The organism is Bacillus mycoides, from assembly GCF_018742245.1.
GTDB classification, from domain to species: domain Bacteria; phylum Bacillota; class Bacilli; order Bacillales; family Bacillaceae_G; genus Bacillus_A; species Bacillus_A cereus_U.
On record NZ_CP036132.1, the window covers coordinates 4,801,099 to 4,916,441 of the forward strand.

Below are 115,343 nucleotides of genomic sequence, written 5' to 3' on the forward strand. Positions count from 1 at the left end.
ACGAGTGTTGATTATTACTGCAACAACCGAAGAACCAAATTCATTTTTATTAAAAACATTTACAAGACGTATTCCGATGACCGTTACGCTTCCACCACTTCGTGAGCGAACACATAAAGAACGGTTTGCCTTACTACAGCTATTTTTCACAAATGAAGCAATTCGTCTAAGGAAAGAGATTCATGTTAGTCCAAATACAATGCGCGCTTTCGTCTTTTACAATTGTCCAAATAACATCGGCCAATTGAAAACGGACGTACAAATCGCCTGTGCGAAAGCTTATTCTGATTTCGTAACAAAAAAACGTGATTCTGTCTGTGTTTCAAGTACAGATTTACCTTGGTATATGAAAGAAGGATTATTTATTGAAAGAAAGAGCCGTCATCTATATCAAATACCAAATGAAACATTTGTATTTACAGGTGATGAAGGTTGGAGTAAACATACAATAAAACCCGAAGGAAGTCGCTCTTCTATTTACGATTATATTGATTATAAATATGAAGAACTTCAAGCACGCGGCATTGAAGAGGAAGAATTAGAATTATTAATAGAAAATGATATTCAAAGCTTTTTCGTCCAATACTTTAACCAAATATCTAAAAAAACAAGTCATGAAAATGTTTTTAAAATTGTGGATCGTAATATCGTTTCCGTATGTGAAAAAATTGCGGAACTAGCTGAAAAATATTTATCTAAAACTTTCGATGAAAAAGTGTTTCTCGCTTTAAGTTTACATGTACAGACAACTCTACAACGTTTGCACGGCGGGAAGCAAATTCACCACCCACAATTAAATCAAATTCGTACGAAATATAAAGAAGCTTTTTCCGTAGCTATGCAATGTATTCAGCTATTAGAAGAAGAATTACAAATAACAATGCCTATTGATGAAGCTGGCTTTTTAACAATGTTCTTCGTTGTTGATCCAATTCCTGCCTCACAAACAGAAGTAAAAGTATTAATATTAGCACACGGTAATGGCATCGCAACAGAAATGGCAAACGTGGCAAACGAACTTCTCGGTATCGATGAAGTAACTGGTATCGATATGCCCTTGCATGAATCACCAAAAGACTTCTTAGAGCGTGTTAAAGTGTATATGAAAACACTTCAAAATGTAAACGGGCTTCTCTTACTTGTTGATATGGGATCTCTCGCTTATATTGGTGATATATTAGAAACTGAATTCAAAATCCCTGTCCGTGTTCTTTCAATGACGAGTACACCACACGCACTAGAAGCAGCTCGAAAAGCTCAGCTTGGCTATTCACTAGATGCACTATACGAAACAGTGAAGAACTTAACGCCGTTCTATTTAAACGTACAGGAAGAAAAGAAAAAGCCACTATCGCCAATGAAATCCGTGATTTTAACAGCTTGTTTAACTGGCGAAGGAAGTGCTTTAGCAATTCAAAAAATGTTAGAGAACTATTTACGCTTTGATAAAGACTTAATTGAAATTATTCCGATTAGCATCGTTCATGAAAAAGATTTAACGAAAATGATCGAGAACATAAAAAAAGAGCGTAATATCATTTGTATCGTCACGAATTTCGATGTGCAAGTACCTTGCTTAACATATCATTTCCAAGACATTGTGAACTACACAGCTATTCAACCAATTCAAGAATTGATTACGTATGAAGAAACATATGCGAAAATGGCTGATATTCTTGAACAACAAATGCAGCGTAACGATGGGGCATTACTTATTAAAACAATTCGTTATGCATTAAATACAATTCAGGAATTGATTTCTTTACAGCTAACTCCCGACAGTTTAATGGGTGTGATTTTGCATATGAGCTGCATGGTTGACCGTCTTCAAAAAGGCGAAAGTCTCCTCCCTCATCCTGATAAAGAGAAACGAAGACAAGATGAGTACTGGATGTATATGAAAGTGAAAAAAGCACTGCAACCTATCGAAAATACATTTGAAATACAAATACCAGATGACGAAGTATTTTATGTAATGGACTTCTTCATCAAAAATCAACCTGTAAAAAGTTAAACTAGGCAATAGTGTAGCTTCTCTTTTCAAGTAGTATCCTAGTACGTAGTAAGTGAAATTATATTAGCGATTTTTAAAATATATCGACTTACCGATAATAATTTACAAAAACGGCAACCAGTATAATTAGAAAAGGCTGTTCCAAAATGTTTTTTGGACAGCCTTTTCGCTTACTTCTTTACTTCCCTTATTCTCCCCCTTATTTCTCCCTTTTTATTAGATTTCGTATAAACATTTACATATACATTTGCTTGCATTATCTCTTGAAACAAGCTGTCAAATGCTCTCCCCTGTAAAGGCCCTTCAAAATCTTCCACTTTAGCTACACCAGTAACGACTCCTTCATTCACACTAATTCCTTGCTCTAATGGACCAAACAAACTTAAAACAACTGGACCAATTTGATTCGCTTTCCCTAAATGAATTTGGCATGACGTGATTTTTTTTATGTTTTTTAATATGACCCGATATTGCAACTTCTTTAAATCTTCACTAAAAATGAGCTCTGTTACACCGTAAGCTTCTGTATTTACAGGAGGTACTTCCCTCTTTCCTGTTAACCTAGCAAAGAAATGTGTTGTCATACGGGCATTCTCCTCATATAAATTTCCCAGCACTACTTCTACTACTTTATGGTTTAGACATAATCATTTATGACTTTTTCAAATTTTAATTACAACTAAAAGATTCACAAAATCTTTACATAGAAATCATTTCATTCACTTTATTGCCCCTTGTATAATGCACTTAGAAAAACATTCTGGGAGGGTATCTTGAAAAATAAAAACTATTCTATTCAATTATTAATGGAGATTTTTCTCGTATCATTTAAATTAGGGCTTACTTCGTTTGGAGGCCCTGTCGCCCATCTTGGTTATTTTCACCATGAATACGTGCAAAAAAGAAAATGGATGGATGAACGAAGTTACGGAGACTTAGTAGCACTATGTCAATTCCTTCCTGGACCAGCCAGCAGCCAAGTCGGGATGGGAGTTGGATTATTACGAGGTGGACTATTAGGAGCCATTATTTCATGGATCGGATTCACTCTACCATCTGTGCTCGTTTTAGTTTTCTTCGCTTCCTTCCTTAACCAATTCGAACTTGGAAGTACAGGCTGGATTCATGGACTGAAGCTTGTAGCGGTCGCAATTGTTGCTCATGCAATATGGGGAATGGCTCAAAAGTTAACACCGGACCGAAATCGTGCGACGATTGCTATTGCAACTGCCGCAATCGCCCTATTATGGCCAAGTAGCTGGACACAAGTAATTCTCATTATAGTATCTGGCTTTATCGGCTGGTTTTTATATCGCGACCAACCCGTTAGCCAAGCAAATAAAATAAACGTACCTATTTCAAAAATGGTAGCCATGTCTTGTCTCATCTTATTCTTCGGACTATTAATACTGTTACCGATGTTACGACCATACTCTTATTTCATCTCTTTATTTGACAGCTTCTATCGCTCTGGTGCACTTGTATTCGGAGGAGGGCACGTCGTACTTCCTCTTCTTGAAAGTGAGTTTGTACAAAACGGGATGATGACAAAAGAACAATTTCTAGCTGGATACGGATTAACACAAGCAGTGCCAGGGCCACTATTTACATTCGCTTCTTATATAGGAGCAGTGCTAAATGGAACCGCCGGAGCAGTTATTGCAACGATCGCTATCTTTCTTCCTGCCTTCCTGCTCGTTGTTGGCGTTTTACCGTTTTGGGACAGTGTAAGGAGAGTATCTTACATACAAGGTGCACTACTTGGAGTAAACGCAGCCGTTGTCGGCATTTTACTTGCAGCTTTTTATGATCCAATTTGGACGAGTACAATTATGAATTCTGTAGATTTCGTTTTTGCTTCTCTTCTATTTTGCTTACTCGCTTTTTGGAAAACACCACCTTGGGTTATCGTTATACTCGGAGCCTTCGGTGGATATGTTCTATCCATTTTGTAAGCACAAAAAACGACGGCCCCATTTAGCCGTCGTTTTCCTATTAAAACTTCACAAGCTCTATTCCCTCAGGCAATTCGCTCTCCGTTAAAATACGCAACTCTTTCACGCGATCCATTACGTAAGAAGAACGTTTCACAAGCTCTGGGTCAATATAAGCTGGATGCACCATAATTTCTACCGTTTGCTCGTCCTGCACTCTTTCCTTTAACTTCACAAAATAATCTTCCGTCACACCGTCAGCGTAAAAATCACTGTAAAACACATCTGAAAATGGGTGCACCGCTCGCTCTTCTTCACAACGACGAATTGGAACATTATATTTACTTGCTAAACTCTCAAGAACGTCGTGTAAAAGCGGTAATCCATGCACATGATGATGACTATCTAAATGAGTTGGTGTTAAACCGTAAGACAAAAATTTCTCAATTTGAGCCGTCCACTCTCTTTCAACCTCTTCTGGATTTATATTGCCTTCCCATACAACACCTTGTTTATGAAACAATCCATCGCTACTCACAAGTGATGGAACGTCTTTAAGAAGCGGTTCTCCTGCCGTTAATACGAGATGCACTCCTACTCCTAACGTTTTATACTCTTTCGCTAAACGTACGGCATGCTCTGTCCCTGGCATATTCATCATCATCGTCGTTGAATTTACAAGCCCGTTTTTATGTCCATCAATAATTCCGTAATTCGTACCTTCTGTAAGACCGAAATCATCTGCATTTACAATTAGCTTAATCATCGCAATACCTCCTACTAGAATTAAAAAAAGCGGGCTAAATAGCGCCGCTTTATTTCTCTATCTTCTTAAAGAATTGTGGAAGATGTTCTTTATGAGCTTCTAACATTTCATCTAAAATTTGTTTTGCAACTTTATCTGATGGTACAAGTGGATTAATTGTCATAGCAAGCAGCGCCTTATGATAATCCCCTGTAATAGCAGCTTCAATTGTTGTGCGCTCAAATGATTTAATTTGCTGTACTAAACCGCGAACTGGTACCGGTAAGTCTCCTACCGCAATTGGTTTTGGACCTTCTTTCGTAATAATACAGTTCACTTCAACAGCCGAATCATGTGGCAAGCTTGCAATTGTTCCGTTGTTTCGTGTATTAACAGGCTGGATATCACCTTTATTATTGTAAATAGACGTAATTAAGCTACATGCTGCGTCACTATAATAAGCTCCGCCACGTTTTTCTAATTGTGGTGGTTTAATATCTAAATTCGGGTCTTTATATAACTCGAATAAATCATTTTCTAATTGTTTTACTACTTCTGCACGTGTACCTTTTTCAATCGAAGCTTCTTTCTCTTCTTCTAACATTTCACGTGTTTTATAGTAGTAACGATGGTATGGACATGGAATAGCGCGAAGACCACGAATGAAATCTGGCTCCCAGTTAAGCGCAGCGATGTTTTCCATCGTAATTTGCTTTTCTGGATCTGTTACAAGCTCTAACACACGATCCATTACACTTACTCCATCTAAGTATACATCTAATCCGTATACCATGTGATTTAAACCAGCGAAATCAACATGTACCCGGCTTGCATCTACTTCAAGTAATCTCGCAAGACCCATACGAATTCCGATTGGAACGTTACACAGACCAACTACTCTTTGAATGCTTGTATAACGAAGGACAGCTTCTGTTACCATACCAGCCGGATTTGCGAAGTTAATAAGCCATGCGTTTGGACAAAGTTCCTCCATGTCCTTACAAATATCTAAAATAACAGGAATCGTTCTCAGCGCTTTAAATAAACCACCAGGACCATTCGTTTCCTGACCAATTACATCATATTTTAATGGAATTGCTTCATCTTTTGCACGAGCTTCTAATAAACCAACGCGAAGCTGTGTTGTTACGAAGTCAGCATCTTTTAATGCCTCACGGCGATCCAGTGTTAAATGAATATCAATTGGTAATCCTGATTTTTTCACCATACGTTTCGCTAAGTTACCAACAATTTCTAACTTTTCTTTTCCTGCCTCAATATCTACTAACCAAATTTCACGAACAGGAAGCTCGTCATAACGTTTAATAAATCCTTCAATTAACTCTGGTGTATAACTAGATCCACCGCCGATTGTAGCAATTTTAATTCCAGTCATGCTTTATTCCCCTTTCGCTTCTAGCTTTTTATAAAGGTCAATAAATTCTGCTGCTAATTCTTTTACTGTAATAGAATTCATTAAATGATCTTGTGCATGAATTAAAAGAACACTAATCTCTGTTTTTTCTCCTCTTGCTTCTGATTGTATGAGCTCTGTTTGGAAATGATGCGCTTCATTAATCGCTTCTTTCGCCTTTACCATCGCTTCGTCTGCTTCTGCCATTTTCCCCTGTTTGGCAAATTGAAGTGCCTCCATTGCAAAGCTTCGTGCATTACCACTATTTAAAATCAATTGGAATGGAATTTGTTCTGCTGTAGTCATCATAATTACCGCCCTCTCTATTATGGTTCAACCGATTTAAATACCCCTTCAGTTTGAACATTTCTATTAAAGTATTAATTTATTAATGATAGTTTGGTGTTCTTATAGATGGGTCTCATCTTTTTGAACATGATATAAAGGTAATTGTTCTCACAGATAATGTTGTCTGTGAGAACAATTATTATGTTACATAGGTAAAGAGTTGTTATTTCCTTGTGCTGCTGCTTTTTCAGTACGAACAACTGAACGGTCAGATAACACAACGAATGGATAATAGATTACCATTGCAATTACAAAGTTAAATAACTGTAGAATCGCACCAGAAATATGTCCACCTGTTACAAGATAACCACTAATAATTGGTGGTGTTGCCCATGGAATCATCACAACTGTTTTTGGTACCCAACCAATAGATATAGCTGTATAAGAAGTAATTACTAATACAATTGGTGTTAGGATAAACGGTAAGAATAAAATTGGATTTAAAATAATTGGTGTACCAAAGATTACTGGTTCGTTAATGTTGAATGCACCTGGACCAATTGATAGACGCGATACACCACGTAGTTGTGCACTTTTTGCTACAAGTAATACCACTACTAAGAATGCTAATGTTGCACCAGAACCACCAAGATATACGAAAGTATCAAAGAATGGTTTTGTAATAATGTTTGGAACATCAAATGCAGATGTACCACCTTGGAATAACTTCATGTTTTTCTCTAATGCCGGTAAGTATAATGGCTCAATAATACCACCAACGATATTTGGACCATGTAAACCGAAGAACCAAAGAAGATGAACAAGGAGTACAATGACAATTGCACTTGGTAATGTCCCTGCTAAACTTTGCAGTGGTGATTGAATCGTATTAAAGATAAATTCATGAACACTTGTACCAGCTAATTTCACTGCTAATTGAATACCTGCAACTACTGTTAAAATAACAAATGCTGGAACTATAGCTGCGAAAGATCTTAAAACTGCTGGTGGTACTCCATCAGGCATTTTAAAAGTAATGTTTCTTTGTACAAAGAAACGGAATACTTCAGTAACAAGAAGTGCTACGATAATTGCTACGAATAACCCTTGTGCACCTGTCCAAGCTAAGTTCAATCCGCCTTCTTTCGGTGTTGTTGGCGTAAGAATAATTAACGCACCAAATGAAATAATACCTGCTGACAAACCATCAACGCCGTAAGATTTTGCTAAGTTATAACTTGTTGTAAATGCTATGATTAGTGCTAGAATTGCGAAAGAACCGGTCCACATTCCACCGCCAACTTGTTTCCACGTTTCACCAAACAAACCTTTCATGAAATCTTGGAAAGCCTCAGATGGAAAACCATTAATTAGTGATGCAAGTGCACCAACTAAAATAAGTGGCATAACTGCAATAAATCCATCACGGATCGCAGCTAAGTGACGTTGCGATCCGATTTTACCAGCGACAGGAACAATATATTTCTCCATAAATGCAATAAACTTTTGCATTTCGCTTCCCCCCTAATTATTTTTTAAGTGTTAATGCGTGATCTAAAACTGCTTCTCCATTCATCATGCCGTAGTGCATTGGGTTAATAACATCGATTCCAACGCTTTTTTCATCAGCAAGCGTTTTCATTGAAGAAAGCATGTAACGAACTTGCGGTCCTAATAATAGTACATCTGCTTGATCGATATTGTTTTTTACTGCATCCCCAGATACAGCCCAAATCTTACCTTCTAGACCGCGAGCCTTTGCAGCCGCTTCCATTTTTGTAACTAGTAAACTTGTAGACATCCCTGCTGAACAACATAATAAAATATTCATTTATAAATCCCCCTTGTGTGGTATAAAAAATTTATGTTTTTTATTTTTCTTTACGCTATTTATTAATGCAATTAGCGTGCCAACTTTTTAAAATGCCTAAAATCAGCGTTTTTTCGAGCAATTTATTTGTGTGTTACCGCTTTCAATCAGTGTGTCACCAAAGAAACACACAGTGTGTTATAAAACAACACGCTTTTAACACATAACTGTATGAAAATAGATTAGTGTTTAGTTGTCTAGTTATGTTTAAAATAAAAAAACACTAAATTTTTTTAAAGCGTGAAAATATAATAACGAAAAATATAATATTTCGACTCAAATCAAAAACAAATACCTATTCAAGATACTCGTCTAACTATTGTCCAGTCACACTCTATTAAATTACATAGAATAGAATAAAATAAAGTATTTTGAAAGGGGATTCCAATGCCAAAGCATAGAAAAAAGAATAGAATGAAAATTTATAGAATACAGTTTCAAAATAAATGGTATAAACATGAGGAGGGTTCTGAACTAGATTCAAACACGTATAAACTAGACAAACAGGACACTGAAGATACGCAAGACAAACAAGATAAACAGGACAAACCAGGTAAACAAGACAAACAAGATAAACAGGACAAACAAGATAAGCAAGACAAACAAGATAAACAGGACAAACAGGACAAACCAGGTAAACAAGACAAACAAGATAAGCAAGATAAACAAGACAAACCAGGTAAACCAGGTAAACAAGACAAACAAGATAAACAAGATAAACAGGACAAACAGGACAAACCAGGTAAACAAGACAAACAAGACAAGCAAGATAAACAGGACAAACAAGATAAGCAAGACAAACAAGATAAACAGGACAAACCAGGTAAACAAGACAAGCAGGACAAACCAGATAAACAAGACAAGCAGGACAAACCAGATAAACAAGACAAGCAGGACAAACCAGATAAACAAGACAAGCAGGACAAACCAGATAAACACGATAAGCAAGATAAACAGGACGAAGACCAGGATGAAGACGAGGACGAAGACGATAAGCAAGTACAATCGGAAGATGTAATAATAGTACCAACAGATTCGCACAGCTTAGATATATGGGATGAAATTTCACTAAAAGAAATACAAGCTGGCGAACATACAAGTTTATTTGAAGAAAAAAGCAATTATCAAAATATTAACTTACTCCAAGTAAGCGATATTCGTCTATATTTGGATAAACAGCTACAATTTAGTTCCGTCGATGAGCAAATCTATCATGAGGCACTAGTTCATCCGATTATGTCAAAGGTAATAGATCCAAAGCGTGTTCTCATACTAGGCGGTGGCGATGGCCTTGCTTTAAGAGAGGTTTTAAAATATGAAACGGTTATCCATGTAGACCTCGTCGACTTAGACGAAGAAATGATTAAGATGGCTCGCAATGTTCCAGAATTAGTCGCTTTAAACCAACGCGCATTTTTTGACGATCGCGCAAATGTACATGTATGTGACGCAAAAGAATTTCTGAAATCTCCTTCCTCTTTATATGATGTAATTATTATTGATTTTCCGGATCCAGCGACAGAAGTATTAAGCACTTTATATACGAGTGAACTCTTTGCCCTTATAGCTACGTTCCTAACAGAGGATGGCGCATTTGTTTGCCAATCTAATTCACCTGCTGATGCACCTCTTGTATATTGGAGTATTGGTAACACAATTGAACATGCCGGATTAACTGTAAAAAGCTATCATACAATTGTTCCTTCTTTCGGAACTGACTGGGGATTTCATATTGCTGCTAACTCCTCGTTTGCACTCGATCAAATTGAACAATTATACGTAGTACCAGTTCCTCGAACATTACCTTCTCTTCTTGCTCCTTTATTTCAATTTAAAGAAGAATATTTAGAGCACCGTAACAATGCCGTTTTAAATTCAGAATCTGATCTTATCCTACATCATTACTATCAAAAAGAAATGGAGTTTTGACAAGGAAGGTGCAAATATATGGAATATTCTACGTTTGGGCGTCATATAATAGTAGATTTATGGGGCGTAGATTTTTCTCTATTAAATGATATTCATTTTTTAGAGCATCATTTAGTTGCCGCTGCGAATCGCTCTGGTGCCCACGTTTTAAATGTAAGTAGCAAGGAATTCCACCCATATGGAGTTACGGTATTAATTTTATTATCAGAAAGCCATCTCTCTATTCACACTTATCCCGAAAAGAAATTTGCAGCAATTGATTGTTATACTTGTGGCACATCTGTTGATCCTCAAAAAGCTATTAATTCTATAATAAGCGTGTTAAAACCAGAACGTATGCATATAAAAAAATTAATTCGTGGTGTAGGAGAATTTGTTACTATCGATTAATTATCATCCCCATTTACTCATGAAGAAGGAGGCTTGTTAATATAAAAATACCATCAGTGGAACTTATAACACTCCACTGATGGTAAGCACACATACATATTCTATTCATCCCGCGTTAACGGGCAGTAAAATTCCCACCTCAAAATTCGGCTGGAGCAAAGAAGTTAGGTGGGAGATCCACTGCCCGTAGACGCCCGATTGGTGAAGGCTACTAATCAGTGGGGGATGAACAAAACCCCCACTGATTAAAGTTTCACTTTATCTTAATTGATGATTTAATTTTGCTAGTTTTCGTTTCCAATATAAAGTCAGCATAAACCTGGAAATAATAAATACAATCATCCATAAGTAGCCCTCTTTTCGTCATAACTGTCTCTTTTAAAAACATAAAAAAACCTTGCATACGCAAGGTTCATTCAGCTACTCACATCTTCCTATATAATTCTACAAATTCACTCGCCAATTCCTTCACTGTAATTGCGTTCATTAAATGATCTTGCGCATGTACCATCAGCAGGGTAACTTCTGTCTTTTCCCCGCCAGCTTCTTTCTGTATGAGCTCTGTTTGTAAGCGGTGCGCCTCTTGCAATTCATTTAACGCTTCTTGTAGTTTAGCTTCTGCTTCCTTAAATTCACCGCGCTTAGCAAAATCAATTGCTTCCATTGCACAACTTCTCGCATTTCCCCCGTGCAAGATTAAATGAAAAACTTTCGTCTCTATCGTATCCATTTTATTTCTTTACTCCCCCTTTTCTTCCGCTACTTTTTGTTTATCCCATATTTTTAAGAATGGCAAGTAAATAAAGAATGCAAGCGCAAAGTTAACGAGTTGCAAAACAACCCCTGAAATTTTCCCGCCTGACCCTAAATATCCACTAAACAGAATAGGTGTAGTCCAAGGTACAGCAGCTCCGCTCGGACGTGCAACCCATCCCCATTCCATTGCAAAATAAGAAACAACCGTTAACACGACTGGAACCAGTATAAATGGAATAAGTAAAAGTGGGTTCATTACAATCGGCATTCCAAAAGTCACCATTTCATTAATGTTAAAAATACCAGGTGCAATCGACAATCGTCCTAAACTTTTCAATTGCTGACTTCGCGCAAATAATAACATTCCTACAACTAAAGCAAGTGTTGCGCCAGAACCGCCCATATAAATCCATAAGTCAAAGAACTGCGCAGTAATCGTATTCGGTACGTCTTGACCAGCCTGAAAAGCAATTCGGTTTTGGTCCATTAACGACAACCAAATCGGGCTCATTACACCGCCAACAATTGCAGCGCCATGAATTCCACACGCCCAAAGTACATGGACAATAATAACGGCTATTACTGCGCCCCAAAGACTGGCACCAAGTGCACTAAGTGGTTCTTGTAAAATTTTCCCCACAATATTATGGATGCTGCCGAAAGAAGTATTTTCTATCATTAAGCGCAAGATCCAAATAACAGTTACAACAATAAATCCTGGAACGAGTGCTGCAAATGAACGTGTCACAGCTGGCGGTACCGTTTCTGGCATTTTTATAATCAGCTTTTTTTGTACAATAAATCTATAAAGTTCAGTAGATATAAGTGCTATAATCATCGCAACGAATAACCCTTGGCTTCCCATTAAAACAGCTGGTATAGCCCCTTCTACAAGTACACTTTCTTTCGTACTTGGTATTATATATGCAACTTGAAATGGAGTTGCAAGTAAGAATGTCACAAGTGATAACGCCCCTGCCGCTAATGCATCGACCTTATAGTATCCTCCAAGTCTGTAAGCGATTCCAAAAGTGGCTATTAAAGACATTATATTAAATGTTGCGCTAACTGGATACCCCAAAGCCTTTTGCCAACTCTCCCCAAACAATCCTGCCATAAAATCATTATATCCTGGTATGGGTAAAGCACTAATAATTAGAAAAAAAGATCCGATAATCAAGAAAGGCATCGTCAAAATAATCCCATCACGAATCGCTTGCAAATGTCTCTGCTCTGCAACCTTTCCTGCTACTGGCATCACATATTTCTCTAAAAATCCAATCATCTATCCCACTCTCCTCATGGTTTCATTGACAAAGCTGCTTGCAAGATAGCTTCTCCATTACAAAGCCCATAATGGACAGATTGAATGACATCAACAGGTATTCCTTTCTCCTTACATAATTCTTTCATTTTCGGTAATAAATAACGTACTTGTGGTCCAAGTAAAAGTACATCCGCATCATCGATATGATTTCGCACTTCTGAACCTGATACAGCCCAAATCTTTACCTCTATCCCCCTTGCCTGTGCCGCTTTCTCCATTTTTGTAACTATCAAACTGGAAGACATTCCCGCTGCACAGCAAAGCAAAATATTCATCCTGTTTCCCTCCCTCTTTTTCTAAACCTAAGTTATGGTGCAGCCCTTGCCACCACTAGGTTACAAATATATATGTCTAGATTTCTAACTGTATGCCGAGCTTAAAAACAAAAATTTCTCGGTTTTCACGCTATTCCATCTATCCGTATTTTCCTAGTAAAGAAGTCTCTAACTCGCTATAATGATTCAGTATGATTTTTTATAATCGATAGGAGGGTATATTTATGAAGGCATATCGCTTTCCGCTTATTTTATTATCTTCTATCCTAATTGGTGGTTTCATTGGTTATTTCATGGGTGCCGATGCAGTTGCTTTAAAGCCGCTTGGTGACATTTTCTTAAACTTAATGTTTACGATTGTTGTACCGTTAGTGTTCTTTAGCATCGCGTCATCTATTGCTAATATGGATGGATTAAAACGTTTCGGTAAAATTATGTCTAGTATGGCTGGAACTTTCTTATTTACAAGTATTTTAGCTGCTATTTTTATGATTATTATTGTGAAAGTATTCCCGCCAGCACAAGGTGTTGTATTAGAACTAACACAGCCTGATAAAGCTGAAAAAGCAGTTAGTGTTGCTGATCAAATTGTTGGTATCCTAACAGTATCAGACTTTTCAAAGTTACTATCTCGTGAGAACATGCTAGCTCTTATTTTCTTCTCTATCTTAATGGGGGTTGCAACTTCAGCAGTTGGTGAAAAAGGGAAACCATTCGCTACATTCTTACAAGCTGGTGCAGAAATTTCAATGAAAGTTGTATCTTTCATTATGTACTACGCTCCAATCGGACTAGCTGCCTACTTCGCAGCATTAGTTGGTGAATTCGGACCACAACTTCTTGGAACTTACTTCCGAGCAGCAATGGTATACTATCCGGCTTCTCTTATTTACTTCTTTGTATTCTTTACATTCTATGCATACCTTGCAGGTCGCAAACAAGGTGTACAAGTATTTTGGAAGAACATGGTCTCTCCTACAGTTACATCACTTGCAACTTGTAGTAGTGCCGCAAGTATTCCAGCGAACTTAGAAGCAACGAAGAAAATGGGTATTTCTTCTGACGTTCGTGAAACAGTTGTCCTTCTTGGATCTACACTTCATAAAGACGGATCTGTTTTAGGCGGGGTATTAAAAATTTCTTTCTTATTCGGTATTTTCAACATGGAATTCGAAGGACCGAAAACATTAGCAATTGCACTTGTTGTTTCTCTATTAGTAGGAACAGTAATGGGTGCTATTCCGGGCGGAGGTATGATTGGTGAAATGTTAATCGTTTCTCTATACGGATTCCCACCAGAAGCATTGCCAATTATCGCCGCAATTAGTACAATCATCGATCCTCCTGCAACAGTGTTAAACGTAACAGGAGATAACGCTTGTGCCGTAATGACAGCTCGTCTTGTAGAAGGTAAAAACTGGATCAAAAATAAATTTGCTTAATATATAGAAAGAGGATGCCCGCTTTGAGCATCCTTTTTTTGTTGTTATTTGTCAGTGAATCGATATATCGGAAAAATCGTTGATATATTGGAAATTACGATAGATATATTAGCAAAACCGTTAATATAATCCCATCCCGCCACAAATTTGTTATAATCTTCACAAATATTCCACACCTTTCATCCTTTCTCCGTACTATAATCATGTATGGAAAAGGAGATGAACACGATGACACAAAGCGCACCAGAATTTAAAGTTTTGCAAAGCATTGCATTTCTTGCTGTCGTTTTGCAAAGTTCCTTATTATATACAATGAATCAAGGAAATGTCTTACTCGAGCAATCCCTCATTATGGGTATGCTATTTAATCTTGCAAAATTTTCAGCACCTGCATTCATATTTATCGTCGGCTTCCATTTAATTCGGCAATATACGAAGCAACTCGTTTACAAAGAATATATTTATGAAAAAGCCACACATTTACTCATCCCTTATTTCTTCTGGTCTATTCTTTATCTAGTAACAACAAACGATGTCATTACACTACAAGGCGGAATAAAAAGTTTATTACTCGGAACGGCTGCACCTCATCTTTGGTACGTGATTATGATGTTCCAAATTCACTTATTGTTCCCGTTACTATGCACACTATTTTATTGGTTTCAAAAACGAATAGAAAATAAAAAAGACATATATAAATATATGACCATTTTCGCTTGTCTATATTTCTTCTTAATGTGGTACTCTTCTCACTACATTTTTAATGGAGAGAAACTGACTAGTTCAACCATTTTACATTATACAGATCGTTCCTTCTTCTTCTACTCATTCTATTTCGTCATGGGAGGAGTAGCTGCTGTAGCATTACAAACTTGGCGTATATTTGTCATGAAACATATTCCGCTTATAACAATCTTATTTTTCATCTTATTTTTATTCATCAATTATGAGTTATTTAGTTTTTACGGCGCCAATTCTATTCATTTAACCGTTTCTACCTATTTAAAACCATCTATGTTTCTATATATCGTATGCGAAATTATGATACTGTACGTGTTATCTATTATGATTGTAAAACGAAGAGGCTTATTATATAAAACGTTAAAATTTATCGGAAACTATACGTACGGCGCCTATTTAGCCCACTTTTTCTTTTTACATATAGGCACAAAGTTTCTTTCTCTATTTGCACTACAAGAAAACACAATATTATATAGTCTATTACTATTTTCAGTAACAGCCGTACTTTCTATATTCACAATGGTCATTTGCAGTACACTACCATTTCATATATGGGTTACAGGGCCTTCCCCTATGACAAATATGAAATGGGCGAAGATTGCCATTCGGAAAAATCATGAAAAAGTATTTAAACCATATATTTGATATACTAGTATTTCATATAAGAAAAGAAAGCAGGAGACACCTATGATTAATCAAATTGGACAAATTATGTTATATGTAAATAACCAAGATGAATCAGTACAATTTTGGACAGAAACAGTAGGATTCCAAATCGTTGCGGAAGAAAATAACGGACAAGGATTTCGCTGGATTGAAATTGCGCTGGCAAAAGAAGCTGGAACAAGCATTGTCCTTCACGATAAGGCGTTAATTGCGAAGATGCAACCTGAATTAAACTTAAATACACCTTCACTTATGTTCTTCTCTAATAACTTAGATCAACTGTATAAAGATCTTTCTGAGAAAAACGTTACGGTTGGACAAGTTGTAGATTTACCTACTGGTAGAGCATTCAATTTTGCTGATAATGAAAACAATTACTTTGCGGTAATGGAAAAGAAATAAGAAAAAAGTGCCACCCCTAGGGTGGCGCTCTATTTTTTACTCTTCTCCAATTCCATTTCAGCTAGAAGTGGTAGTACGTTATCGAAAATATGTGTATTATTATTCTCACCTGTTACATATCCACCATAATATCTACTAAATACATTATCATTTCGGAATGTAGTCATCCGCTCATACAATTCCTTCGCAAACTTTGCATCACCTGTTTGTAGTACGTACAAAATTGTTAATCCGTAAGATGCTGGTGATTCATAGTTCACAGCTTGTTTTCCCGTTTCTAAGTTATAACGTCCGTATAACTTTCCGTCTTCACGAAATTTCTTCTTTATAAATTCCAAATAAGCATCTGATGAAAGACCGCCTAAACTGCGATGATAAGCAACGTATGATTGATCAATAAGATTCACTTCTTTATCGTACGTAAATGTACCATCTTCTTTATACTCTTTCGGAAATGCCCAACCCTCTCTCGGATAATCAGCTAAAAACTGAACAACTTCCTGATACTGCTGTGCAGAAATTTTTCCGTACTTTTTCATATAAGAGAATGCATGAGGATTTATGTAAGATGTTGTTGTAAACTTATTTTGTTTACCTGCATCTGCATCATAATAATCCACGTAATAATTATCTTTTTTATTATAACGAAGTACAGCATTGCTCAATTGATCAGCAAGGTTTTTATAGCGCTCTTCCTTATACATTTCATAAGCACGATATAATTGTTCAATAATACGAAGATCATCTATAAGTGCATTTGTGGCTGACTGCATTTCTCCCTTTTCAGAGATTTTCCATAAAACGATGTGTTCCTTATGTACAAAATTATTTTGAATGACCTTTACTTGCTCATCAAATAGTGACTGATCATCTTTATCAAGCGTATATTGTAACCATAGTCCTGCTGATTCTGATAAAGCTTCACGGCCCTTCGCTTCACCCATTCCTGCCTTTGTATCCTCTAAACGGTACGTTGCAAGTGTCCCATTTTCATTTACCATATGCCTTAAAATAAAATGCTCCGTACGGTTTCCTTGTAAAGCCGACCAAAATACAATTCCGACTAATACGATTAAGAAAACAACTCCAAACCCTATATATAAACGTTTTCGCAAGCTTTTCACCTCCTTTTAAGGCTAACCTTAATTTTACCAGAACATACGCAAATATAAAAAAGACAATCCTTTAGATTGTCTCTCCCACCTTATCCTTCGCAAGCCTCTTTAGAAGGTCTATATAGCGATTCCACAAGTCGATCATATTCACGACGCGTAATTTCTTTATTATACAACTTTAATAATAAATCTCTATGCTCTCTTGAAAATGCCATCTTTTTAATGACTTCAGGATACATAAAACACCCTCTCCATTTCACATAAACTTCTTCATCCCGGAAATAGAACTTACGTTCGCATAAAAGATTATAAAAGATTCAGACCTAAAAAACAAATAAAATATTATCAAATTTTAATTTCTTTCTTTTCGGAACATTCCAGCATTATATTACCATACTCATTTTTTAAATACATATATATTTTTGGCAGTTTTTTGAATAAATCTTCCAATTCAATCAGAAAATAATGGCAAAAAAGAAGAGGAGTATACATATGGATACCGTAACATTAGCAAGGGCATTTTTTGGTTCTTCATTAGCATTCCACATTATCTTTGCAACGCTTGGAGTCGGGCTTTCTTTAATGATTTTTATAAGTGAAATACTCTATCACTGGAAGAAAGATTCCGATTATGCCATTATGGCAAAAAGATGGACAAAGGCTTTTGCTATCCTTCTCGGTGTAGCAATTCCAACTGGAACAATTGTTGGTGTACAAATTTCGCTTCTTTGGCCTGGTTTCGCCAAAATTGTTGGTCAAGTTATTTCCGTTCCGTTTCAAATTGAGATTTTCGCCTTCTTTTTAGAGGCTTTATTCATGTCTATTTATGTATATGCAGCTGATAAACTACCTCCAGTTATGAGATTAATCTCGCTATTTTTCGTTATGATTGGTGCCACTGCATCCGCCGTGCTTATTACATCAGCAAATACATGGATGAACACACCTGCGGGCTTTTCAATGGGACCAGATGGCTCAGTTTTTAACGTCGATCCGTGGAAAGCTTTCTTTAATCCAAGCTTTGGCACAAGTGCATTCCATGTCGTTATTACAGCCTATACAACTGGAGCAGCTGTTATCGCTTCTATCGCTGGATTTAAATTATTAAAGAAAAATTTAAGTGCGCGTGAAATTGCTTACCATAAAAAAGGATTACTGTTAGGGCTTGTCGTTACATTTATCACTGGTGCTACGATGTGGCTTTCAGGACACGAATCTGCTATTGCCTTACATAAACATTCACCTGAAAAACTAGCATCTGCTGAAGCTTTGTTTGAAACGACATCCCACGCTCCGTTATCGCTTGGCGGGGTTGTGGATCCTAACACACTTGAACTAAACTATGCCCTTGAAATTCCGAACATGCTTAGCTTATTAGTGGGACTAGACCCTAGCACCGTTGTAAAAGGTCTAAAGGAATTCCCGCAAGAAACGTGGCCACCATTTTACACACATACACTGTTCAACTTAATGGTCGGCACTGCTGCCTTTACCTTTGCAGTTGCAGCTATTGCCCTCTTATATTGGCACTTTGTTTACCGAAAAAAAGGAGTAGAGTTACCGAAGTGGCTTCTTTTGGGAGCTGCCGCATGTGGACCCGTTATGTTGCTCGGTATTGAATTCGGATGGATTTTTAGTTGTAGTGGTCGTCAGCCATGGACAATTTATGGCATGCAACGCACGGTCGATGCTTCTACACGCGCTGATTTCGTCGGTCCTTTATTTGTTTTATTCATCATTTTATATATTGGACTCGGTATTTTAACAGTCTTTGTACTACGGACATTCTTTAAGAAACATCCGTTAAAGAATGATTTACATCACGAAGGAGGCGATTCTCGTGCATGAGGAAAGCATTGCAATCATCATCTTATGGGCTCTTATTTTCGTATATAGCATACTAGGGTCTATTGATTTTGGGGCTGGTTTTTGGGGTATGGTATACGCTAAACACCCGACGCTTGCTGCCAAGCTTGCTAATCGGTACTTATCACCAACTTGGGAAGTAACAAATACGTTTCTTGTCTTTGTTGTTGTCGCTTTTCTCGGTTTCTTTCCAAAAGCAGCCTTTACCCTGGCAACGGTTATGTTTGTACCAGTTATGTTAATTTTAGTACTCGTTGCGATTCGCAGTACATTTATGGTATTCGCTTACTCCCTGCCAAAGTACCAACACCTTCTTCGTATTATTTCAGGTATTACAGGGCTCTTAATCCCAGCTCTATTAATTACCGTGCTGCCCGTTACAGAGGGTGCCTATATTACGATGTCTGAAGGAAAAGAAGTGCTCCTTTACGGAAAACTTCTTTCTAGTCCCGTTATTTATTGTTATATGCTCTTTGGACTAACTTCGGAACTATTTCTATCCTCTCTCTTTCTTGCTGATTTTGCTAGGGAACAAGGTTCTGAAGATACGTACCGAATTTATAGGAGAAATGCCATCATACTTGGTCCTGCAACGCTCGTGACTGCTATTATCGCTCTCGTTGTAATGGACCCTGAAACACACTGGCTTATGCAAGGACTAATAAAGCAATTCCCATGGTTTACAGTCTCTATCATTTTATTTGTTATCGGATATTCCTCCCTTTGGTGGACAAATAAGAAGTATGGCACACTAGGCTTTCCTCGCATTGCAGTTTTAGCTGTCGTCGCTCAATATGCATTTGCAAGCTACGCTTACGGCGTCGCCCATTTACCGTATATCATTTACCCGGACGTAACTGTATTTACAAGCTTTACGACGGTCGAAACATTCTATGCACTTCTTATTCTTTACGCAATCGGGATTGCAATTTTACTACCAGGATTCATTTTCTTCTGGAATTTATTCTTGAAGGATCGAACTTTTTTGAAGGAAAAATAATAAATGAGGGGCATTCACACATAGAATGCCCCTCATTTATTAGACTCCTCTCCTAATAGTTATTACACTACTACTTATACTTGCCTTATTGCTCAAAATACACATATTCACTAGATTCAGGTAGATGCCTAGTCCTTCTTATTTTCTTTTGAATATAATGCTATATAAACTTGAGACAAGCTACATTTGTTCAAGGGAAAATAGAAAGGTAGGTTAAATATGAGCATTGAAATATGGATTACTATTATTGTTTTCTTCTTAACGATGATTGTTATCTTTTGGCGACCTCGTGGTTTAAATGAGGCTTGGCCGGCAGCAATTGGTGCTGGCATTATCCTCATTACTGGACTTGTATCAAAACCAGATGTCATGGACATTATAAGTAAAATTGGAGGCGCCTCCATAACGATATTAGCGACCATCGTTATGGCAGTTATATTAGAAAGCTTCGGCTTCTTCCATTGGGCTGCAGCAAAACTCGCAAATTTAGCGAAAGGTTCCGGACGCCGCCTATACTGGTACATTCAATTACTATGTTTTCTTATGACTCTTTTATTTAATAATGACGGTAGTATTTTAATTACAACTCCAATTTTAATCCTTCTTCTGAAAAATCTTCAATTAAAACCTCATCAACAAATCCCTTATTTATTAAGTGGCGCTCTAATTGCCACTGCATCTAGTGCACCCATCGGTGTAAGTAATATCGTAAACTTAATCGCATTAAACATTGTTCATATGACTCTTTACATGCATACAGCTATGATGTTTGTACCTGCAACATTAGGATTATTGTTTATGTCATGGCTCATGTATACAGTTTTAAAGAAAAAACTCCCGAAAAAATTACCTGTTTCTTCATATGATATTGAAGAAATTTTCTTCACGAAAAACTTCCATCCGTTAAAAGGAAAAAATTCTGTTGATACAAAACAAAAACGTACAAAATTCATGTTAAAAGTATTAGGCTTCGTCTTCCTTATGCGCTGTCTTCTATTCGTTGCATCCTTCTTATCGATTCCAATCGAAATTGTTGCTGTACTCGGTTCACTCGTTCTTCTCATCTGGAGATGGTACTACTTACGAACAAACCCAGTCGATATTTTGAAAAAGACACCGTGGCACATTTTAATTTTCGCTTTCTCTATGTATGTAATTATTTACGGGCTTCATAACGCAGGATTAACAGCGGCACTTGTAAGTTGGCTCGAACCAGTTGTAAGTCAGCATCTACTCTATGCCAGCTTTGCAATGGGCGGACTCGTTTCCCTCCTCTCTAACGTCTTCAATAATCACCCTGCACTTATGATCGGTACCATTACGTTAACAGAAATGGGCCTAGATCCAGTCACATTAAAAACTATCTATCTCGCAAATATCATTGGTAGTGACATCGGTTCACTATTATTACCAATCGGTACGCTAGCTTCCCTCATTTGGATGTATATACTGAGACAAAACAAAATTAAAGTGAAATGGAAAGATTATTTAAGCGTATCTCTCATCGTAATCCCACTCACAACAGTCGTCACATTATTCCTCTTATACTACTGGGTACAATTATTCTTCGCCTTATAAAGTGAAACTTTAATCAGTGGGGGGGTTGTTCATCCCCCACTGATTATTAGCCCGTACCAATCGGGCGTTTACGGGCAGTTGATCTCCCACCTAACTTCTTTGCTCCAGCCGAATTTTGAGGTGGGAGTTTTACTGCCCACAAATAGCGGGATAGACAACAGAAGCCCCCTTTGCTACCGTCTTAGCAAAGGGGGCTTCTTCTATATTTAAGTTAGGTACAGTGTGATCAATCAAGTAAAGAGGTGTAACGTATTATTGATATAAGTGACTACCAGTTTCTTTAAATTCTACCGCTTTCTCTTTCATTCCTTTTTCAATTGCTTCTGTCGTTTCTAAATCATTTTCTTTCGCATATTCACGAATATCATGTGAAATTCTCATACTACAAAATTTCGGTCCACACATCGAACAGAAATGAGCTGTTTTCGCTCCTTCTGCTGGCAATGTTTCATCATGATACTCCATCGCGCGCTCAGGATCTAAAGATAAATTAAATTGATCGCGCCAACGGAATTCAAATCGTGCTTTCGAAAGTGCATCATCACGCTGATGAGCCGTTTTATGCCCTTTCGCAAGATCGGCTGCATGCGCAGCGATTTTGTACGTAATAACCCCTTCGCGAACATCATCTTTGTTCGGTAAGCCTAAATGTTCTTTCGGAGTTACATAACAAAGCATCGCCGTTCCAAACCAACCGATCATTGCAGCTCCAATTGCTGATGTTATATGGTCATAACCTGGCGCAATATCTGTCGTTAACGGTCCAAGTGTATAGAACGGCGCACCCTGACAAATATCAAGTTCTTTCTCCATATTCTCTTTAATTAAGTGCATTGGTACATGCCCAGGTCCTTCAATCATAACTTGCACATCATGTTTCCAAGCAATTTCCGTTAATTCACCAAGTGTTTCAAGTTCTGAAAACTGTGCTTCGTCATTTGCATCTGCAATAGAACCTGGACGTAATCCATCTCCAAGAGAGAACGAAACATCGTACTGCTTCATAATTTCACAAATCTCTTCAAAATGAGTATATAGGAAATTTTCTTTATGATGGAATAAACACCACTGCGCCATAATCGAACCACCGCGCGAAACAATACCTGTCATACGCTTTGCAGTAATTGGAATGTAACGAAGTAATACACCAGCGTGAATCGTAAAGTAATCCACGCCTTGCTCCGCCTGCTCAATTAACGTATCACGGTATACTTCCCACGTTAAATCCTCTGCAATTCCGTTTACTTTTTCAAGCGCTTGATAAATTGGCACAGTTCCAACTGGTACCGGAGCATTACGAATAATCCATTCACGCGTTGTATGAATGTTTTTACCTGTAGATAAATCCATAATCGTATCTGCACCCCAGCGAGTCGCCCACGTCATCTTCTCTACTTCTTCTGCAATAGAAGACGATACAGCAGAGTTTCCGATATTTGCATTTACCTTTACGTGAAAATTACGTCCAATTATCATCGGTTCCGCTTCAGGATGATTAATGTTCGCCGGCAAAATCGCACGACCTTCTGCAATCTCCTTACGAACAAATTCAGGCTCTACCCCTTCACGAATCGCAACATATTCCATCTCAGACGTAATAATGCCATTACGCGCATAATGCATTTGCGAAACATTTGCACCTTGCTTCGCTCTAAGCGGCTTACGGTCCATTTGCGGGAAAACAGGTGTATGTTTTGAAGCAACTTTCACACCGTCATCCTCTGGTTTTACTTCGCGCCCTTCGTATTCTTCTACATCACCACGCCCCAGGGTCCAAGAGTGGCGCGGCGCCTGCAACCCTTTTTCCAGCTCCACTTTATACTCTGGATCTGTATAAGGTCCACTCGTATCATACACACGGAGTGGCGGATTTTGAACACCGTTCGTATCGCTTTGTTCAATCTCGCGCATCGGCACTTTCATACCCGCGCGTGGCCCATCCACATACACTTTCTTACTTCCTGGTAAACTCGATTTCAATTCAATTTGCTCAGCAGAAACAGACTGTTTCATAACCTTTATTGCCCCCTGTTCGTGACAAGGACGAGATATGGCCAGCGTATGCCAAAATAAAAAGAGCCAGGTCCATAAAAAAATAAGGACCTGGCTCATAAAGACATAATTATGTAAAGCCATTAACTTCCCTACGCTGGTACGAGCCAGATCAGGTCCAAAGGGTTAAGAAGTTCACACGCTTCTCTCTCAGCCTACGCATACGTTAGGCACCCCTAGTTTATCACTGATTTAATTTTCAATACTTTCCCATCATAACCTATAATCTGAAAAATGCAAAGGTTATTTCTTTTTTGTTTACGGAATCATCCACGTTAAATAATAAGCCTGCACATACGTCATAATCCCAATAATAGTAACGAAGAATAAACTATGCTTCAATGTAAAGCGGAACAAATCTGACTCTTTCCCAGCAAGTCCAACTGCCGCACAAGCAATCGCAATCGATTGCGGAGAAATCATTTTACCTGTTACACCGCCCGTTGTATTTGCTGCAACGAGAAGCACTTCAGATACACCGACTTGCTGCGCTGTAATTGCTTGTAAATTCGAGAACAGTGCGTTCGCTGACGTATCTGATCCTGTTAAGAATACCCCAATCCAGCCTAAGAATGGTGAGAAGAACGGGAATAGTCCGCCAGTTCCTGCAAGTGCTAACGCTAATGTAGAAGATAAACCAGAATAGTTTGCGATAAATGCGAATCCTAATACGAATCCAATAGATAGAATTGGCATTTTTAGTTCGTTTAACGTTTCTTTAAATGTTGCTACTGCATCTTTTGCACTCATTTTCAAAATAAAGATAGAAATGATACAAGCAATTAAAATTGCTGTTCCAGTCGCTGATAAAACATCTAATTTCAAGATTGCTTCATAAGGTGTTGGTTTATTTACAATTGGCTCTGCTTTCATTACTAAATTGTGCAAGCCTGGAACTTCAAATTTAAATACGAGACTTTCTAAAGCACCGCCCGGAGCGAATAATGCTTTAAAGAAACTTTGGCTCCAAATGACTACCATCACAGTTAAAATAATGAACGGAGACCATGCTTTTACTACTTTTCCTACTGTTAGTTTCGGCATAGATGTCGCCGTCGTTGCTGCTACTTCACTATTCGCTTCTTTAGACTGATAAATTTCTTTCGGCTGCCAAACTTTTAAGAATAGCGATAAACTTACTAAACTTACAAGCGCTGACGTAATATCAGGAAGTTCTGGCCCTAAAAACGTTGCTGTAATAAACTGTGTAATTGCAAATGAACTACCCGCTACAAATAAAGCAGGCCACGTTTGTCTTACTCCTTTAAAGCCATCCATTAAAAATACGATAAAGAACGGAACAAATAAAGATAAGAACGGTAATTGATGCCCAGCCATTTGTCCAATTTTATGCGGATCAATGCCTGTTACTTGTCCAGCAACTGTAATCGGAATCCCCATCGCTCCGAATGCTACTGGTGCAGTATTTGCGATTAAACAAAGACCTGCTGCATATAAAGGGTTTAGCCCAAGACCTGCAAGAAGTGCTGCCGTAATCGCTACTGGTGCACCAAATCCTGCTGCCCCTTCCAAAAATGCTCCAAATGAAAATCCGATTAAAATAACGAGTAAACGATGGTCATTCGTAATGGATAATACAGATGCACGAATGACATCAAATTGACCTGTTTTCACAGAAATTTTATATAAAAATACTGACATAATGATAATCCACGCAATTGGCCATAATCCGTATAAGAAACCGTATCCGGTCGCTGCCATCGCCATTGTGAATGGCATTTTATACGCAAATAACGCCACCAAAATCGTTAATACAACTGTAATAAATCCTGCCACATACCCCTTCATGCGGAAAACTGCTAAAGCTAAGAAAAAAAAGATGATTGGAATAAGTGCGACTGCTGCCGAAATCCAAATGTTACCGAACGGATCGTAAACTTGTGTCCATGTGTTCATTGTTCTCTCCCCCTAAAGAATCCCCTTTTAAATAGATATAACCTTATCAATAGACTATCAGGTCATCATACCTTTAAGTCTAAAAAATATAGAACGTTTAAGAAAACGTTTTCATTAATTTTATCACAACAATTTTCATTTAAAAAGATTTTTTTGAAAATTTTATCATTTAAACAGAAAATCTTACAAAAACGTCACGTTCTTGTAATGTTAATCGATAGGAAGCTTACCAAATTTACTGCATACTAAAGGTATAACAACGGAAATTACTTATGAGGTGATATATATGAACGGAAACAAAATATTAGCAGCTTTATCATACTTTAGTGTATTATTTGCGCCTATCTTATTCCCTATTATCGTGTGGATTGTGGGCGATTCTGAAACGAAACCACATGCAAAACGTGCTCTATGGACACATATCATTCCAAGCATCGCTTCATTTATTGGGTTAGTTATTTTAGGAATTATGGGCATCGGATCTGATCAACCTGACGTAACACTTGGAATTGGAGCAATCATCGTCTTATGCATTTGCGGAATCATTAGCTTATACTACTTCGTTTGGAATATCGTAAAAGGGATTAAGGTACTGAAAGCTTAGTTTTAAACAAACGTTTGATTAAAACTAAACTGTCGCATAATCATAAATGAAATTTTATCGGCGATTCGACAAGAGTAACCTACCTATTAATAAGAAAAAAACCGTCCCAAAATACCTTTTGGGACGGTTTTTTTTATCTTCTGCGTTTCTTCTTTTTTCTCATCATTTTCTTTCGGCGCGTATTCGCCTTATCCGCTATAATGTGGAGCGTACTCGCCACAACAATCCCCATTACAAACGTTACAATTTCAACCTCGTGTTCCTTCGCAATTTCTATTAAATTTCCGTCGAACGCTATTATATTTAATAGGAATAAAAACGGAGAAAACACGATTAACATGTATGCAATACGAATAATATCACCAATTATAATCGTATGTGTGAAGAAGGAACGATGGGGCATTACGCTCCGATATGGATACCAAAAAATGCGCAGGAATCCCCATTTATTATACGCATTACTGTACGTATCTAAATCCGGTGTTAAAAATGCAGTACCTACTAAAAAGCCAATTGCAAAAGTTAATAAAAAATCAAAATTTGTTAATCCATACGAAAAGAGCATAAACAAAACAACCGGAAGGGATATTAAGTTTATTTTCGTATGCGTTCTTCCTGATGGCATAATGCACTTCCTCGCTTACGTTCGCCCTGTCATCCGACAGGTCTCACCTATTGATCTAATTTTTGATCGATAAATGATGTGTCTATATCCGAACCAAACCATTCTGCCAACTTCACTCGTGCCTTATCTTTCACTTCTTCATTTACGTATATCGATGCTTGTAATAGTGCAGCCATTAACGCACCTAAATCATCCGTATAACCAATTCCAGCAACCAAATCTGGGATTGCATCAATCGGTGCAATGAAATAAGCAAGTGCTCCGATTACAATAATTTTCACTCGTTTTGGAACATCCGGTCTTTGCAAAACGTAAAACAACAATAAACTCGCATAGATTACCGACTGCCCTGCCTGCTTCGCAACATGTTTTATTTTCTTCCAAAACGCTTCAACTGAAAATTTTTGTTTCATTCAAAAGCCTCCCTATTTTTCAAAAGAAATAAGCTACAATATGTTATGTTATCAGTAAAAGTTCATCAAAATTACACATAATCTATCAATGAAATTTCATTGTAACAAACAAAACCAAAAAGAACAAGTGTTCGTTAATTTTTTCGTATTTTCCTTCATATAATAGTTTTCTAGACAACCACTTAAAGATTTCTATTCCATATTTCTCAACCAAAAAACTTTCAATTTCGCTTAACATTCTTTTCTATTTTTGTTATATTTTCTAGTTGACGAGCCTATAAACGAATGTTAAAGTTTTCTCTGGTGGTGACAAACCACATACAAAAAATGTAAAATGTTATAGTGTTTCTCAGAAATGAATTTTGTTGTATAATACAGAAATGACGTTATGCTTATGAGCAGCACAAGAAACCAAAAAGGGTATGCATAGTTAAAGTCGTATATGGGTGAATATAGAAACTCTAATTATGACCAAGAAAACTATGTATTTTTTATTTTAACATTTTTCGCTCCAAAATCGACCAAGCCTGATAGAGAAAGGGTGGAAATGAATGAAAGAAACCATGAAATCACAATTTCAAAATGTGCGTTTCACTTTATTCGTAGCTTTGGCCGTATGGCTAAAAACCTACATCATTACACGCACTAGCTTCGATTTAAAACTTGAATCTTTCATGCAAGAATTCATTTTATTCATTAGTCCATTAGCAGCATCATTACTGTTTGTGGGTCTTGCATTATTTGCAAAAGGGAAAAAACGTAACTATATAGCACTAGGAATTAACTTTATCTTAACGTTCATCCTTGTTGGTAACGTAATGTTCTACGGATTCTACAATGACTTCGTTACTTTACCAGTACTAGGACAAACATCTAATTTCGGAAGTTTAGGTTCTAGTGTGAAAGAATTATTTAACTTCAAAATCATCCTTGCATTTGCGGATATTATCGTATTCTTCGTTCTATTGAAGAAGAAAAAGAAAGATTTTGCACCGACAGAACGTGTAGCACGTCCGATGCGTTCCCTATACTTCGTGTCAACAGTTGCTATTTTCTGCGTAAACCTAGGACTTGCAGAAGCTGAGCGTCCAGAACTATTAACACGTTCATTCGACCGCGTTATGCTTGTTAAAAACTTAGGATTATATGTACACCAAGCATACGATCTTGGCTTACAAGCAAAATCAAGTTCACAAAAAGCGTTTGCTGATAGTAGTAAATTACAAGAAGCAGAAAACTACGTGAAAACAACACAAAGTAAACCAGATCCAAATATGTATGGTACTGCAAAAGGGAAAAACGTAATTGTTGTCTCTCTTGAATCATTACAAACATTCTTAATTGGTGCGCAAGTTAACGGACAAGAAGTTACACCATTCCTAAACCAATTTGCGAAAGAAAGTTATTACTTCGATAACTTCTTCCATCAAACTGGGCAAGGAAAAACATCTGATGCTGAATTCTTAGTAGATACTTCAATGTATCCACTAGACCGTGGTGCTGTATTCTTCACACACGGTAATAACGAATATACAGCAACTCCAGAAATTTTACGTCAGCAAGGATATCACACATCAGTATTCCACGCGAACAACGCAACGTTCTGGAACCGTAACATTATGTATCCGGCACTTGGTTATGATCGTTACTACAACGAGCTTGACTACAAGATTACGCCAGAAACAAAATTAAATTGGGGATTAAAAGATATCGAATACTTCGATCAGTCTATCGATATGTTAAAACAAGTGAAGCAACCGTTCTATACTCGCTTCCTTACTTTAACAAACCATTACCCATTCACTTATGATGACAGTACGAAATTAATCGACGAGTACAACTCTGGTGATGGAGTATTTGACCGCTATATGGTAACAGCTCGTTATTTAGACGAAGCAATGAAACACTTTATTGAGCGTCTAAAAGCAGAAGGTATTTACGACAACTCTGTTATCGTATTCTACGGTGACCATTATGGTATTTCTGAAAACCATAACCGTGCAATGGCACAGTTCTTAGGAAAAGAAGAAATTACTACATTTGACCATATGAACTTACAAAAAACACCGATGTTTATTCACGTTCCAGGTCAAAAAGAAGGTAAAACAATTTCAAAACCAACTGGTGAAATTGACATTAAACCAACAATTCTAAACTTACTTGGTGTAGATTCTACGAATCAAATTCAATTCGGTCATGACGTATTCTCACCAGACAATAAAGGATTCGTTGTTCTTCGTGATGGTAGCTTCATTACAGATAAGTACATGTACACAAACAGTACATTCTACGACCGTAACACAGGTGAAGTTCTGCAATTACCGAAAGAAGAGGCTCAACCACTTATTGACCGTGCACAAAATGAGCTAAATATGTCAGACAAAATCATTGAAGGCGACTTACTTCGCTTCTCTGAGAGCAATAAGATCAAAACTGGCGAAGTAAAAACGGCTATTAAAGAAGAAAAGAAGAGCGCTGAGTAATCTCAGCCTCTTTTTTATTTTCCTCTCTACAAATTCTTCTATACATTAACTTTAAAATTACATAACCTTCACCTAATATTTACACCAGATTAACGAAACATCTTTATAATAAAATATGCAAACAAGGTTCCACATATTTCTTATCTCTCATCTTCAATAAGATCCCTTAGAGAAATATGCGCATCATTTGTTTTCAACTTTCTTATAATTGTCTTTCCAAGTGTTTTGTTTGCATAAATGAAACCTTTAAAGACGATGTCCCTATGAAAGATAGCTACCCTCCTTGTGCAACATTCCATACGAATGTTGCTTTTTTTTTTCAAAAAGCAGGATTCTTATTTCTCATTTTCGAATTTGTATATACAAAATGCTATAAGTCACCACTACTTCTCTATGATTTGCAAATAAATACATATACGTCGTATGAAGAGAATTGCTTACATAAAAATAACTAGAGTGCTTTTTATTCATGTACTAACGAAAGGATGGGACGAAAATTGGCATACGAAAGATTTGTACTATGGAATGATGCAGTTATTGATACAACGAAACATCGCGCGTACATAGAACTTGAAGAAAGAGGTTTACAATTTGGCGATGGCGTTTATGAAGTTATTCGCCTCTATAACGGAAACTTTCACTTATTAGACCCACATTTAACAAGATTATATCGATCCATGGAAGAAATAGAGTTATCACTCCCTTTCTCAAAAGCCGAACTCATCACCTTGCTCTACAAATTAATTGAAAACAATAATTTCCACGAAGACGGAACCATTTACTTACAAGTATCTCGTGGTGTACAAGCTCGAGCACATGCATTCTCATATGACACAACTCCGACAATCTATGCTTATATTTCAAAAAAGGAAAGACCAGCTTTATGGATTGAATACGGTGTACGTGCTATATCAGAACCTGATACGCGCTGGCTCCGCTGTGATATTAAATCGCTAAATTTATTACCAAATGTATTAGCTTATACGAAAGCTGAGCGCAAAGGTTGTAAAGAAGCACTTCTCGTACGAAATGGTATTGTAACTGAAGGTAGCCACTCTAACTTTTTTCTCATAAAAAACGGAACACTGTATACTCATCCAGCCAATCACCTTATTTTAAACGGCATTATTCGTCAGTACGTCCTTTCTTTAGCTAACACTCTTCAACTTCCTGTACAAGAAGAGCTTTTCAGCGTTCGCGATGTTTATCAAGCAGATGAGTGCTTCTTTACGGGAACGACTATTGAAATTTTGCCGATGACCCATCTCGATGGAACTGCGATTCAAGATGGTCAAGTTGGCCCTATCACCAAATTACTACAAAGGTCATTTTCTCAAAGCCTTTTAAAATCCAACAGCACATCTTCCTAAATACGAATAATCTTCTCATTTCTCGCATCAAATATATGTATTTAAATGGAAATCAAGGTGTGGATTTATGCCTTGATTTTTTCTTGTAATCTTTTTGTCATATTCAGATTCCCACATAAGTCTTGACAGTAATCGACATGCTCTTTAGAATTTTTAACAGTTGGTAAATATTTCTTAACTACATTACAGACAGAAAGGAATCGAAAAATCATGAAAAAATACCTTGCCGGTCTTGCGGCAGTGTCTGTAGCAGGAGGAGCAGCCCCTACACTTGATAGCGTTCAAGCTGCCCCTGAACAAAACACACAAAAAGCTGCTACACAAACTGTCCAAGCTTCCGCATCAAACAGTTCATCATATACGGTGAATGCTAGCGTGCTACATGTTCGCGCAGGATCAAGTACTTCTCACGACGTCATCTCTCGCGTTTATAATGGTCAATCATTAAACGTAATTGGAGAAGAAAATGGTTGGTTCAAAATTAACCATAATGGACAAACAGGCTATGTTAGTGGCGAATTTGTATCAAAAAATGGTGCAAAAACAAATAACAATGTAAGTACAGGTGGCAACAATAAAGTTACTGCTGATGTATTACGTGTACGTACAGCTCCTAACACTTCTAGTTCTGTTGCAGGACGTGTATATGAAGGACAAACTTTAAACGTAATTGGAGAAGAAAATGGTTGGGTGAAAATCAACCATAACGGACAAACTGGTTATGTTAGTAGCCAATTTGTATCAGGCGCTTCTTCAAATACTGGCTCTACAAGCAATAACAACAATAGTAACAATGAAGCAACTGTTCAACCAGCAAGCGGAAACTATACAGTAAATGTATCTTCCCTTCGCGTTCGTACAGGTCCTAGCACTTCTCATCCAACTGTAGGTTCTGTTAAACAAGGACAAGTAGTACAAGTTGTAGGCGAAGTTCAAGATTGGTTCAAAATCAATTACGCAGGACAAACAGCTTACTTAAGCAAAGACTACGTAACAAAAGGCGGCTCTAACGAAAACGTTACTCAAGGTAACAACCAAGAGCAAAATAATAATGGAACTGTTCAAACTGGTGGTACTTACGTCGTTAACGCAACATCTCTACGTGTTCGTACAGGCCCTGCTGCTTACCATAGTGTAATTGGCGGCGTGTTAAATGGTACAACATTAAACGTAGTTGGATCTGAAAACGGCTGGTTTAAAGTAAACTACCAAGGAAAAACAGGCTATGTTAGTAGCGAATTTGTAAAATTCGTTAAAGGTGGCACTGCTACTCCTGAACAACCGAAACAACCTGATCAAGGTGCAATTGGCGACTACTACATTAATGCTTCTGCACTAAATGTACGTAGCGGCGAAGGTACAAATTATAGAATCATAGGCGCACTTCCACAAGGACAGAAGGTTCAAGTAATCTCTGAAAACTCTGGATGGAGTAAAATTAACTACAACGGTCAAACTGGTTACATCGGAACACGTTTCCTATCTAAAACACCAGTTGGTGGCGCAGTAGATAATAAGCCTAACGACAACCAAAATAACAATCAAAATAATAACAACAATAACAATAACACTAATAATAGCGGTGACAGTTCTTCTCTACTTGCATACGCGAAATCTATGCAAGGCGTACCATACGTTTGGGGCGGTACTTCTGCTAATGGTGTTGACTGCAGTGGTTATATCTACCACGTATTTAAGAAATTTGGTCATAACATTAGCCGCCAAAGTGTTGCTGGATATTGGAGCAGCTTATCACAAACTTCAAATCCACAACCAGGTGACTTAATTTATTTCAAAGACACTTATAAAAAAGGCCCTTCTCACATGGGTATCTACCTTGGCGGGGGATCATTTATCCAATCTGGAGATAAAGGTGTAGCAATCGCTTCATTAAACAATTCTTATTGGAAAAGCCATTTCTTAGGGTATACGAAAGCACCTTAAGTTATAGTTTCAGAGCCTTCTAGTTTACTAGAAGGCTCTTTTTATTATGCGTTCCCTATATCCCCCTCCTGTTACTCTCTATCCACGAAAAAATAATGTATCCATTTTCCTATTTCGTACACTATATTCCATAAAAATTGTCCAAAACGTTATCATAATGAATATATTTCCACAAAAAACATAACCTATTTCATGTCAATTCATTTCATATGTGTTTTTTCAAAGAATTTTCTTTTTATTTAAACTTTTCGTTAGACGTTTGACCTCCGATGTCCATTATGATAAGTTACTTAAGATGTTATATTCGCAAAAGTATAGACAACTGGTTTATACACTTTTTTACTATGAGAAAGGAGCATACACTGCATGAATATTTTATGGGGAATTGGCGGCGTGATTGGAGTATTAGCAATCGCTTTCTTATTATCTTCCAACCGCAAAGCTATTAATTGGCGCACAATTTTAATCGCGCTAGCATTACAAATGACATTTTCATTTATTGTATTACGATGGGATGCTGGAAAAGCAGGCTTAAAAATTGCTGCTGACGGTGTTCAAGGATTAATCAATTTTTCTTACGAGGGAATTAAGTTCGTTGCTGGGGATTTAGTCAACGCAAAAGGACCTTGGGGATTTATCTTCGTTATTCAAGCACTACTTCCAATTGTATTTATTAGTTCATTAGTTGCAATCTTATATTACTTAGGTATTATGCAGAAATTAGTTAGTTTCATTGGTGGTGCATTAAGTAAACTTCTTGGAACTTCTAAGGCAGAAAGCTTAAATGCAGTAACGACTGTATTTTTAGGACAAACAGAAGCACCAATTTTAATTAAACCTTACTTAGCACGTTTAACTAACAGTGAGTTCTTCACTATTATGGTAAGTGGTATGACAGCTGTTGCCGGATCGGTTCTTGTCGGCTATGCAGCGATGGGCATTCCGTTAGAGCATTTATTAGCAGCAGCAATTATGGCAGCTCCATCAAGTTTATTAATTGCAAAACTAATTATGCCAGAAACAGAAAAAGTAGATAATAACGTTGAACTTTCTACAGAACGTGAAGATGCGAACGTTATTGACGCAGCTGCACGCGGTGCATCTGAAGGTATGCAACTTGTTATTAACGTAGCCGCAATGTTAATGGCTTTCATCGCATTAATCGCTTTATTAAATGGTCTATTAGGATGGGTTGGTTCTTGGTTCGATATTAAACTTAGCCTTGATTTAATCTTCGGTTACTTACTATCACCATTTGCAATCTTAATCGGTGTTTCACCAGGCGAAGCCGTGCAAGCAGCAAGTTTCATCGGTCAAAAACTTGCAATCAACGAATTCGTTGCATATGCAAACTTAGGACCACACATGGCAGAGTTATCTGCAAAAACAAATATGATTTTAACATTCGCAATCTGTGGTTTTGCAAACTTCTCTTCTATCGCAATTCAATTAGGTGTAACAGGAACGTTAGCTCCTACTCGCCGTAAACAAATTGCACAATTAGGGATTAAAGCAGTTATCGCTGGTACACTAGCGAACTTCTTAAACGCAGCAGTTGCAGGTATGATGTTCCTATAAATTCATGAAAGCCTCCTTTTTAAAAAGGAGGCTTTTTTATATAGTATAAACATAATTTTTATATATATTAAACCCTTTATGTCTAGATGTATAGACAATATGTTACAATAATTAGTATGTCTGTTTATTTTTTCTTGTACAAGAGGGATACTACTTGATGTCGCTCGCTAAAAAAGGACTTCCAGCTACATGGTCCATTTCTTAATAATTGTGCATACTACAAATATCCAGCACGAATTATCTTTAAGGAGGAACGTTTCGTGAAAGATAAGTCCTATAAAGTCCTCTCTATGTGGATTTTACAAATTTTATTTTATTTTACTACTGTACATGTGACGAAATATGAGCACGCGCTCATTTTTACAATTATATATGTCATCATAAATGTACTATTCCTATTTTTAGCTGATAAAACAGCATTTATTTTCTTCATACTGGGAACCATTATTTCAGTATTCTATTTATTTTATGAAGCATGGCTTCACTTATGGAGTACATCAGATCAATGGGAATATATTATTACCCACTTCCTGATGGCAGCTAACTTCTTCATTGTTTATATTTCAACCCATCTATTAAAAAAGGTTATCCTTAAAAATAAAGAGTTAACTGAACGAGTGAGAGTGCTTGAGCAATACATTGGAGAATCAAAATTATTAACAAGACAAGAATTCGAAAGACGACAAGCATTATTAACAACTGCGATGAATCGTCGTAATGAAACAGGAATTATCATTTTCTTCGATTTCACTTCCTTTAGTAAATATACAAAGGAAAGCGTCATGGATCGTGTAGCTTCATTATTAGTTGATACAGTCAGAACTGACTTTGACCTTGCTGCTGAATATGACAGCAACACATTAGTCATTTTATTACAAAACACAAATAAAGCCGGTGCTGACATTGTAATGAACCGTCTACATCCAAAAATGAAGCAATGGCTTGCTACTGAAGCAATTCAAGATATTAAAATAAAACGAGAACAAATCAATACCAAAGGACATACCCCACTATGATGACACTCGTTATGCTTCTTTTATTTATTTTGTTTTGTGTACTTGTTTTCTGGATCAGCATCACATTTTCAATTAAATATGTATTGATTTTTACGGCCTTTCTATTCTCTGCTTTACTCGTTTATTACTCTTTCTTAACAATTGCGGGCTTAATTCATCGAAATAGTAAACGAAAAGATCGTACGCTAGAACATTATCCAAGTGTAGATATTTTAATACCCGCTCATAATGAAGGGGTTGTTATTAAAGATACATTGGAAGCGATGGCAAAGATTGAATACCCAGGCAAACTAAACGTTTATTTATTAAACGATAACTCTCAAGATGAAACACCTGAAATTGGCGATGATTTCGACAGAGCTTATGCTCATATTCATCACATTCGTGTACCACCTGGCGAACCGAAAGGAAAATCGCGTGTATTAAACTACGGCCTTAGCATTTCGGATGGTGAATATTTCTGTGTTTACGATGCAGATAATCAACCTGAACCACATGCACTGCGAATGCTCGTAGAACATGCTGAAACAACAAAGGATGCCGTTGGAGCAGTTGGACACGTTCGTACAGTAAATGAAAAAAGAAATTGGCTTACACGAATGATTTCATTAGAATTTCAGATTTTCCAGCTCCTTATGCAATCTGGACGCTGGCTATTATTCCAAACAGGTTCACTAACCGGAACAAATATGCTTCTTCGTCGTTCCGCATTAGAAGAACTTGGCGGCTATGACCCTTATGCAATCGCAGAGGATGCCGAATTAACATTAAGAATTACCCAAAAGGGCTATCTCTTACCAATCGTCCCGGAATCGATTACATGGGAACAAGAACCTGAGCATTTAAACATTCTTATTAAACAGCGTACACGTTGGCTTCAAGGAAACTTATACATTTTAGAAAAAATGTTTTCTTCGTTAAGCTTCTTTAAAGGAAAACTTCTCGTCCATTCCTTACAACAAGTTTTAGTGTATGTCGTATTTTGGCTATTCCTGATCATTTCAAACGTTTGGTTTGTAATTGGACTGCTCGGCATATTCCAAATTCAATATAGCATTCCATTACTATTTATGTGGTATGTCGCATATATTACATATGTTTCTCAATTATTTAGTGCCCAGAGCGTCGAACGAACCTTTACACCGACCAACATTTTCATAAGCGTCATTATGTACTTTACGTACGCACAGCTCTTTACGTATTTGTTTATTCGCAGTCTCATTCTTTACTTACGCGCAAAGAGCAAGAAACAAGTAATTGGTTGGGATAAAACAGTACGATTTAAAAAAGAAAAATAGATTTCATTAAAAAATAAGCACAGAGCGCCGTATGCTCTGTGCTTATTTTTTACCGTAATACTATATATCAGACAATACCCCTTAGCAGAAAGTTATTTCACGTCCATCCCCCAACGAACGATCGACCTTCATTTATATACGAAAAAGTGATTGCTATTTTTGTAGAACCAATTGCTTCTCTTGATGCTCTTTACGAGTTTCAGTCTTCGGTTCCGTGCTTTCTTGGGCATTTCGATGTGCCACACGTTTCAAGCAAATATGCTTCCACTTTCTTTCGTAACGTTTCATTATTCTAGTTGTCCCCCTTGAATGCGATTTAAAACTATTTGAAATCGCTTACAGGAAATAATATAGCACATATACATAAAAGTGACAACACATTTCCGACATATTTTTGTCACAAATATGAATATAATGTGTAAAATATCGGATATTGTCGAACTATATCGATTTTTCTTTTTAAATTACCGATATCTATAGTATTCCGCAACAAAGTAATGCTTTTCCTACAATAGTATAGAACAGTGAAAAAGGACTGCCGACATTCGACAGTCCTAATACTATTTATATATGCAGGATTTTTTTCTTCTATTATTAATGTTGTTTCATACGCCCTTCTTTTTGCAACTCTTTAAATAGTGCTGCAATCATAAAGAAAATAACAAATACAAATGGGAATGCCGCAATAATCGACGCAGTTTGCAGCGCCTCTAATCCACCGACATACAATAAGGTTGAAGCTATCGCCGCTAGAACAATACCCCAAACCATTTTGATGCGATTTGGTGGGTTTAAGCTACCATGTGTCGTTAACATCGCTAGAACAAACGTAGCAGAGTCTGCCGATGTAATAAAGAATGTTGAAATAAGTAAAATAGCTAACACACATAAAGCCGGGCCCATACTACCCATCTGGTCTAACATAGCAAACAATCCTACTTCTGTGCCCATTTCTTTAATTTGACCATATATATTCGCCCCGTCGAACAATTCCATATGAATACCTGTTCCTCCGAAAACAGAGAACCAAAGCGCACCAATTACTGTTGGTACGAGTAACACACCAATAACAAATTCACGAATTGTACGCCCGCGTGACACACGAGCAATAAACGTACCTACGAATGGTGACCATGCAATCCACCATGCCCAGTAGAAAATTGTCCATGACTGAATCCATTGATTTCCGCCTTCATTTAATGGACTTAAACGGAAACTCATACTTGGTAATTCTTGAATGTATGATCCGATTGTTGAAGTGAAATAATTCATAATAAAGTTTGTTGGACCTGCAAATAATACAATTATCATAAGTGCAAACGCTAAAATAATATTCGCATTACTTAAATATTTAATTCCTTTATCGAGTCCCGTTTGTGCAGATAGCATATAAAGAACAGTTACAATTCCGATGATTACTAGCTGCGTTGGTAATGAGTTTGGAATGGATGTTAAATAACTAACACCACCCGCAATTTGCTTTGCTCCAAGTCCTAATGATGTTGCCACACCAAATACTGTCGCAAATACAGCTAGAACATCAAACATATGGGCAATACGGCCATGTTCACCGCCTTTAAATAGTGGACCCACTGTCGCACTAATTGTACTTGCTCTTCCTTTTCTAAATGTAAAATACGCAATACATAATGCTACAAGTGCATATAATCCCCACGGATGTAATCCCCAGTGGAAAAACGAGAAACGAAGTGCAAGACGTGCACTCTCTTCAGTCGCACCCTCTCCAAACGGAGGTGTGTATAAATGATTCAACGGTTCTGCAACGCCCCAGAAAACCAAACCGATTCCCATACCGGCACTAAATAACATAGCAAACCATGTCATATAACTATAATCAGGTTCATCATCATCTTTACCTAAACGAATCGAACCGTACTTAGAAACAATTAAGAAAATAGCAATTCCTAAGAAAATAGAAACGGAAATAATATAGAACCATCCAAACTTACTAACTAGCGCAGCTTGAATTACAGTCGTTACATTTCCTAAGCTACCTTTTCCAATAATAGATTCGGGAATAATCCCCCAAAGTGTAAATGCAATGCATAATGTTAATGAGACAATAAATGTTTTCGTCAGTTTCCTCATCAAATCCCCCTTCGTATGTTTCATTTCTTGTGAATATCATAAATTCCGATGTGTTAAATCGGATAGAAAACCATAGTTTTTTGCGGTGATTTTCTTTCGGCTCTCTCAAGTTTGCCTTCACCAATTAGAGTTCTTATGGACAGCCTTACCTTCCGTACAACCTTTTCACTCTGCAAGAGCTACAAGATTGGAATACTACTGTCAAATTGTGTGAGAAAAATGCGGATGGGAAGAGATTTTCCCAAAAAAGGATGTGTTACAGTTTTAAAAAAGGCAGATTTATTCTTTATAACCCTTTCTTCTTGTAACAATTATGCGGTTTTTTTGCTAGTATATAGCGCGTGTTTATAACTTCACAAACGAGATGTTTATGTTTATATAACTATATTACCCATAAAACGGTAAAATACTCAAGGATTGTAACTGTATAGTAATCATTACGTAATACTATTGTAACATTCTTATTTGCACCGAAAAATTATGTTGTATTAAATATTTTGAATATAACTAGAAACCTACTAATTATATGGAATGAAAAACGCTTTCCTCTAATTCTAGCTATATTACAAATTGTTAACGACTTATTACGAATGGTTTGTAATTGTGTGTTTTCCCAAAATCCGAAAAAATCTGTTGCTATAATGAGGACACGAAAACAAACGCAATGGAGGCTATCATGAAAAAATTAATTGGAATAGCAACAGCAGCAGTTTTTGGTCTTGGGATTTTCACCGCATCTGCTAACGCAGAAACTGTTGTAAAAACAGACGTACTAAATGTACGAGAAAACCCTACTACTGAATCAAAAGTTGTCGGTAAATTACAGAATGGTCATAAATTAGATGTTCTAAATACAGAAAACGGATGGTCACAAATCAAATTAGATGGTAAAGACGCATTCGTAAGTACAGAGTTTACAAAGAACTCTTACTATGTAACAGCTAACGTATTAAATGTACGTGCTGAAGCGAACACAAACTCAGAAATTCTTGGAACGCTTAAGAAAGACGATATGATCGAAACAACGAACCAAGTACAAAATGAGTGGTTACAATTTGAATATAACGGGAAAACGGCTTATGTTCATGTTCCTTTCTTAACAGGTACAGCACCTGTTATTGAGAAACAAGAAACGCCTGCTCCTGCTAAAGCTGCAGCACCAGCTAAGGCTCAAGCACCTGCACCAGTAAAAACAGCTGCTAAGCCTGCTGTGAAAGCTGCTGAAACTAGCGAACCTTCTAATGGTCGTGAGTTAACTGTTGTAGCTACAGCATATACAGCTCATCCGAGCGAAAACGGTGGCACATACGGCGGCCGTGTATTAACTGCAATGGGTCATGACCTAACAGCGAACCCAAACATGAAAATGATCGCTGTTGACCCGAAAGTAATCCCGTTAGGATCTAAAGTATGGGTAGAAGGTTATGGAGAAGCAATCGCTGGTGATACTGGCGGTGCAATTAAAGGTAACCGTATCGACATTCTACTTGGATCAGATAGCGCTGCTAACAAATGGGGACGCAAAACTGTTAAAGTGAAAATTTTAAAATAACCAATGACTGCTAAATTACAGCCGGTTCTCTTTATTGAGAGCTGGCTTTTATTTTTTTATAATAGCTATAAGGAGGTTATGTCCATGAATGTACAAGCAAAAGTAGACTGGGTCGGTACACCAAAACCGTACATATATAAAGATGATGTAACATATGATGCAATCGCAATTGACTTCTCACTAACAAACGATGACAATCGCTATAAATTAATTGTGCTCAAGTCTGAAGAACATACACATTACAAACTCGTACAATACGGAATAAAACCAGGCTCTCAAAAGCCATTCCCTATTGATATTCCATTCGAGCAAGAAATGCTACCGCTCATAGAACAAATATTAAATGATCCATATGTACAAGCGATATTAAAGGAAGCGCGCTTCTAATTACAAAAAAAGAGGCTGTTCAAAGTTGAACAGCCTCTTTCTTATATCAACGAGTCGGACCAGATATTTCCTCTGATTTCAGCGTATTATTGGCTCCAAGAGAATAGTACAATATCTTGCCATTCCCATTAACCGTAACGATATGTTCATTATTAAAACTTTTGAACTTAACAGATCCATCACCGTAACGAATATGATACTCTTCATATGTCGTTACTTTATATTTCGTTTCACTTTGACGTTCTACATTACGAATATCCATCGTTAATAGATCTTCTGTAATTCCTTTTTTGTGTAGATATTGTAAGTATTCACGGTCTTCCTTATACGATGGCCCGCTTTTATCATAATTACTTTCAATTATGCTAAAATCATTTAATGAAATCGCGCGCACATTATCATAAATATGTGTTCGCACAAATTCACCAGCTGCTGAGCTTGACGTTTCTTTCGGGAACTTTAAATAATATGTGCTTTGTTCCCCAATTTTGATGCTTTCAGATTTAATGACACCAAGGTCGCTGTTTTTCTCTAAATGTACTTCAATCGTTTCATCTGTCGCTACAGGACCAAGTTTATAGCTTCCGTTACTTAATTTCCCACGCTTTTGACCGTTCACAAAAACAGCCGCTTCTTTTTCATCAGAAGAAATGGTTACATAATTTCCTTCAAGTGATAAATTCACTTCTACTGTCCCATTCTTTTCGTTTGCTAAATCCACTTCTTTTTCTGTCTCTAATTCAGTAAGCTCTGACTTCGCCTTTGCCTTTACAACATAAGCACCTGGGAAGTATGGTCCTAATTCTTTCGAAGTTTTACCACTAGAAAGCTCTGTTTCTTTTTTATCATTTACATATATTTCAGCATTCTTTGCAGTTGTGCTAACATTCATGTAATAAGATTTCATACTGAACTTATACTTTGGATATAAGAACCACTCTTTCCCGTCTTCTATAATTGTCCCATCTTGAAAAGATGCTGTATCACTTGCTGAATTTTCATCTACTGCCTCTTTTTGTAAATAGGACAATAATGTCTTATTGTACGAAGGATTATCTTTTAAATAACGTATGTATGCTTTAATATCTTCTGGCTTAACCTTTAGGCCTGGATCATCTACTTTCACAAACTCATCGATTGCACTAACATCTTTATTTTGGAATGCCTCGATCATTACATTTACTTGCTTTTCTTTTGAAAACTTATTTGCCCCAAATTGATATGCCCCAAATAATAAAGCAACAATTACGATGAAACCAATGATCAAAAATACATTTTTATTAATTTGCACTGGTCTTGTCTCTAATTGTATCTCCTCACTAGAAGCAGCCGTATCGCCCGATATTTCTTCTAATTTACTGCGGCACTTAGGACAAAAGTTCAAATGGCCTGCAACCTGCTTCTTACAAGTTCCACAAAACTTCAATATGCTCTCCCCCAATTTCCCACTAATTTCATTCCGGCATACGCTACAATAAAACCTATGCTTTTTCTACATTACACTTGCAGTCCTTTTTGCAACTGCGCAATATGTAACTTCAGCTTTCCTTATTCATTTCACTACCTAATTCCGACTATTTCTCTCCCTATAAACATTTTATATATTACCATGATTTCCGATTATTGTAATCCAAATTTCATTTTTTCTGTTTTGAGCATTTTTTGTTTATAATGGTAAAGGAAAGAAATCTGTGTACGGAGGAATATTATGCTGCAAGACTCAATTACGAAAGATGAAATTATGATGATTGCGAATGAGTTCGTTCAAGGGCTTGATCCACAGCAAGTTGCTGATCAGGAGCATGTCGCTACAGCTCGGCACCTATATCGTAGTGGTGTTGTCTATAACGTTGACTTTGATGGCTATACGCTATCCGGAACTGTAAATGCTGAAGGCAGTGTATATAGCGTTCACATCCCGATTCGTAATGTCACTGAAAGCTATTGCGATTGCTTCGCGCCAACGCAATGTCAGCATATGCTTGCTGTGTTACTATCTGCAGCTTCTAGTTTTGGGCAGGTAGGAGATGTATTAACTTTATTCAAAAATAATACAAAACCTTCTCTTCCTCCTATTCGAACTGCACGACAAGTATTGCAATCATCAGCTTTTGAAGAACTGGATTATAAAAGTTGGCAAACATACTTTGAAAATGAATATGAATCATTTAAAAAAGAACAAGCGCGGCTCACTTATAAACAAATGTATTTTCTTATGAGTCTTTTTACAGACTTCTATACAAAATTAGAACGGAAAGCTCCGCGCATCGTTGCTATTCATGAATTATTTAAGTTGCACGCGGCACTTTATTGCTTTCAAAAATTATTAGAAGAAATTCAGGAATTTGAAGCAAACAAACTATATTCTTATCACCAACCAGTTAACGTCGTTCGCCTATTCGTTGATAAAGTTGAATCTACCGTTAGGGACCTAAAAACAGAGGAGATTCCAGAAGAATCCAAACCGATTTTACAAGAAACAGCGCGGCTCATACATGAAGCATTCTTCTCTACCGATGCCTATACACAAGAGCGATTCTTCATTTATCGTCACGTATGGGGTGAACTGTTAAGAACAGAAGAGCAGCTACAAGAAGAAGAAAAACGAATCGATACTAAAATCAATCCACTTTCCAAAGCATTAGCATCTTCTCATCTGCTCTTTTTAAATAATGAAGACTTATCGGCAATGGAATTACTCAAAAAACAGCCTGCTTCTGTTGTGAGCCTTTACTTCTATTGGTTAGAAGAGTTATTAAGTGCGATGCAGTGGGACCGTGCTAAAAGCTGGCTTTCCTTTACTTATAAACAAGTAAAAGAAACGATAACGGAACAAGAGAATACCGTCTTCATACAAGATATCGTTCGATTATTTGTGATGATGTATGAGACATATGCAACGCATACGAATGAACAAGCGGGATTAGAAATGATTTTACAAGAACTATTACCGTATAGTTTCACAAATTATGAACAATATGTACTTGCGAAGAAACAATACCATGCATGGACGGAACTTCAGCTCTTATATGGATTCGAAGTAATCGAACTTTTGAAAGAACCATTGAAAGATATTGAAAAAGAAGCGCCCGAAGCAGCACTTCCTCTTTATCACCATGCCGCAATGGAAGCAATTGAAGAGCGAAATCGCAAATCATATAAACGTGCCGTTCGTTACTTAAAGAAATTACGTATGCTTTATAAACGACTGAAGCGAACTGATGAATGGGATGCTTTCATTATTCATATCGCTAACTTACATTCACGTCTGCGTGCACTACAAGAGGAATTACGGAGAGGAAAATTAATCGATGATCATACAAACTGAAGTAACAATTAGGCTCCAGCACGTTAGTCAAGGTTGGTTCCTTTGGGGAGAAGATGATAGCGGTACGCTCTTATCCGTAGCAACTTGGAAAAAAAATGCATTCGCATGGCACTCTACTTCCTTCTACGGAACGTTTTTAAAAGAAGCAACGTATGAGGGAAAACAAGGCGTTCTGTTAACGAATGCCCAGGCATTTGAATACATCGCAAATAAACCGATGAATTCATTTGCAAATATGCAAATGAACGGTCCTATTACGGCACTTACAAAGGACGCAAGTGAATTATGGGACGCTTTCGTCAGCGGCAGCTTCGCACCTGACATGAAGCATTGGTCTCAGCAGCCATCTTGGAAAGTTCAGAATACCTCAATTGAAGATGACGTGTTAGCATCTCTTTTCTCTGCCGCTGTGAACGAAAGTATTTTGCAAGATGCTCGCTCAAATGACGGATGGGAAGATGCAAAGAGACTATATGAACATTACGACTTTACGAAAAGGCAATTGGAAGCAGCACTACATGAAGAAGATTGGCTTCGAAAAATTGGTTACATTGAAGATGATCTTCCATTTACAGTCGGCTTAAGACTACAAGAACCGCAAGAAGAACTTGAAATGTGGAAGCTTGAAACAATCGTTACACCAAAACGTGGTGCGCATCGCATATATGTATATGAAAGTATCGATTCCTTGCCAAAACGATGGCACGATTACGAAGAACGGATTCTTGAAACACAAGAAGGATTCAGTAAGCTCGTACCGTGGCTAAAAGAGGACGACAAGTTCCGAGAAGAACTCTTTGAAACGGAAGCTTGGAACTTCTTAACCGAAGCAAGTAATGAATTACTCGCAGCAGGCATTACAATTCTACTACCATCATGGTGGCAAAATTTAAAAGCAACAAAACCGAGGTTACGCGTTCAACTGAAGCAAAGTACAGCACAAACACAGTCTTTCTTCGGCATGAATACGCTCGTTAATTTCGACTGGCGCATTTCAACGGACGGAATTGATTTATCAGAAAGCGAGTTTTTCGAACTCGTTGAGCAGAACAAACGTCTTTTCAATTTAAATGGTCAATGGATGAGACTTGATCCTGCCTTTATTGAAGAAGTAAGAAAACTAATGCACCGTGCTGATAAATATGGCCTAGAAATGAAAGACGTGTTGCAGCAACATTTATCGAGCACGGCGGAAACAGAAATTGTAGAAGACGATAGTCCGTTTAGCGATATTGAAATCGAACTAGACGGATATTATGAAGAACTTTTCCAAAAGCTTCTGCACATTGGAGATATTCCGAAAGTAGATACACCATCTTCGCTACAAGCAACACTCCGCCCGTATCAACAACACGGGATTGAATGGTTGCTATACTTACGAAAGCTTGGATTTGGGGCATTATTAGCCGATGATATGGGACTTGGAAAAAGTATTCAAACGATAACTTACTTACTATACGCTAAAGAAAACAATCTCCAAACAGGTCCTGCATTAATTGTGGCACCAACATCAGTCCTTGGAAATTGGCAAAAAGAATTTGAGCGTTTCGCACCAAGTTTACGTGTTCAGTTACACTATGGTAGTAACCGAGCTAAGGATGAGTCATTTAAAGATTTTCTTCAATCAGCAGATGTTATATTAACTTCTTATGCATTAGCTCAGCTTGATGAAGAAGAACTTAGTACGTTATGCTGGGACGCTGTTATTTTAGACGAAGCACAAAATATAAAAAACCCACATACGAAACAGTCGAAAGCAGTAAGAAACTTACAAGCAAATCATAAAATTGCTTTGACCGGTACACCGATGGAAAACCGACTTGCTGAGCTTTGGTCTATTTTCGACTTTATCAATCATGGGTATCTCGGAAGCTTAGGACAATTCCAGCGCCGCTTCGTCACACCGATTGAAAAGGACCGCGATGAAGGGAAAATCCAGCAAGTTCAGCGGTTTATCTCGCCGTTTTTACTGCGTCGTACGAAGAAAGATCAAACAGTCGCATTAAACTTACCAGATAAACAAGAACAGAAAGCTTATTGTTCACTAACTGGTGAACAGGCTTCCTTATACGAACAACTTGTTCAAGATACATTGCAAAATGTAGAAGGATTAAGCGGAATTGAAAGACGCGGATTTATATTACTTATGCTGAACAAGCTAAAACAAATTTGTAACCATCCAGCACTTTATTTGAAAGAAGAAGAACCACAAAATATCGTCGAGCGCTCTATGAAAACAAAAACGGTAATGGAGCTCATCGAAAATATAAAGGACCAAAATGAAAGTTGCTTAATCTTCACTCAGTACATTGGCATGGGGAACATGCTAAAAAGTATGTTAGAAGAAACATTCGGTCAGCGCGTCCTCTTCTTAAACGGGAGCGTACCGAAGAAAGAGCGTGACAAGATGATTGAGCAGTTCCAAAACGGAACGTATGACATCTTCATCTTATCGTTAAAGGCTGGTGGAACAGGATTAAACTTAACTGCTGCCAACCATGTCATTCACTATGACCGTTGGTGGAATCCAGCTGTAGAAAACCAAGCAACAGACCGTGCTTATCGCATCGGTCAAAAACGCTTCGTTCACGTTCATAAACTTATTACAACAGGAACACTTGAAGAGAAAATTGATGAAATGTTAGAACGAAAACAATCATTAAACAACGCCGTCATTACAAGCGATAGTTGGATGACCGAACTATCAACAGACGAACTAAAAGAATTACTTGGCGTATAAGGTGGATAAATGAAAAAGGAGCAAATCTCTAAATGAGATTAGCTCCTTTTTCTATGCCAAAACCAATTGCTTATTATAATTCCTGTTAACCCACCGCACGTATCAAGCAATGAATCTTGCCACATCGGTGTACGGTCTCCCGTAAACCATTGATGAATTTCATCAAATGTTGCATACCCCGCAACGAAAAGGAGGGCGTATGCAAAACACCTTTTTCTCGAATAACCCGATCGATGAAAAGCATAATACGTCAATGAACCGAGCATAAAGAACACCATAAAATGAGCACCTTTACGAAGGAAAAACTCAACAAATCCACCTACACCTTTATTTGCGATACTAACAGGTGTACCTCCGCCATAATCGATAGATACCCATGAAAAATGCTCTTTCACAAACTCAACATTTATATATTGCTCAATATCCGAGCGCATATCCTGTTTTTTATATGGCTGTGCTGAAGAATAGAAAATAATCCCCATCCATAGTAATACAGGAATCCAAAATAACCATTTACGATTCATTCTCCCGAAACTCCTCTCTTAGTCTTTTAAGAGTAACAAAAAAAAGAAAAAATTTCACGCCAAAACATGACATTTACCACCTATTTATAAAGTGAAAGGGGGTGATAAACATGGCAGTTGAAACAATCGTAATGGATTTAACTTTACGTCTCGTATTAAACGGAGGATTAGACAAAAACGGTAAAACAGTTTTTAAGAACAAGCAATTCAAACGTGTGAAAACAAATGCAGATTTAGGAAAAGTGCATGAAGTAGCACGCGCTCTTGCTTCACTACAACAATCATCACTTCACGCTGTACAACTTGTAAGCACGTCAGATCTTTCTAACCTGTAATTAAAAAGGAGGGAATAAAGCATGCAAGTACTAGAGTTAATTTTCGTGAAAGAAGATGGAAAAACAGTTGCCTTTTCTATCGATAATCCCATTACACCAGTAAATGAACAAGTCGTAAATCAAGTAATGGATACCATTCTTTCTTCATCTGTATTTTCATCAATTGGTGAAAATACTCGTAAAAAAGGAGCTCGCCTCGTAGAAAAAACTGTATCTGAAGTTCAGATCACTCCGTAAATCAAAAAGGCGAATCTGCATCATTTTGCAGATTCGTCTTTTTTCTTCGGCATTTCAATTGGAATAAAGATGTTTGAAAAACCAACACAAACATACTTATAATTCTCTCCGCCTAAATCAAACTCTGTCGTATATGTTGAGAAGAAAATATAATCATTTCGTTTTGTATAATGTTCGATTAATAATCCAACTTGTGGTTCAACATACTTATTTGCCAATTTCTTTCCCGCCGATGCTAAATCGCCAAGTATACCCTCTTTATTTTCTTTCTCAACCTCTTCTAGCTTCTTACTCACATCATTACGCTTCATAAATTGTTTTGCTGCCCAATCCGTATATTCTCCCTTACCCGGATTACTGTTTGCTAAATAAACTAAGAGAACAACAGCTAGAGCCATAATAATATACTTTTTCTTCATGCTATATCACCGCCTACTCTTTTCTATTTTCATATATATGTACAAGCGATGCAAATTAGAAAGACTATCATCTATTGATTGTAAACGAACAGTAAAAATTTACAATACGCAATAGAAGATTAATAATACTTTTACATAATTCGTATATAATTATATTCGAAATAACAAATTTTTATAAGGGAGGATTTAGAATCATGGATAATGAAAATGATATTTTTATTTCTAGCTCTACAATGATGCTCGAACCTTGTAAACACCCTTATTACCGGACAAAAATTATCGACAGTAGCGGAAACCACTTGCACTCTTGCCACACAAGTCTACAACTCATCAAGAAATATTGTCTAACACATATTCATTCTACTTACCAAGGTAGACGTCATGCAGTCCAAGTAAACTTTAAGCTCAAACAAAATGTTCCGATTCCGATTAATCACAAAGAATACATTTGCGTTTTCCCAACAGAATCTCCTTCTTCTCCAAACTGCATTTGGTTGTTCTATAACCATATAGAGGAGATAGGGTTTTCCAAAAAAACTAACAAAGCTAACATTCATTTTTTTAACGGAACTACCATAACAATACAAATAGGTTCTCATAAGTTACAGCAACAATTTTTGAAAGCTGGACATATATTATCCCGAATGAACATAAAAGATTCACTACACTTAAAAAACCCCTTGCCACATTTACTGCCTTAATGTAAATAGAATGGAACGCAATATTTCCTTTGCCTTCCATTCTACTTATTATTCTTATCCCCTTACACTATCTCTCATTTTCTCAAGCGCTTGTCGATATACCCATCTCGTTTGATAGTACGTCATCCCCATTTCAGCAGCTATCTCTCCCATCGTTTTCCCTGTAAAGAATCGCTCTGAAATGATGTGCCTCTCCCTCTCATCTAACACGCTCATAAAGTCCTTCGCCCTCGTTCCCACATCTTCATACCCAAATCGTTCACCATACTCTCCGGTACACACATACCTCTCTTGCACTACACATTCTTTCTTCAGCCTCTCCAATATATAACCACGTACTGTTACGACAGCATAAGCAGGAAAACTTCCTTTCTCCTCCTCATACCTTTCATACGCATGCCAAAGACCAATTAAACCACATTGATAATACTCTTCATAATCTTGGTAAATATGTAACCTCTTTATTTGATTTACAATCATACCTTCATACAAAACAACCGTATCTGTAAAAGTCGCTGGCTTCACACAGTGCCCGTTTCTAAAAGGTATACCTCTTTAGTATTCCGCGGTACCTCTACAATATAAAATGAGAAAGGAAATTTCATTGTGGGTAATTTCAAATAATACTGCCGGAATTTGAAATTACACTAGGCAGTATTCGAAATTCTGCTTGGGGTATTTGAAATAGGGGTAAAAATAAAAAAGGTGACTCTCGGAAGAGTCACCTTTTTTATTTTATTATTGGAACATACCTTGTAACGCACCCAGTCCAAGAGTTAAGACAAAGAAGACAATAGTAATAGTTGTTGCCTGCTTTTTACTTAAACTTGCCGTAATTTGAAGACCTAACCACGTTATAACAAATCCCCAAATTGTAAATACTTCAAATTTACTTGCAATACCTTTTACAACCCCGCTACTTGAAGCAAAGATAGGACCTAATCCAGTATACATTTCTTGTCCTGATCCACCTAAAACAAACGCTAAAACCGTATTCAATAATACGCCAAGTAATGAAATAATGCTTGAATATACGCTAATTGTTAATAATTTCTTATAAGAAGTATCATTGCTCATAAACATCATTAATACTTTATACACCGCTGCACTAATGAAGAAACTTATCCCCATACCTAAAGCACCAATTCCGAATCCCATACCAAACGTCACTGCAGGTGGAACGTCAAAACCTAACTCCTTATTAAGCTTAATGGCTTCTGGGGTTAAAGAGCCTACATAAGCAGCAAGTCCACCAATAACTGCTCCTAATAAAACAAGTATCCAAAACGCACCCCAAACCGCATTACTAGTCTTCATTCTCTCAAACTGCAAACCTGGAGATGTAATCATTCCTAATAATGATGGCTTCTTCGCACCTACATCTTGCGTATTAATATTCGCTTCCATTATAACGCCTCCTTATTATATTGGCATATTAGGTAAAAATGCCGCAATTAACATAACAATTGCCGCTAAGAATACTGCCTTAATAATGAATAAAATGATAATCGGAACAGCTGCTTTCACTTTACTTAATCCAGCTGTAACTTGTAATCCCAACCAAATTAATACTAAATTCCATAAATAGAACAATTCAATCGTATTACCGATTCCATATGCCATTGAACCTTGTTCAAATAATGGCCCCAAGCTTGTATATTGCGTTGCTCCACCATCTAAAATTAAAGCTATAACGCCATTAATAAGTCCACCAAGAATAAGAACAATATTCGTATATATAACAATCGTTAATATTTTTTTATAAGACGTATCATTTCCAAAGAACATCATAAATATTTTATAAATAGCTGCGACAAATAATGCACCAATCATTGTTCCTACAAAGCTTGATACACCACCATAAATAACTTCTGACGTAAGAGAACTCTTTCCAGAAAATTCACCTAATTCTTTCTGCAGCTTAATCATTTCAGGTGATGTGTTCACGACATAAGTCGTCAAACTGCCTACAAGTCCTTGTAACAATGCAACTAAGAAAAACATACCCCAAACTTTTTCGCTCGTCTTCATTCGCTCAAACTGTAAGCCTGGAGATGTAATCATTCCAAATAATGACGGCTTCTCTCCACCAACTTTTTGCGTATTCAAATTCGCTTCCATCATAACGCCTCCTTCTATTTATATAACCCGTTCTAACGGGCGGTTCACATCCTCATGCAAGAGGCTACGAACCGCCCACTAGAACGGTAATATGTAGTAGAGAGTTTTCCTCTCTACTACACTAGTAATTTACTCATAACGAAGTGCTTCAATTGGATCTAATTTCGCAGCTTTGTTCGCTGGAATTAATCCAAAAATAATACCAAGTGTCATAGAGAACAATACGCCCCCAACGACAACTTCCCATGAAACGAGCGGTGGCCACTTCGCAAATGTGGAAACGATATATGCCCCGCCATACCCAAGACCAATTCCGATTAAACCACCTAGAAGCGTTAACATAACGGCTTCAATTAAAAACTGTAATAAAATTTTACTACGTGTTGCACCAAGCGCTTTACGCACCCCAATTTCACGTGTACGCTCTGTTACAGATACAAGCATGATATTCATAACGCCGATACCACCAACGACTAATGAAATACCAGCGATACCGCCGATGATCATCGTCATAATACCAGTTACTTTAGAAACATTTTCTTGGAATTCTTTTAAATTCACCAGTTCATATTTACCTGGAATTTCACTTGGCTTACGACTATTTAATACATCGATAGCTTTTTTCCCAGCTACTTCTAAATTGTCTACATTTTTAGCTTGAATTGCGATATTTTGAATATTATCTGTTCCGTATAAAACAGGCCATAACGTAAGGGGGATTAACGCCTCTTCCATTTCAAATCCCATAAACTCATTATCAGATCTATACACACCAATAATTTGCATTGGCTGACCCTTCATCTCAATAATTTGTCCAACTGGGTTTACGTCCTTAAATAACGTCTCTTCTGTTTTTGTACTAATCATCACAACGTTATTTGCATGAGAAATATCTGATTCATTTAAAGTACGTCCCTTTACGACCTTTACTTTATTAACTGCAAAATATTCATTATCAAGACCAATAACATTCAGATTTGCTTTTTTATCATTTACATCAAGTACCTCTGAATTCTGGTTTGTCGTAATAACGTGTGAAACATCTTTCACTTGTCTTACTTCTAGAATATCTTCTTCCGTTAACTTCGGTATTTCAAATCCACCCATACTAAACTCATCATTAATATCCGGTTTAAACTGAATTGGCATAAGGTTATTACCGCCAGAACCTGCGAATTTCGACTTCAACATCGCTTCCCCGCCTTGCCCAATGGCAACGACAGTAATAATAGAACCTACACCAATGATAATACCGAGCATCGTAAGAGCAGATCGCAATTTATGAGCTAAAATAGAAGATAAGGCAATTTTTATACTATCTAGTAAACTCATACTGCACACCTTCTATCTTCTGTAACTTTCCCGTCTCGCAGTACAATGCGGCGAGACGAATAAGCCGCCACTTCCTCTTCATGCGTAACCATAACAATCGTCGTACCTTCTGCATTGAGTTTCGTGAAAATATCCATAACTTGTGCACCAGACTTCGTATCAAGTGCACCTGTCGGCTCATCGGCCATAATGAACGTCGGATTATTTGCAATCGATCTCGCAATCGCTACACGTTGCTTCTGTCCACCTGATAACTCACTAGGTAAATGGTGTACTCTATCTGATAATCCAACTTTTCCAAGCGCTTCAAGAGCTCTCTGACGACGCTCTGCTTTCTTCACCCCACCGTAGATGAGCGGAAGTTCAACGTTTTCCACTGCGGAAAGACGCGGAAGTAAATTAAAATGCTGGAACACAAAGCCGATATATTCATTACGAATTAAAGCAAGCTTTGACTCGTCTGCTGTTAAGATATTCACATCATTCAGCATATATTCGCCTTCTGTTGGACGATCTAAACAACCGATAATATTCATAAGCGTTGATTTACCTGAACCAGACGGTCCCATAATCGAAATGAACTCGCCGCTCTGAATCGTTAAACTAATACCATGCAAGATTGGCACTGCCAACTTCCCTTGATAATACGTTTTAGAAATATTATTTAACGTAATCATTTCTCTTTCACTTCCATTCCGTCATACACGTTGTCGGAAGGATTTTTAGCCACCTTTTGCCCCACTGTTGCGCCTTCAACAATCTCCGTCCAATCTCCATCAGTAGCACCTTTTTTCACATTTTGTTTACGAAGCTTTCCTTTTTCTTCGATATAAACAAATGCATCTTCGCCTTTTTCTACAATGCTCTTACTTGGAACAGCGATCATCGTCTTATTCTCTAAATTTACTTGCAGAGAAACGTGATAACCTGGAGATAAACCATCTTGGCTATCAAGACTTGCCTTATATGTATATTGAGACATATTTTGAGTTCCTTCACCAGCAGCTTGAGCCATCTCTGCACTCGTTGGGAATTCACTTACTTCCGTAATCTTACCTGTCCACTTCTTCTTATTATTTGCTTTCGCAGTTACAGTGAACGTTTGATCTTTTTGAATTTGTGATTTTTGAAGCTCTGTTAAAGTCCCTTGAACTTGGAACGGATCTTTAGAAGCAACTTGCAAGAATGCTTTCCCTTGACCACCTAACGCTTGAGATGAACTTTGTGCCGCATCTTTGTCTAACTTTTGTACAACACCAGTGAAATTACTATAAATCGTAAGTTCTTTCTGTTTTTTACTTAACTCTTCTTTTTGCAACTTCCCTTTTTCTTTCTCCAGGTCAGTTGTCTTTTGTGCCATTTCTAACTCACTTACTTGCTCTTCCATTGGGTCTGTTACTTCTTTCCCAGCCCCACTATCTTTTACCTTCTTAATTTCTTTCTTCAACGAATCAATCTTCTTTTTCCCTTGATCGTAACGCATATCAGCCATCTTCTGATCAAGATCAGCTTGCTTCATTTGAAGATTAATTTCTTCATTATCATAAGAGAATAATTTCGTTCCTTTTTCTACCTCTTGTCCTTCTTTCACCGCAATATCTTTCACTTTTCCTTTAGTCGGATCCGCATAGAAACTTTCAATATTTCCTGGCTTCACCTGACCAGAAATTAACTTCGTATTATTAAGCTTACGCTCTGTCACTTTCTCAAAACTTACAGCATCTGTCTTCGCCGTACCTTTCTTCTTACCTTGCATTACAAAAATATTAACTGCTGCTACAATAACAATTAGTGCAATAACTCCGATGATAATCCATTTCTTCTTCTTGTTTGGAGTACGAACCGTATTTGGTAACATAGTCTCTCTCCCTTTATAACTTAATAGTTTAATAAACAATCGAATTGTACAAAACTTTCTGAAAACAAATTACATATTATTACATTCTTTTTACAAAGTTTTACACATTCATTTATATTGTAACAAAAATACCAATGATTAGAAATATGACATCTTATCTTTTAAGATAGTTTTAAGGAAAGATTATTGTATATAGAAAAAGCCATCCAAAAAAATAATTGGATAGCTGTTTCAAATACAATATTACGCCGCTTTAGGATCTTTTCTCTCATGCCCACGTTGAACGATGAACAAGAAGACTGTTGATAAAATTGCACCTGTTAATAGTAAGATAAAGCAACCATCCCAGCCAGAACGATCAACAATAACACCAATTGCTGCGTTTGCTACAAGACTCCCGCCTACATAACCGAACAGACCACACATACCAACTGTCGTACCTACTGCAAATTTCGGTACTAATTCCATCGCACTTAAACCGATTAAGAACTGTGGTACGTAAATTAAACATCCGATAATAGAAACGGCAATACTTACAACAAGTACGCTAGTTGCTTGCCAATATACAACCGTACCAACAACAACTCCAACCATACTAATAATACACAATGGCATACGTTTCCCTTTAAATAATTTATCACTTAAAAGACCAACAATTAATGAACTTGGAATTGCCATACCTTCAAAGATTGCGTATGCTGCATGTGCTTCATTTTTTGAAAAACCTTTAACTGTCGTTAAATAAAGTGGAACCCAGTTAATAACACCGAAACGAATTAAATAAACAAATGCATTCGCAATACATAAGAACCATACAAATTTATTTTTCACTACGTATTTCATTAAAATTTCTTTTGGCGACATCTTGCTAGCATTATCTGCTTTTTCAAGATTTTCATAGTCATTACGATACTCATCAATTGGAGGAAGACCTTCAGACTCTGGTGTATCCTTCGCATTAATCCAAACAAGAACTGAAATTACCATTGCGATAATCGCTGGGAAAATAAATACGCCGCCTTGCCAATGATTTTCACCGAAAATACCTACACCAATTCCGACAAGGGGCGGCACTAGCATTCCGCCAACGTTATGTGAAATATTCCAAATACCTGTTTTCGTACCACGTTCTTTCTTTGAGAACCATTTCGTCATAACGATACTACAAGGTGGTGCTCCCATACCTTGTACAATACCATTTAGGACAAGTAATGTAACAATCATCCCAAATGAAGATGCAAAACCGAAACAAATATTCACAAGCCCTGATAAGAATAATCCAACTGCGATAAAGCGCTGGGCGAAAGCTTTATCTGATAAATTCCCCATAAAGAACTTACTAAATCCATAAACAATTGCCATTACTGAACCTAGTAATCCAATTTCAGCTGTACTAAAACCATATTCTTGTACTAAATACGTACTTGATAACGTAAAGTTACTGCGCACTAAATAATAAGCAGCATACCCAACTGAAATTCCCATTAGCACACGAATACGTAATAATTTGTATACCCTGTCAATCATATCCGCCGGCAATCTCTCAATTGCAGGTGCTGGCTTAAGCCATTTAAACATATTCTTTCGTCTCCTTTTCTCACTGCTGAGAGAGACGTTGTCTATTCCATATCTCGATTATCCCACTATTTGATATATTTTTGTTCGTCCTTCTAACCGGCTGACCTTCTATCTCTTTCTGATTCTTCGCAAACATCGTTGGTACGCCAAACGAAACTTTTTCTAAAATGTGCCCCGCTTCTTCTGATAAACAATAATCAATAAATAAATCCGCAATAAGACCACTCGGTGCACGTTTTAGTTTTGAAATCGCATTGACAGACAAACCTGTTTGCTCAGGCTCATTACTTACAATAGGAAAGCCTTGTTTCTGAAGCATTCTCTGATCTCCCGCAAAATTGATGCCTATCATATATTCACCGCTCGCAACCAGTTCTGCGGGCATATAACCATTCACCGTTACTTCACCAACTTGCCTTGCAAGATTCTTAACATACTCTTTCGCTTCTTCTTCACCTAAAGTATCAATAAGTGATTGAAACAAAGTATATGCTGTGCCGGAAACATTTGGATCAGGCATTGCAATCTTACCCGTATATACCGGATCTAATAAATCTTGCCATCTTGATGGATATGGAAGACCGAGCGGTGCTATTTCTTCATTCCACCGCTCTTTATTAATCGCAATTGCCAGTTTCTCCACTTCATAACCGTACCAATAACCATCTTTATCTTTAACAGACTTTGAAATACGGTTCGCATGCTGGCTCATAACTGGAATAGAAAGGTTCTTTTGCTTCATCATTTGATGCGCATCCACTGTGCCGCCAATAATAATATCCGCCTTCGGATTTCCAGCTTCCTCTTCTACTCTCCGAAGAAGTTCTTCTGTCGATAAGCGAATAAATTCATACGTACACCCTCGTGTTTTACAAAATGACGAAAGCAAAGCCTCACCAACTTCCTCGCGGGCCGCTACATACGCAACGAGATGACGATCATCCAAAATAGGGAGACCACTTTTATTATATTTAATAGAGGTTGTATCTCGAGAGCAACTAGACATCGCTCCTCCGATTATTAGCAAAAAGAAGAAAAAGGCTATCTTTCTCATAACACACTCTCCTTTACAAATAACTCTGCTAGGGAGCCCTTCATATACATGACATTCCCGTTATTATCACCGAGATATTGCACAACAAAGTAAGATGGATACACAGAAATAGTTAGAATATCTTCACGCTCATTCTTTATACGCTTACCTGTTTTATAAGCGGTAATATAAGCAATCGGCTCATTCTGTGATTGTAATAATTTCTGAATTTCTCCGTAATCTGTAATTTGCTTTGCGTATCGAATAGAATCAAGTATGTGCGTAAGATCTATAGTACGTATTACATCCCCTTGCCTCACTACAACTTCCTTTGCCTCCGCAAAGAAATTACTAATGCGCTCTGGTGTATAATACAGACTTAACAAATACGTTTGAAATGCTGAGATCATCGGATCCGTACCATTCTTTCCGTATACATTAGCCTCATACTGGAACAAGTCACCTACTGCAAAAGTACGCTTATGTCCATTCAAGTACGTTACTTCTCCAGTAAATACTTGTTCTTGATTCTTAGCTTCTCTCGGCTCTATTCGAATTCGGTCAAAGAATGAAACAATCGTATGCAAACGAACTTCATCCGTTACAACAATTTCTCTCCACTTCTCATGCCTTACTTTCACTTCAGTAGGAAGGGATTCATTCACTCTTTGTAAAACGGCTTGTTTGTCATCCACAATTGTGATTCGATTATATATTTGCTTCTCAATAACATAAAACAAAATAAGAGAAACGATCATACAAAAGACAAACATAAGAATTTGAAATGATAGCCTTTTCATTTCTGCCTACCTCCAAGATAAAAAAACGTTGTTTCGAAAATACCGCATAATTGTTTCATAAATGTATCATTTAACCGCTTTCAAGTTTTTTATGTCTTCCATCCGTCTTGGAAGTAAAAATGTCATACATATTGTAGTTCCCATTTCTTCACTACTCTCAATTCGCATACTTCCGCCTTGCTTCTTCATAATCTCCTGACAAATGTATAAGCCATATCCATTCCCGTAACTAGAAGGAAGCACCTTACCTTCCGGAGACTCATGCCATTCTGCAAGCACACCTTCATCCATACCAATACCATCATCATGAACAAAAACTTTCGCTTCCTGCTCATTTATAATTACATTCATACGAACTCGCGTAGCATCACTATATTTAATCGCATTATCAAGCACATTCAAGAAAATTTGCTTCGTCTTATCAAAATCCGCAACGACGTGTACTTCCGTTAACTCATTCATAACTTCAATTTCAAACTGCTGCAGGCGCGGTTTCACAATTGAAACTGCTTCTTCTGCTAACTCTTTAATATTCACGACTGTAGGTGACACTTCAAACGTACTCGTCCCGTACTTTGAAGACTTAAGTAATTCCTCTACAAGTGATAATAGACGCTCACTTTCTACAGACACATAACGGAGACTCTCCTGCACATCTTCCTTCGACTGTAACTTCGGAATTAAATCTACATAACCGATAATCGCTGTTAGCGGTGTTTTCAGCTCATGCGTAATGCGGTCCAAGAAATCTTTCTGTTTCTCTTTCTCTTCCTTCAGCTGCTTAATATGCAGCTCAATCCCATCAGCCATCGCATTAAAGGATGCTGAAAGCTGCGCAATTTCCACATACTCATTCAGCTCAATCTTACTTTCATAATCTCCATTCGCAAGCCGATATGCCATTTGCCTTAACTGATCAATTGGTTTATGAAGAGACTTCGCCAAACGAATCGCAAAGAAAATACCAGCAGCTACTAAACAAAGAGACGTCATTAAAAACGTCCAACTCACATTTGTTAAAACTTCCTTCTCATCCGTTAACTCATTTATAAAACGAATACTCCCAATGACATCGTTTCCATAATAAACCGGACTTGAAAACAAAAGAATTGGAGCTGGGTCTCCCTCCTCGAAAACATAAGATTTCTTTCCCTTCAAAGAACTCCCAATGTCAATATTCCGATGAAGTAACGCTCCCTTTTGTGTATCTGCAACAACATCTCCATTCTTCCCAATCATCTGCACCCGGACATCCATTCGCTTCGCTAAATACGAAGCAATTAAAAGCGAATTAGGACCTAGCGTCTCCACTTCTGCTTCCTTCTCTAAATAATTCATCGTATAAATTTGTGCTTCCACACTTAACTTTTCTAAGGAATCCGCCGCATTATGATACACATTCTTCTCCAGTGCAATATAAACAACCGCATACAAAAGAACAAGAATTGGAATCAACAACCCAACTATTCCAAACACCATATTTCGTTTTAAAGACATATCATCACCACTTAACAATCTATCTTATAGCCAACGCCATAAATTGTCTTAATATACTCCCCGTTCGAACCAAGTTTCTTTCGAAGCCTCTGCACCATAATATCAACCGCTCTCGTATTCCCTATATACTCAAAACCCCACACTTTCTCGAGTAACTCATCCCTCATGAATACACGCTGCGGATTTGAAACAAACAACTGACATAAATTAAACTCTCGGTACGTTAACTGAATCTCCTGTCCACTCACATGAACCTTTCTTTCCTTAGGACAAATCACTAACTCACCTGCGCGAATTACTTCATGACTTACAGTTGCCTCCTCCTTCTTCACACGCCGGCTCATATTCTTCACCCGAAGAATAAGCTCCGCATAATTAAAAGGCTTCGTCACATAATCATCAGCTCCAAGCTGAAGACCAAGCAACTTATCATTCATCTGACTCTTCGCTGTCAACATAAGCACCGGAATATCACGATCCTTCTCCCGGAATAAACGTAATAACTCATACCCATCCGTATCCGGAAGCATCACATCTAAAATAAGTACATCCGGCTGCTCATTCCATCTCTCTAAAGCTTCTCTCCCATCAGCCGCCGTCAATACTTCATACCCTTCCATCTCTAACTGCATCCGAATCAAATTACGAATACTCGATTCATCATCTACTACAAGTATTTTCATCATTCTCCTCCTTCCATCCTGTATTATAGTACAGTTTAGTATAGCAAAAATAAGACAAAAAAAGAGAGGGTATTGTCGAACATATTTTGTCGACGATACCCTCTCCTGTTATATATTCTCTTATACGCTCGCAATAATAAATTCAGCACGTCCTACAATCCTATATTCCCCAAAGTCACTTGGTAATATGAGATGATCTCCTTGCTCAAATGAATATTTCTCAGTTCCATGTACCAACTCTCCTTCTCCATCTATTACACTTACGAGAAGAAATGGACTTTTTTGCGTCAAGTTAACCACTCCGTCTAACTCCCATTTTCTCACTGAAAAATAAGAGCACTCCATAAACGTTGTTACATGTAAATCCTCTATTTTTTCATATTGAACAGTTCGTTGGTCTGAAACAAATGGTGTTTCTATCACTTCAATACTTTTCTCAAGATGCAGTTCACGTAATTCTCCCTCTGAATCTCTCCTATTATAATCGTATAATCGATAAGTAGTATCAGAGTTTTGTTGCGTTTCTAATATTAAAATGCCTTCACCAATTGCATGAACAGTTCCACTCGGAACAAAGAAAAAATCACCTGGCTTCACTTTTACACGTTGTAATAGCTTGTCCCACTCCCCTTGTTCAACCATATCTACTAGTTCATCCTTTGTCTTTGCATGATGCCCATAAATAATCTCAGCATCCTCTTTGCAATCAATAACATACCAACATTCAGTTTTTCCTAGCTCACCATTTTCATTTATACGTGCATACTCATCATCTGGATGTACTTGGACAGATAAATCTCGATTTGCATCTAAAATTTTTGTAAGAAGAGGGAATCGATCCCCCTCCATATTTCCAAATAACTCTCGATGTTCATTCCATAATTGTCCTAAAGATAAACCTTTATATTCTCCCTTCTTCACTACACTTTGTCCGTTCTGATGTGCGGAAAATGCCCAACATTCACCCGTTTGTTCTGATGGTATTTCATATCCGAAAGAAGTTAATTTCGTACCACCCCAAATTCTTTCTTTAAAAACGGGTGCAAAAAATAACGGTTCTGTCATGATTAAAATCCTCCATTTTATACGATGTCATCTAATAATTTATGTGCTTCCTCTTTCGTTTGGACGGATATTAATCTCTCTCTATAACTATCATCCATAAGTTTTCGTGAAAGCATTTGAAGAATCTTCAAATGTTCATTTCCTTCACTCTCTTTCGGAACTGCAATCATAAATATTAATTTTGCATCCGTTCCGTCTAAACTTTTCCAATCTACTCCCGATTGTTTAATTCCAAATACAACACTCGGTTTTTTTACTGCATCTGACTTCCCATGAGGAATCGCAATATTCATTCCAATTCCCGTAGTGCTCTCTTCTTCACGATTCATAATAGCTTTCTTAAATTCCGAGTCAGAATGTAAAGCACCTATAGTATTTAATTTCCCAATCATTTCATCAATAATATCGTCACGTGTCTCTCCCGCTAGGTTAATATCAATAAGCTCTAAACTCGTTATATCTGTTAACTTCTGAATTTCTACCTTTTCGGCTTTCTTTTCTATTACTTGCTCTTGAACTTCTGCTACTTCCTTTGTTGCTGAAACTTCTTTCATTTCTTTTGATTCTTGTATTTCTTCAACTTTTGAAATATCTTTCTTTAATACGTTCACAACGACTGCTGTTACAGTAGAACCTACAATAATAGCAACAAAGAACATAAATACATTATCCACTGCTCCCAGTACAGCGACAATTGGACCACCATGTGCTACTCTATCACCCACATTACCAATCATTGCAATAACAGCACCAGTCATTGAGCCAGCCATAATACTTGGAATCACACGTAATGGATCCTGCGCTGCAAACGGAATAGCGCCTTCTGTAATACCGAATAAGCCCATCGTAAATGAGGCTTTCCCCATTTCTCTTTCTGACTCTTGAAATTTGTTCTTTCCTATAAATGTAGCAAGTCCCATCCCGATTGGTGGAATACAAATTGCCGCTGCAATCGGCCCCATAATTTCATAATTCCCTTCTCCAATCATTGCAGAACCAAATAAGAATGCTACTTTATTTACCGGACCACCCATATCAAATGAAATCATTGCCCCTAAGATTAATGCTAAAAGAATTGAACTTGAACCTTGCATACCCGCTAACCAAGCCGTTAATGATTCAAATACTTGTGCTACAGGAGCACCTATAATAAATACAAAGGCTAAACCAACAATAAGCGATGTAAATACCGGAATGATAATAATTGGCATAATTGGTTGTAGCGCTTTTGGTACTTTTAACTTTTTAATTCCTAAAGCTACATAACCGGCTAAGAAACCTGCGATAATTCCTCCTAAGAAGCCAGCTCCACTCTCGCTACCATAAAAACTTCCCGTTGCCGCGATATATCCGCCGATCATACCAGGAACAAGTCCAGGTTTATCAGCTATACTATAAGCAATATATCCAGCTAGAATTGGAACCATAAATGCAAACGAAGCTCCACCTATTTGCTCAATTGTTTTCCAAAAAGACCCTTCTGGTATTACTAAACCACCAGGCGTTTTCTCACCACCAAGTGTTAATGCAATTGCAATTAATAATCCCCCTACCACAATGAAAGGAACCATGAACGATACACCATTCATTAAATGACGGTATATTGGATTTTGTTTTCTTCCTTGTGAATCATTTCCTGTTTTTTTCACATCCGAATGATAAACAGGAACATTACCATCTACTATGTTTTGAATTAGCTCCTCCGGTTTACGAATACCGTCTTTAACTCCTACAACTAGTAGCTTTTTACCTACGAATCTATCTTTATTTACTACTCGATCTGCAGCTATAATGATGCCATCTGCTTCACGAATTTCTTGCTCAGTAAGTTCATTTTCAACACCTATACCACCTTGTGTTTCAACTTTCATTTGAATTCCTAATTTATCTGCTGCTTTTTGTAAGTTTTCTGCAGCCATATAAGTATGGGCAATCCCATTTGGACACGATGTAATCGCTAGTACTTTCATTTTAATCCTCCTCAACCTTATGTAAGCGCCTACAAGTAATATATATCAATATTTGATTCATAAAAGTTTTCTTTTTTACCGTAACCTCCGGAAAAAACACTTTTTTACCGAAGCAAACAAAATAGGCAAGGCTTCTCGCCTTACCTATTCATATCTCAAATGAGATAAAAATTTCATTATATTCGTTTCCTTTATAAGCTTCTGAACAAAAATAGGTTGCTCACTTATAAAAGATAGCTCATGAAATAGTTGTTTCGTAACTTCCTTTCCATCACTCTTAACCGCCAGCATAAATACAAGCGATACCTTCTCTACTCCCCAATCCAATGGTTCCTTAAGCGTAGCGACTGCAATTACGGATTGTTTAATTAGCTTAGGACTTCCATGTGGGATGGCGACTCCTGCTCCAATTGTCGTTGCTGACATTCTATCTCTAGCAATTGCATTTTCAATATACTCTCTCTCTACATATCCCTTTTCATAAAGAGATTTCGCTAATCTTTCAATTAATTCATAACGATGTTCTACTTCTTGTTGTAGGAAGACCAGAAAAGGAGTCGTGTAATTCAATAACACAAAGTCCTTATTTTCATTAGAAAGTGGTTCATCTAACTTCTTCATAAAATCCTCTAATTTATTTTCTTCACTCTGCTCTAATAAAGGAGATACGACATAATGAGGAATCTTTAACTGTGGAAGATCAATCGTAGAAATTATAAGCTCTACCTTCTGATTTTTCATCAAATACTCTTCTAAATCGGACTTTGCTATACAATCCATCACATGAACATACCGAAACTTTCTTTCAATTTTTGTCCGTAATAATTGCGACATTCCTATTCCCATATGACAAACAATAATTACATTTTTCGATACCTTTTTATCACTTAAACGCTCCATCGCTGCCTGAAAATGTAAAGTAATATACGCCGCTTCTTCCTCAGGAATTTGTAAATTTAATATTTTATTTATATCATCCAACTCATGGATTAACATATCAAACATATACGGATACATTCGCTTAATTTCATGAAGCATTGGATTAGAAACAGAAAGATTATATTGCAAACGATTTAATGCCGTATACAGGTGCATCTGCAATCCTTCTAATAAAAATTTATCCTTCCCGAAATCGATTTCATTCAAACTAGACATACGCTCTATTAAATGCGATACAACTTGCGAAAGCACAGGACTACTCACATTGAGCTTATTTCTTTCCCATTCATCTTGATAGCGAAATTTCCCTCCTAAAATATGAATGGCTAAATAAGCCACCTCTTCTTCAGTAAAATGGACTGTAAATACAAACTCTAACCTTGTTAAAAAGTCTAAAGTCCATCCGTATTCTTTCGTCTCTCGTACAATTTTCAAATCCTCTTTAGGCATTGAAATTGGTTGTTTTAACTTCATTCTTCGAACCATAATCAATGTATGTAATAAAAGATTTTCTAACGTATCATCTGTAAAAAATGTAGAATATCTTTTTTGTAACGCTTTCAATTCAGTTATTACAAATTCAATTTCATGATACAAAAATTGCTTTTTAATAAATTGATTCATTAATTCCTGACTATGAATTAAATCGGACAGTTTAGCTAACGCTTTCCTCTTACTTCTCTCTTCTCCTTCTACTGTTAATCCTACCCTTTGCTTTGAAATTAACTCTAATTCCAGTTCCTCAAACCACTTTTCAATTTTATCTAAATCCTTCTTAATCGTAGCTCGATTGACAAAATATCGCATGGCAAGCTCCTGTACCGTAACCGTTTTGACACTCATCAACAAGCTGTACGCAATTTGCAATAATCTCTCTTCATCTGATTCATAACTTATATCCTGTCTTACAGCATACAGTCTATTGAACAAATTCGACTTATCATAATCCTTAATCTCTAAATACACACCTAAACCCGGTTTCCGAATAAGAATTGCATCTGAATACCTTTCTAAATACTCCTCAATCACTTTAAAGTCATTGCGAATCGTCTTCTCAGAACAGCCTACCCTATCAGCAAGCTCCTGCACTAACAAATACTCATTCGGCTCAGATAATAAAACATGTAAAATTTCCTGTTGCCTTTTATTCATCTGCTTCACCTGTCTCTTCTATCCTTTACAAACAGTACGTTACTAACTTAGTGTATTTATCATAACATATTGGTAGATTAGTGAATCGATGGATTTTATTGTTTGGAATTTGTTCATTTTTATATACACAAAAAAACCTCAAAAGTAGTCAAAAAACTACTTTTGAGGTTTTAAAAATTATTATTTCTCATAACCATTAGGTTTCTTCTGATGCCGATTCCACGCATGCTCGATAATCGTCTTTACATTTACATACTCAGGATTCCATCCTAACTTCTCTTTCGCCTTTTGAGAAGAAGCTACTAAGCGCGCTGGATCTCCTGCACGACGTGGCGCTACCTCAGCTGGAATCTCATGATCCGTAACTTCACGAACTGCATCAACAATTTCTTTCACACTGAAGCCATTACCATTTCCTAAATTGTAGAAATCACTTTCTCCACCATTTTGCAGGTCCTTAAGCCCTAAGAAATGAGCTGCCACTAAATCTTCAACATGAATATAATCACGGATACAAGTACCATCTGGTGTATTATAATCATCACCAAACATCATAATCTTCTCACGTTGACCTAACGCCACTTGTAAAACAAGAGGAATTAAATGTGTCTCTGGGCGATGATCTTCCCCAATAATACCACTTGGATTTGCACCAGCCACATTAAAGTATCTGAAAATCTTATAACGTAAATTTGAAGCTTGGCTATACCAATGAAGCATCTTCTCAATCGCTAACTTCGTCTCTCCGTACGTATTCGTCGGATTTGTCATCGTTTCCTCAGTAATAAGGTCTACATCTACCTCACCATAAGTCGCCGCAGTAGAAGAGAAAATAAACTTATCTACTTTAAACTCGTCCATTACTTCTAGCAAGCAAAGTGCACCGAACACATTGTTATTATAATATTGAAGAGGCTTCTCCATACTAACTCCAACTAAAGAATCAGCCGCAAAATGCATAACCGCCTCGATATTTTCTTGTTTAAAAACATCTCTTAAAAATGCTTTATCACGAAGGTCACCCTTATAAAACTTCGCACCTTCCGTAATCGCATCTTCATGACCAGTTTGTAAGTTATCTACTACTACTACAGATAAACCTTCGTCTACTAATTTTTTCACAGCGTGAGAACCGATATAGCCCGCTCCGCCGCAGATTAAGATTGAATTCATTGTTTTCTTCCTACATATATACTAGGATTTCTTAATTACTTTCTTATTATAAAATGTATACGATTTCTCGTATACATTTTATATATCATTCATTACTTAGCTACAAAATAATCCGTTACATATTGTGCCCAAACTTCATGCCCTTTAGCACTTGGGAAACCGAACTCCTCTTGTAAGTACGGTAAAATTGCTTTCGTTGTTGCATCAGGCCATGCTCCCCAATGATCAACATATGTATAACCATTTTGCGTCGCAAATTGTTTTAACGCTTCAATCGATTTCGGATAATTCTTCGCACCATACACTGGGTTTGGTGGTTGAATCATAATTGTAGCGCCCTTTGCACTAGTAGACAGTGCCTGTACAAACTTCTGTGTATTCACAACAGAATTTCCATTACCAGTTTTACTATTATCAGTAATAAATGGTGGCTCAAATAAAATTACATCTGGATTGTCCTTCGCAATCTCTTTATCACGTTTATTCGCGATTAATTCTTCTGTACTTTCACCCTTATATTCCTTTACCGTCACATTCCATATACCTTTACCATAAGAAGCCTCTAAATTAGCAGTTAACTTAGCTGCCCAAGCATCTTTTTCAGATGAAGAAGCTTGATCACCAACAATAACAAAATTTACTGCCTTTTTATCCTCAGCAGCCTTCTTTAACTTCTCTTTCACTGCATCTGGCAAGTTCTTTGCGTATGCTTCATTAAAAGATGCCTTTGCATCTTCTTTTTTCTCTTCTTTCTTCGCTCCGCTATCTTTCACTTCAGCCTTTGTCTTCGTTACTTCGCTCGTTTGCCCTGTTGCATTCGCAACTTTCTTATTCCAATACAATTTACCGCTCACAACCGAAGCAACAAACAGTACAAAAATGAAAAGGACAAGAACTGATTTCTTATTCATCGATTCACCTCATCTATTAATCTCACAACATATAATACTAATATAAATTCATGCAAAAATAAACCCAACTCCTTCCAAAGGAGTTGGGTTCAATACATATTACTTAGTCAATTCAAGATGCGCTTTTAACTTGTTTGTTAAATCTTGTTTTGCTGCATCTGGAACATAGTAGTACCAAATACCGTCAGCGGCTTTGTGACCGTCACCTGGGATTTGGATTTCTTCACTGTTCTGTATACAATCTTTATAGTTCTTTTGAATATCAAACATTTGATCTTGAGTTAGACTTGTTTTTACGTTTTTCTCGATTGCTTTTAATACGTCACCATAGTTTGCCAAAGAAGATACACTTGCACCCTTTTTAATTACTGCTTGGATTACTTGACGTTGGCGCATTTGACGACCAAAGTCACCGCGAGCATCTTGATATCTCATTCTAGAATATAGCAATGCTTTTTCTCCATTTAAATGCAACTCACCTTTTGCATAATGAACGCCATCAATTGTAAAGTCCATATCATTATTAATATCTACTCCACCAACAGCATCTACAATATCTTTAAATCCTTCCATATTCACTTCAATATAGTGATCAACAGGAATATTCAAGAAATTTTCTACTGTTTTTACCGTCATATTAATCCCACCAAAAGCATAAGCATGATTAATCTTATCTTTCTTTCCTTTTCCTATAATCTCTGTATAAGAATCGCGTGGAATACTTGTAATCTTCATCGATTTTTTAGCGGGATTTAGCGTAAATAACATTAAAGAATCCGAACGCCCCTGATCTTCACCACGTTGATCTACACCCATCATTAAAATGGAAATAGGCTTTTTATCAGCTACATCAACTTTTTCTGAACGTTTATCAGATTTATCACGATCTAATGGCTTATGAACTGCATCCAATGTATTAGTTACGTTAGAGTAAACATGATAAGCATATGCTCCTCCTCCAATAATGAGCACACCTATTATACCGAGAATCCAAAATAAAATTTTCTTTTTCATTCTTATACCCTCTTTGCTTATAATTACAAATAAAATACTAAGACCTCTTCATTATATTATAGCAATAACAATAAATGATAAAGCTAAATCATAAAATTAATGTGACCTATTCTATGGATGAGAAACAATCAAAGTCACATTTCCTTTTATAACAAAACTTTCAATTCCGGCTGGAAGAATAAAATGATCTCCTTTTTTTATACTAAATTCCCCACTTACGGTTCTTAACGTCGCTTCACCTTCAATTACACTGGCTAATTGAAATGGTTGATTCTGTTGAAAAGATGCTTCCATTCGAATCTCCCATTTATAAACCGAAAAATACTTTTCTTGTACATATTTAGTGATGATGGCGCCATTCTCTTTTTTAATTTCAGGATAAACCTTATAATCCTCATGAGGAATCATCGATACAGCAATTGATTTTTCAACATGTAGTTCTCGCTTATTTCCATCAACACCAACACGATCATAATCATAAACACGGTATGTAGTATCTGAACTTTGCTGCGTTTCCAACACTAATGTTCCTTCACATAAAGCATGGATAGTTCCACTTGGTACATAGAAAAAATCACCAGGCTTAATTGGTATTCGACGTAGCAATCGATTCCACTCATTATTCTCAATCATACCCTTAAATTCTTCTTTAGTTTGAGCAGTATGCCCGTACACCATTTCAGCATTTTTTTTACAATCAATAATATACCAGCACTCTGTTTTCCCTAACTCACCGTTTTCATGAATATTTGCAAAATCATCATTTGGATGTACTTGTACAGATAAATCCTTTTTTGCATCCAAAATTTTAGTTAATAACGGAAACTGATCAGCTTGATAGTTACCGAATAATGCTCTATGTTCATCCCATAGTTGCTTTAACGTTAAACCTTTATATTTACCGCTCTTTACAATACTTGGTCCATTTAAATGAGCAGAAATTCCCCAGCACTCACCGGTAGTTTGTGAAGGTAACTCATAGTTAAATCCTTTTAAAGATTCCCCCCCCCAAATCCGCTCCTGTAACACTGGTTGAAAAAATAATGGTTCTTTATACAAAATAACTCCACCTCTAGTTGCACTTACTACTAATTTTTACTTCTTTAAATAACAAACTTCCTCTATTTCATTCCATTGCATATAAATCCGAACAATATCTTCCTCAACTAATTCGCTACCTGATTGCACTTCAATAAATTCTAAATCTGTAACAGCCTTAATCGCATGTTTTTGCCTCGGCTGAATTTCTAATACATCCCCAGGACGAACAACTCGTATTTCATCATCTAATACAAAAATCCCTTCACCTTTTACTATTGTCCAAACTTCACTTCTATTATTATGGTATTGGTAGCTTAGATTTTTACTAGCTGTAATACCTATACGCTTTGTTAACACTTCATTCCCATCATCATATTTAGTATGATCTAGCACACGATACCATCCCCAGCGACGCTCTTCATACATTGGTCTTTGATCCCAATCTCCCACTAATTCTTTCACTCGAGGGCTTGCGTCCTTTTCTGAAACTAAAATACCATCTGGGCTAGCAGCTACAATTATGTTAGAAAGGCCTAATACAGAAACTGGGATATCTAACTCATTAATAATATGATTTTGCTCACATTCAATTCCCATATTTCCCTTACCAAGGACGTTCGTTCCCATTTCTTCCGTAAGGGTATTCCAAGTTCCAAGATCTTTCCATGAACCATTATAAGGTAATGCAATAATATTCTCTGTTTTTTCTACCACTTCATAGTCAAAACTTATCTTTGGTAAACTTGCATATTGTTGGACTAATACATCATATTGAACAGGAAGCCCTTTTTGATCTAATAAGGAGATAATTTTATCTAATTTAAATGCAAATACACCACAATTCCAAAGTGCATTTTGTTTTAGCAATCCTTCAGCTTCTGCAGTTACTGGCTTTTCTTTAAAATGACTTACTTGAATAATTTCCTGTGTACTTGCCTCTACATTGGGAACAATATAACCATATTTCTCGGATGGATATGTAGGTGTAACCCCCATTAAACCTAAATCTGCATTTGAAGAGTTTAGTGCTTTCTCTAAATCTAGTAACCTTTCAAAGAAACTATTTTCTACGTATGGATCTACAGGTAATACACCTACAACCTCATTCAAATCAACGTGCTCTTTAGAGTATAAATATGAAGCTGCAAGAGCAATTGCCGGAAATGTATCACGACGCTCTGGTTCAATGATAATAGGTACATCATTTCCTAACTGACTATTAATCATATCTACTTGAGATTTACTTGTAGCAATAACTGCATCATTTTCAATCCCTAAGCTTTTTAATTGTCCCCATACCCTTTGAACCATAGATTGCATTTCATCATTCTCATTTTTAAGTACTTTTAAAAATTGCTTAGAACGCGAATCATTTGATAATGGCCATAAACGTTTTCCTGAACCACCAGATAATAATATTAATTTCATATTTCCACTCCCTTACAAAAAATAAAAAAAGGTGAAGATATTATCTCCTCACCCTAGAAATTTTTCTTTATATTTTTCCTCTACAATACTTCTAATCTCTTCTCTAAATCTTTCTGGCGAAAATCTTATAGCATTCTCTCTACAATTAGATGGAGTAAACTTATCATAGCTTTGTTCAAATTCTTTAACCTTCTCAACAATACTTTCAATAGTCTGCTCTTTAAAGAATAGACCAGTTGGTTTCTCATGATTTAAATCTAAAACAGTTTCTGTAGCTCCACCCTTACCATATGTAATAACAGGTGTACCACAAGCCTGTGCCTCCACTGGTGTAATACCAAAATCCTCTTCTGCAGCAAAGACGAATGCTTTTGCACGCTGCATGTGTTCTTTCAACACCTCAAATGATTGATACCCTAAAATCTGGACATTCGCTTTAGCCTTTGCCTTCACCTTCTCAAAATCCGGTCCATCACCAATTACAATCAATTTTTTATCTGGCATATGGGCAAATGCTTCAACAATTAAATCAATTTTCTTATATGGCACCATACGTGATGCAGTCACATAAAAATCTTCTTTTTGTTCATGCAGTGTAAATGCAGAGATATCAACAGGTGGATAAATAACATCCGATTCTCTTCTATACACTTTCCATATTCTACGTCCGATAAACTTCGAATTACCTACAAAGTAGTCTACGCCATTTGCAGTACGGTAATCCCAATTTCTTATTTTATGTAAAATAGATTTTGTTAACAGTCCCTTAAGACCTTTTTCTAATTTTGCTTCTTTTAAATATTGGTGCTGTAAATCCCATGCGTAACGAATAGGTGAATGTACATAAGATATGTGCAACTGATCTGGTCCTGTTAAAACCCCTTTTGCTACAGCATGAGAACTAGAAAGGATAACATCATACTTTGATAAATCTAACTGTTCAATAGCCAAAGGCATTAAAGGAAGATAATTTCTGTATTTTTTCTTCGCGAAAGGTAACTTCTGAACAAATGTTGTACTAACCTCTTTGTTCTTAATAAATCCTCGCTCTTTTTCATCTAAAAAATCTACTAAACTAAACAAATCTGCTTCTGGAAATACTTCAAGCATCTGCTCTAATACTTTTTCTGCACCAGCGTATGTTACAAGCCAGTCATGAACTATTGCTATTTTCATTTTAAAATTCTCCTATAACATCTTTATATGCTCTAATAGCTTCATAGCTGCATCATTCCAATTATATTTCTCCACAAATTGCTGCGCCTCTTTTTTCGAATTCGAACTTTTCGATTGATCAACTAATTGGATTTTTTCTGCAAGGTCATTCGCATTGGTTGGATCAAAATATGTGGCATGCTCACCACATATTTCAGGGATGCAAGCAGCGTTAGAAGCGATAACCGGACACCCCATCGCCATTGCTTCTAATGGAGGTAATCCAAATCCCTCATATATTGAAGGGAATAAAAATACTTTTGCATTTTTATATAATGTGACCAACTCCTCGTCACTAACATATCCCGTCCATATAATATCCTGGTCGGATTCCATATTTTCATTTGCAAAAACTTTTGATTGTTTTCCTCCAACAATAACAACTTGTGCCTTAAGACTTGTCATACTAGTCATTGCTTCTGCAATGACTTTAAAGTTTTTATTAGGGTTCATACTACTTACAGCTAAAATATATTCCCCTGATGTCAACTGGTGTTTTTCTAGAATACTTTCCTCGGGTTTTCTTTCCCAAATATGATCTATTCCATTGTAAATAACATCTATTTTAGATTTCATACTAGGAAAATAACTAACTAGTTCTCTTTTCGAAAAATTTGAAACTGTAATAATTTTTTTAGCTGATTTCGACAATTTGCTATATAAAAAACGGTACCATAATAAAAATGCTTTTGAAAAGCCTTCTGGATAAGTACATACTGCGGCATCATGAATCATTACAATTTGATTTTTTTTATATATTGGTCCTGTATTGCAAAAGTTTATAAGTATATTATTTTGAGTATAAATAGGTAGAATTAATTGTTCCCACAAATGCCCTTTTAAAATACCTATTTTTTTTATTTTTATATTTTCTAACTTCAATGTCTTAATTGTATCTTTTGGTACTAAAATAATAACCTCTAATTCATTTTCACATTTAAGTGTATTTAATAATACATCTATTTCCTTTACAAGTTCTTCCGCTACCCTTTGAACCCCCGTAGTTTTTTGTGTTAAAAATCTACCATTTATATAAATTCTCATTTGACATTACCTCTTAACTAAAATTACCTACTTTTAAAACTTAACATTTTCTTGCTTCTTTTTTAAATAAATTAAATAGAAACAAAATATAAGTAAATTCACATTTAAATTTATTAAAAATAAACCCTTCATTTCAATTATTAAAAGATAAATACTTATGGTAGTAGCAATACTCATAGAAAATAAATTATATTTAAAAGCTCTTTGTATTAAAAAGATATAAAACCCATAAAACCCTATAGTCATAACTATCCCAAAATAAAACATTAATCTTAGATATCCAACATCTATATTTTTATAATAGGAAAATGATTCAAACCAATAATTATAAGTATCTCCTATTAACCGACCATCTCCAAAAATAAATGTTTTAGCATTATCGGGCAACGTTTTATACATCTCTAGAAGCTCATTGGTACTACTCGTACTTACTTTTCCAGTGCCCCCAAAGCTATACAATATCTCAAAGGCCCATTGAAACCATAGGAAATACGGACTATTTTGATCTACTAAGATAGATACTGCAAGAACTATCCCTACCATTATTATTATTAAAGAACCTAAAAATAACCTGTAATTTTCTTTTTTTTCACCTATTATAGTTTTTATAAAAACTATAATTAATGAAAGTGCTATACCTATACTACCAGTCCTACCTGCTAGCATTACACTAATAGCTATAAGCACATAAGCTATTAAATAAATCATTACATACTTTAATTGAATTTGTTTTAACATATAGACAATAAAGAATAATATAATAGATTGTACTATGGTTAACGAGAATGTAGTAGCTAACGCTAATCCATACCCTCTCATTTCATTGTTTTGCATAAACACTATCGCATCACTAAGAAAATTATTAGCAATTAAATTTCTAATATTTTCATTAAAAAACATTGCTAAAGAAATTAAGGACTGTATAAACCCAGTGAAAATAATGATGTTTAAAAAGGTATATTTATTCCTCAATTTCACATAATAACTATCAATAACACCAGCCATACCTATAAATAATATACTTATTTCAACAAAATAATAAGTCAGCCCTCGATCACCATGAGGAGGTGCTTGAAATAATATTTGTAAAATAGCAACCAAAATAAATAATCCTAGACAAATTATAATTTTGATATGCTCAATATTATATCCTTTACAATTATCAATTATATACTTCAAGAAAAAAAATCCTAATATTACCAATGGAATGTTGATTACCTTTCCAAAAACTATAGGACGTATATCATATAAAAATACAAAAACTAATAAAAAAGGTATTACATATTTATTAAAAAACATGCTATATCTCCTTGTTAAATATACTTTCTATTTGCTCAAAAGAATTTTTACTATCAAACTTCCATAAATCATTTGTGCAGTTATATAAAAATTTCTCTTTATTTTTAAAATCCCTAAAAATATAATCCATAGCATTTACTAGTTCTTCTTTGTTTTGTTTTTCAAATAGAATTCCATTTTCCATATGGTTTACTATTTCATTTACTCCCCCAACATTACTAGCTATTACAGGTACATTTAATGATAATGCCTCAATTAAAACGCCTGGTAACGCCTCGGTATTTGATGGTAGTACAAAAACATCACTTTGTTTTATATATGGATATGGATTTTTTTGATACCCTAAAAAAGCGACTCTATCCTCTATCCCTAAGGATTTAGATAATTCTACTAAGTTCCCTTTTTCATCACCTTCACCAATAATTAATAACTTAACATCATAATTTTTCTGGGTACTACTTACAGCCTCTAACAGTAATCCTATATTTTTTTCTGAAGATAACCTTCCTACAAAAACTATCTTATATTTATTTTTCATTTTCAACTCAATGTCCATCATCGCTTTTAGGGCTATGTCATTATAATTATTGGGATTGTATATCACCTCGAGCTTATCCCCTTTAAAAGGAAGTGGATAAATCTCTTTGACTTTTTCGCTAATATTTTTAGATACACATATTACTTTATCTATATATAGGTATAACTTATTCCCTATTTTTTTATGAATTATTCTTTTTAAAAAATTGGTTGGATTTTTACTCAAATCTGTATGTATCCATGAAATGGATCTGATTCCTAAATATTTATTAATTTTGGCAACTATATACGTCGGATAATACTCAGTATAACCAACAACTAAATCATACCCCTGAAATGTCTGTTTTATCTGCTTCTTACTAAAAAATAGCCTTAGTTTTTTATACGCTCTCAATATGTTGCCATTTCCATTCGAAATACATGATTCAACTCTAATCTCGTTAGGAATCTCATTAAGTAATTCACCATCATTTACAATTAAATATAAAGTAATATCATATTTTTGTTTATCTAATCCTTTTAAATAATCTATTAATGTCTTAGGTCCACCACCTATAGACATATCAGTCATAATAAATAAAATCTTTTTCTTTTTCATAAGTATTCCCTCTAATAAAATCTAGAAAATTCTATACCCTTATTTTTTTATAAAACCCTTTAAGCTTATCATAGCTCCAATATATAAGAGGTATAGATATAATTAAATTCTTAATTTTATATTTTAAAGATTTTTTTTCAAACTTATTATAATAATAACGAAAATCTTCTACTAAATTATAATTAAAACTCCCCTTAATCCCATCACTATATACTGAGTGTAATCCTCTAGAAATATCAATATTGTTAAATTTCGATTCTAAATTTAACAATAACTTCTCTTGATCTCTTATCATTCGTATAAACTTTTGAGGTTCTCTACTTAGCGATCCACTACATAGTCTATAATAAATTAAAGGTTGTTCTATCAAAGCTATCTTATATTTAAAGGCAATTTTCAACCACATTTGATAGTCTTCAAATACATAATCCGAACTATATCCACCTAATTCTTCCAATATAGATTTCCTTAAAAGAACAGAAGGTGCGGGAATAAATGAACCAAAATCAATTAGTTCCTGAAATACATTGCCTTTATATAAATTTTGCTCCTCGCTAAATCTACTAATAATATTATTATTCACGTCAAAAATTGAAGCCTTTTCTTTTATAATAAAACCATCACTATATACTAAGCCAATCTCTGAATCTCTTTCCAGTTCACTAACCTTAAATTCTATATTTGTCTCATGCATCATATCATCTGAAGCAAATATATATATATATTCCCCCATAGATAGTTCAATAGCTTGATTACAATTATAAATAAGGCCCTTATTCACAGTTCTATTAATATAGGTAACTCTAGAAAACCTATTCTCAAGTTCATTCATCCACTCCAAAATAACTCTATGCGAATTATCAGTAGAATTATCATTAATTAAAATTAATTCTATATTTTTGTAAGTTTGCTTAGTTATAGATTTAAAGTAATCCTCTAAGTACAATTCATGATTATAGACAGGTGTACAAATTGAAACAAGTGCACTCAATTATTAATTCCTACTTTCAAAAAATTTTTTAGTATAATTTTTTTATAAATTATCACCATCAAAAAGAAATACACTACATATGTTGTTGTATATGCAATAGTAGCCCCAATTTCAGGAAAATAATATATATATATGTGTGATGATGATATATATATCACGGAGGAGATAATTTCTGTGATAATAAATGTTTTTGTCATAGCTTTTGCGATCATTAAAAAGCCTAAAATCCAACTAGCCATTTTAAAGAAATCTCCTATTAATTGATATAGAAATAAATCTCTCATCTCATAAAATTCTTTTGTAAAGAGAATCGATATTATAATATCTTTCATGTAGTATATTAAAACACAACTAATGAACACAAATGGCAACACTAAGCGATAACTTTTTCTGATTTCTTCTTTTAATTCTTTAACTTTTTTTATCTCCGATAACCTTGGTAAATAATACGTTGTTAGGGCTGTTGTAACTACTAATAAATACATGCTTGATATCCGATTCATCGCTTCCCAATATCCAGCATACTGTAAAGAAACTTTTTCAATAATCATATTACGAATAACTAATTGTGTAATAGGAACACATAACATTGTAGTTAAAGACATTAATGAATACTGAAAAAACTTCTTATAAATTACCTTTGAATAAGCAAATTCCCAATTAAAATCCCCAATAACCTTTTTCTTATAAAAATAAAACCCTGTTACAATAACCACTATTGATTGGACTAATATAAGTGCAATTAATGCACCATATAAACCATAAAATATTGTTAAAAACGTACTTAATACTAACGAAATTATACTACCTAAAATATTTGCTCCGATATATATCTTTATTTCTTTTAATCCATTTAAAAGAGCTAGTAAATACGTATTCAAACTTATAAATAACAAATTAACACTTAAAACAACAAAAATACCCTTATAATTCACATTAGATAAAGAATATACAGCTAACCATTCTTGAAAAATAAAAATAAGTACTCCAATCAAAAGTGAGCAACAAATAGTTATCACCAAACTAGATTGAATAAACTGATTCCTTTTTTTTATATCACCATTATATTCTGAAATATATTTTGTAATTCCGGAAGAAATCCCACCTGATCCCAGTGTTACTAGTGAATTTAATATATTCTGGAATTGCCCAATCAGGGCAATTCCAGATGGTCCAATATATATAGCTATTATTTTATTTATTATTAAATTTGAAGCCATTTTAATCAAAGTTGCAATTCCAGATAAGAAGCTCGTCTTCAATAAATTCATAATATTCTACTCTCTACGAAATTAATATTGATTAATTTTCTCAATAATTTTTTCTACTTCTTCCATACTTATAACTGGAGAGATTGGTAAGCTTAAAACTTGTTCATGCATATTTTCAGTAATTGGATAACTTAAATTGCTCCACTCTTGATATGCTTCTTGTTTATGTGGTGGAATAGGATAATGAATCATAGTTTGAATCCCATTTTCTTGTAAAAACTGCTGTAGACTCGCTCTATTTTCAGTTTTAATAATAAATAAATGCCAAACATGAGATTTTCTATCACCGTTTTCTACTACAGGCAGTTCAACCTTAGGGTTTTTAATATTATTAAGATAGTATTCGGCAACTTTTCTTCTATGTTCATTTTGTTGATCCAAATGGCCTAATTTTATATTCAAAATGGCAGCCTGTAATTCGTCTAAACGACTATTCATGCCCTTAAATAAATTTTCATATTTAACATGCGAACCATAATTTCGTAAAGCTCTAATTTTTTCTACTAATACACTATCATTAGTTGTAATAGCTCCACCGTCTCCAAGAGCCCCTAAATTTTTGCCTGGATAAAAACTAAATCCAGCGGCATCTCCTAGGTTACCTGTCCGCTTCTCATTGTAAATAGCTCCATGTGCTTGAGCTGCATCTTCAATTACTTTTAAATTATATTTTTCCGCAATTTTATTAATTGCATCCATATTTGCGGCTTGTCCACATAAATGAACTGCCATAATAGCTTTTGTTTTTGAAGATACTTTTTCTTCAATTTGTTGAGGATTAATATTGAACGTCTCTACTTGAGGTTCAACTAAAATAGGAGTTGCTCCATTTGCGGAAATGGCCAAAATACTCGCTATATATGTATTAGCGGGTACAATTACCTCATCACCCTTACCTATTCCATATGCTCTTAAAATTAAAATTAAAGCATCCAAGCCATTTGCCACACCAACAGCATATTTTGTACCGCAATATGCTGCAAATTTTTCTTCGAATTCAGTTACTTCTTTCCCTAGAACATACCATCCACTTTCTAATACACGCTTCATCGCTTCTTCAATTTCATTTTTATGCTGCAAATTTATTTGTTTTAAATCTAAAAATGGTATCACCTTTTACGCTCCACTCTTAATTATTTTTGACAAATCTTTTTTACAAACTGAACAAGTATAATTACAATCTAATTTTTCACCACATTCACATACGTGACCTTTAAATACAGCCGGATTTCCATACCATAATGTATAAGGTGGAATATCCTTTGTTACTACAGAACCCGCTCCAACCATTGCATACTTTCCTATTTTATTTCCAGCAATAATAGTCGAATTTGCACCGATAGATGCATACTCCTCTACAATCGTTGCTTCGAAACTATCAGGATATCTCTTAGAGCGTGGTGTCAAATCGTTTGTAAAAGTAACATTAGGACCTATAAATACACTATTTCCCAACCTCACACCATCCCAAATATATACTCCAGATTTAATTGTTACATTATCTCCAAGTACAACATCATTTTCAATAAATGTATGATCATTAATGTTGCAGTTTCGTCCAATTTTTGCTCCTGCTAAAATATGTGTGAAAGCCCAAATCCTTGTATCATCTCCAATTTCAACAGATTCTACAAGTGCCTGTTCATGCTTAAAATATTTATTATTACACATAACTTTTACTCCCTGTGTATGATAAAAACTCTTCATAGTTCCTTAAATAATCTTCCTCATCATACAGTTCACTAGCTAGAACCATCAGCACACAGTCATTTGAAAAATCATACATTTCTCGCCAAATCAATTTATCAACATATAGTCCCTGAGCAGGAGAATCTAATTCAAAAACTTTTTTCTGATCGCCATCGTCTAACAATATTTTACAAGATCCATGTAAAACTATCAGAACCTGCTTCAAATCTTTATGCGCATGATATCCTCTTCTAAGTTCATTCTTCACATCATAAATATAGTAAACTCGTTTAATATTAAAAGGAATAGTATCATTTTCCTCTAAAGCTATTAATGCGCCTCGTTCATCTTTCATGATTGGAAAATCAAATAATTTTGCCTCCATTCAAACGCACCTCAATTCTTCAAGTATTTTTCTATATACCAATTAACCGTTTTTTCAATTCCAGTTTCAAAAGTTTCTTCAGGTTTCCACCCGAGTTCTGTCATTAGTTTAGCAGCATCAATTGCATAACGGAAATCGTGCCCTGGGCGATCTGTAACAAATTCTACTTGATTAAAATAACTCTTCTCTTTAGGGTACTTTTTATCTAAAATCCGACAAATTGTTTCCGCAACTTCCATATTTGTTTTTTCATTGTTTCCACCGACTACATATGTTTCACCAGTTACTCCTTCATGAAATACCAAATCAATTGCCTGACAATGATCTAATACATATAACCAATCTCTTACGTTTGTACCCTTACCATAAATAGGTAATTTCTCACCATTAAGAGCCTTACGAATCAGAGTTGGGATAAGTTTTTCATCATGCTGTTTTGGCCCATAATTATTTGAGCAATTTGTAGTAACTACATTCATCCCATATGTATGGAAATAACTTCTTACAAATAAATCTGATCCAGCTTTACTTGCACTATACGGACTATTCGGGGCATAAGGTGTTTCTTCAGAAAAGTACCCTTCCTCGTTTAAAGTACCATATACTTCATCCGTTGAGATGTGATGGAAACGTGAGTTTATATATTCTTCTTTATATTTAAACGGTTTATCCATCCACTGTTGTCTCGCACTTTCTAATAAATTTAAAGTTCCTAGCACATTTGTTTCTGCAAAGACTAAAGGATTTTTAATTGAGTTATCTACATGTGATTCTGCTGCAAAATGAATTACATGTCGAATATCATAAGTTTTAAATAATGATTTAACAAAATCTTTATCTCTTAAATCACCTTTAATAAAAATACTATTCTTATGCCCTTCAACTTCCTTTAAATTGCTTATATCCCCTGCATATGTTAGTAGATCAATGTTAACAATTCTATATTTTGAATACTTTTCTAAAAAATAAGGAATAAAGTTTGAGCCAATAAATCCAGCGCCGCCGGTAACTAAAATTGTTTCCATCTTCACACTACACCTTCCATGTTCCAATAAACTGTATTTTGTCTCTCTGAAGCAATATCTAATAAATAACGTCCGTAATCATTTTTTATTAAAGGTTGTGCTAATTCCATCAATTGATATTTTGAAATATATCCCATTCTATATGCAATTTCTTCTAAACAAGCCACTTTAAATCCTTGTCTTTTTTCAACTGTTTCGATAAAAGTAGATGCCTCAATTAAAGAATCATGTGTCCCTGTATCTAACCATGCAAATCCTCTTCCAAGTAATTCTACCTTTAATGTATTACTCTTTAAATACGATTTATTAATATCAGTGATCTCTAATTCGCCTCTTAAAGACGGTTCAATACCCTTAGCAATTTCTACAACCTTATTGTCATAAAAATAAAGGCCAGTAACTGCAAACTCTGATTTAGGAATATTAGGTTTCTCTTCTATTGAGATTGCATTTTGATTTTCATCAAATTCAACTACCCCAAATCGTTCTGGATCTTTAACTCTATATCCAAAGACTGTAGCTCCTGTCTCTCTTTTCGCAGCTTTTTGTAAAACCGTTGTAAAACCTGGCCCAAAGAATATGTTGTCTCCAAGTATTAATGCCACCGAATCATTTCCAATAAACTCTTCACCTATAATAAATGCTTCTGCTAGACCATTAGGTTCTTCTTGAACTGCATATTGCAAGGAAATCCCTAAATTTTGTCCGCTCCCTAACAATTGTTCAAATCTCGGAAGATCTTCAGGAGTTGAAATAATTAATATTTCTTTAATACCAGCTAACATTAATACAGATAATGGATAATATATCATCGGTTTATCATAAACCGGTAATAGTTGCTTAGATACTGCTTTTGTAATAGGGTACAATCTCGTTCCACTTCCACCAGCTAAAATAATTCCTTTCATAGCTTTACCTCCATTTTTCTATAAAATATCTCGATTCATATGTCATTCTTTAATATGCATCTTGTGAACCTAATAACAAGAATACTGTTTTACATATGATTTTCATATCAAACAAAATACTTCTTTTTTTTATATAGATTAAATCCAACTCAACCATTCCATCAAAATTTATACTACTTCTGCCACTAACTTGCCATAATCCTGTACAGCCTGGGGTCACAAGTAGCCTTTGTTTATCGTAAGCAGTATATTCTTTCACTTCTCGCAAAAGTGGTGGTCGTGGACCTACTAGACTCATTTCACCCTTTAATACATTTAATAACTGCGGTAATTCGTCTATACTTGTTTTACGAATAAATTTCCCTATCTTCGTTATACGAGGATCATCTTTCATTTTAAACATGGCCCCTGATACTTCATTATGTTGTAACAAATCTTTTAACCTTTCTTCGGCATCTGTTACCATTGAACGAAATTTATACATTCCGAATTCTTTTCCATCTTTTCCAACACGAATTTGTTTAAAAAAGACAGGGCCTTTCTTGTCTTCTAATTTAATTATTATAGCAACAATAATAAAAATCGGTGAAAGAAAAATAAGTCCACATATCGCACCAAATATATCCATCAAACGCTTCATAAACAAATACAATCTATCTTTGTTTATCTCTTTAGTAACCAGTAATTCCTGCTCCTTAGCAGTTCCATTTGATAATTTAGTTAAGGCCAAAGCCCTCCCACCTCACTTTATACATGTATATTTTCTTTTCTTACAATTTCATTCATATACCGCATTAATTCATTTTTCAACTCTTCATGTTGTAATGCCATTTCAATTGTAGTCTTAATAAATCCAAACTTCTCCCCAACGTCATAACGAATCCCTGTAAAATTATATGCAAATACACGTTGAATTTCATTTAATCTTTGAATCGCATCTGTCAACTGAATTTCTCCACCCGCACCCGTTTGCTGATCCTCAAGAAACATAAAAATTTCTGGTGTTAATACATAGCGACCCATAATCGCTAAATTTGATGGAGCTGCTCCTTGAGCTGGCTTTTCAACGAATTGACGTACTTGATAACGACGATCGTTTTGTTCAACTGGATCGATAATGCCGTAACGATGCGTTTCATTTTCAGGTACGGTTTGTACACCAATAACTGACGACTGTGTACCTTCATATTGATCCATCAATTGACGTAAGCACGGTGTTTCTGCTTGTACAATATCATCACCAAGTAATACCGCAAATGGTTCATTTCCAATAAATTTACGTGCGCACCATACTGCATGCCCTAAACCCTTCGGCTCTTTTTGTCTTATGTAATGAATATTAATTTTTGATGAAGCTTGTACTTTTTCAAGCATTTCATGTTTTCCTTTTTCTAAAAGGTTTTGTTCTAATTCAAAGGAATGATCAAAATGATCTTCAATCGCACGTTTTCCTTTTCCAGTAACAATAATAATATCTTCAATTCCTGATTCTATCGCTTCTTCTACTATGTATTGAATTGTCGGTTTATCGACGATTGGTAACATTTCTTTCGGCATCGCTTTCGTTGCTGGTAAAAATCTTGTCCCAAGACCAGCTGCCGGAATAATCGCTTTTCTTACTTTTTTCAATTGTGGTCCTCCTTATATTTTCTATTTATATGTAGCAATAATAAAAACCCTACCTACAGAGTCATAGTTATAACTCCATAGGTAGAGTTTCTATCATAAATAAATTGTGGGCATCTAACCCATCCTCACGTCATACTCCCGACGACAAGCGTCTAAGGTAGGTTCGAAATAAAAATTTCTACCCACAGCACGACCGAGTGCCTCCATTGATAACGGTCAGGAGGCATCACCTGTTCTTTATTAAAAAATACCGAATAATTTTTTACGACGAATTAGTTCTGGGTCTTCTTTATAAATTGCTTTTCCGCTAATTAATAAGTATGGATTTTCTTTTAAGTCACTCATAACGTTCATTCCGAATTCCTTTTCAATTAATTCGTAGCTTTCTGCTAGATGAAATCCTCTTGAAGTTGTGTTATGCGCATCTGATGCGACCATATGCGTTAAATTATGTTCAACAAGTTGTAGTGAAAATTTTTTAATCTTGTTACCGAACTTTCCAAGTAAACTCCCTGCCGTTACCTGTGTTAATGCACCTTTATTTACAAGGTTATATAATTTATCTGGCTGCTCGATTAACTCGGCATTACGTTCTGGGTGAACGATAATTGGAATCATTCCTTTTACACGTAATTCATATAATAGTTGTTCGGCATAACGGGGTACATGATTAGATGGAAACTCAATTAATATATATTTATTTGTTTCATTTAAAGTAACAATTTTACCAGCTTCATAGTCTTCTAATAAATCACCATATAACCTGACCTCTTGTCCCGGTAAAATTTTCAGTGGAATTTCATTTTGTTGTAGTTCATCATTTAGTTGTTTTACTTGATGAATAATTGGAGTACGTTCATTTATATATTTTCCATTTTGATGGTGTGGTGTTGCGACGATTGTATGTATTCCTTCTTGAACAGCCCTTTGTGCCATCGCTAAACTATCTGTTACTGTTTGTGCACCATCATCGATGCCATGTAAAATGTGACAATGTAAATCAATCATTTGTTTCATCCTCCCTCTCTCTTAGTAATCTTTTTTCCCTTGAATAGGAAATTCATTTCCTATTCAAGGGAAAAAAGGAGATATGTCCTTGCCATATCTCACTCTTTTAGTTAGTTTGCACCGTAGTAATAATATAAGCTTTGTTCGCTTTCACGGTCGTTCAGAACAACTCCTAATAGTTTACCTTTTGCAGACTCTAATAATCCTTTTGCTTTTACTGCTGATTCTTTCTCTGTCACTTCACTGCGAACGACAAGAATAGAAGCATCACATTGATTTGCCATAATTTGCGCATCTGTTACAGCTAAAATAGGTGGCATATCAAAAATAACTAAATCATACATACTATATGCTTGCGCAAGAAGTTCTTGCATTGATTTTGAACCTAATAATTCCGCGGGATTGGGCGGAATTGGGCCACAAGCTAGAAAGCTCAAATTCTCAACTGCTGTCGTTTGTACACATTTCTCTAAACGTTCACTATGCGTTAATACGTTCGTTAATCCGAAAATATTATCTACTTGGAACATTTGATGCATCGCTGGTTTACGCATATCTGCATCAATTAATAATACTTTTTTCCCTTGTTGAGCAAAAACAACTGCCATATTCGCTGTCGTTGTTGTTTTTCCTTCACTTGGGTTCGCAGACGTTACCATTAATGAATGTAAATTCGTATCTACAGCTGCAAATTCGATGTTCGTTCGAATATTACGATATTGTTCTGAAATGGGTGATTTCGGTTGTTGATGAGCAATTAATTGACGACGTTGACGGTGATTTTTTTTCTTTTTAAATAAATTAAGAGCCAATTGTTTGTCCCCTCACTTTTCTTGATGATGGAGCGTGTGATTTCACGTTTGTTGTTTCTTCATCCATACGAGCAACGATACCTAACACTGGTAAGCCAAGTAAGTTTTCTACATCTTCTTCTTTTTTCACTGTGTTATCTAAGTATTCTAGTAAGAATGCAAGACCAACTGAAGCCATTAAACCAACAACGAAAGCAATTACTACATTTAACATCGGACGTGGTTTAATCGGCGATTGATTTTCTGCAACTTCTGCTTTAGATAGTACTGTTACGTTATCAACATTCATAATTTTTGCAACTTCACCTTTAAATACATCTGCGGTTGCATTTGCAATATCACGAGCTAGTTTCGGATTTTTGTCCTCAGCCGTAACAGAAATAACCTGTGATTCTTTCTCATTTGTAACATCAATTTTTTCTGTTAACTCTTGTACCGTTGAGCTTAATTTCAAATTTTCCTTTACTTGATCTAAAATCACTGGACTCTTAATAATGACTTTATATGTATTCGTTAATTGAATATTCGTTTGAACTTCACCAGCTTGGATCATTGTTCCATCTTGTTTCTTCTGGTTAACAAGAATTTGCGTCGAAGATTGATAGATTGGTGTCATAAAGAAGAAGCTAATGATAGCACTTACTATAGCTGCACCAAAGGCGATTACGAGGATCATTGCTAAACGTTTTTTTAAGATATGAAATAACTCTTTTAAACTGATTGTTTCTTCCATAAGTTCCTCCAACTTTCTAAAATTTGCACATAAGAAAAATTATAACATATAATATTACATTTTTTTATTTTAGTAATATCTACGTACGATTGCTATTTAAAAACATATATAATCTTACAAAATAATCTTAAAAATGACAACACATTCCATCAAATTTCCATTACATCTTTTTTTATATAAAGCAATAAAAAGATATAAAGCTATGAAACAATGCAAAAAAGCCAATAAAAATACTTACTGGCTTTAAAAATTATTATATCATACATTAGTTTCTAATAATATCCATATTGTTCCTTTTCTTCTCGCTTGTCATTTAGTACGACACCAAGTAGTTTACCAGATGCCTTGTCTAATATTTGTTTTGCTTTCAATATTTTATCTTTTTCTGTTTTTTCACTACGCACGACAAGTATGATTCCATCACATTTGTTCGCAAGTATTTGTGCATCGGTAACAGCAAGGACTGGCGGTGTGTCGATTAAAACAATATCAAACATGTTATATGCCTCTAGTAATACCTCGTCCATTACCCGATTTCCTAACAGTTCTGCTGGGTTTGGTGGTATTGGACCTGACCCCATTAAGTATACATTCTCTATATCTGTTTTTTGAATACATTGCATTAATTTTGCTTGTCCTAATAATACGTTCGTTAATCCATTTGAATGATGAATTGCAAATAAGTTTTGTATCGCCGGCTTACGTAAGTCAGCTCCGATTACTAAAACTTTCTTTCCTTGTTGACCGAAAACAACTGCTAAGTTTGCAATTGTCGTCGTCTTTCCGTCACCTGGATCTGCTGAAGTGACAATAAGAGAACGAATATGATTATCTACAGATGTAAATTCAATATTCGTACGAATGTTGCGGTATTGCTCTGCAATACGCGATTTAGGCTCTTTATGTGTAATTAATTGTTTTAATGGCTTTCTTTTCTTTCTCCCGAACATGTCCTAGTCTCCTTTTTTAAACGCGACCCCTTCTCCCTATTTCTATACGCTCGATATACACGCCTATTTCATTCATGATCGATATATTACACTTATTCCCCACTTATTTACACTGTTAAATCCATCCATTCTCTCCCATATCTAACCATAATCCATGCCATTCTATTTTGTCCTATATAAAGGCCTTAACAATATGACAATAGCCTCATTTCTTTTATACCTTTATCATTTATCTCAAAAGCGAGATAAATGATAAAGTAATTATATGGTAATCCAAATTAGTTTGCATATTTCTTTTTATATCGATATATATAGTAAACAAAAAAATCTTCCTGTATTTTTACAAGAAGATTTTTTTATTCTATCTATTCTTTTTTATCACCAATTGCAAATGTAATTTCAGCTTCACACGCAACTTCACCATCCACTGTTGCGATTGCTTTTCCTTTTCCAATCGGACCACGCACGCGTGTCATTTCTACTTCTAGGCGAAGTTGATCACCTGGGCGTACTTGCTTTTTGAAACGGCAATTGTCGATACCTGCGAAGAAAGCAAGTCTTCCGCGGTTTTCTTCTTTCTTTAATACAGCAACTGCCCCAACTTGCGCTAATGCTTCTACAATAAGTACACCAGGCATAACTGCATAGTCTGGGAAGTGCCCATTAAAGAACTCCTCGTTTGCAGATACATTTTTAATTCCAACCGCTCTTTTCCCCTCATCCACTTCTAATATTTTATCAACAAGTAAAAACGGATAGCGGTGAGGAATGATTTCTTTAATTTGTTCTATATTTAGCATGTAACAATCGCCCCTTTTACAATATTGGTCTTACCACTTGGACATATTGTTATTATCCCATTTTGTTTATTATTTGTCATTATAAAGTGAAACTTTACTTCCTATTTATAAAAAAATGCACACACTCTATTCCATTAAAATAGTTGCACTTCTCAGCAACTGACACGGAGGTAGAAAAGAGTGTATGCCCAAATTAGGGAAAGGCAATATGTATTCGAACATTTTTTGCCTTAATGTCGTATTCGACTCATTATATTATATACGTTTTCAAATAAGGAAATATTAAATTCAACCATATATATGAATATTTTACCTGTTTTCTCTATTTTTCTTTATTTTTCTTCTATTTTCTCAATAAATTAAAAAAATATAAAGATATAAAAAAATAAAAAAGGACTAAGATTTGATACCTTAGTCCTTCTCACTTTATTTCAAAGCACGACGTGGTAATTTATCGATATTCTCTAACATAATACCTGTACCAACAGCAACACATTGCATTGGGTTTTCAGCGATTAATACTGGTACCTTTAATTCTTCTGCTAGAAGCATGTCGATACCGTGTAATAAAGCTCCACCGCCTGTTAGAATAACACCGCGATCGATAATGTCCGCAGATAGTTCTGGTGGTGTACGCTCTAGTACGCCTTTTGCAGCTTGTACAATAATAGCTGCGTCTTCTTTTAGTGCTTCTGTAATTTCTTCAGAGCATACTGTAATTGTACGTGGTAAACCTGTTACCATGTCACGTCCGCGAATTTCAAGCTCTTCACTGCGTGCACCTGGGAATACTGTACCAATTTTAATTTTAATATTTTCTGAAGTACGTTCTCCAATTAATAGCTTATACTTACGTTTAACGTAGTTTAAGATTTCCATATCAAACTTATCGCCAGCCATTTTGATAGAGGAAGAGGTAACAATATCACCCATAGAAAGTACGGCAATATCTGTTGTACCTCCACCAATATCAACAACCATGTTTCCGCTTGGCTGGAAAATTTCCATACCAGCACCAACTGCGGCTACTTTTGGTTCTTCTTCTAAAAATACTGTTTTACCACCTGAACGTTCAGCAGCCTCACGAATTGCTTTTTGCTCTACAGATGTGATATTTGTTGGACAGCAAATTAAAATGCGAGGTTTTGAAAAGAAGCTCTTCACGTCCAATTTGTTAATGAAATACTTTAACATTGCTTCTGTAATTTCGAAATCTGCTATTACACCATCTTTAAGTGGGCGAATTGCCACAATATTACCAGGTGTACGTCCCACCATACTTCTTGCTTCTTCACCTACTGCTAATACTTTTCCACTATTACGATCAATTGCCACAACAGATGGCTCATTTAACACAATACCCTTACCTTTAACATGAATTAATACGTTAGCCGTACCTAGGTCAATTCCGATATCTCGCGCAAACATTCCCGTCATTTCCTCCTCGATATTCAAAATCAGGTTATACCCGAATTCTTTTACACCTAATTTCTGATTTTATCATAAATTTAACAGAAACGTAATATTCGCAAAAAGAATTCTTCTGAAAAATATTACCGAATTCGCAAGGAATGTTTGCTATTTTAGATTTATTGGCGGACAGGGTTTTCTGTATCTTCTTTACGGTACTTCTGCTTTGTTGCTTCTCCTCCTCTTAAATGACGAATAGACTTATGATAATCAAGAATTTCTTTCACTTCATTTGCGAGCTCTGGATTAATTTCTGGCAAACGTTCTGTTAAATCTTTATGGACTGTACTCTTTGATACCCCAAACTCCTTTGCAATTACACGCACTGTCTTTCTTGTCTCCACGATATACTTGCCAATCTTGATAGTTCTCTCTTTGATGTAATCGTGCACACCACTCGCCTCCCTAAATTGGATGTGAGAAGTGTGAAATGAGACTCGCTGCATACGACTATGAAGTAAATGTGAGTGCTGTTTGTAAGCGTTAAACATTCTTGGATTTATAATGAAATGATTCACGATTTCTCACCTCAAACACTCTCTTTGCATTGGTTTATACCATTGTATTGCCCGCACTACTGATATATGCTACATGTTCACTATTTTTGCGGACTAAGTTAAGAAAAATTACGTTTTTTTGTGAGAAATACGTTAACAATGACAATTATGGCGAAAAAAAAGTGACACCTCTTTATAAAAGGTGTCACTCTTCTCTTTCATACTCTTCTTCTAACAACTGATGGTGGGGAACTTCTTTCTTACCGGCAATATAATAGTATAAAGCGAATAAAACAAACAATAAAATAATAGCAATCGACAGAACAGATAAAAATGACATAGTATCCCCTCCCTTTTATAATATATATTCGGGAATCTCGTCATTTTTCCTTGTTATTGCAACTTTTTTCTCGAAATTGATTATTTTTATATAAAAATAAAAAAATCAGCTCTCCTAATGAGAACTGATTTTTTTACTTTATTATTCTTGTGAAGAAGAACCGTTAGATGATTCTGTAGAACCATTCGTTGATTTTTCTTCTTTTTGAGATTTCTCATCTTGTTTGCCGTTCGTCTCTTTATCACTAGTCGAGCCGCTTGTTGATTTCTCTTCTTTTTTAGACTTATCTTCTGTTTTACTTTCTGGTTTCGTGCTTGTTGACTTTTCTTCTTTTTGAGATTTGTCATCAGCCTTTTTACCTGAAGCATTTGTCGCCTTTGCAGCACCTGCATCAGCTTTAATTTCTGCTACTGATTTATTTAAGTAACGCTCAGGGTTCACAGCCACATTGTCTTTACGTACTTCAAAGTGAACGTAAGAACCTGCATCTTTATTCATTGCATTTAGACCTGATTTCCCTAACACTTCACCTTGCGCAACTCTTGCACCTTTTTCTACTTTCACACTGCCTAAGCTTTGATAAGATGCTGCTACACCATTTCCACTATCTACTGTTACAACATAACCAAGAAGTGAATCTTTTTCAGCTTTCGTTACTGTACCACTTAAAGCAGCTGTAACATCGAATTCTTTTCCGTTTTTCGCAGCAATGTCGATTCCTTTATTCGGGGAATATGTGTTGTTATAAAAGACAAGTGCTTTTTCTTGTTCCGCCTCTGATGCTGCATCTTCATAGAATTTCTTCTGTACTACTACTTCTGCATTTACTGCAGCTGGCATTTTCACTACTTCTGAAGATTTTGTTACCGGTACTGCTGGATCTTCCGATTGTGTATACGGTGTTGCTTGATCTTGGTTCGGAGCTTTCTTTGGATTAGCTCCTTGGAACCATAGCGCAACCATTAAGATTACCGCCGCACAAGCAATGTATAGTGCCGGAAACACCCATCTTTTTTGAAATAAATGTACTACCTTTTGTGACTTTTTACTATTTCTTCCTCGCATTCCATCATCACCTCAGCAATCATTTTGAACAATATTCACTCATCCTATACAACCTATAACTAATTACTTTTCGACAAAATATGTAAAAATATGTATAATATTCGCGGAATTTCCGAGGAAATGATGAAAAAAGAAAAAACTGAGCGTTTTGGCTCAGTTTTTAGTCCATTTGTTTCTTTTTATAAATGAAGAGCGTAATAGCAAGTACTGCAACTAACCAAATAGTTATGTTCAATAAATTACTAGTAATTGCACTAAAACCTTCACCTTTTATCACACCGCTGACTGCGAGGCCGATATGACGAGTCGGTAAATACTCGACTATTTTTGTAACAACCTCGTTTTTCACGAATCCTGCTATAAAATCACCAATAAGAAAGACCATTAGTATCGGTAACCCAATTGTTGATGTTTGCGGTACATTTTGAGCTATTAATCCAATACATGTTCCAATAAGGGTGAACATTAGCGTCCCAAGAACAAAGATGAATAATAACAATGCAATATTACCTTCTAATTTCCCTAAAATAAGTAGATTAATAAAACAAATCGCAACTGTAATTATGCCCGTTAATGAGCTTTTTCCAATTAATACTTCAATAGACGATGCTGGCGATAACATAAGAACACGAAGCGTACTTTTTTCCTTTTCTTCTGCGATAAGCATTGCCTGTATAAAGCCCCCAACCAAAACTAACGTCATTGTAATTAATGTACTTGCTCCAACTTCTCTAAAATTATCAGAACGACTATACAGTATCGCAAAGAAAATCGGCATTGCCATCATAATCAAACTCTGTGAATTCGTTTTAAAATCTTGTACCTCTTTCCGAAAAATAGCTGAAAATCTTCTCATTGAAAATGTCATTATAGTCCCCTCCCAGTAACTTCAATAAAGATATCGCCTAGCGTCGGTTCGTGTGAATGAATAGATAGTAATTCGCCTTTTTTCATCCATTCTGAAATGCGTTTTGCTCCTAATTCATCTTTTTGTACCGTTTCTTTTTGTTTATCTTTTAACACAACTTGTATTTGATCTTTCGCGTATTTTAATCGCAAGTTTTCTGGTGTATCAAGTGCTACAATTTCTCCCCCACACAGAAAGGCAATGCGGTTACAAAGCGTTTCTGCTTCCTCCATGTTGTGCGTTGTTAAGAAAATGGTTGTTCCTTCTTTATTTAAGTCTTTTAAGATTTTATGAATGTTTTGTACGTTTACTGGATCAAGTGCGGATGTTGGTTCATCTAAGAAGAGGATATCTGGTTTATGAAGAATTGCCCTTGCCAATGTGACGCGCTGCTTCATTCCTTTTGATAGTTTCTTTACTGGCGTTTTTTTATCATCTAATAAGTTCACTTGTGCTAGTACTTCATCAATTCGCTCTTTCTTGCAATCGTATAAGTCACAAAATAATAGTAAGTTATCATAAATGCTAAGTCTTTCATATAAGCCGCTATTGTCTGTTAAAATACCGATTCGTTTGTAATCAATACTACTTGGCCCTGTAATGTCTTTACCTAATACTCTTACAGTCCCAACACTATGAAGCAATTGAGAAGTTAATATTTTCACTGTTGTCGTTTTCCCAGATCCACTCGGTCCGAGGAATCCGAAAATTTCTCCTTGCTTCACCTCAATATTTACATTTCGAAGTGCTGTTTTTCCATCGAAACTTTTCATTACATCTTTCATTTCAATTGCCAATGTCATTTCGTCATCCCCTTTGTTTTTCTTTTTTATAGATGAAAGTCGCTTTAGCGCTTTTCGTTTGTTTGTTTCGCTTTTCTTGACTCAATCATATGAAAAACAAAGGGTAGGCGCAGTAAAATGCCGGTAAAAGGAGTATTTTTACCGGTGAATGAATCCTATTTTGAGCTTATTGGAGCACTTTTATAGCCCAATTACATCTTTTAATTCATCCATTCGTCCTTTTGAAAGTGGAATTGAACTTTTTCTTTCGTCATCCAAAATTAAACTAAAACTATTACGTGTCCATGTAATGACTTCTCGCACTCGTTGTAAATTAACGAGGTACGAGCGATGACATCTAAAGAAACCAAAACCTGTTAATCTCGTTTCTAGTTCACTTAATGTTAGTGCACATACAAAATCACCTTCACGCACATGAATATGTGTCACTCCGTTTTGCGTTTCAATGAAATGAATTTCCATTGGATCAAGTAAAATGATTTTGTCATTCACTTTCGCTGGTATCCTTTCTAATTTCATCTGCGGAATCATTTGAACGACCTTTTCTTCGTCAACTTCTTTCACTTCTTCTTGCTCAATTTCTACCTTTTTCACACCATTGTTGTTTAATATGTATACATCTTCTGTTAGCGAGAGCGCATCTGATAAGAAGGAGGACGTAATAAAGATCGCCTTTCCTTGCTCTTTCATTTTCATAATTGCTTTTCGAATAATAATCGTACTTTCTGTATCTACATTTTGCTCCGGCTCTTCCAAAATAACTAAATCCGGATTATGAATCATAACTCGCCCAATATGAAGGCGACGTTTCTCTGAAAATGACAGTTTTTCTATTTTAACGTTTAACTTATCTAGAAGACCGACATATTGTACAACTTCTTCTGTGCTCATATTTGATTCATAAAGCCCTAATAAAAACTTGAAGTACTCTTTCACCTTCAAACGGTCGTATGCTTCATCTTTCAAAAAACAAAAACCGATGCGTGAATAATTCTTCTTTCCAATCGCTGTGCCTTCAAATAGTACATTGCCAGTTGAAGCTTCTTCTTCACCGATAATGATGCGGTGCAACACTTTAGCTGTATGGTTATTACACTGCAAAACAACACATTGTCCCTTCTCAACCTCTAGCTCAATTGCCGGTAACTGGTTCGTCTTCCCTAACTGTTTCAACTCCAGTAGCGCCATTTCGTCTCCCCCAAATGTTTTTATCCTATTATACCAAACAATTAATGGAAAATTATGATATTTTAAACAAAAAAGAAGTAGGTATCAGGAAACCCCTGACACCTACTTCTTCACCATCAACTTTCCTTCATAATCGTTCATCGTCTTTATTTCAACACCTTTATAGTAATGAGCGACTATATCTGTATATTTCTTCCCTTCCGCTGCCATACCATTCGCACCGTACTGGCTCATACCGACGCCGTGACCGAACCCTTTCGTTGTAACGGTGATGTTATCTCCTTCTTGTTTCCACGTAAAATCTGAGGAGCGTAAGTCTAACTTTTCACGAACTTGTTTTCCTGTTAATGTTTTTCCTTGAAACGCTACATCCTTTACTCGCTTTCCTTCCGTAAGGTCTTTAATATTACCAACCTTTCCGTCCGCTAGTACTTTCACACCGAGGCGTTTTTGAAAATCAGCTACTGTGAATGTTTGCTCACTCGTAAATTTTGGAGAGGCTTGATCCCACGGACTATCTACACTCTTTAAGTACGGATAATCATTTCCCCAATAATCAGCTGCATTTTCTGTTCGTCCGTTACTCGTCGAGAAGAAGGATGCTGAAATTGGTTTTCCATCATACGTTAAAACTTGTCCTGCGGTTTTCGAAACGGCTTCCTCAATTTTCTTTAAATTACTTTCGTAGTTATTACCCCATTGTTTCTTCAATTCCTCTTTGCTTTTGTACACTTGATCTTTCACCGTATCTGTCACGTCCGCATTGTTTTTCTTACCACCGCTTAGCATACGCTGCACTACAAATGTTCTTGCTGCTAATGCCTGCGCCTTTAGCGCCTCTATTTCAAAGCTGGCATTCATCTCAGAAGCTACTACACCGGTCACATACTCCTCCATAGGTAATGTTTCTACCTTCTTCTGCTGATCACGATATACAGCAACTTGAACCGCTGTATCCACTTTCCCTGGAGCTGGTATACTTTCTATCGCTGGAGGAGTTTTAGAAGCTGCTTCTTCCCCTACTTTTGCTTTCGCAAACGGAATAACAAGAGCAGCAGGTACAATGATAACGAGCGCTATTAGGAGCGCTACTGTAATGAAAAGTGGCTTTGAAAATTTCATCCTATTCCCCCAATATAAAGTTGGATTCCTTTCATTCTTATGGAACTACGGGATTTTTTAGAACATACTTGGGGGTATCGATATAAAGTGAAACTTTAATGAGGTGGAGTTTTGAGGTGGGAGTCTTACTGAACGCAAATAGCCGGATAAAAAGAAAATTTTCTAAATATTTTTACTGAGACGTGCATAAGTATAGAATTTATTGACTATAACAGTAATAACCCAAAAAAAATAGCCTCTACGTCAAAAGACATAGAGACTATTTTAATTAAGCGTGAAGATCAGAAACTTCTTGTTCTTTCACTTCTTCTACTTTTTCGTTTACACGTTCAATAGTTGCACCTAATGCAGCTAATTTCTTATGGAAATCTACATAACCACGGTCAAGATGTTTTAACTCTGTTACACGAGTATAACCTTCTGATACTAAACCAGCTAAGATTAATGCTGCTGCAGCACGTAAATCAGTTGCGCCTACTTCAGCACCTTGCAAGCTACTTGGACCGTTCATAATTACAGAACGACCTTCGATTTTAATATCAGCATTCATACGACGGAATTCTTCAACGTGCATAAAGCGGTTTTCGAATACCGTTTCTGTAATCATACTTGTTCCATCAGCATGTAGTAATAATGCCATCATTTGTGATTGCATGTCTGTTGGGAAACCTGGATGAGGCATAGTTTTAATATCAACCGCTTTTAACTTATCTGGGCCGATAACACGTACACCTTCATTTTCCTCAATAATTTTAACACCCATTTCTTCCATTTTCGCTGTAATTGAGCGTAAATGTTCAGGCACAGCATTTTCAATTAAGATGTCTCCACCTGTAATTGCCGCTGCAACCATGAATGTTCCTGCTTCAATACGGTCAGGAATAATAGGGTGGTTTGCACCATATAATTTCTCAACGCCTTCAATACGAATCGTTCCAGTTCCAGCACCGCGTACTTTCGCTCCCATTGCATTTAAGAAGTTAGCTAAGTCAACGATTTCTGGCTCTTTCGCTGCGTTTTCAAGGACTGTTGTCCCTTTTGCTAATGTAGCTGCAGACATAATGTTTTCTGTTGCGCCTACGCTTGGGAAGTCTAAATAAATTTTAGCTCCTTTTAGTTCTCCCTCTACGTGTGCTTCAACAAATCCGTTACCAACTTTTACTTTCGCTCCCATTGCTTCGAAGCCTTTTAAATGTTGGTCAATTGGACGTGAACCAATTGCACATCCACCAGGAAGTGCAATACGAGCACGACCGTTACGTGCTAATAATGGTCCCATTACTTGAACAGATGCACGCATCTTACGTACATACTCAAATGGTGCTTCAATGTTTAATTCTTTAGAAGAATCGATTGTTACTTGGTTATTTTCAAATACGACTTCAGCATTTAAATGACGTAATACCTCGTTAATTGTGTATACATCAGATAATACTGGTACTTCAGATAGTACATTCTTTCCGTCACTCGCTAATAGGGCTGCAGCGATTATAGGTAATACAGCATTTTTTGCGCCCTCAACACGCACTGTGCCGCTTAACCGCTTTCCGCCACGGACGATGATCTTTTCCAAATTATTCCCCTCCGTGTCCTTTTTTCAGTATCTATTCACTCAATACTCAGAAGTTATGATCGGTGTGCCAACCACAATTGTATCTTTGTTGTTTGTAGAACGTATTGCTATTTGCACATTTATTTTCTCTCTATTTGTTGAAAGAGCGTCATTCCACTTTTTATTATATGCGGAGACTGATACAAATGCTCTTTCTTCTATCTGCTCGATCGCTCTTGCTGAAAGATCTTTCAAAACCTGATTGGTTTTATTTTGCAAAACACCTTCAATCTTATCATTCAATACACCTTGAACACAAGTGTAAATTATAGGTTTTTCGCTAAAAATTTCATTCATTCTCTGAACATACTTTGGGTCCCATTTCGCCCCGCTTACTTCAAATATAATGAAAGTGTTTTCTTTAGTATTTTCCTTACTCCAAGTTACTACTATTCGTTCTTCATGTGAAGAAGATTTTTTATAGGATGTAGCCTTATATCCATCTGGAGATTGTTCTAATTCCCAACTTTCAATGTTTGCCTCTTCCTTCACATCGTTTAACAGTTTTTGAAACGTATGTATATTAGAAATTGTTTTCGTTTCTCGCGCTAACCATGACCACCGCTCTACTTTTGCATCATTTTTCTCTAAAGCTGCAATCATGCTCTCCATTTTCTGTTCATCGCTTATAGGTTTCATCTCTTTATATCCAACCAAAAATAAAACAACACTCACGATAACGATAAGAATGGCTTTAAACTTCAATTTCATCCCCTCCTATCCCCATTGTTAACGGAGATATGAGGTTCTATACACTTACTTTACTAAATACGTTAAACTCTTTGAATAGCCTAAATAATCAAGGAAAAAGTTACTTACAGATGTCCCAATTGTAATTGTAATTAGGATGAGTAATACTCTCGTCTGCATCACTTTCCCAGACTTCATTAAGCGCTCAATGTGAATACCTTGTAAGGCCCACCACGTAATGGTAATAAATAATAAATGTGAAACAATGGCAATCAGTGCTTGTTGCCCTAAAAGATGTGCCAAAAAATCGACCCCTTTTTTTTGCTTGGCTACTACTTACGCAAAATGTAAAAAACGATACCATAAATAAGTAGAAGCCACACTTTTTCACACGCAAATAAGCATCTTACATTTTACATCGTAATTTTCTGTTAAAAAACATATACCTACAGGTGTTTTCATTTGCTGTTACTCCACAATAAAAAGCGTAGAGTACAGACTCTACACCTTTTATTTTTACTATTGTACCACGTTCCCTAAGAAGAAGAAATCTTTCATTAATGGAAAATATTCATAGAAGAAATTGTAACCAATCATCGGCATAATCCCCAGTATTACAATTGAAATTGCGCAAAGACTCATGACAATCTTTATATTTAACGGTAACTGAATTCTCTCGTCTGTCTCTCCATTACGGAAAAACATTTGCTGTAATATCCGGAAGTAATATACAAATGAAATAACTGTTGTCCCCATCATAATAGAAGCTAATACGTAATGAGCAGGCTCAACATGAAGTGCCCCTAAAAAGATGTTAATTTTCCCGATGAACCCTGCCGTCCCCGGTATTCCAGCTAATGATAAAATAAAGACCGTCATCACTATAGCTGTAAATGGGGATCGCTTGTATAACCCTGTAAAAATCGTCATATTTTCCTTATCATTTTGTAAGATTAATCCGTGAATGATTGCAAATGCGCCTATATTCATAAGCATATATGCAAGCATATAAAACCACATACTATCCATCGTAAACTGTGATAGCGCTACAAGAGGCACAAGCAAATACCCAGCATGCGCGATACCTGAATAGGCAAATAGACGTTTTACGTTGTATTGCTTTAATGCTACTACATTCCCAATAATCATCGTAATACTAGCTAGTACAGCAATGTATATACTCATACGCCCGTACAAAGATTGTGCGTCTCCTTGGATTGCCACGCCTGCAAACACCATAAGAAACAAACGCGTAATGAGTAGAAATCCAGCAATTTTAGAAATCGTTCCGAGGAAAGCAGTGACAGGTGTAGCCGCTCCCTCATACACATCTGGTGCCCACATATGAAATGGCACTGTTGCAATTTTGAATGAGAGTCCAACGAGCAAAAGTAGAAATGCGAGAGCTAACAATAATTGAATGCCCCCGGCCAATCCTTGCGTAAATACCTTTTGCATCTCCACTATGTTGGTCGACCCTGTAATACCGTATAAATAACTCATTCCAAAGAGTGTAATTGCTGTTCCAATTCCTCCGTTAATGACATATTTCATTGCAGCCTCATTCGATGCGCGGTTTCTTTTTCGGATTCCTACTAAAATATAGGAAGAAAGCGAAAGCAACTCTAAACCTACAAATAGTGTAATGAAATCAACACTAGAAGCCATGAACATCGCTCCAAGAAGCGCCATTAAGATTAAATAATAATATTCTCCCTTATCCCCGATAGGCTCCTTCTTGTCATCGCTCATTGCCATACATAAGATGAGAGCTACTCCGATTAATAACAACGTTTTAAATCCTTTTGAAAATCCATCTAACACAAACGATCCATTTAAAATATCTCCTGCCGGTTCGCTGTATAGCGAAATTAATGACACTATCGCTAACAGGGCAGCGGCAATTGCACTAATCGCTACGTACCTATGGTTCAGCTTAAAAAACAAATCACATATGGAAAGAAGGATGGCAGCTCCGAGAATAATAAATTCTGGTACCATGAGATGCCATGATAAGCTAAGTAATGTGTTCATATCCATCCTACTTCACCCCCAATGTTTTCAATGTAGTTTGAAGTGGATCCCCTAGTAGTTCTGGCATTACCCCTATTGCAATAATACAAACGATAAGCACTATAACAGGAACGTACTCCCATCCGTGTATATCAGATTTCACTTCCCATTCTTTCTTACCAAATGTCACTTGAAGTGTCGCTCTTAATACGTATACAGCGGTCAAAATAATTCCAAGTACACCTGCGGCAGCGATAACCGGTTTTCCTTGGAATAAACCGAGAAAGGCAAGGAATTCGCTAATAAATCCAGACATCCCTGGCATTCCAAGCGATGCCATACCGCCCGCTAGGAAGAAACCGCTAAGTACTGGAACACTTTTTGCAAGTCCACCAAGTGCTGTAATATCCGAAGTCCCGAAACGCTCTTCAATAATGCCAAGCAAGAAGAAGAGCAAGGCCGCAATTAAACCGTGAGACACAACTTGGAACAGCGCCCCTTGTGTACCTGGTGCATTTAACGCCGCAAGACCCATTAATACAATGCCCATATGCGAAATACTAGAGTAAGCAAGCACCTTTCTAAAGTCCGTTTGGATGAGTGCTAGAAAGGCCCCGTACAATAAATTAATGACTCCTAAAATCGCAATTAGCGTTGCAAACTCACGAAAATATTCTGGGAATAGTCCTTTCCCGAAACGAACAATACCGTACGCACCAATCTTCAGCAAAACCCCCGCATGAAGCATAACTACAGCCGGATGTGCTTCTATGTGTACATTGACCATCCAGCGATGCAAAGGGAAAACAGGGAGTTTAATCGCAAAGGCAATCATTATGGCAAGAAACAAGCCGAACTGTAAGCTACTTGAGACAGCCATTCCTCCCCCAGCACCTACACTCGTTAATATTTCTTTAAGCTCCGCAATATTTGTCGTACCTGTTTTCGCAAATAAAACCGAGAAAACGATAAGTAAAATAGCTGATCCAATACCGTTATATATTAAATAACTATATGCAGCCTTTTCACTCGACAATTTCCCCCACTTGCCAATTAATAAAAACATTGGCGGCAACGTAATTTCAAAGAAGATGAAGAACAGCATTAAATTTTTAGCAGCGAAGACACCGAGCATCCCTATTTCTAACATGAGTAATAGCATGTAGAATGCTTTCAAATTTCTTTTAATAGAAAATGCCGCAATAGCTGCAAGCATCGCTAGAAGGGCTGTGAGCACCATCATTACAAGCGATAAACCATCAATACCAAGCTCGTAATAAATTGAAAACCACCTTTTGTCCACTGCTGTGAAATCCCCAAATTTAATCCATTTCACTTTTTCATCAAATATCGATAAACTCTTTCCTGAAGCGTATGTACAAGCAAGGACGATAGCAATTCCAAATGGAAGCGCCGTTCCGAATAAACCAAGCGCCTGTACTGTACGCGATTCTCGTTTCGGCGTTAATAAAAGCAAGAGAATTCCTAAAAGTGGGGAAAAAATGAAGAACGTTAATAGCAATCCATTCATCGTAAATCCCCTCCCGTATATAACAAAATAATTAGGAGCACTGCGAGCGAAACTGCTGTTACAGTTCCATACACTTGTACATTCCCGTTTTGAAGCCGTGATCCTAGGCCACTCATACCTTTAACGAATCCAGCAATTAAAACTGAGATTCCTTCTACAACGTATACTTCAAATAAGCGAAGCACATGAGCGATTCCTTTCGTAATAGGAAGCACCGTCACATTGTATAGTTCATCCACATAATATTTTTCTTTCAAAAGGTTATAAAGAGGCGTCCCTTCTCCGCCAGCCCAATCTCTAGAGATAGATTTCTTACCATATATGAAATATGCGAGGGCAATTCCAGCGAATGAAACGAGCGTCGCAACAACCATAATCCAAACAGGTCCATGCACTTCCTTCACCTTGAATCCTATATCCTTCGTCAGCCAATCCCCAAGAAACGTCCCAAACCACGGTGTATTTATATAGCCTGCCACTACCGCAAGAACACCCAGGACAATCATCGGATACGTCATGGTGCGAGGCGATTCATGCACCTCTTCCTTCGTCTTCGTTTCCCCTGTAAAGACAAGAAAGTATAGACGGAACATATAAAATGCTGTTAGAAATGCCGCAATTACTGCTAAAACGAATAGAAAGTAATTGCCATTCATCCAAGCCGCCGCTAAAATTTCATCTTTACTAAAAAATCCGGAAAGAAGAGGAACACCACTAATTGCAAGTGTGCCTATTAAAAATAGTGCACCGGTTACTTTCATCTTTTTCTGTAAACCGCCCATTTTATTAATGTTTTGCGTATGGACTGCATGAATTACACTTCCTGCTGCCAGAAACAGTAATGCTTTAAAAAAGGCGTGTGTCGTTAAGTGAAAGATACCAGCTACATAACCAGCAGAGCCTAGCGCAAGCATCATATACCCGAGCTGACTAACTGTAGAATAAGCAAGAACCCTCTTAATATCTGTTTGCACTAGACCAATAGAGGCCGCAAAGATTGCGGTGAAAGCCCCAACGATTGCCACAGTTTGCATCGCTACCGCACTTGCTGAAAATAGCGGAAACATCGTCGCTACTAAATATACGCCGGCCGCAACCATCGTTGCCGCGTGAATAAGCGCCGAAACAGGCGTCGGTCCTTCCATTGCATCTGGCAACCATGTATGAAGCGGGAACTGACCCGATTTCCCCATCGCACCGATAAAAATTAATATCGCCGTTATTGTAATCATAGAAGGAGAGAGATCGCCCGTATGAATCGCTTTAAAAATCGCGTCATATTCAAAACTACCTGCGTGCCAAAAAATTAAAATCATCCCAACAAATAGCCCAACATCCCCAATACGTGTCATAATAAAAGCCTTTTTCGCAGCAGCCTTCGCTTCTTCTTTAAAGAAATAAAAACCGATAAGTAAAAACGAACCAAGACCAACTAACTCCCAAAATATATAAAGCTGTAATAAATTCGTCGATATAACTAGCCCAAGCATCGCAAATGTAAAGAGCCCTAAATATGCATAAAAGGTTGATAATCTGGCGTCACCTTTCATATAACCTTTTGAGTACACATGTACAAGAAAACTCACAAGCGTAACGATAAACAACATTAAAGCTCCTAATGCGGTAACTTCAAAACCAAATGATATATCTATATCTCCTACCCTAAGCCATACCCACTTATGCTTCACTGCCTCGGATGAAAACCGTTCTATTAGTACCACTACCGCGGATATAAAGGAAAGAAAGGTAAAGAAAATACCTAGTACACTACTTCCCTCTCTAATTTTCTTCCCGAACACAATAAGTAACAAAAACGAAACAAGCGGGAAAAGCGGTATGAGCCATGCATAATCGATCATTGTTTCCTTCCCCCTTTTCGGTCACAATGCTATCCTTTGAGCGTATCCATCTCATCTACATGAACTGTCGGGCGATTACGGTACAAAGCAATCAAAATCGCAAGACCTACCGCTGCCTCCGCTGCCGCTACAGACATCGTAAACAGCGAAAAAATTTGTCCTGTTAAATTCGGAAACAAGCCTAATTTACTAAACGCTACTAAATTTAAATTGGCCGCGTTAAGCATTAATTCGATACAAACTAGTACAATTACTGTATTTCGCTTTGTTAAAGCTCCAAATAAGCCGATGCAAAACAAAATAATCGCAAGTGTTAAATACGCAGAAGCTGGAACGCTACTCATGGGAATCCTCCTCTCCCTCATCCTTCTTCGCAAGGATAATCGCTCCTACAAGTGCTACAAGTAAAATAACTGAGGTTAACTCAAATGGAATAATATATTTTGAATAGAGAAGTGTACCGATTTGAAGTGTGTTGTTTTCATGGAGAGGTAAACTTCCTTGTGTGCTTTGATTTGAAAAATCGATACTATTAACAGCGAAATACATAACTGCTCCAAATGCTACAACTGCAAAGAAGATAATCCATTTTCGAAGAGTAAGGCGCGATTCATTTTCCGCGTTATGTTTCGTTAACATAATGCCAAAAATCATAATAATAGTGATCGCACCAGAGTAAAGTAAAATTTGTGCAACTCCGATAAATTCGGCCGATAAGAGAAAATACAAACCTGCAATGCTAAGGAATGTAAGCACAAGGGCCAACATCATATGCATTACTTTCGTTAAATTCAGCATAAGAACACCGCCGATAATCGCAGACAAGGATAATATAAAGAAAGCTATAAACTCGCCATTCATGCTTTATTCTCCTTCCTGACGTTCTCGTCGTTCTCGTCAAGCCACTGCAAATTTTTAAATAAATCATCACGTGAATACTCTGCGAGTTCAAAGTTATTTGTCATTACAATCGCCTCTGTCGGGCAAACTTCTGTACATAAATCGCAAAGAATACAAATTTCAAAATTAATATCGTACGTGTCGATAATTTTTCCTTTTTTCGTGGGATCAGGATGTTTTTTTCCCGTTAATTGAATGCAATCTGTCGGACAAATGTTGGAACACTGATTACAGACAATACATTTCTCTGGATAAAACTTTTGAATACCCCGAAAGCGGTCTGGTAATGGCAACGGTTGATTCGGATAATCATACGTCACCTTTTTCTTACTCAAATTACTAAGCGTATATTTTAACCCTTTAAATAGTCCTTTCATCTCTTACTGGCACCCCCTTTATAGATTAGAAGAATAGCTCCTTAATCAATGCCGTTAAGAAAATATTTGCAAGCGCGATCGGTAATAATACTTTCCAGCCAAACTCCATTAACTGGTCACCTCTTATACGCGGGAACGTAACGCGGAACCAAATTAATAGAAAGACCACACTGCTGAATTTCAAAGCAAACCATACGGCTCCTGGAATAAATCCAAGGAACATAACTGGATTCCATCCGCCTAAAAAGAGTACTGTAATTAAAGATGCCATTCCGAAGAAATATACATACTCTGAAAGCATGAAAAACGCCCAGCGAAACCCCGAATATTCCGTATGGTATCCTGAAACAAGTTCTGACTCCGCTTCGGGTAAATCAAACGGTGTCCTATTTAACTCTGCAACTGCCGCGATTAAGAAAATGACGAAACCGATTGGCTGTGCGAAAATGTACCATACCTTCTCTTGCGCCGCTACAATTTCATTTAAATTAAGGCTACCAGCTAACAAAACGACGCCAATTACACTCATCACAAGTGGAATCTCATAAGAAATCATTTGCGCCGCCGCACGCATCCCTCCTAAAAGGGAATATTTATTATTTGATGCCCATCCCCCAGTTACAACTCCGATCGTCGTAATCCCAGAAACAGCAATGTAATACAGTAACCCTACGCCAATATCCGCGAACTGAAATTTATCAGTAAACGGGATAACCGCAAGCACCATAAATGCTGGTGCGAATGCAATAACAGGCGCTAATATAAACAACGGTTTATCAGCAGCTTTCGGGATGCTATCTTCTTTTAATAACAGTTTCAAAACATCAGCTACCGTTTGGAGTAAACCGAACCGGCCCCCAACTTGGTTTGGCCCAATCCGTCCTTGCATAAATCCCATCACTTTCCGTTCTGCCAAAATACCGTATGTAACGAAGCCAAGGACTGCAAATAATAGAAGCACCGCTAACCCGAAAAAAATGAAGAAATTCGTCCAGCTTGAAGGTGATTGTAAGAGTGTCTCAATCATTAGCCGTCAACCTCCCCAAGTACAATATCAACCCCACCTAAAATCGTAATTAAATTGGCGATATTTTCACCTTTCAATAATTTCGGTAGGATTTGCAAATTATAAAAAGACGGTCTACGAAATTTCAAACGGTACGGCTCTTTCTTTCCATCACTAGCAATATAACAGCCAATCTCCCCGCGTGGTGACTCTATACGGACGAATGCTTCTCCCTTAGGTGCCTTAATAATTTTCGGGACTTTCGCCAGTACAGCGCCGTCTTTCGGGAACTGCTCGGCTGCTTGCTCAATAATTTTCAATGACTCCTCAATTTCCTCCATCCGGCAAACGTAGCGATCCCAAGCATCTCCCACGCCCCCAACAGGAACATCAAAGTCAAAACGATCATAAATAGAATACGGCTCATCTTTACGAAGATCCCATTTTACCCCCGTGCACCGTAAATTCGCTCCGCTTAAAGAATATGAAATCGCCTCTTCGGCGTTATATACGCCAACGCCTTTCACACGATTTAAGAAAATTTCATTTCCGCTAACGAGATCGTGGTAACCTGCCAATTGCTCTCTCATATATGGAACAAACTCTTTCACCTTTTCAATCCAGCCGTCTGGCGCATCCCACTTCACGCCGCCGACTCTCATATAGTTGAAAGTAAGCCTTGCACCGCACAATTCAGTTAATAAATTTATAATCATCTCTCGTTCACGAAAGGCGTATAGAAACGGGCTAACCGCTCCTATATCAAGCAAGTTCGTTCCCCACCAGACGAGATGACTCGCAACTCTCCCAAGTTCCATCGCAAGCACCCGTAAATATTCAGCACGCTCCGGAATCTCAAGATCCATCATCGTCTCTACAGCATGGCAAAGGACGTAATTATTCGTCATTGCTGATAAATAGTCCATTCGATCTGTATACGGGATAATTTGCGTATATTGCAAGCTCTCAGCAATCTTTTCTGTTCCGCGATGCAAATATCCAATAACTGGTGTAGCCTCTTTAATAATTTCTCCGTCAATCTTAATTACAAGCCGAAACACACCATGTGTACTCGGATGTTGCGGTCCTACATTTAAGAGCATCTCTTCCGTACGGATCACAAGCTACACCTCCACATCATACGGTTCATAATCTTTCCTAAGCGGATACCCTACCCAATCATCTGGCATTAAAATGCGAGATAAATTAGGATGACCTTCAAATACAATACCGAGCAAATCATACGCTTCACGCTCCGGCCAATCTGCCCCTTTCCAAAGCGGCGTCACCGATTCTACTTGCGGCGCTTCCCTATCCAGCTTTACCTTCACTGCTACTGACTGTTTCTTTCCATATGAAAATAAATGAACATACACTTCCATATGTGTCACAAAATCCGTCGCATGTAGCTCTGACATATAATCAAAAGCAAGTCCCTCATGGAATCGTAGCAATTCCATCACTTCATAATATTTTGAAGGCTCCACCACAAGCGTTGGAACATCTTTTGAAAGCTTATTAATATAGGAATCTACTAATGCATATTCCCCTATCTTCTCCTTAACAATCTCCACATAGCGATTTAAATATGGTTGGTTAACTGATGGTTCTTCCTGCTGCGGTTCATCTTCTATCTTATTTACAGCTCCCTTTGCCCTTGCCGCAGCAGCGGCTTTCGCTTTCGCGGCTGCAATTGCCTTCGCTTTGTCATCTCCAGAATCCCCATCACCTTGTGAGGCTTTTGCTTTCGCCAACGCTGCCGCTTTTGCTTTTGCAGCTGCTACAGCCTTTGCCTTCGCTTTGACTTTTTCTTCGTCCGTTACTTCTTCGTTTCCTTCTCGCTTCTGCTTCGCTAATGCCGCTGCTTTCGCTTTGGCGGCTGCTGCGGCTTTCGCCTTCGCTTTGACTTTTTCTTCGTCCGTTACTTCTTCGTTCCCTTCTCGTTTTTGCTTCGCTAATGCCGCTGCTTTCGCTTTGGCGGCTGCTGCTTTCGCTTTGGCGGCTGCTGCGGCTTTCGCCTTCGCTTTGACTTTTTCTTCGTCCGTTACTTCTTCGTTTCCTTCTCGCTTCTGCTTCGCTAATGCCGCTGCTTTTGCTTTGGCGGCTGCTGCGGCTTTCGCCTTCGCTTTGACTTTTTCTTCATCCGTTACTCCTTCGTTTCCTTCTCGCTTTTGCTTCGCTAATGCCGCTGCTTTCGCTTTGGCGGCTGCTGCGGCTTTCGCCTTCGCTTCTTCTACATTAATCCCCTTATCTTTTGGTAGCGCTTTCTCTTTTTCTCGATGTTCTCCTTCAAGTTTAGACATTTCCGCCTCATGTTTCGCAGCAAGACGTTTTCGCGCTTCCTCTTTCGCATGACGGGCTGCTTCTCTTTTCATACTTTCTAAGTCTTTATTTGGATCACTCATTTATTCGTCACCTGCTTCCCGGTCCTCGCCTCGTAACGAATTTTTTCTTTTAATTTATTAATTCCATAAATTAAAGCAGCAGGATTTGGAGGGCATCCAGGAATATACACATCAACTGGTACAATTTGATCTACACCTTTCACAACAGCATACGAATTCACATACGGACCACCGGCTGTTGCACAAGACCCCATCGCAATTACCCACTTTGGTTCAGGCATTTGATCATATAAGCGCCGAACAATAGGCGCCATTTTCTTCGTTACCGTTCCTGACACAATCATGACATCTGATTGTCTTGGTGAAGTCCGAAAAAATGACCCAAATCGATCTAAATCGTAATGTGATGAGCCTACTCCCATCATTTCAATCGCACAGCATGCCAGTCCAAATGTCATCGGCCATAAAGAGTTGCTCCGCGCCCATCCCTTCAACTGTTCCAATGTAGAAAAAAAGATATTTCTTTCTAATTCCGCTCGATCCCGCGGGTGTAATTCCTCAAAATTTATAACCATTGTAACACCTTCTTTTTCCAAGCATACGCTAATCCAACTAGCAACATCACAACAAAAATGAGCATTTCAATCAGTGCAAATAAACCCAGCTTGTCATATGCAACAGCCCATGGGTATAAAAATAAAGTTTCTACATCAAAGATGACGAACAATAAAGCGAAAATATAATAACGAGCATGAAACCGAATATTTGCATCATGAAAAGGCTCAATTCCACTCTCATACGTCGTCGCTTTCGCTGCACTCGGTTTATTTGGACGCAGCATTTTTCCTAATGTAAGAGCCACTACCGGCAGCAATATACCTAATAGCAAGAAAATCAAAACGATCATATAACTATTTTCATATACACTTGCCATTGTGAAACCCTCCCCCCTGAATTAAGAACAAGTTCACATAGTAAACAATATGTCTTACTTGCATTATTTATTATTTTTAAATTTTTCTAAATAATGCAACTATTTAATTCATTATAGCAAACTTCAAATTCCTATGTCGATATATTGGGAACAGAAACAACAATTAATACTTACTGAGCAAATCTATTTTTACAACTCATAATAAATGTGTAAAATAAATATAGAAGTTCTATATGTTTTTCAAGCAATCCTAAAAAACATAAACTACAAAAAGGTGGTTCTTATGTATATACAGTGGGTGATATAAATGAAAAAACAAACACATGTAAGTATTCTAATAAGCATTGCATTGTTGTATATAACTATTCATTACGTATCAATGCCTTTTTTATATGAATACGCACTTCCATTTCAAATATTAACTGGAATAAGTACCATATTAATTGATATTACAATTTGTAGTTATATATTTTACTTTTCCAATATGAAACAAGGGTTAGCTCGTTTATTTTGGATGATATTAACTATCGGATCTTTCTCTTATTTTATCGGCGATATAGTAGTTTCTTATCAACGCTTAATTTTGCATGACTACTATACATTCGTTGATCCATCAGACTTTTTTTACTTATTATTTTTAATTAGCTTTGCATTTGCCTTTCTATATGAAATTATTTATGGCCGAGACTTATTGGAGCAGCTTTTTACGATATGTGATATTTGTATTATTGTTACAGCTCAATTTACTTTAAGCTACTATTTGCTTATTGAAAGAACCATTCATATTTTTACAACATCATATATCGACATGTTTGTTCAACTCACGTATCCAATGGCTGATTTACTCTTTCTTTTAATAGGAATCAACCTCTTATTCAGGCCATTATTCTTACTACCAAAACAAGTTGGTGCTCTTCTTGGCAGCTCTTTAATTTTGTATGCTACTACGGATGCTATTTATGCTTATATCAAATACTTCCAGCCCGAGCACTCTATGTTCACAGTTGCCCCATTATATCAAGTAACCCTAGTATTAGTAGCAATCGCTTGTATACTTCACACAAAAGAGCCTGAAAAACAAGAACAAGTATTACTAACACCTCAAGTGGGTGAATCAATCCGATTATCATTACCGTATATTTCTGTAGTGATGCTTATTGTTTTTATATTGGTCGAAAATGTTTTTGCACCTATAGTAGTAATTGGACTTATAGTAACTTTCGCCTTCGTTCTCATACGCCATACGTTAGTTCGAAGACAAAATAAAATATTATTGCTAGCACAAATGCAATTCAGCTTAGAACTCGAGAAACAAATCGAACTACGTACAGAAGATTTAGTAGAACAAAAAAATGAGTTATATCATAACCAACAAATGTTTAAATCTTTATACGAGCATCATCCAGATCCAATTTTCACATTAGATTTGTACGGTAATTTCCTCAATGTGAACAACGCTGGAACTACTTTACTCGGTTATCAAACGAATGAATTATTAAACCAACCATACTATTCACTTATGTATGAAGAAGATTTGGAAGAGATCATTAATGCCTTTCGTCACGTTAAAAAAGGGAAATCTATTTCTTTAGAAATACGGGCATATCATAAAAATAGAGATATTTACTACTTGCATGTTACAGCTGTTCCCATCTTTTTAAAGGAACATATTTCTGGGGCCTATTTAATGATTAAAGATATTACAGAAAGCAAGCATCAACAAGAACAAATTAATTTCCTAGCATATCACGATACTTTAACGGAACTTGCAAATCGCCGTTCATTTCATCAGCAGTTAGAAGAAGCAATTGCACGAGCACAAATATCGAAAAGACCTTTTGCTGTTATGTTTCTAGACCTAGATCGCTTTAAAGTTATTAATGATACACTCGGTCACCGGGTAGGAGATCTCTTATTAATTGCAGTAGCAAAAAGGCTCGAACGAATATCAACACAGAATATGAAACTTGCTCGACTAGCTGGGGATGAGTTCACAATCCTTATCGAAAATTATCAAAAAAGGACAGATGTAAAAAGGATAGCTGATATGATTGTAGTAGCCATGAACGAACCATTCGAAATCGAAAATCAACATTTACGAATCTCACCTAGTATCGGGATTGCCATATACCCTGAAGCAGGAGAAGACCCACTATCTATTTTACAACATGCCGATATGGCCATGTATGAGGCAAAAAATAAAGGGAAAAATCGTAGCTCTCTTTACACGAAAGAACTATATAAGAAAATGGAACGTAAAGCTCGAATCGAAAAAGATTTGCCACTCGCTTTAGTAAACAACGAATTTTATCTCGTCTATCAACCACAAATTGATACGACAACAAATAAAATTATCGGTGCTGAAGCATTAATACGTTGGAAACATCCACTATTAGGTGACATTTCACCATGTGAGTTCATTCCAATTGTGGAAGAGACTCCGCAGGTCATCCCACTTGGACATTGGGTGCTACAAGAATCTTGTCGTCAACTAAAAATATGGCAAAGTTTTGGATACACAAACTTAAAAATGAGTGTCAATTTATCAGCGAAAGAATTTACACAAAATCAATTCATCGAAAATATTTCACGAATACTAAAGGACGTAAAGATTGACCCGAAAGATGTAACACTTGAACTAACAGAACGAATTGCGATGATTGATGAAAAGGAAACATTATCGAGACTAAAGCAATTAAAAGAATATGGTATTCAAACGTCCCTTGATGACTTCGGTACCGGCTACTCTTCTCTTGCTTATTTATCAATTTTCCCTATCGATACATTAAAGGTACCAAAAGAATTTACACAACTAGCCGATCATCGACCTGAAGAGAGAGCCATCGTTTCCACTATCCTTTCTCTTGCAAATACTTTAAATCTCTCTGTCGTTGCTGAAGGAATTGAAACAGAAAAACAGCTTAAGTTTCTGCAAAAAAACAACTGTAAATACATGCAAGGTTACTATTTCAGTAAACCTCTAACGAGTAAACAGTTTATAAAATTTTTACAAAAAACACCCAGTATGAACCAATAGTTCACACTGGGTGTTTTTTAAAGTGTTGGAATTTTTTTTTCGTAATATTCCTCTGCAATCTCTTCGTAAAAAGCTGCTGCTGTTGTATAAAAATATGGAATCAACCATAAAAATCCAATCCCTAATGTAATACAACTTAATATAAACCAACCAATAAAACTTAAACATAAAATGAAATACTCCATCTTATGTCCAGCCATCATACGACGACTTTCTGTAATAGCTTGATTTATTGAATACTCAGGATGATCATTTATAATAAAATACGTCATCGCATAAGAAAATGATTTAATAATGCCTGGAATAATAAATAGTAAGCACCATAAGAAAATATAAATGTTTACTACTATATATAATAAAAATGACTTTATAAACTTACTTCCTTCTGTAAACCATCTGAATATATGCCCAATACGCGCTTCTTTTTCACGAATTATATGTAGCGCTAAACAATAACCCCCCAGCGTTAAAGGCCCCACCAGCAATATTGTAATAACCTCTATTGAAAGTGAGCTATTCACTTCTTTCCACTCCCAAACCTGAGAGAGAATGAACTGAATACTAAAACTAAAAACTGAAGTAAGAATCGAAATAAGTAATGTTGCCCCAACAGCTAAGCCCCATTTTCCTTCTAGTGAATCTAGCGCTTCTCCTTTTAAATCACTAATCATAATTAGCCTCCAATACGTAACAATTCTATTAGTATAGCATGTTCCTACTGCAATTCACCTTTTGCAATATAGCGATAAAAATGTGCTGTCGTTGTACCTACATATGGACTAAGCCAAAGAAACCCTATTCCAAGAGTAAGAATCGCTAAAATAGCCCACCCTATGAAGCTAAGCCATAGAAGAAATAAATCTAGTTTATGTCCCTTCATAAGATTCTTACTTTCTTTCATCGCCTGTGAAACGCTATAATCTGGATTTTCAATCATCACATAATACGTCATCGCATAAGAAAAATACATTACAATCATGCCGACAATTGAAATAGCTAATAATACGAAGAAAGCAATTGCAAACGACGTATTCCCTTCTTCACCCAAAAACGCGAATAAACCTAGTAACAACATCGGAATCCATGTACCTGTATATAACAAAATCGCAAGCATTGCCCACATTGTTTTCATCATTCTTTTAAAACCACGAAACCCTTCAAATAAGTGATCTACTTTTGCACTGTCTCGTTTGCTAATTTGTAGCAATACATTCGTATAACCGTATGATGTAATACCGTATGATGCATTACTCAAAATGATCATTATGCAATAAAAGATCCCAAATGTAACACCTGCTCCGATTGATATTGTTTCCTCTTCAAGTGAGCCTGTTAAACCAGCGAATAAGAAAAATATAATAAGTCCTGGAATTAAAAGTATAAGCATTGCGGCCATTGAAACAACATAACTTAAAATAAAATATAAAATCGTTGATCCAACACCTAGTCCCCATTTTCCCTTTAAAGAGTGCAACGCTTCTCGTTTCATTTCACCGATCATTGATTCATCCCCTTTATGAAATATAAATTGTTGTACATTCTCTACTTATACAAACATCAATATAATTATACCATTTTTGTAAAATTATTCATGAACTATCATTTATAAAAAAAACCGTAAAGGCAAAGCCTTTACGGTTTTTTTACTTCATATCAGAAACGTTTAAACGGTTCACAGCACGCTGCAAGGCCATTTCTGCACGTCTAAAGTCAACATGTGCTTGTTTCTCTTGCATACGTTGCTCAGCGCGACGTTTCGATTCATTTGCACGATGGATGTCGATATGGTTTGCTTCTTCAGCAGATGATGATAATACAGTTACTTTATCTGGACGAACTTCGATAAAGCCACCGCTTACTGCTACATAATCAGTGTGCCCATCATGTTTCAGACGAACTGCACTAATTTTTAACGGTGCAACAGTTGGAATGTGACCTGGTAAGATCCCCATTTCCCCACTCTCTGCTTTTACACTTACCATTTCTACTTCTTTTTCGTAAACCGGTCCATCAGGAGTTACAATACTGACTGGAAATGTCTTCATAATTCGTCCCTCCTAAGGCCTTACGCCATCATTTTCTTCGCGTTTTCAATAACTTCTTCAATGCTACCAACAAGACGGAATGCATCTTCTGGAAGGTCATCATATTTTCCTTCTAGAATTTCTTTGAAACCACTAACTGTATTTTTTACAGGTACGTAAGAACCTTTTTGACCTGTAAACTGCTCAGCTACGTGGAAGTTTTGAGATAAGAAGAATTGAATACGACGAGCACGATGTACAACTAACTTATCTTCTTCAGATAACTCATCCATACCTAAGATAGCGATGATATCTTGAAGCTCTTTATAACGTTGTAAAGTTTGCTGTACTTGACGAGCTACTCCATAATGCTCTTCTCCTACGATTTCTGGCGAAAGTGCACGAGATGTAGATGCTAATGGATCTACGGCTGGGTAAATACCCATTTGTGTTAAACGACGCTCTAAGTTTGTTGTTGCATCTAAGTGAGCGAACGTTGTAGCTGGTGCTGGATCCGTATAGTCATCGGCTGGTACATATACCGCTTGGATAGACGTGATAGATCCTTTATTTGTAGATGTAATACGCTCTTGTAATTGACCCATTTCTGTTGCAAGTGTTGGTTGGTAACCTACCGCAGATGGCATACGACCAAGAAGGGCAGATACTTCAGAACCTGCTTGCGTGAAACGGAAGATGTTATCGATGAACAATAGTACGTCTTGTCCTTGCTCATCACGGAAATGTTCAGCCATTGTTAAGCCTGTTAATGCAACACGTTGACGTGCTCCAGGTGGCTCGTTCATTTGTCCGAATACCATCGCAGTTTTCTTAATTACGCCAGAATCGCTCATTTCGTGGTATAAGTCGTTACCTTCACGAGTACGCTCACCTACACCAGCGAATACAGAGATACCACCGTGTTCTTGTGCGATGTTGTTAATTAATTCCTGAATTAATACTGTTTTACCTACACCGGCACCACCGAATAGACCGATCTTACCACCCTTAATGTAAGGGGCAAGTAAATCTACTACTTTAATACCAGTTTCAAGAATTTCTACTTTAGTAGATAATTCTTCGAATGCAGGCGCTTGACGGTGAATTGGATCACGACGTACATCGGCAGGAACTTCACCATCTAAGTCAATTGCATCACCTAATACGTTAAATACACGACCAAGTGTTGCATCACCAACTGGTACAGAGATTGCTTTACCAGTATCTTCTACTTCTGTGCCACGAACAAGTCCATCTGTGGAAGACATCGCAACTGTACGAACTGTGTCATCACCTAAATGAAGTGCAACTTCAAATGTTAAGTTAATGCTTGCTCCGTTTTCGTTGCTTTGTTTTACCGTAAGGGCGTTGTAGATTTCTGGTAGCTTTCCGCCATCAAACTTAACGTCTACAACCGGACCCATGATTTGCGTAACGCGCCCTTTATTCATCGGGTTCCCTCCTAGCTTTCTTTTAATTAGCCAGCTTTCTAAGAGAAGTCGGCTTTTAATTTTTATTAGTTTATAGCTTACGCGACCCTCCTGTTCTGGACGAGCCGCCTACGCCTTTTATTGAATCTAGCTCCAGCGGTTAGAATGTTCGGTGGCTTCGCTTTTTCCTGCGAGGCACAAATCGCCTCTACGTCAAAAGCTCCATCCCCCTCTCATTCTGAACGAACCGCCTACGCTTTTTACTGAATCTAGTTCCAGCGGCTAGAACAGTCGGTCATTTCGCGCCTTCCTACGAGGCC

General features: G+C 36.6%; 108 protein-coding genes and 1 riboswitch (1 of these 109 running past the window's edge). Of the genes, 25 read left to right on the top strand and 83 right to left on the bottom strand.

Annotation, left to right across the window (positions count from 1 at the left end; all coding sequences use genetic code 11):
• Nucleotides 1-2,014, top strand: the 3' portion of a protein-coding gene (locus tag EXW56_RS24795; RefSeq protein WP_002198846.1) for a sigma-54-dependent transcriptional regulator. 665 nt of this gene lie to the left of the window's left edge; only the last 2,014 of its 2,679 coding nucleotides appear in the window; the start codon falls outside the window, past its left edge; its stop codon occupies nucleotides 2,012-2,014.
• Nucleotides 2,015-2,184: 170 nt separating this feature from the next.
• Here EXW56_RS24795 and exsM read toward each other — a convergent pair whose 3' ends face one another.
• On the bottom strand, nucleotides 2,185-2,598 hold the full coding sequence (exsM, locus tag EXW56_RS24800) for an exosporium regulatory protein ExsM (protein WP_002112891.1): 414 nt from the start codon (nucleotides 2,596-2,598) through the stop codon (nucleotides 2,185-2,187).
• Between the two features lie 222 nt (nucleotides 2,599-2,820).
• Here exsM and EXW56_RS24805 point away from each other — a divergent pair, with 222 nt between their 5' ends.
• A complete protein-coding gene (locus EXW56_RS24805; protein ID WP_420042236.1) occupies nucleotides 2,821-3,969 on the top strand; it encodes a chromate transporter in 1,149 nt (382 codons plus the stop codon).
• Between the two features lie 40 nt (nucleotides 3,970-4,009).
• Here EXW56_RS24805 and chbG read toward each other — a convergent pair whose 3' ends face one another.
• The 5 genes from chbG to EXW56_RS24830 form a co-directional block, all read right to left on the bottom strand.
• Complete coding sequence (gene chbG / locus EXW56_RS24810) at nucleotides 4,010-4,714, bottom strand: chitin disaccharide deacetylase (protein WP_215597047.1); 705 nt, start codon at nucleotides 4,712-4,714, stop codon at nucleotides 4,010-4,012.
• A gap of 49 nt (nucleotides 4,715-4,763) precedes the next feature.
• Complete coding sequence (celF, locus tag EXW56_RS24815) at nucleotides 4,764-6,089, bottom strand: 6-phospho-beta-glucosidase (RefSeq protein ID WP_002198843.1); 1,326 nt, start codon at nucleotides 6,087-6,089, stop codon at nucleotides 4,764-4,766.
• A 3-nt stretch (nucleotides 6,090-6,092) separates the two neighbouring features.
• On the bottom strand, nucleotides 6,093-6,416 hold the full coding sequence (locus tag EXW56_RS24820) for a PTS lactose/cellobiose transporter subunit IIA (RefSeq protein ID WP_000989054.1): 324 nt from the start codon (nucleotides 6,414-6,416) through the stop codon (nucleotides 6,093-6,095).
• Between the two features lie 183 nt (nucleotides 6,417-6,599).
• Nucleotides 6,600-7,907 carry a PTS cellobiose transporter subunit IIC gene (celB, locus tag EXW56_RS24825; protein ID WP_002123967.1) on the bottom strand — a complete coding sequence of 436 codons (1,308 nt, stop codon included), beginning with the start codon at nucleotides 7,905-7,907 and terminating at the stop codon, nucleotides 6,600-6,602.
• Nucleotides 7,908-7,923: 16 nt separating this feature from the next.
• Nucleotides 7,924-8,226, bottom strand: a complete 303-nt coding sequence (locus EXW56_RS24830; protein WP_002123966.1) for a PTS sugar transporter subunit IIB — start codon at nucleotides 8,224-8,226, stop codon at nucleotides 7,924-7,926.
• 426 nt (nucleotides 8,227-8,652) lie between these two features.
• On the opposite strand from EXW56_RS24830, the gene EXW56_RS24835 reads away from it, so the two are divergent.
• Both EXW56_RS24835 and speD read left to right on the top strand, forming a co-directional pair.
• On the top strand, nucleotides 8,653-10,194 hold the full coding sequence (locus tag EXW56_RS24835; protein WP_215597048.1) for a polyamine aminopropyltransferase: 1,542 nt from the start codon (nucleotides 8,653-8,655) through the stop codon (nucleotides 10,192-10,194).
• Between the two features lie 18 nt (nucleotides 10,195-10,212).
• Complete coding sequence (speD, locus tag EXW56_RS24840) at nucleotides 10,213-10,584, top strand: adenosylmethionine decarboxylase (RefSeq protein ID WP_098988416.1); 372 nt, start codon at nucleotides 10,213-10,215, stop codon at nucleotides 10,582-10,584.
• A 424-nt stretch (nucleotides 10,585-11,008) separates the two neighbouring features.
• Here the strand turns inward: speD and EXW56_RS24845 are convergent, their stop codons facing one another.
• The 3 genes from EXW56_RS24845 to EXW56_RS24855 are packed head-to-tail and all read right to left on the bottom strand — an operon-like array spanning nucleotide 11,009 to nucleotide 12,942.
• Nucleotides 11,009-11,314, bottom strand: coding sequence for a PTS sugar transporter subunit IIA (locus tag EXW56_RS24845; protein ID WP_002198838.1), 306 nt, complete (start codon nucleotides 11,312-11,314; stop codon nucleotides 11,009-11,011).
• Nucleotides 11,315-11,323: 9 nt separating this feature from the next.
• Nucleotides 11,324-12,625 (bottom strand): PTS cellobiose transporter subunit IIC, encoded by a 1,302-nt coding sequence (gene celB / locus EXW56_RS24850; protein WP_016106642.1) that lies wholly within the window; start codon nucleotides 12,623-12,625, stop codon nucleotides 11,324-11,326.
• A 14-nt stretch (nucleotides 12,626-12,639) separates the two neighbouring features.
• The gene (locus EXW56_RS24855) at nucleotides 12,640-12,942 is read right to left on the bottom strand and encodes a PTS sugar transporter subunit IIB (RefSeq protein WP_002198836.1); all 303 of its coding nucleotides are present in this window, start codon (nucleotides 12,940-12,942) and stop codon (nucleotides 12,640-12,642) included.
• 224 nt (nucleotides 12,943-13,166) lie between these two features.
• Here EXW56_RS24855 and EXW56_RS24860 point away from each other — a divergent pair, with 224 nt between their 5' ends.
• The 3 genes from EXW56_RS24860 to EXW56_RS24870 all read left to right on the top strand — a co-directional run bounded on the left by EXW56_RS24860 (nucleotide 13,167) and on the right by EXW56_RS24870 (nucleotide 16,193).
• The gene (locus EXW56_RS24860; protein WP_002112907.1) at nucleotides 13,167-14,384 is read left to right on the top strand and encodes a dicarboxylate/amino acid:cation symporter; all 1,218 of its coding nucleotides are present in this window, start codon (nucleotides 13,167-13,169) and stop codon (nucleotides 14,382-14,384) included.
• A 228-nt stretch (nucleotides 14,385-14,612) separates the two neighbouring features.
• Nucleotides 14,613-15,770, top strand: a complete 1,158-nt coding sequence (locus EXW56_RS24865; protein WP_215597049.1) for an acyltransferase — start codon at nucleotides 14,613-14,615, stop codon at nucleotides 15,768-15,770.
• Nucleotides 15,771-15,812: 42 nt separating this feature from the next.
• Nucleotides 15,813-16,193, top strand: coding sequence for a VOC family protein (locus tag EXW56_RS24870; RefSeq protein ID WP_002159850.1), 381 nt, complete (start codon nucleotides 15,813-15,815; stop codon nucleotides 16,191-16,193).
• Between the two features lie 29 nt (nucleotides 16,194-16,222).
• On the opposite strand, the gene EXW56_RS24875 is transcribed toward EXW56_RS24870, so the two are convergent.
• Entirely contained in the window at nucleotides 16,223-17,308 is a 1,086-nt protein-coding gene (locus tag EXW56_RS24875; RefSeq protein ID WP_002198834.1) for a hypothetical protein, read from the bottom strand.
• Between the two features lie 89 nt (nucleotides 17,309-17,397).
• The gene (locus EXW56_RS24880; protein ID WP_002016173.1) at nucleotides 17,398-17,547 is read right to left on the bottom strand and encodes a hypothetical protein; all 150 of its coding nucleotides are present in this window, start codon (nucleotides 17,545-17,547) and stop codon (nucleotides 17,398-17,400) included.
• A gap of 253 nt (nucleotides 17,548-17,800) precedes the next feature.
• Between EXW56_RS24880 and cydA the strand changes: the two genes are divergently transcribed.
• The 3 genes from cydA to EXW56_RS24895 all read left to right on the top strand — a co-directional run bounded on the left by cydA (nucleotide 17,801) and on the right by EXW56_RS24895 (nucleotide 21,752).
• Nucleotides 17,801-19,156 carry a cytochrome ubiquinol oxidase subunit I gene (gene cydA / locus EXW56_RS24885; RefSeq protein WP_002198833.1) on the top strand — a complete coding sequence of 452 codons (1,356 nt, stop codon included), beginning with the start codon at nucleotides 17,801-17,803 and terminating at the stop codon, nucleotides 19,154-19,156.
• Nucleotides 19,149-20,174 carry a cytochrome d ubiquinol oxidase subunit II gene (locus EXW56_RS24890; protein ID WP_002089640.1) on the top strand — a complete coding sequence of 342 codons (1,026 nt, stop codon included), beginning with the start codon at nucleotides 19,149-19,151 and terminating at the stop codon, nucleotides 20,172-20,174. Before cydA ends, EXW56_RS24890 begins: the two co-directional genes overlap by 8 nt.
• Nucleotides 20,175-20,393: 219 nt before the next feature.
• Nucleotides 20,394-21,752 carry an arsenic transporter gene (locus tag EXW56_RS24895; protein ID WP_098988418.1) on the top strand — a complete coding sequence of 453 codons (1,359 nt, stop codon included), beginning with the start codon at nucleotides 20,394-20,396 and terminating at the stop codon, nucleotides 21,750-21,752.
• Between the two features lie 252 nt (nucleotides 21,753-22,004).
• Here EXW56_RS24895 and thiC read toward each other — a convergent pair whose 3' ends face one another.
• Both thiC and lldP read right to left on the bottom strand, forming a co-directional pair.
• The gene (gene thiC / locus EXW56_RS24900; RefSeq protein ID WP_215597050.1) at nucleotides 22,005-23,765 is read right to left on the bottom strand and encodes a phosphomethylpyrimidine synthase ThiC; all 1,761 of its coding nucleotides are present in this window, start codon (nucleotides 23,763-23,765) and stop codon (nucleotides 22,005-22,007) included.
• A 111-nt stretch (nucleotides 23,766-23,876) separates the two neighbouring features.
• Nucleotides 23,877-23,992, bottom strand: a riboswitch (TPP riboswitch).
• Nucleotides 23,993-24,062: 70 nt separating this feature from the next.
• Nucleotides 24,063-25,721: an L-lactate permease gene (gene lldP / locus EXW56_RS24905; RefSeq protein ID WP_002198829.1), complete on the bottom strand. Its 1,659-nt coding sequence runs from the start codon at nucleotides 25,719-25,721 to the stop codon at nucleotides 24,063-24,065.
• Nucleotides 25,722-26,007: 286 nt separating this feature from the next.
• Here lldP and EXW56_RS24910 point away from each other — a divergent pair, with 286 nt between their 5' ends.
• The gene (locus tag EXW56_RS24910) at nucleotides 26,008-26,325 is read left to right on the top strand and encodes a magnetosome magnetite crystal formation protein family (RefSeq protein WP_002112931.1); all 318 of its coding nucleotides are present in this window, start codon (nucleotides 26,008-26,010) and stop codon (nucleotides 26,323-26,325) included.
• 133 nt (nucleotides 26,326-26,458) lie between these two features.
• On the opposite strand, the gene EXW56_RS24915 is transcribed toward EXW56_RS24910, so the two are convergent.
• Nucleotides 26,459-26,950, bottom strand: coding sequence for a metal-binding protein (locus tag EXW56_RS24915; protein ID WP_002112933.1), 492 nt, complete (start codon nucleotides 26,948-26,950; stop codon nucleotides 26,459-26,461).
• Nucleotides 26,951-26,997: 47 nt separating this feature from the next.
• Nucleotides 26,998-27,363, bottom strand: a complete 366-nt coding sequence (locus EXW56_RS24920) for a YkvA family protein (RefSeq protein WP_002112935.1) — start codon at nucleotides 27,361-27,363, stop codon at nucleotides 26,998-27,000.
• A 551-nt stretch (nucleotides 27,364-27,914) separates the two neighbouring features.
• On the opposite strand from EXW56_RS24920, the gene EXW56_RS24925 reads away from it, so the two are divergent.
• From EXW56_RS24925 to EXW56_RS24950, 6 genes are all read left to right on the top strand, one after another.
• A complete protein-coding gene (locus tag EXW56_RS24925) occupies nucleotides 27,915-29,846 on the top strand; it encodes an LTA synthase family protein (RefSeq protein WP_002112936.1) in 1,932 nt (643 codons plus the stop codon).
• Nucleotides 29,847-30,331: 485 nt separating this feature from the next.
• Nucleotides 30,332-31,216 carry a D-amino-acid transaminase gene (locus EXW56_RS24930; protein WP_080013674.1) on the top strand — a complete coding sequence of 295 codons (885 nt, stop codon included), beginning with the start codon at nucleotides 30,332-30,334 and terminating at the stop codon, nucleotides 31,214-31,216.
• 210 nt (nucleotides 31,217-31,426) lie between these two features.
• Nucleotides 31,427-33,160, top strand: coding sequence for a C40 family peptidase (locus EXW56_RS24935; protein WP_098988421.1), 1,734 nt, complete (start codon nucleotides 31,427-31,429; stop codon nucleotides 33,158-33,160).
• A gap of 366 nt (nucleotides 33,161-33,526) precedes the next feature.
• Nucleotides 33,527-34,738, top strand: coding sequence for a NupC/NupG family nucleoside CNT transporter (locus tag EXW56_RS24940; RefSeq protein WP_002112942.1), 1,212 nt, complete (start codon nucleotides 33,527-33,529; stop codon nucleotides 34,736-34,738).
• A gap of 260 nt (nucleotides 34,739-34,998) precedes the next feature.
• Nucleotides 34,999-35,754 carry a diguanylate cyclase domain-containing protein gene (locus EXW56_RS24945; protein ID WP_098988422.1) on the top strand — a complete coding sequence of 252 codons (756 nt, stop codon included), beginning with the start codon at nucleotides 34,999-35,001 and terminating at the stop codon, nucleotides 35,752-35,754.
• Nucleotides 35,751-37,052: a glycosyltransferase family 2 protein gene (locus EXW56_RS24950; RefSeq protein WP_098988423.1), complete on the top strand. Its 1,302-nt coding sequence runs from the start codon at nucleotides 35,751-35,753 to the stop codon at nucleotides 37,050-37,052. The genes EXW56_RS24945 and EXW56_RS24950 overlap by 4 nt, the downstream gene beginning before the upstream one ends.
• Nucleotides 37,053-37,205: 153 nt before the next feature.
• Here the strand turns inward: EXW56_RS24950 and EXW56_RS27875 are convergent, their stop codons facing one another.
• Both EXW56_RS27875 and opuD read right to left on the bottom strand, forming a co-directional pair.
• On the bottom strand, nucleotides 37,206-37,340 hold the full coding sequence (locus tag EXW56_RS27875) for a hypothetical protein (protein ID WP_002068447.1): 135 nt from the start codon (nucleotides 37,338-37,340) through the stop codon (nucleotides 37,206-37,208).
• Nucleotides 37,341-37,646: 306 nt separating this feature from the next.
• The gene (gene opuD, locus EXW56_RS24955) at nucleotides 37,647-39,161 is read right to left on the bottom strand and encodes a glycine betaine transporter OpuD (protein WP_002112946.1); all 1,515 of its coding nucleotides are present in this window, start codon (nucleotides 39,159-39,161) and stop codon (nucleotides 37,647-37,649) included.
• 676 nt (nucleotides 39,162-39,837) lie between these two features.
• On the opposite strand from opuD, the gene EXW56_RS24960 reads away from it, so the two are divergent.
• Nucleotides 39,838-40,713, top strand: a complete 876-nt coding sequence (locus EXW56_RS24960) for a cell wall-binding protein EntA (RefSeq protein ID WP_199660457.1) — start codon at nucleotides 39,838-39,840, stop codon at nucleotides 40,711-40,713.
• 84 nt (nucleotides 40,714-40,797) lie between these two features.
• The gene (locus EXW56_RS24965) at nucleotides 40,798-41,100 is read left to right on the top strand and encodes a DUF3910 family protein (protein WP_002198823.1); all 303 of its coding nucleotides are present in this window, start codon (nucleotides 40,798-40,800) and stop codon (nucleotides 41,098-41,100) included.
• Nucleotides 41,101-41,146: 46 nt separating this feature from the next.
• On the opposite strand, the gene EXW56_RS24970 is transcribed toward EXW56_RS24965, so the two are convergent.
• Nucleotides 41,147-42,526, bottom strand: a complete 1,380-nt coding sequence (locus EXW56_RS24970; protein WP_033716660.1) for a zinc ribbon domain-containing protein — start codon at nucleotides 42,524-42,526, stop codon at nucleotides 41,147-41,149.
• 282 nt (nucleotides 42,527-42,808) lie between these two features.
• On the opposite strand from EXW56_RS24970, the gene EXW56_RS24975 reads away from it, so the two are divergent.
• Together EXW56_RS24975 and EXW56_RS24980 are read left to right on the top strand one after the other, a co-directional pair.
• The gene (locus tag EXW56_RS24975) at nucleotides 42,809-44,428 is read left to right on the top strand and encodes an SWIM zinc finger family protein (RefSeq protein ID WP_002198821.1); all 1,620 of its coding nucleotides are present in this window, start codon (nucleotides 42,809-42,811) and stop codon (nucleotides 44,426-44,428) included.
• Nucleotides 44,412-47,168, top strand: a complete 2,757-nt coding sequence (locus tag EXW56_RS24980) for a DEAD/DEAH box helicase (protein WP_098988425.1) — start codon at nucleotides 44,412-44,414, stop codon at nucleotides 47,166-47,168. Before EXW56_RS24975 ends, EXW56_RS24980 begins: the two co-directional genes overlap by 17 nt.
• Before the next feature lie 38 nt (nucleotides 47,169-47,206).
• Here EXW56_RS24980 and EXW56_RS24985 read toward each other — a convergent pair whose 3' ends face one another.
• Complete coding sequence (locus tag EXW56_RS24985; protein ID WP_002068432.1) at nucleotides 47,207-47,692, bottom strand: VanZ family protein; 486 nt, start codon at nucleotides 47,690-47,692, stop codon at nucleotides 47,207-47,209.
• A gap of 110 nt (nucleotides 47,693-47,802) precedes the next feature.
• On the opposite strand from EXW56_RS24985, the gene EXW56_RS24990 reads away from it, so the two are divergent.
• Together EXW56_RS24990 and EXW56_RS24995 are read left to right on the top strand one after the other, a co-directional pair.
• A complete protein-coding gene (locus EXW56_RS24990) occupies nucleotides 47,803-48,027 on the top strand; it encodes a DUF1659 domain-containing protein (RefSeq protein ID WP_002016256.1) in 225 nt (74 codons plus the stop codon).
• Between the two features lie 21 nt (nucleotides 48,028-48,048).
• Nucleotides 48,049-48,264, top strand: a complete 216-nt coding sequence (locus EXW56_RS24995; RefSeq protein WP_002112952.1) for a DUF2922 domain-containing protein — start codon at nucleotides 48,049-48,051, stop codon at nucleotides 48,262-48,264.
• Nucleotides 48,265-48,284: 20 nt separating this feature from the next.
• Here the strand turns inward: EXW56_RS24995 and EXW56_RS25000 are convergent, their stop codons facing one another.
• The gene (locus tag EXW56_RS25000) at nucleotides 48,285-48,683 is read right to left on the bottom strand and encodes a DUF4359 domain-containing protein (protein ID WP_002034805.1); all 399 of its coding nucleotides are present in this window, start codon (nucleotides 48,681-48,683) and stop codon (nucleotides 48,285-48,287) included.
• Between the two features lie 194 nt (nucleotides 48,684-48,877).
• Here EXW56_RS25000 and EXW56_RS25005 point away from each other — a divergent pair, with 194 nt between their 5' ends.
• Nucleotides 48,878-49,384 carry a competence protein ComK gene (locus EXW56_RS25005; protein ID WP_215597051.1) on the top strand — a complete coding sequence of 169 codons (507 nt, stop codon included), beginning with the start codon at nucleotides 48,878-48,880 and terminating at the stop codon, nucleotides 49,382-49,384.
• Nucleotides 49,385-49,438: 54 nt separating this feature from the next.
• Here EXW56_RS25005 and EXW56_RS25010 read toward each other — a convergent pair whose 3' ends face one another.
• The 59 genes from EXW56_RS25010 to nuoA all read right to left on the bottom strand — a co-directional run bounded on the left by EXW56_RS25010 (nucleotide 49,439) and on the right by nuoA (nucleotide 108,532).
• Nucleotides 49,439-49,909, bottom strand: coding sequence for a sigma-70 family RNA polymerase sigma factor (locus tag EXW56_RS25010; protein ID WP_215597052.1), 471 nt, complete (start codon nucleotides 49,907-49,909; stop codon nucleotides 49,439-49,441).
• 213 nt (nucleotides 49,910-50,122) lie between these two features.
• Nucleotides 50,123-50,791 carry a YknW family membrane protein gene (locus tag EXW56_RS25015; RefSeq protein WP_098988426.1) on the bottom strand — a complete coding sequence of 223 codons (669 nt, stop codon included), beginning with the start codon at nucleotides 50,789-50,791 and terminating at the stop codon, nucleotides 50,123-50,125.
• 15 nt (nucleotides 50,792-50,806) lie between these two features.
• On the bottom strand, nucleotides 50,807-51,505 hold the full coding sequence (locus EXW56_RS25020; RefSeq protein ID WP_215597053.1) for a YknW family membrane protein: 699 nt from the start codon (nucleotides 51,503-51,505) through the stop codon (nucleotides 50,807-50,809).
• Nucleotides 51,506-51,634: 129 nt separating this feature from the next.
• Nucleotides 51,635-52,837, bottom strand: a complete 1,203-nt coding sequence (locus tag EXW56_RS25025) for an ABC transporter permease (RefSeq protein WP_199660450.1) — start codon at nucleotides 52,835-52,837, stop codon at nucleotides 51,635-51,637.
• Nucleotides 52,834-53,514: an ABC transporter ATP-binding protein gene (locus EXW56_RS25030; RefSeq protein ID WP_215597054.1), complete on the bottom strand. Its 681-nt coding sequence runs from the start codon at nucleotides 53,512-53,514 to the stop codon at nucleotides 52,834-52,836. The genes EXW56_RS25025 and EXW56_RS25030 overlap by 4 nt, the downstream gene beginning before the upstream one ends.
• Nucleotides 53,511-54,695: an efflux RND transporter periplasmic adaptor subunit gene (locus tag EXW56_RS25035; RefSeq protein WP_215597055.1), complete on the bottom strand. Its 1,185-nt coding sequence runs from the start codon at nucleotides 54,693-54,695 to the stop codon at nucleotides 53,511-53,513. Before EXW56_RS25035 ends, EXW56_RS25030 begins: the two co-directional genes overlap by 4 nt.
• Before the next feature lie 243 nt (nucleotides 54,696-54,938).
• Nucleotides 54,939-56,273, bottom strand: coding sequence for an MFS transporter (locus EXW56_RS25040; protein ID WP_070140132.1), 1,335 nt, complete (start codon nucleotides 56,271-56,273; stop codon nucleotides 54,939-54,941).
• A 19-nt stretch (nucleotides 56,274-56,292) separates the two neighbouring features.
• Nucleotides 56,293-57,327, bottom strand: coding sequence for an ABC transporter substrate-binding protein (locus EXW56_RS25045; protein ID WP_070140133.1), 1,035 nt, complete (start codon nucleotides 57,325-57,327; stop codon nucleotides 56,293-56,295).
• Nucleotides 57,324-58,106 carry a DUF3919 family protein gene (locus tag EXW56_RS25050; RefSeq protein ID WP_215597056.1) on the bottom strand — a complete coding sequence of 261 codons (783 nt, stop codon included), beginning with the start codon at nucleotides 58,104-58,106 and terminating at the stop codon, nucleotides 57,324-57,326. The genes EXW56_RS25045 and EXW56_RS25050 overlap by 4 nt, the downstream gene beginning before the upstream one ends.
• A gap of 66 nt (nucleotides 58,107-58,172) precedes the next feature.
• Complete coding sequence (locus EXW56_RS25055; protein ID WP_199660436.1) at nucleotides 58,173-59,603, bottom strand: HAMP domain-containing sensor histidine kinase; 1,431 nt, start codon at nucleotides 59,601-59,603, stop codon at nucleotides 58,173-58,175.
• Nucleotides 59,604-59,614: 11 nt separating this feature from the next.
• Nucleotides 59,615-60,286 carry a response regulator transcription factor gene (locus EXW56_RS25060; RefSeq protein ID WP_002198808.1) on the bottom strand — a complete coding sequence of 224 codons (672 nt, stop codon included), beginning with the start codon at nucleotides 60,284-60,286 and terminating at the stop codon, nucleotides 59,615-59,617.
• A 120-nt stretch (nucleotides 60,287-60,406) separates the two neighbouring features.
• Entirely contained in the window at nucleotides 60,407-61,351 is a 945-nt protein-coding gene (manA, locus tag EXW56_RS25065; protein WP_215597057.1) for a mannose-6-phosphate isomerase, class I, read from the bottom strand.
• A gap of 17 nt (nucleotides 61,352-61,368) precedes the next feature.
• Complete coding sequence (locus EXW56_RS25070) at nucleotides 61,369-63,321, bottom strand: PTS fructose transporter subunit IIABC (RefSeq protein ID WP_215597058.1); 1,953 nt, start codon at nucleotides 63,319-63,321, stop codon at nucleotides 61,369-61,371.
• 144 nt (nucleotides 63,322-63,465) lie between these two features.
• Nucleotides 63,466-65,412, bottom strand: a complete 1,947-nt coding sequence (locus EXW56_RS25075; protein ID WP_215597059.1) for a BglG family transcription antiterminator — start codon at nucleotides 65,410-65,412, stop codon at nucleotides 63,466-63,468.
• Between the two features lie 180 nt (nucleotides 65,413-65,592).
• Nucleotides 65,593-66,585 carry a UDP-glucose 4-epimerase GalE gene (gene galE / locus EXW56_RS25080; protein ID WP_215597060.1) on the bottom strand — a complete coding sequence of 331 codons (993 nt, stop codon included), beginning with the start codon at nucleotides 66,583-66,585 and terminating at the stop codon, nucleotides 65,593-65,595.
• 92 nt (nucleotides 66,586-66,677) lie between these two features.
• Nucleotides 66,678-67,496, bottom strand: a complete 819-nt coding sequence (locus tag EXW56_RS25085) for an SGNH/GDSL hydrolase family protein (RefSeq protein ID WP_215597061.1) — start codon at nucleotides 67,494-67,496, stop codon at nucleotides 66,678-66,680.
• A 99-nt stretch (nucleotides 67,497-67,595) separates the two neighbouring features.
• A complete protein-coding gene (gene tagU, locus EXW56_RS25090) occupies nucleotides 67,596-68,510 on the bottom strand; it encodes a polyisoprenyl-teichoic acid--peptidoglycan teichoic acid transferase TagU (RefSeq protein ID WP_215597062.1) in 915 nt (304 codons plus the stop codon).
• 111 nt (nucleotides 68,511-68,621) lie between these two features.
• Nucleotides 68,622-69,569 (bottom strand): mannose-6-phosphate isomerase, class I, encoded by a 948-nt coding sequence (gene manA, locus EXW56_RS25095; protein WP_215597063.1) that lies wholly within the window; start codon nucleotides 69,567-69,569, stop codon nucleotides 68,622-68,624.
• 36 nt (nucleotides 69,570-69,605) lie between these two features.
• The gene (locus EXW56_RS25100) at nucleotides 69,606-70,979 is read right to left on the bottom strand and encodes a sugar phosphate nucleotidyltransferase (RefSeq protein ID WP_215597064.1); all 1,374 of its coding nucleotides are present in this window, start codon (nucleotides 70,977-70,979) and stop codon (nucleotides 69,606-69,608) included.
• A 48-nt stretch (nucleotides 70,980-71,027) separates the two neighbouring features.
• Complete coding sequence (locus EXW56_RS25105) at nucleotides 71,028-72,155, bottom strand: glycosyltransferase family 4 protein (RefSeq protein ID WP_215597065.1); 1,128 nt, start codon at nucleotides 72,153-72,155, stop codon at nucleotides 71,028-71,030.
• Nucleotides 72,156-72,167: 12 nt separating this feature from the next.
• Nucleotides 72,168-73,238 carry a glycosyltransferase family 4 protein gene (locus EXW56_RS25110; RefSeq protein ID WP_215597066.1) on the bottom strand — a complete coding sequence of 357 codons (1,071 nt, stop codon included), beginning with the start codon at nucleotides 73,236-73,238 and terminating at the stop codon, nucleotides 72,168-72,170.
• A gap of 33 nt (nucleotides 73,239-73,271) precedes the next feature.
• Nucleotides 73,272-74,537 (bottom strand): hypothetical protein, encoded by a 1,266-nt coding sequence (locus EXW56_RS25115; RefSeq protein ID WP_215597067.1) that lies wholly within the window; start codon nucleotides 74,535-74,537, stop codon nucleotides 73,272-73,274.
• 1 nt (nucleotide 74,538) lies between these two features.
• A complete protein-coding gene (locus tag EXW56_RS25120) occupies nucleotides 74,539-75,672 on the bottom strand; it encodes a glycosyltransferase (protein WP_215597068.1) in 1,134 nt (377 codons plus the stop codon).
• Nucleotides 75,673-75,703: 31 nt separating this feature from the next.
• Nucleotides 75,704-76,663 (bottom strand): glycosyltransferase family 2 protein, encoded by a 960-nt coding sequence (locus EXW56_RS25125; RefSeq protein WP_215597069.1) that lies wholly within the window; start codon nucleotides 76,661-76,663, stop codon nucleotides 75,704-75,706.
• Nucleotides 76,660-77,934, bottom strand: a complete 1,275-nt coding sequence (locus EXW56_RS25130) for an O-antigen translocase (RefSeq protein WP_215597070.1) — start codon at nucleotides 77,932-77,934, stop codon at nucleotides 76,660-76,662. Before EXW56_RS25130 ends, EXW56_RS25125 begins: the two co-directional genes overlap by 4 nt.
• A 21-nt stretch (nucleotides 77,935-77,955) precedes the next feature.
• A complete protein-coding gene (locus EXW56_RS25135) occupies nucleotides 77,956-79,047 on the bottom strand; it encodes a DegT/DnrJ/EryC1/StrS family aminotransferase (protein ID WP_215597071.1) in 1,092 nt (363 codons plus the stop codon).
• A gap of 3 nt (nucleotides 79,048-79,050) precedes the next feature.
• Complete coding sequence (locus EXW56_RS25140; RefSeq protein WP_215597072.1) at nucleotides 79,051-79,605, bottom strand: acyltransferase; 555 nt, start codon at nucleotides 79,603-79,605, stop codon at nucleotides 79,051-79,053.
• Nucleotides 79,598-80,008, bottom strand: coding sequence for a sugar 3,4-ketoisomerase (locus EXW56_RS25145; RefSeq protein ID WP_215597073.1), 411 nt, complete (start codon nucleotides 80,006-80,008; stop codon nucleotides 79,598-79,600). Before EXW56_RS25145 ends, EXW56_RS25140 begins: the two co-directional genes overlap by 8 nt.
• An 11-nt stretch (nucleotides 80,009-80,019) precedes the next feature.
• Entirely contained in the window at nucleotides 80,020-81,033 is a 1,014-nt protein-coding gene (rfbB, locus tag EXW56_RS25150) for a dTDP-glucose 4,6-dehydratase (RefSeq protein ID WP_215597074.1), read from the bottom strand.
• Between the two features lie 2 nt (nucleotides 81,034-81,035).
• On the bottom strand, nucleotides 81,036-81,941 hold the full coding sequence (gene rfbA, locus EXW56_RS25155) for a glucose-1-phosphate thymidylyltransferase RfbA (RefSeq protein ID WP_215597075.1): 906 nt from the start codon (nucleotides 81,939-81,941) through the stop codon (nucleotides 81,036-81,038).
• A 49-nt stretch (nucleotides 81,942-81,990) separates the two neighbouring features.
• Nucleotides 81,991-82,671 carry a sugar transferase gene (locus EXW56_RS25160; RefSeq protein WP_215597076.1) on the bottom strand — a complete coding sequence of 227 codons (681 nt, stop codon included), beginning with the start codon at nucleotides 82,669-82,671 and terminating at the stop codon, nucleotides 81,991-81,993.
• Nucleotides 82,672-82,688: 17 nt separating this feature from the next.
• Nucleotides 82,689-83,570 (bottom strand): UTP--glucose-1-phosphate uridylyltransferase GalU, encoded by an 882-nt coding sequence (galU, locus tag EXW56_RS25165; protein ID WP_215597077.1) that lies wholly within the window; start codon nucleotides 83,568-83,570, stop codon nucleotides 82,689-82,691.
• A 240-nt stretch (nucleotides 83,571-83,810) separates the two neighbouring features.
• Nucleotides 83,811-84,578 carry a tyrosine-protein phosphatase gene (locus EXW56_RS25170; protein WP_215597592.1) on the bottom strand — a complete coding sequence of 256 codons (768 nt, stop codon included), beginning with the start codon at nucleotides 84,576-84,578 and terminating at the stop codon, nucleotides 83,811-83,813.
• Nucleotides 84,579-84,688: 110 nt separating this feature from the next.
• Nucleotides 84,689-85,390, bottom strand: coding sequence for a CpsD/CapB family tyrosine-protein kinase (locus tag EXW56_RS25175; protein WP_215597078.1), 702 nt, complete (start codon nucleotides 85,388-85,390; stop codon nucleotides 84,689-84,691).
• Nucleotides 85,380-86,123 (bottom strand): YveK family protein, encoded by a 744-nt coding sequence (locus tag EXW56_RS25180; RefSeq protein WP_215597079.1) that lies wholly within the window; start codon nucleotides 86,121-86,123, stop codon nucleotides 85,380-85,382. The genes EXW56_RS25175 and EXW56_RS25180 overlap by 11 nt, the downstream gene beginning before the upstream one ends.
• 272 nt (nucleotides 86,124-86,395) lie before the next feature.
• Complete coding sequence (locus tag EXW56_RS25185) at nucleotides 86,396-87,073, bottom strand: CpsD/CapB family tyrosine-protein kinase (RefSeq protein ID WP_215597080.1); 678 nt, start codon at nucleotides 87,071-87,073, stop codon at nucleotides 86,396-86,398.
• A 365-nt stretch (nucleotides 87,074-87,438) separates the two neighbouring features.
• Nucleotides 87,439-87,873: a 3-hydroxyacyl-ACP dehydratase FabZ gene (gene fabZ, locus EXW56_RS25190; RefSeq protein ID WP_000931959.1), complete on the bottom strand. Its 435-nt coding sequence runs from the start codon at nucleotides 87,871-87,873 to the stop codon at nucleotides 87,439-87,441.
• A 426-nt stretch (nucleotides 87,874-88,299) separates the two neighbouring features.
• Nucleotides 88,300-89,301, bottom strand: coding sequence for a rod shape-determining protein (locus EXW56_RS25195; protein ID WP_002113009.1), 1,002 nt, complete (start codon nucleotides 89,299-89,301; stop codon nucleotides 88,300-88,302).
• 161 nt (nucleotides 89,302-89,462) lie between these two features.
• A complete protein-coding gene (gene spoIIID / locus EXW56_RS25200) occupies nucleotides 89,463-89,735 on the bottom strand; it encodes a sporulation transcriptional regulator SpoIIID (protein WP_002089714.1) in 273 nt (90 codons plus the stop codon).
• Between the two features lie 310 nt (nucleotides 89,736-90,045).
• Nucleotides 90,046-90,180: a hypothetical protein gene (locus tag EXW56_RS25205; protein WP_002016211.1), complete on the bottom strand. Its 135-nt coding sequence runs from the start codon at nucleotides 90,178-90,180 to the stop codon at nucleotides 90,046-90,048.
• A gap of 141 nt (nucleotides 90,181-90,321) precedes the next feature.
• Nucleotides 90,322-91,245: a stage II sporulation protein SpoIIQ gene (locus EXW56_RS25210; RefSeq protein WP_215597081.1), complete on the bottom strand. Its 924-nt coding sequence runs from the start codon at nucleotides 91,243-91,245 to the stop codon at nucleotides 90,322-90,324.
• A 160-nt stretch (nucleotides 91,246-91,405) separates the two neighbouring features.
• Nucleotides 91,406-92,113 carry an ABC transporter permease gene (locus EXW56_RS25215; RefSeq protein WP_215597082.1) on the bottom strand — a complete coding sequence of 236 codons (708 nt, stop codon included), beginning with the start codon at nucleotides 92,111-92,113 and terminating at the stop codon, nucleotides 91,406-91,408.
• The gene (locus EXW56_RS25220) at nucleotides 92,113-92,955 is read right to left on the bottom strand and encodes an ABC transporter ATP-binding protein (protein WP_215597083.1); all 843 of its coding nucleotides are present in this window, start codon (nucleotides 92,953-92,955) and stop codon (nucleotides 92,113-92,115) included. The genes EXW56_RS25215 and EXW56_RS25220 overlap by 1 nt, the downstream gene beginning before the upstream one ends.
• A gap of 180 nt (nucleotides 92,956-93,135) precedes the next feature.
• Nucleotides 93,136-94,143 (bottom strand): LytTR family transcriptional regulator DNA-binding domain-containing protein, encoded by a 1,008-nt coding sequence (locus EXW56_RS25225; protein ID WP_215597084.1) that lies wholly within the window; start codon nucleotides 94,141-94,143, stop codon nucleotides 93,136-93,138.
• 102 nt (nucleotides 94,144-94,245) lie between these two features.
• Nucleotides 94,246-95,265 (bottom strand): stage II sporulation protein D, encoded by a 1,020-nt coding sequence (spoIID, locus tag EXW56_RS25230; RefSeq protein ID WP_002113019.1) that lies wholly within the window; start codon nucleotides 95,263-95,265, stop codon nucleotides 94,246-94,248.
• Between the two features lie 268 nt (nucleotides 95,266-95,533).
• A complete protein-coding gene (gene murA, locus EXW56_RS25235) occupies nucleotides 95,534-96,838 on the bottom strand; it encodes a UDP-N-acetylglucosamine 1-carboxyvinyltransferase (protein ID WP_002068497.1) in 1,305 nt (434 codons plus the stop codon).
• Between the two features lie 39 nt (nucleotides 96,839-96,877).
• The gene (locus EXW56_RS25240) at nucleotides 96,878-97,582 is read right to left on the bottom strand and encodes a YwmB family TATA-box binding protein (RefSeq protein ID WP_002113020.1); all 705 of its coding nucleotides are present in this window, start codon (nucleotides 97,580-97,582) and stop codon (nucleotides 96,878-96,880) included.
• A 51-nt stretch (nucleotides 97,583-97,633) separates the two neighbouring features.
• Nucleotides 97,634-97,870 carry a DUF1146 family protein gene (locus EXW56_RS25245; protein WP_002113021.1) on the bottom strand — a complete coding sequence of 79 codons (237 nt, stop codon included), beginning with the start codon at nucleotides 97,868-97,870 and terminating at the stop codon, nucleotides 97,634-97,636.
• Nucleotides 97,871-98,086: 216 nt separating this feature from the next.
• On the bottom strand, nucleotides 98,087-99,601 hold the full coding sequence (nuoN, locus tag EXW56_RS25250; protein ID WP_353845741.1) for an NADH-quinone oxidoreductase subunit NuoN: 1,515 nt from the start codon (nucleotides 99,599-99,601) through the stop codon (nucleotides 98,087-98,089).
• A 7-nt stretch (nucleotides 99,602-99,608) separates the two neighbouring features.
• Complete coding sequence (locus EXW56_RS25255) at nucleotides 99,609-101,111, bottom strand: NADH-quinone oxidoreductase subunit M (RefSeq protein ID WP_070168209.1); 1,503 nt, start codon at nucleotides 101,109-101,111, stop codon at nucleotides 99,609-99,611.
• Complete coding sequence (nuoL, locus tag EXW56_RS25260; RefSeq protein ID WP_002198778.1) at nucleotides 101,108-102,970, bottom strand: NADH-quinone oxidoreductase subunit L; 1,863 nt, start codon at nucleotides 102,968-102,970, stop codon at nucleotides 101,108-101,110. The genes EXW56_RS25255 and nuoL overlap by 4 nt, the downstream gene beginning before the upstream one ends.
• Before the next feature lie 29 nt (nucleotides 102,971-102,999).
• On the bottom strand, nucleotides 103,000-103,314 hold the full coding sequence (gene nuoK, locus EXW56_RS25265; protein WP_000100081.1) for an NADH-quinone oxidoreductase subunit NuoK: 315 nt from the start codon (nucleotides 103,312-103,314) through the stop codon (nucleotides 103,000-103,002).
• Nucleotides 103,307-103,831 carry an NADH-quinone oxidoreductase subunit J gene (locus tag EXW56_RS25270; RefSeq protein WP_002198777.1) on the bottom strand — a complete coding sequence of 175 codons (525 nt, stop codon included), beginning with the start codon at nucleotides 103,829-103,831 and terminating at the stop codon, nucleotides 103,307-103,309. The genes nuoK and EXW56_RS25270 overlap by 8 nt, the downstream gene beginning before the upstream one ends.
• A complete protein-coding gene (gene nuoI, locus EXW56_RS25275) occupies nucleotides 103,828-104,247 on the bottom strand; it encodes an NADH-quinone oxidoreductase subunit NuoI (RefSeq protein ID WP_000677191.1) in 420 nt (139 codons plus the stop codon). The genes EXW56_RS25270 and nuoI overlap by 4 nt, the downstream gene beginning before the upstream one ends.
• 25 nt (nucleotides 104,248-104,272) lie before the next feature.
• Nucleotides 104,273-105,274 carry an NADH-quinone oxidoreductase subunit NuoH gene (nuoH, locus tag EXW56_RS25280; RefSeq protein ID WP_002144750.1) on the bottom strand — a complete coding sequence of 334 codons (1,002 nt, stop codon included), beginning with the start codon at nucleotides 105,272-105,274 and terminating at the stop codon, nucleotides 104,273-104,275.
• Complete coding sequence (gene nuoD, locus EXW56_RS25285) at nucleotides 105,274-106,374, bottom strand: NADH-quinone oxidoreductase subunit NuoD (protein WP_002198776.1); 1,101 nt, start codon at nucleotides 106,372-106,374, stop codon at nucleotides 105,274-105,276. The genes nuoH and nuoD overlap by 1 nt, the downstream gene beginning before the upstream one ends.
• A 3-nt stretch (nucleotides 106,375-106,377) precedes the next feature.
• A complete protein-coding gene (locus tag EXW56_RS25290) occupies nucleotides 106,378-107,658 on the bottom strand; it encodes an NADH-quinone oxidoreductase subunit C (protein WP_215597086.1) in 1,281 nt (426 codons plus the stop codon).
• Nucleotides 107,655-108,173, bottom strand: coding sequence for an NADH-quinone oxidoreductase subunit NuoB (nuoB, locus tag EXW56_RS25295; RefSeq protein WP_002113032.1), 519 nt, complete (start codon nucleotides 108,171-108,173; stop codon nucleotides 107,655-107,657). Before nuoB ends, EXW56_RS25290 begins: the two co-directional genes overlap by 4 nt.
• Complete coding sequence (gene nuoA, locus EXW56_RS25300; RefSeq protein ID WP_000179270.1) at nucleotides 108,164-108,532, bottom strand: NADH-quinone oxidoreductase subunit NuoA; 369 nt, start codon at nucleotides 108,530-108,532, stop codon at nucleotides 108,164-108,166. The genes nuoB and nuoA overlap by 10 nt, the downstream gene beginning before the upstream one ends.
• Nucleotides 108,533-108,839: 307 nt before the next feature.
• On the opposite strand from nuoA, the gene EXW56_RS25305 reads away from it, so the two are divergent.
• Entirely contained in the window at nucleotides 108,840-111,569 is a 2,730-nt protein-coding gene (locus EXW56_RS25305; RefSeq protein WP_002198773.1) for a putative bifunctional diguanylate cyclase/phosphodiesterase, read from the top strand.
• Between the two features lie 17 nt (nucleotides 111,570-111,586).
• Here the strand turns inward: EXW56_RS25305 and EXW56_RS25310 are convergent, their stop codons facing one another.
• From EXW56_RS25310 to atpD, 4 genes are all read right to left on the bottom strand, one after another.
• Nucleotides 111,587-112,240, bottom strand: coding sequence for a DUF975 family protein (locus tag EXW56_RS25310; RefSeq protein WP_002113038.1), 654 nt, complete (start codon nucleotides 112,238-112,240; stop codon nucleotides 111,587-111,589).
• Between the two features lie 44 nt (nucleotides 112,241-112,284).
• Nucleotides 112,285-113,070 (bottom strand): DUF975 family protein, encoded by a 786-nt coding sequence (locus EXW56_RS25315; protein WP_002198772.1) that lies wholly within the window; start codon nucleotides 113,068-113,070, stop codon nucleotides 112,285-112,287.
• Nucleotides 113,071-113,212: 142 nt separating this feature from the next.
• Entirely contained in the window at nucleotides 113,213-113,614 is a 402-nt protein-coding gene (gene atpC, locus EXW56_RS25320; protein ID WP_002113040.1) for a F0F1 ATP synthase subunit epsilon, read from the bottom strand.
• Nucleotides 113,615-113,634: 20 nt separating this feature from the next.
• On the bottom strand, nucleotides 113,635-115,044 hold the full coding sequence (gene atpD, locus EXW56_RS25325) for a F0F1 ATP synthase subunit beta (RefSeq protein ID WP_002144743.1): 1,410 nt from the start codon (nucleotides 115,042-115,044) through the stop codon (nucleotides 113,635-113,637).
• Nucleotides 115,045-115,343 lie beyond the last annotated feature (299 nt).

What these genes read in the sequence shown, in the direction of transcription:
- nuoA (WP_000179270.1), bottom strand. Translation starts at nt 108,532, where the DNA reads ATGGCAAGTGTATATGAAAATAGTTATATGATCGTTTTGATTTTCTTG.
- cydA (WP_002198833.1), top strand. Translation starts at nt 17,801, where the DNA reads ATGGATACCGTAACATTAGCAAGGGCATTTTTTGGTTCTTCATTAGCA.
- exsM (WP_002112891.1), bottom strand. Translation starts at nt 2,598, where the DNA reads ATGACAACACATTTCTTTGCTAGGTTAACAGGAAAGAGGGAAGTACCT.
- nuoN (WP_353845741.1), bottom strand. Translation starts at nt 99,601, where the DNA reads ATGAACACATTACTTAGCTTATCATGGCATCTCATGGTACCAGAATTT.
- EXW56_RS25305 (WP_002198773.1), top strand. Translation starts at nt 108,840, where the DNA reads ATGAAAAAACAAACACATGTAAGTATTCTAATAAGCATTGCATTGTTG.
- EXW56_RS24860 (WP_002112907.1), top strand. Translation starts at nt 13,167, where the DNA reads ATGAAGGCATATCGCTTTCCGCTTATTTTATTATCTTCTATCCTAATT.
- EXW56_RS24930 (WP_080013674.1), top strand. Translation starts at nt 30,332, where the DNA reads ATGGGACGAAAATTGGCATACGAAAGATTTGTACTATGGAATGATGCA.
- EXW56_RS24975 (WP_002198821.1), top strand. Translation starts at nt 42,809, where the DNA reads ATGCTGCAAGACTCAATTACGAAAGATGAAATTATGATGATTGCGAAT.
- EXW56_RS25015 (WP_098988426.1), bottom strand. Translation starts at nt 50,791, where the DNA reads ATGGAAGCGAATATTAATACGCAAGATGTAGGTGCGAAGAAGCCATCA.
- nuoI (WP_000677191.1), bottom strand. Translation starts at nt 104,247, where the DNA reads ATGAAAGGACTATTTAAAGGGTTAAAATATACGCTTAGTAATTTGAGT.
- EXW56_RS25070 (WP_215597058.1), bottom strand. Translation starts at nt 63,321, where the DNA reads ATGAAAGTACTAGCGATTACATCGTGTCCAAATGGGATTGCCCATACT.
- EXW56_RS25215 (WP_215597082.1), bottom strand. Translation starts at nt 92,113, where the DNA reads ATGACATTTTCAATGAGAAGATTTTCAGCTATTTTTCGGAAAGAGGTA.
- EXW56_RS24965 (WP_002198823.1), top strand. Translation starts at nt 40,798, where the DNA reads ATGAATGTACAAGCAAAAGTAGACTGGGTCGGTACACCAAAACCGTAC.
- EXW56_RS24855 (WP_002198836.1), bottom strand. Translation starts at nt 12,942, where the DNA reads ATGAATATTTTGCTTTGCTGTGCAGCGGGAATGTCTTCCAGTTTGATA.
- thiC (WP_215597050.1), bottom strand. Translation starts at nt 23,765, where the DNA reads ATGAAACAGTCTGTTTCTGCTGAGCAAATTGAATTGAAATCGAGTTTA.
- EXW56_RS25060 (WP_002198808.1), bottom strand. Translation starts at nt 60,286, where the DNA reads ATGAAAATACTTGTAGTAGATGATGAATCGAGTATTCGTAATTTGATT.
- atpC (WP_002113040.1), bottom strand. Translation starts at nt 113,614, where the DNA reads ATGAAGACATTTCCAGTCAGTATTGTAACTCCTGATGGACCGGTTTAC.
- EXW56_RS25040 (WP_070140132.1), bottom strand. Translation starts at nt 56,273, where the DNA reads ATGTTTAAATGGCTTAAGCCAGCACCTGCAATTGAGAGATTGCCGGCG.
- EXW56_RS25145 (WP_215597073.1), bottom strand. Translation starts at nt 80,008, where the DNA reads ATGGAGGCAAAATTATTTGATTTTCCAATCATGAAAGATGAACGAGGC.
- EXW56_RS24950 (WP_098988423.1), top strand. Translation starts at nt 35,751, where the DNA reads ATGATGACACTCGTTATGCTTCTTTTATTTATTTTGTTTTGTGTACTT.
- celB (WP_002123967.1), bottom strand. Translation starts at nt 7,907, where the DNA reads ATGCAAAAGTTTATTGCATTTATGGAGAAATATATTGTTCCTGTCGCT.
- manA (WP_215597057.1), bottom strand. Translation starts at nt 61,351, where the DNA reads ATGACAGAACCGTTATTTTTTGCACCCGTTTTTAAAGAAAGAATTTGG.
- lldP (WP_002198829.1), bottom strand. Translation starts at nt 25,721, where the DNA reads ATGAACACATGGACACAAGTTTACGATCCGTTCGGTAACATTTGGATT.
- EXW56_RS25105 (WP_215597065.1), bottom strand. Translation starts at nt 72,155, where the DNA reads ATGAAAATAGCAATAGTTCATGACTGGCTTGTAACATACGCTGGTGCA.
- chbG (WP_215597047.1), bottom strand. Translation starts at nt 4,714, where the DNA reads ATGATTAAGCTAATTGTAAATGCAGATGATTTCGGTCTTACAGAAGGT.
- EXW56_RS25315 (WP_002198772.1), bottom strand. Translation starts at nt 113,070, where the DNA reads ATGATCGGTGAAATGAAACGAGAAGCGTTGCACTCTTTAAAGGGAAAA.
- EXW56_RS25045 (WP_070140133.1), bottom strand. Translation starts at nt 57,327, where the DNA reads ATGAGAAAGATAGCCTTTTTCTTCTTTTTGCTAATAATCGGAGGAGCG.
- celB (WP_016106642.1), bottom strand. Translation starts at nt 12,625, where the DNA reads ATGATTGGATTTTTAGAGAAATATGTGATGCCAGTAGCAGGAAAGGTT.
- EXW56_RS24835 (WP_215597048.1), top strand. Translation starts at nt 8,653, where the DNA reads ATGCCAAAGCATAGAAAAAAGAATAGAATGAAAATTTATAGAATACAG.
- EXW56_RS25110 (WP_215597066.1), bottom strand. Translation starts at nt 73,238, where the DNA reads ATGAGAATTTATATAAATGGTAGATTTTTAACACAAAAAACTACGGGG.
- EXW56_RS24845 (WP_002198838.1), bottom strand. Translation starts at nt 11,314, where the DNA reads ATGGATACGATAGAGACGAAAGTTTTTCATTTAATCTTGCACGGGGGA.
- EXW56_RS24960 (WP_199660457.1), top strand. Translation starts at nt 39,838, where the DNA reads ATGAAAAAATTAATTGGAATAGCAACAGCAGCAGTTTTTGGTCTTGGG.
- EXW56_RS24990 (WP_002016256.1), top strand. Translation starts at nt 47,803, where the DNA reads ATGGCAGTTGAAACAATCGTAATGGATTTAACTTTACGTCTCGTATTA.
- EXW56_RS25085 (WP_215597061.1), bottom strand. Translation starts at nt 67,496, where the DNA reads ATGAATAAGAAATCAGTTCTTGTCCTTTTCATTTTTGTACTGTTTGTT.
- fabZ (WP_000931959.1), bottom strand. Translation starts at nt 87,873, where the DNA reads ATGCTAAATATAGAACAAATTAAAGAAATCATTCCTCACCGCTATCCG.
- speD (WP_098988416.1), top strand. Translation starts at nt 10,213, where the DNA reads ATGGAATATTCTACGTTTGGGCGTCATATAATAGTAGATTTATGGGGC.
- EXW56_RS24865 (WP_215597049.1), top strand. Translation starts at nt 14,613, where the DNA reads ATGACACAAAGCGCACCAGAATTTAAAGTTTTGCAAAGCATTGCATTT.
- EXW56_RS27875 (WP_002068447.1), bottom strand. Translation starts at nt 37,340, where the DNA reads ATGAAACGTTACGAAAGAAAGTGGAAGCATATTTGCTTGAAACGTGTG.
- EXW56_RS25290 (WP_215597086.1), bottom strand. Translation starts at nt 107,658, where the DNA reads ATGAGTGATCCAAATAAAGACTTAGAAAGTATGAAAAGAGAAGCAGCC.
- rfbB (WP_215597074.1), bottom strand. Translation starts at nt 81,033, where the DNA reads ATGGAAACAATTTTAGTTACCGGCGGCGCTGGATTTATTGGCTCAAAC.
- EXW56_RS25255 (WP_070168209.1), bottom strand. Translation starts at nt 101,111, where the DNA reads ATGAATGGATTGCTATTAACGTTCTTCATTTTTTCCCCACTTTTAGGA.
- EXW56_RS24940 (WP_002112942.1), top strand. Translation starts at nt 33,527, where the DNA reads ATGAATATTTTATGGGGAATTGGCGGCGTGATTGGAGTATTAGCAATC.
- EXW56_RS24830 (WP_002123966.1), bottom strand. Translation starts at nt 8,226, where the DNA reads ATGAATATTTTATTATGTTGTTCAGCAGGGATGTCTACAAGTTTACTA.
- EXW56_RS24935 (WP_098988421.1), top strand. Translation starts at nt 31,427, where the DNA reads ATGAAAAAATACCTTGCCGGTCTTGCGGCAGTGTCTGTAGCAGGAGGA.
- nuoH (WP_002144750.1), bottom strand. Translation starts at nt 105,274, where the DNA reads ATGATTGAGACACTCTTACAATCACCTTCAAGCTGGACGAATTTCTTC.
- EXW56_RS25220 (WP_215597083.1), bottom strand. Translation starts at nt 92,955, where the DNA reads ATGACATTGGCAATTGAAATGAAAGATGTAATGAAAAGTTTCGATGGA.
- EXW56_RS25030 (WP_215597054.1), bottom strand. Translation starts at nt 53,514, where the DNA reads ATGATTACGTTAAATAATATTTCTAAAACGTATTATCAAGGGAAGTTG.
- EXW56_RS24985 (WP_002068432.1), bottom strand. Translation starts at nt 47,692, where the DNA reads ATGAATCGTAAATGGTTATTTTGGATTCCTGTATTACTATGGATGGGG.
- opuD (WP_002112946.1), bottom strand. Translation starts at nt 39,161, where the DNA reads ATGAGGAAACTGACGAAAACATTTATTGTCTCATTAACATTATGCATT.
- EXW56_RS25120 (WP_215597068.1), bottom strand. Translation starts at nt 75,672, where the DNA reads ATGAAAAAGAAAAAGATTTTATTTATTATGACTGATATGTCTATAGGT.
- EXW56_RS25130 (WP_215597070.1), bottom strand. Translation starts at nt 77,934, where the DNA reads ATGAATTTATTGAAGACGAGCTTCTTATCTGGAATTGCAACTTTGATT.
- EXW56_RS25180 (WP_215597079.1), bottom strand. Translation starts at nt 86,123, where the DNA reads ATGGAAGAAACAATCAGTTTAAAAGAGTTATTTCATATCTTAAAAAAA.
- nuoK (WP_000100081.1), bottom strand. Translation starts at nt 103,314, where the DNA reads ATGAGTAGCGTTCCAGCTTCTGCGTATTTAACACTTGCGATTATTTTG.
- EXW56_RS24920 (WP_002112935.1), bottom strand. Translation starts at nt 27,363, where the DNA reads ATGAAACAAAAATTTTCAGTTGAAGCGTTTTGGAAGAAAATAAAACAT.
- EXW56_RS25035 (WP_215597055.1), bottom strand. Translation starts at nt 54,695, where the DNA reads ATGTTACCAAATACGGTTCGTACTCCAAACAAGAAGAAGAAATGGATT.
- EXW56_RS25210 (WP_215597081.1), bottom strand. Translation starts at nt 91,245, where the DNA reads ATGCGAGGAAGAAATAGTAAAAAGTCACAAAAGGTAGTACATTTATTT.
- rfbA (WP_215597075.1), bottom strand. Translation starts at nt 81,941, where the DNA reads ATGAAAGGAATTATTTTAGCTGGTGGAAGTGGAACGAGATTGTACCCT.
- tagU (WP_215597062.1), bottom strand. Translation starts at nt 68,510, where the DNA reads ATGAAAAAGAAAATTTTATTTTGGATTCTCGGTATAATAGGTGTGCTC.
- EXW56_RS25195 (WP_002113009.1), bottom strand. Translation starts at nt 89,301, where the DNA reads ATGTTTGCGCGAGATATCGGAATTGACCTAGGTACGGCTAACGTATTA.
- nuoL (WP_002198778.1), bottom strand. Translation starts at nt 102,970, where the DNA reads ATGATCGATTATGCATGGCTCATACCGCTTTTCCCGCTTGTTTCGTTT.
- EXW56_RS25050 (WP_215597056.1), bottom strand. Translation starts at nt 58,106, where the DNA reads ATGAAAAGGCTATCATTTCAAATTCTTATGTTTGTCTTTTGTATGATC.
- EXW56_RS24915 (WP_002112933.1), bottom strand. Translation starts at nt 26,950, where the DNA reads ATGCCATCAGGAAGAACGCATACGAAAATAAACTTAATATCCCTTCCG.
- EXW56_RS24995 (WP_002112952.1), top strand. Translation starts at nt 48,049, where the DNA reads ATGCAAGTACTAGAGTTAATTTTCGTGAAAGAAGATGGAAAAACAGTT.
- EXW56_RS24880 (WP_002016173.1), bottom strand. Translation starts at nt 17,547, where the DNA reads ATGTATCCTGAAGTCATTAAAAAGATGGCATTTTCAAGAGAGCATAGA.
- EXW56_RS24870 (WP_002159850.1), top strand. Translation starts at nt 15,813, where the DNA reads ATGATTAATCAAATTGGACAAATTATGTTATATGTAAATAACCAAGAT.
- EXW56_RS25310 (WP_002113038.1), bottom strand. Translation starts at nt 112,240, where the DNA reads ATGATTAGTGATTTAAAAGGAGAAGCGCTAGATTCACTAGAAGGAAAA.
- EXW56_RS25025 (WP_199660450.1), bottom strand. Translation starts at nt 52,837, where the DNA reads ATGAGTTTACTAGATAGTATAAAAATTGCCTTATCTTCTATTTTAGCT.
- celF (WP_002198843.1), bottom strand. Translation starts at nt 6,089, where the DNA reads ATGACTGGAATTAAAATTGCTACAATCGGCGGTGGATCTAGTTATACA.
- EXW56_RS25185 (WP_215597080.1), bottom strand. Translation starts at nt 87,073, where the DNA reads ATGTTCGGGAGAAAGAAAAGAAAGCCATTAAAACAATTAATTACACAT.
- EXW56_RS25205 (WP_002016211.1), bottom strand. Translation starts at nt 90,180, where the DNA reads ATGTCATTTTTATCTGTTCTGTCGATTGCTATTATTTTATTGTTTGTT.
- EXW56_RS24805 (WP_420042236.1), top strand. Translation starts at nt 2,821, where the DNA reads ATGGAGATTTTTCTCGTATCATTTAAATTAGGGCTTACTTCGTTTGGA.
- EXW56_RS25170 (WP_215597592.1), bottom strand. Translation starts at nt 84,578, where the DNA reads ATGATTGATTTACATTGTCACATTTTACATGGCATCGATGATGGTGCA.
- EXW56_RS25140 (WP_215597072.1), bottom strand. Translation starts at nt 79,605, where the DNA reads ATGTGTAATAATAAATATTTTAAGCATGAACAGGCACTTGTAGAATCT.
- EXW56_RS24925 (WP_002112936.1), top strand. Translation starts at nt 27,915, where the DNA reads ATGAAAGAAACCATGAAATCACAATTTCAAAATGTGCGTTTCACTTTA.
- galE (WP_215597060.1), bottom strand. Translation starts at nt 66,585, where the DNA reads ATGAATTCAATCTTAATCTGCGGCGGAGCGGGCTATATCGGTTCTCAC.
- EXW56_RS25115 (WP_215597067.1), bottom strand. Translation starts at nt 74,537, where the DNA reads ATGTTTTTTAATAAATATGTAATACCTTTTTTATTAGTTTTTGTATTT.
- EXW56_RS25000 (WP_002034805.1), bottom strand. Translation starts at nt 48,683, where the DNA reads ATGAAGAAAAAGTATATTATTATGGCTCTAGCTGTTGTTCTCTTAGTT.
- EXW56_RS24910 (WP_002112931.1), top strand. Translation starts at nt 26,008, where the DNA reads ATGAACGGAAACAAAATATTAGCAGCTTTATCATACTTTAGTGTATTA.
- EXW56_RS25270 (WP_002198777.1), bottom strand. Translation starts at nt 103,831, where the DNA reads ATGAATGGCGAGTTTATAGCTTTCTTTATATTATCCTTGTCTGCGATT.
- EXW56_RS24820 (WP_000989054.1), bottom strand. Translation starts at nt 6,416, where the DNA reads ATGATGACTACAGCAGAACAAATTCCATTCCAATTGATTTTAAATAGT.
- EXW56_RS25005 (WP_215597051.1), top strand. Translation starts at nt 48,878, where the DNA reads ATGGATAATGAAAATGATATTTTTATTTCTAGCTCTACAATGATGCTC.
- EXW56_RS25100 (WP_215597064.1), bottom strand. Translation starts at nt 70,979, where the DNA reads ATGAAATTAATATTATTATCTGGTGGTTCAGGAAAACGTTTATGGCCA.
- atpD (WP_002144743.1), bottom strand. Translation starts at nt 115,044, where the DNA reads ATGAATAAAGGGCGCGTTACGCAAATCATGGGTCCGGTTGTAGACGTT.
- EXW56_RS25225 (WP_215597084.1), bottom strand. Translation starts at nt 94,143, where the DNA reads ATGGCGCTACTGGAGTTGAAACAGTTAGGGAAGACGAACCAGTTACCG.
- EXW56_RS25055 (WP_199660436.1), bottom strand. Translation starts at nt 59,603, where the DNA reads ATGTCTTTAAAACGAAATATGGTGTTTGGAATAGTTGGGTTGTTGATT.
- spoIID (WP_002113019.1), bottom strand. Translation starts at nt 95,265, where the DNA reads ATGAAATTTTCAAAGCCACTTTTCATTACAGTAGCGCTCCTAATAGCG.
- EXW56_RS24895 (WP_098988418.1), top strand. Translation starts at nt 20,394, where the DNA reads ATGAGCATTGAAATATGGATTACTATTATTGTTTTCTTCTTAACGATG.
- EXW56_RS25075 (WP_215597059.1), bottom strand. Translation starts at nt 65,412, where the DNA reads ATGAATAAAAGGCAACAGGAAATTTTACATGTTTTATTATCTGAGCCG.
- nuoB (WP_002113032.1), bottom strand. Translation starts at nt 108,173, where the DNA reads ATGGTTATAAATTTTGAGGAATTACACCCGCGGGATCGAGCGGAATTA.
- EXW56_RS25020 (WP_215597053.1), bottom strand. Translation starts at nt 51,505, where the DNA reads ATGGAAGCGAATTTGAATACGCAAAAAGTTGGTGGAGAGAAGCCGTCA.
- EXW56_RS24980 (WP_098988425.1), top strand. Translation starts at nt 44,412, where the DNA reads ATGATCATACAAACTGAAGTAACAATTAGGCTCCAGCACGTTAGTCAA.